Origin of the sequence: Ureibacillus sp. MALMAid1270 (genome assembly GCF_049202975.1) — a bacterium.
Lineage (GTDB): Bacteria > Bacillota > Bacilli > Bacillales_A > Planococcaceae > Ureibacillus.
The window spans coordinates 1-109,896 of the sequence record NZ_JBMIRP010000096.1; the positions used below are offsets into that span (position 1 = coordinate 1).

Annotated in this window: 102 protein-coding genes, 1 riboswitch and 1 other annotated feature; of the genes, 20 read left to right on the forward strand and 82 right to left on the reverse strand. The window is 36.1% G+C overall.

What is annotated here, in order from left to right; translation table 11 throughout:
* Window positions 1-178: 178 nt before the first annotated feature.
* The 30 genes from ACOQFO_RS14840 to ACOQFO_RS14985 all read right to left on the reverse strand — a co-directional run bounded on the left by ACOQFO_RS14840 (window position 179) and on the right by ACOQFO_RS14985 (window position 29,857).
* The gene (locus tag ACOQFO_RS14840; protein WP_421690448.1) at window positions 179-586 is read right to left on the reverse strand and encodes a F0F1 ATP synthase subunit epsilon; all 408 of its coding nucleotides are present in this window, start codon (window positions 584-586) and stop codon (window positions 179-181) included.
* Between the two features lie 24 nt (window positions 587-610).
* A complete protein-coding gene (gene atpD, locus ACOQFO_RS14845) occupies window positions 611-2,026 on the reverse strand; it encodes a F0F1 ATP synthase subunit beta (RefSeq protein ID WP_421690449.1) in 1,416 nt (471 codons plus the stop codon).
* A gap of 85 nt (window positions 2,027-2,111) precedes the next feature.
* A complete protein-coding gene (gene atpG / locus ACOQFO_RS14850) occupies window positions 2,112-2,975 on the reverse strand; it encodes an ATP synthase F1 subunit gamma (protein ID WP_421690450.1) in 864 nt (287 codons plus the stop codon).
* Between the two features lie 41 nt (window positions 2,976-3,016).
* Window positions 3,017-4,531, reverse strand: coding sequence for a F0F1 ATP synthase subunit alpha (gene atpA / locus ACOQFO_RS14855; RefSeq protein ID WP_421690451.1), 1,515 nt, complete (start codon window positions 4,529-4,531; stop codon window positions 3,017-3,019).
* A 26-nt stretch (window positions 4,532-4,557) separates the two neighbouring features.
* Window positions 4,558-5,094: a F0F1 ATP synthase subunit delta gene (locus ACOQFO_RS14860; RefSeq protein WP_421690452.1), complete on the reverse strand. Its 537-nt coding sequence runs from the start codon at window positions 5,092-5,094 to the stop codon at window positions 4,558-4,560.
* Window positions 5,091-5,621, reverse strand: coding sequence for a F0F1 ATP synthase subunit B (atpF, locus tag ACOQFO_RS14865; RefSeq protein ID WP_421690453.1), 531 nt, complete (start codon window positions 5,619-5,621; stop codon window positions 5,091-5,093). Before atpF ends, ACOQFO_RS14860 begins: the two co-directional genes overlap by 4 nt.
* Before the next feature lie 229 nt (window positions 5,622-5,850).
* Window positions 5,851-6,075 (reverse strand): F0F1 ATP synthase subunit C, encoded by a 225-nt coding sequence (gene atpE, locus ACOQFO_RS14870; protein WP_421690454.1) that lies wholly within the window; start codon window positions 6,073-6,075, stop codon window positions 5,851-5,853.
* 76 nt (window positions 6,076-6,151) lie between these two features.
* Window positions 6,152-6,865, reverse strand: coding sequence for a F0F1 ATP synthase subunit A (gene atpB, locus ACOQFO_RS14875; protein WP_421690455.1), 714 nt, complete (start codon window positions 6,863-6,865; stop codon window positions 6,152-6,154).
* A gap of 29 nt (window positions 6,866-6,894) precedes the next feature.
* Window positions 6,895-7,266 (reverse strand): ATP synthase subunit I, encoded by a 372-nt coding sequence (locus ACOQFO_RS14880; protein WP_421690456.1) that lies wholly within the window; start codon window positions 7,264-7,266, stop codon window positions 6,895-6,897.
* 472 nt (window positions 7,267-7,738) lie between these two features.
* Window positions 7,739-8,860: a non-hydrolyzing UDP-N-acetylglucosamine 2-epimerase gene (gene wecB, locus ACOQFO_RS14885; RefSeq protein WP_421690457.1), complete on the reverse strand. Its 1,122-nt coding sequence runs from the start codon at window positions 8,858-8,860 to the stop codon at window positions 7,739-7,741.
* A gap of 131 nt (window positions 8,861-8,991) precedes the next feature.
* The gene (upp, locus tag ACOQFO_RS14890; protein WP_421690458.1) at window positions 8,992-9,621 is read right to left on the reverse strand and encodes a uracil phosphoribosyltransferase; all 630 of its coding nucleotides are present in this window, start codon (window positions 9,619-9,621) and stop codon (window positions 8,992-8,994) included.
* Between the two features lie 173 nt (window positions 9,622-9,794).
* Window positions 9,795-11,972 carry an EAL domain-containing protein gene (locus tag ACOQFO_RS14895; RefSeq protein WP_421690459.1) on the reverse strand — a complete coding sequence of 726 codons (2,178 nt, stop codon included), beginning with the start codon at window positions 11,970-11,972 and terminating at the stop codon, window positions 9,795-9,797.
* Window positions 11,973-12,147: 175 nt separating this feature from the next.
* Complete coding sequence (gene glyA, locus ACOQFO_RS14900) at window positions 12,148-13,392, reverse strand: serine hydroxymethyltransferase (RefSeq protein ID WP_421690460.1); 1,245 nt, start codon at window positions 13,390-13,392, stop codon at window positions 12,148-12,150.
* 99 nt (window positions 13,393-13,491) lie between these two features.
* Window positions 13,492-14,037, reverse strand: coding sequence for a TIGR01440 family protein (locus ACOQFO_RS14905; RefSeq protein ID WP_421690461.1), 546 nt, complete (start codon window positions 14,035-14,037; stop codon window positions 13,492-13,494).
* An 84-nt stretch (window positions 14,038-14,121) separates the two neighbouring features.
* Window positions 14,122-14,559, reverse strand: a complete 438-nt coding sequence (gene rpiB, locus ACOQFO_RS14910) for a ribose 5-phosphate isomerase B (RefSeq protein ID WP_421690462.1) — start codon at window positions 14,557-14,559, stop codon at window positions 14,122-14,124.
* A 456-nt stretch (window positions 14,560-15,015) separates the two neighbouring features.
* A complete protein-coding gene (locus ACOQFO_RS14915; protein WP_421690463.1) occupies window positions 15,016-16,323 on the reverse strand; it encodes a methyl-accepting chemotaxis protein in 1,308 nt (435 codons plus the stop codon).
* A 4-nt stretch (window positions 16,324-16,327) separates the two neighbouring features.
* The gene (locus tag ACOQFO_RS14920) at window positions 16,328-16,768 is read right to left on the reverse strand and encodes a low molecular weight protein arginine phosphatase (protein ID WP_421690464.1); all 441 of its coding nucleotides are present in this window, start codon (window positions 16,766-16,768) and stop codon (window positions 16,328-16,330) included.
* A gap of 36 nt (window positions 16,769-16,804) precedes the next feature.
* Entirely contained in the window at window positions 16,805-17,308 is a 504-nt protein-coding gene (locus tag ACOQFO_RS14925) for a manganese efflux pump MntP family protein (RefSeq protein ID WP_421690465.1), read from the reverse strand.
* Window positions 17,309-17,522: 214 nt separating this feature from the next.
* Entirely contained in the window at window positions 17,523-18,560 is a 1,038-nt protein-coding gene (locus ACOQFO_RS14930; protein ID WP_421690466.1) for an L-threonylcarbamoyladenylate synthase, read from the reverse strand.
* A gap of 101 nt (window positions 18,561-18,661) precedes the next feature.
* Complete coding sequence (locus ACOQFO_RS14935) at window positions 18,662-19,267, reverse strand: stage II sporulation protein R (RefSeq protein WP_421690467.1); 606 nt, start codon at window positions 19,265-19,267, stop codon at window positions 18,662-18,664.
* Between the two features lie 45 nt (window positions 19,268-19,312).
* On the reverse strand, window positions 19,313-20,176 hold the full coding sequence (prmC, locus tag ACOQFO_RS14940; RefSeq protein WP_421690468.1) for a peptide chain release factor N(5)-glutamine methyltransferase: 864 nt from the start codon (window positions 20,174-20,176) through the stop codon (window positions 19,313-19,315).
* Window positions 20,163-21,239, reverse strand: a complete 1,077-nt coding sequence (gene prfA / locus ACOQFO_RS14945; protein ID WP_421690469.1) for a peptide chain release factor 1 — start codon at window positions 21,237-21,239, stop codon at window positions 20,163-20,165. Before prfA ends, prmC begins: the two co-directional genes overlap by 14 nt.
* A 201-nt stretch (window positions 21,240-21,440) precedes the next feature.
* Window positions 21,441-22,022, reverse strand: a complete 582-nt coding sequence (locus ACOQFO_RS14950) for a thymidine kinase (protein WP_421690470.1) — start codon at window positions 22,020-22,022, stop codon at window positions 21,441-21,443.
* Between the two features lie 616 nt (window positions 22,023-22,638).
* On the reverse strand, window positions 22,639-22,839 hold the full coding sequence (rpmE, locus tag ACOQFO_RS14955; protein ID WP_421690471.1) for a 50S ribosomal protein L31: 201 nt from the start codon (window positions 22,837-22,839) through the stop codon (window positions 22,639-22,641).
* Between the two features lie 177 nt (window positions 22,840-23,016).
* Window positions 23,017-24,300 carry a transcription termination factor Rho gene (gene rho / locus ACOQFO_RS14960; RefSeq protein WP_421690472.1) on the reverse strand — a complete coding sequence of 428 codons (1,284 nt, stop codon included), beginning with the start codon at window positions 24,298-24,300 and terminating at the stop codon, window positions 23,017-23,019.
* A 435-nt stretch (window positions 24,301-24,735) separates the two neighbouring features.
* Entirely contained in the window at window positions 24,736-25,695 is a 960-nt protein-coding gene (glpX, locus tag ACOQFO_RS14965) for a class II fructose-bisphosphatase (protein ID WP_421690473.1), read from the reverse strand.
* Between the two features lie 82 nt (window positions 25,696-25,777).
* Entirely contained in the window at window positions 25,778-27,058 is a 1,281-nt protein-coding gene (locus ACOQFO_RS14970) for a UDP-N-acetylglucosamine 1-carboxyvinyltransferase (RefSeq protein WP_421690474.1), read from the reverse strand.
* Window positions 27,059-27,379: 321 nt separating this feature from the next.
* Window positions 27,380-28,030, reverse strand: a complete 651-nt coding sequence (gene fsa, locus ACOQFO_RS14975) for a fructose-6-phosphate aldolase (RefSeq protein ID WP_421690475.1) — start codon at window positions 28,028-28,030, stop codon at window positions 27,380-27,382.
* A 377-nt stretch (window positions 28,031-28,407) separates the two neighbouring features.
* Complete coding sequence (locus ACOQFO_RS14980; RefSeq protein ID WP_421690476.1) at window positions 28,408-29,262, reverse strand: class II fructose-bisphosphate aldolase; 855 nt, start codon at window positions 29,260-29,262, stop codon at window positions 28,408-28,410.
* Between the two features lie 238 nt (window positions 29,263-29,500).
* A complete protein-coding gene (locus tag ACOQFO_RS14985) occupies window positions 29,501-29,857 on the reverse strand; it encodes a response regulator (RefSeq protein ID WP_421690477.1) in 357 nt (118 codons plus the stop codon).
* Window positions 29,858-30,147: 290 nt separating this feature from the next.
* Here ACOQFO_RS14985 and ACOQFO_RS14990 point away from each other — a divergent pair, with 290 nt between their 5' ends.
* Window positions 30,148-30,681: a DUF2529 family protein gene (locus ACOQFO_RS14990; protein WP_421690478.1), complete on the forward strand. Its 534-nt coding sequence runs from the start codon at window positions 30,148-30,150 to the stop codon at window positions 30,679-30,681.
* A 59-nt stretch (window positions 30,682-30,740) separates the two neighbouring features.
* Here ACOQFO_RS14990 and ACOQFO_RS14995 read toward each other — a convergent pair whose 3' ends face one another.
* The 24 genes from ACOQFO_RS14995 to speB all read right to left on the reverse strand — a co-directional run bounded on the left by ACOQFO_RS14995 (window position 30,741) and on the right by speB (window position 63,475).
* Window positions 30,741-32,342: a CTP synthase gene (locus ACOQFO_RS14995; protein WP_421690479.1), complete on the reverse strand. Its 1,602-nt coding sequence runs from the start codon at window positions 32,340-32,342 to the stop codon at window positions 30,741-30,743.
* 635 nt (window positions 32,343-32,977) lie between these two features.
* Window positions 32,978-33,604: a DNA-directed RNA polymerase subunit delta gene (gene rpoE, locus ACOQFO_RS15000; RefSeq protein WP_421690480.1), complete on the reverse strand. Its 627-nt coding sequence runs from the start codon at window positions 33,602-33,604 to the stop codon at window positions 32,978-32,980.
* Between the two features lie 368 nt (window positions 33,605-33,972).
* Window positions 33,973-37,245 (reverse strand): fused isobutyryl-CoA mutase/GTPase IcmF, encoded by a 3,273-nt coding sequence (icmF, locus tag ACOQFO_RS15005; protein WP_421690481.1) that lies wholly within the window; start codon window positions 37,243-37,245, stop codon window positions 33,973-33,975.
* A 139-nt stretch (window positions 37,246-37,384) separates the two neighbouring features.
* Window positions 37,385-38,026 (reverse strand): TetR/AcrR family transcriptional regulator, encoded by a 642-nt coding sequence (locus ACOQFO_RS15010; RefSeq protein WP_421690482.1) that lies wholly within the window; start codon window positions 38,024-38,026, stop codon window positions 37,385-37,387.
* A 3-nt stretch (window positions 38,027-38,029) separates the two neighbouring features.
* On the reverse strand, window positions 38,030-39,169 hold the full coding sequence (locus tag ACOQFO_RS15015; RefSeq protein WP_421690483.1) for an acyl-CoA dehydrogenase: 1,140 nt from the start codon (window positions 39,167-39,169) through the stop codon (window positions 38,030-38,032).
* Between the two features lie 62 nt (window positions 39,170-39,231).
* Window positions 39,232-40,362 (reverse strand): acyl-CoA dehydrogenase, encoded by a 1,131-nt coding sequence (locus tag ACOQFO_RS15020; RefSeq protein WP_421690484.1) that lies wholly within the window; start codon window positions 40,360-40,362, stop codon window positions 39,232-39,234.
* A gap of 16 nt (window positions 40,363-40,378) precedes the next feature.
* The gene (locus tag ACOQFO_RS15025) at window positions 40,379-41,230 is read right to left on the reverse strand and encodes a 3-hydroxybutyryl-CoA dehydrogenase (RefSeq protein ID WP_421690485.1); all 852 of its coding nucleotides are present in this window, start codon (window positions 41,228-41,230) and stop codon (window positions 40,379-40,381) included.
* A gap of 59 nt (window positions 41,231-41,289) precedes the next feature.
* Window positions 41,290-42,483 (reverse strand): acetyl-CoA C-acetyltransferase, encoded by a 1,194-nt coding sequence (locus ACOQFO_RS15030; protein WP_421690486.1) that lies wholly within the window; start codon window positions 42,481-42,483, stop codon window positions 41,290-41,292.
* An 858-nt stretch (window positions 42,484-43,341) separates the two neighbouring features.
* Window positions 43,342-44,697 carry an aspartate aminotransferase family protein gene (locus tag ACOQFO_RS15035; RefSeq protein WP_421690487.1) on the reverse strand — a complete coding sequence of 452 codons (1,356 nt, stop codon included), beginning with the start codon at window positions 44,695-44,697 and terminating at the stop codon, window positions 43,342-43,344.
* A gap of 209 nt (window positions 44,698-44,906) precedes the next feature.
* A complete protein-coding gene (locus ACOQFO_RS15040) occupies window positions 44,907-46,487 on the reverse strand; it encodes a PucR family transcriptional regulator (RefSeq protein WP_421690488.1) in 1,581 nt (526 codons plus the stop codon).
* 201 nt (window positions 46,488-46,688) lie between these two features.
* Window positions 46,689-48,215, reverse strand: a complete 1,527-nt coding sequence (locus ACOQFO_RS15045; protein WP_421690489.1) for a CoA-acylating methylmalonate-semialdehyde dehydrogenase — start codon at window positions 48,213-48,215, stop codon at window positions 46,689-46,691.
* A 266-nt stretch (window positions 48,216-48,481) separates the two neighbouring features.
* The gene (locus tag ACOQFO_RS15050) at window positions 48,482-50,617 is read right to left on the reverse strand and encodes a heterodisulfide reductase-related iron-sulfur binding cluster (protein ID WP_421690490.1); all 2,136 of its coding nucleotides are present in this window, start codon (window positions 50,615-50,617) and stop codon (window positions 48,482-48,484) included.
* 312 nt (window positions 50,618-50,929) lie between these two features.
* Complete coding sequence (locus ACOQFO_RS15055; protein WP_421690491.1) at window positions 50,930-51,490, reverse strand: cob(I)yrinic acid a,c-diamide adenosyltransferase; 561 nt, start codon at window positions 51,488-51,490, stop codon at window positions 50,930-50,932.
* A gap of 373 nt (window positions 51,491-51,863) precedes the next feature.
* Entirely contained in the window at window positions 51,864-52,619 is a 756-nt protein-coding gene (locus ACOQFO_RS15060) for an amino acid ABC transporter ATP-binding protein (RefSeq protein ID WP_421690492.1), read from the reverse strand.
* 11 nt (window positions 52,620-52,630) lie between these two features.
* Window positions 52,631-53,350, reverse strand: a complete 720-nt coding sequence (locus tag ACOQFO_RS15065) for an amino acid ABC transporter permease (protein WP_421690493.1) — start codon at window positions 53,348-53,350, stop codon at window positions 52,631-52,633.
* A gap of 14 nt (window positions 53,351-53,364) precedes the next feature.
* Window positions 53,365-54,075 (reverse strand): amino acid ABC transporter permease, encoded by a 711-nt coding sequence (locus ACOQFO_RS15070; RefSeq protein WP_421690494.1) that lies wholly within the window; start codon window positions 54,073-54,075, stop codon window positions 53,365-53,367.
* Between the two features lie 93 nt (window positions 54,076-54,168).
* Window positions 54,169-55,044, reverse strand: coding sequence for a transporter substrate-binding domain-containing protein (locus ACOQFO_RS15075; protein WP_421690495.1), 876 nt, complete (start codon window positions 55,042-55,044; stop codon window positions 54,169-54,171).
* Between the two features lie 2 nt (window positions 55,045-55,046).
* Window positions 55,047-56,264, reverse strand: a complete 1,218-nt coding sequence (locus ACOQFO_RS15080; RefSeq protein WP_421690496.1) for an acyl-CoA dehydrogenase family protein — start codon at window positions 56,262-56,264, stop codon at window positions 55,047-55,049.
* A gap of 222 nt (window positions 56,265-56,486) precedes the next feature.
* Window positions 56,487-58,154, reverse strand: a complete 1,668-nt coding sequence (locus ACOQFO_RS15085) for an acyl-CoA dehydrogenase family protein (protein ID WP_421690497.1) — start codon at window positions 58,152-58,154, stop codon at window positions 56,487-56,489.
* A complete protein-coding gene (locus ACOQFO_RS15090) occupies window positions 58,151-59,656 on the reverse strand; it encodes a class I adenylate-forming enzyme family protein (protein WP_421690498.1) in 1,506 nt (501 codons plus the stop codon). The genes ACOQFO_RS15085 and ACOQFO_RS15090 overlap by 4 nt, the downstream gene beginning before the upstream one ends.
* Window positions 59,649-60,038 carry a MerR family transcriptional regulator gene (locus tag ACOQFO_RS15095; protein ID WP_421690499.1) on the reverse strand — a complete coding sequence of 130 codons (390 nt, stop codon included), beginning with the start codon at window positions 60,036-60,038 and terminating at the stop codon, window positions 59,649-59,651. The genes ACOQFO_RS15090 and ACOQFO_RS15095 overlap by 8 nt, the downstream gene beginning before the upstream one ends.
* 167 nt (window positions 60,039-60,205) lie before the next feature.
* Entirely contained in the window at window positions 60,206-61,873 is a 1,668-nt protein-coding gene (argS, locus tag ACOQFO_RS15100; RefSeq protein WP_421690500.1) for an arginine--tRNA ligase, read from the reverse strand.
* Window positions 61,870-62,307 (reverse strand): DUF1934 domain-containing protein, encoded by a 438-nt coding sequence (locus ACOQFO_RS15105; RefSeq protein WP_421690501.1) that lies wholly within the window; start codon window positions 62,305-62,307, stop codon window positions 61,870-61,872. The genes argS and ACOQFO_RS15105 overlap by 4 nt, the downstream gene beginning before the upstream one ends.
* Before the next feature lie 295 nt (window positions 62,308-62,602).
* Window positions 62,603-63,475, reverse strand: coding sequence for an agmatinase (gene speB / locus ACOQFO_RS15110; RefSeq protein ID WP_421690502.1), 873 nt, complete (start codon window positions 63,473-63,475; stop codon window positions 62,603-62,605).
* 479 nt (window positions 63,476-63,954) lie between these two features.
* On the opposite strand from speB, the gene ACOQFO_RS15115 reads away from it, so the two are divergent.
* Window positions 63,955-66,006: a transglycosylase domain-containing protein gene (locus tag ACOQFO_RS15115; RefSeq protein ID WP_421690503.1), complete on the forward strand. Its 2,052-nt coding sequence runs from the start codon at window positions 63,955-63,957 to the stop codon at window positions 66,004-66,006.
* 339 nt (window positions 66,007-66,345) lie between these two features.
* Here ACOQFO_RS15115 and ACOQFO_RS15120 read toward each other — a convergent pair whose 3' ends face one another.
* Entirely contained in the window at window positions 66,346-66,864 is a 519-nt protein-coding gene (locus ACOQFO_RS15120; protein WP_421690504.1) for a YwhD family protein, read from the reverse strand.
* Between the two features lie 69 nt (window positions 66,865-66,933).
* Here ACOQFO_RS15120 and ACOQFO_RS15125 point away from each other — a divergent pair, with 69 nt between their 5' ends.
* Window positions 66,934-67,119 carry a 2-hydroxymuconate tautomerase gene (locus ACOQFO_RS15125; RefSeq protein WP_421690505.1) on the forward strand — a complete coding sequence of 62 codons (186 nt, stop codon included), beginning with the start codon at window positions 66,934-66,936 and terminating at the stop codon, window positions 67,117-67,119.
* Window positions 67,120-67,240: 121 nt separating this feature from the next.
* On the opposite strand, the gene ACOQFO_RS15130 is transcribed toward ACOQFO_RS15125, so the two are convergent.
* Window positions 67,241-68,491, reverse strand: a complete 1,251-nt coding sequence (locus ACOQFO_RS15130) for an HD domain-containing protein (RefSeq protein WP_421690506.1) — start codon at window positions 68,489-68,491, stop codon at window positions 67,241-67,243.
* A gap of 132 nt (window positions 68,492-68,623) precedes the next feature.
* A complete protein-coding gene (locus tag ACOQFO_RS15135) occupies window positions 68,624-68,848 on the reverse strand; it encodes a DUF1450 domain-containing protein (RefSeq protein WP_421690507.1) in 225 nt (74 codons plus the stop codon).
* 257 nt (window positions 68,849-69,105) lie between these two features.
* Between ACOQFO_RS15135 and ACOQFO_RS15140 the strand changes: the two genes are divergently transcribed.
* Entirely contained in the window at window positions 69,106-69,786 is a 681-nt protein-coding gene (locus ACOQFO_RS15140; protein ID WP_421690508.1) for an RsfA family transcriptional regulator, read from the forward strand.
* A 25-nt stretch (window positions 69,787-69,811) separates the two neighbouring features.
* Here ACOQFO_RS15140 and ACOQFO_RS15145 read toward each other — a convergent pair whose 3' ends face one another.
* Window positions 69,812-70,645: a lipoate--protein ligase family protein gene (locus ACOQFO_RS15145; RefSeq protein ID WP_421690509.1), complete on the reverse strand. Its 834-nt coding sequence runs from the start codon at window positions 70,643-70,645 to the stop codon at window positions 69,812-69,814.
* A 198-nt stretch (window positions 70,646-70,843) separates the two neighbouring features.
* Between ACOQFO_RS15145 and hemQ the strand changes: the two genes are divergently transcribed.
* Window positions 70,844-71,599 carry a hydrogen peroxide-dependent heme synthase gene (gene hemQ, locus ACOQFO_RS15150; protein ID WP_421690510.1) on the forward strand — a complete coding sequence of 252 codons (756 nt, stop codon included), beginning with the start codon at window positions 70,844-70,846 and terminating at the stop codon, window positions 71,597-71,599.
* Between the two features lie 34 nt (window positions 71,600-71,633).
* Here hemQ and ACOQFO_RS15155 read toward each other — a convergent pair whose 3' ends face one another.
* A complete protein-coding gene (locus tag ACOQFO_RS15155) occupies window positions 71,634-71,804 on the reverse strand; it encodes a hypothetical protein (RefSeq protein WP_421690511.1) in 171 nt (56 codons plus the stop codon).
* A 449-nt stretch (window positions 71,805-72,253) separates the two neighbouring features.
* On the opposite strand from ACOQFO_RS15155, the gene ACOQFO_RS15160 reads away from it, so the two are divergent.
* A complete protein-coding gene (locus ACOQFO_RS15160) occupies window positions 72,254-72,703 on the forward strand; it encodes a spore coat protein GerQ (protein ID WP_421690512.1) in 450 nt (149 codons plus the stop codon).
* A gap of 68 nt (window positions 72,704-72,771) precedes the next feature.
* On the opposite strand, the gene ACOQFO_RS15165 is transcribed toward ACOQFO_RS15160, so the two are convergent.
* From ACOQFO_RS15165 to ACOQFO_RS15190, 6 genes are all read right to left on the reverse strand, one after another.
* The gene (locus tag ACOQFO_RS15165; RefSeq protein ID WP_421690513.1) at window positions 72,772-74,457 is read right to left on the reverse strand and encodes a methyl-accepting chemotaxis protein; all 1,686 of its coding nucleotides are present in this window, start codon (window positions 74,455-74,457) and stop codon (window positions 72,772-72,774) included.
* Window positions 74,458-74,590: 133 nt separating this feature from the next.
* Entirely contained in the window at window positions 74,591-75,772 is a 1,182-nt protein-coding gene (locus ACOQFO_RS15170; protein ID WP_421690514.1) for a M20 family metallopeptidase, read from the reverse strand.
* A 327-nt stretch (window positions 75,773-76,099) separates the two neighbouring features.
* Window positions 76,100-76,480: a DUF423 domain-containing protein gene (locus ACOQFO_RS15175; RefSeq protein ID WP_421690515.1), complete on the reverse strand. Its 381-nt coding sequence runs from the start codon at window positions 76,478-76,480 to the stop codon at window positions 76,100-76,102.
* A gap of 62 nt (window positions 76,481-76,542) precedes the next feature.
* Window positions 76,543-76,818 carry a YwdI family protein gene (locus tag ACOQFO_RS15180; RefSeq protein ID WP_421690516.1) on the reverse strand — a complete coding sequence of 92 codons (276 nt, stop codon included), beginning with the start codon at window positions 76,816-76,818 and terminating at the stop codon, window positions 76,543-76,545.
* Window positions 76,815-76,991 carry a uracil-DNA glycosylase gene (locus tag ACOQFO_RS15185; RefSeq protein ID WP_421690517.1) on the reverse strand — a complete coding sequence of 59 codons (177 nt, stop codon included), beginning with the start codon at window positions 76,989-76,991 and terminating at the stop codon, window positions 76,815-76,817. Before ACOQFO_RS15185 ends, ACOQFO_RS15180 begins: the two co-directional genes overlap by 4 nt.
* Window positions 76,992-77,066: 75 nt before the next feature.
* Window positions 77,067-77,747, reverse strand: coding sequence for a uracil-DNA glycosylase (locus ACOQFO_RS15190; protein WP_421690518.1), 681 nt, complete (start codon window positions 77,745-77,747; stop codon window positions 77,067-77,069).
* A 229-nt stretch (window positions 77,748-77,976) separates the two neighbouring features.
* Between ACOQFO_RS15190 and ACOQFO_RS15195 the strand changes: the two genes are divergently transcribed.
* The 4 genes from ACOQFO_RS15195 (at window position 77,977) to ilvA (ending at window position 82,098) form a co-directional block, all read left to right on the forward strand.
* A complete protein-coding gene (locus ACOQFO_RS15195; protein WP_421690519.1) occupies window positions 77,977-78,327 on the forward strand; it encodes a YojF family protein in 351 nt (116 codons plus the stop codon).
* 14 nt (window positions 78,328-78,341) lie between these two features.
* On the forward strand, window positions 78,342-79,022 hold the full coding sequence (gene bshB2, locus ACOQFO_RS15200) for a bacillithiol biosynthesis deacetylase BshB2 (protein WP_421690521.1): 681 nt from the start codon (window positions 78,342-78,344) through the stop codon (window positions 79,020-79,022).
* 258 nt (window positions 79,023-79,280) lie between these two features.
* Window positions 79,281-80,633, forward strand: coding sequence for a YjiH family protein (locus tag ACOQFO_RS15205; protein ID WP_421690522.1), 1,353 nt, complete (start codon window positions 79,281-79,283; stop codon window positions 80,631-80,633).
* Window positions 80,634-80,835: 202 nt separating this feature from the next.
* On the forward strand, window positions 80,836-82,098 hold the full coding sequence (ilvA, locus tag ACOQFO_RS15210; RefSeq protein WP_421690523.1) for a threonine ammonia-lyase IlvA: 1,263 nt from the start codon (window positions 80,836-80,838) through the stop codon (window positions 82,096-82,098).
* A 414-nt stretch (window positions 82,099-82,512) separates the two neighbouring features.
* On the opposite strand, the gene ACOQFO_RS15215 is transcribed toward ilvA, so the two are convergent.
* The 4 genes from ACOQFO_RS15215 to ACOQFO_RS15230 form a co-directional block, all read right to left on the reverse strand.
* A complete protein-coding gene (locus ACOQFO_RS15215) occupies window positions 82,513-83,490 on the reverse strand; it encodes a nuclease-related domain-containing protein (RefSeq protein WP_421690524.1) in 978 nt (325 codons plus the stop codon).
* Window positions 83,491-83,725: 235 nt separating this feature from the next.
* Window positions 83,726-84,523, reverse strand: a complete 798-nt coding sequence (locus ACOQFO_RS15220; RefSeq protein WP_421690525.1) for an ABC transporter ATP-binding protein — start codon at window positions 84,521-84,523, stop codon at window positions 83,726-83,728.
* Entirely contained in the window at window positions 84,516-85,550 is a 1,035-nt protein-coding gene (locus ACOQFO_RS15225) for an ABC transporter permease (protein ID WP_421690526.1), read from the reverse strand. Before ACOQFO_RS15225 ends, ACOQFO_RS15220 begins: the two co-directional genes overlap by 8 nt.
* Window positions 85,551-85,665: 115 nt before the next feature.
* Window positions 85,666-86,682, reverse strand: a complete 1,017-nt coding sequence (locus ACOQFO_RS15230) for an ABC transporter substrate-binding protein (RefSeq protein ID WP_421690527.1) — start codon at window positions 86,680-86,682, stop codon at window positions 85,666-85,668.
* Window positions 86,683-87,100: 418 nt separating this feature from the next.
* A riboswitch (PreQ1 riboswitch) is annotated at window positions 87,101-87,145 on the forward strand.
* A gap of 6 nt (window positions 87,146-87,151) precedes the next feature.
* Between ACOQFO_RS15230 and ACOQFO_RS15235 the strand changes: the two genes are divergently transcribed.
* The 6 genes from ACOQFO_RS15235 (at window position 87,152) to trpA (ending at window position 92,567) form a co-directional block, all read left to right on the forward strand.
* On the forward strand, window positions 87,152-87,643 hold the full coding sequence (locus ACOQFO_RS15235) for a QueT transporter family protein (protein ID WP_421690528.1): 492 nt from the start codon (window positions 87,152-87,154) through the stop codon (window positions 87,641-87,643).
* 191 nt (window positions 87,644-87,834) lie between these two features.
* Window positions 87,835-88,071 (forward strand) — a binding site (T-box leader).
* A 77-nt stretch (window positions 88,072-88,148) separates the two neighbouring features.
* The gene (trpD, locus tag ACOQFO_RS15240; RefSeq protein ID WP_421690529.1) at window positions 88,149-89,183 is read left to right on the forward strand and encodes an anthranilate phosphoribosyltransferase; all 1,035 of its coding nucleotides are present in this window, start codon (window positions 88,149-88,151) and stop codon (window positions 89,181-89,183) included.
* Entirely contained in the window at window positions 89,183-89,977 is a 795-nt protein-coding gene (gene trpC, locus ACOQFO_RS15245) for an indole-3-glycerol phosphate synthase TrpC (RefSeq protein WP_421690530.1), read from the forward strand. Before trpD ends, trpC begins: the two co-directional genes overlap by 1 nt.
* Window positions 89,978-90,601, forward strand: a complete 624-nt coding sequence (locus ACOQFO_RS15250; RefSeq protein WP_421690531.1) for a phosphoribosylanthranilate isomerase — start codon at window positions 89,978-89,980, stop codon at window positions 90,599-90,601.
* A complete protein-coding gene (trpB, locus tag ACOQFO_RS15255; protein WP_421690532.1) occupies window positions 90,598-91,788 on the forward strand; it encodes a tryptophan synthase subunit beta in 1,191 nt (396 codons plus the stop codon). The genes ACOQFO_RS15250 and trpB overlap by 4 nt, the downstream gene beginning before the upstream one ends.
* Window positions 91,785-92,567, forward strand: a complete 783-nt coding sequence (gene trpA / locus ACOQFO_RS15260) for a tryptophan synthase subunit alpha (RefSeq protein ID WP_421690533.1) — start codon at window positions 91,785-91,787, stop codon at window positions 92,565-92,567. The genes trpB and trpA overlap by 4 nt, the downstream gene beginning before the upstream one ends.
* Before the next feature lie 28 nt (window positions 92,568-92,595).
* On the opposite strand, the gene ACOQFO_RS15265 is transcribed toward trpA, so the two are convergent.
* Both ACOQFO_RS15265 and ACOQFO_RS15270 read right to left on the reverse strand, forming a co-directional pair.
* Window positions 92,596-93,540 carry an L-threonine 3-dehydrogenase gene (locus tag ACOQFO_RS15265; RefSeq protein ID WP_421690534.1) on the reverse strand — a complete coding sequence of 315 codons (945 nt, stop codon included), beginning with the start codon at window positions 93,538-93,540 and terminating at the stop codon, window positions 92,596-92,598.
* Between the two features lie 186 nt (window positions 93,541-93,726).
* Complete coding sequence (locus tag ACOQFO_RS15270) at window positions 93,727-94,050, reverse strand: YolD-like family protein (protein WP_421690535.1); 324 nt, start codon at window positions 94,048-94,050, stop codon at window positions 93,727-93,729.
* A gap of 151 nt (window positions 94,051-94,201) precedes the next feature.
* Here ACOQFO_RS15270 and ACOQFO_RS15275 point away from each other — a divergent pair, with 151 nt between their 5' ends.
* Window positions 94,202-95,161, forward strand: coding sequence for a transglutaminase domain-containing protein (locus ACOQFO_RS15275; protein WP_421690536.1), 960 nt, complete (start codon window positions 94,202-94,204; stop codon window positions 95,159-95,161).
* 47 nt (window positions 95,162-95,208) lie between these two features.
* Here ACOQFO_RS15275 and ACOQFO_RS15280 read toward each other — a convergent pair whose 3' ends face one another.
* On the reverse strand, window positions 95,209-96,435 hold the full coding sequence (locus ACOQFO_RS15280; protein ID WP_421690550.1) for a DNA polymerase thumb domain-containing protein: 1,227 nt from the start codon (window positions 96,433-96,435) through the stop codon (window positions 95,209-95,211).
* A 329-nt stretch (window positions 96,436-96,764) separates the two neighbouring features.
* On the opposite strand from ACOQFO_RS15280, the gene ACOQFO_RS15285 reads away from it, so the two are divergent.
* The gene (locus ACOQFO_RS15285; RefSeq protein WP_421690537.1) at window positions 96,765-97,181 is read left to right on the forward strand and encodes a coiled-coil domain-containing protein; all 417 of its coding nucleotides are present in this window, start codon (window positions 96,765-96,767) and stop codon (window positions 97,179-97,181) included.
* A gap of 89 nt (window positions 97,182-97,270) precedes the next feature.
* Here ACOQFO_RS15285 and ACOQFO_RS15290 read toward each other — a convergent pair whose 3' ends face one another.
* From ACOQFO_RS15290 to ACOQFO_RS15310, 5 genes are all read right to left on the reverse strand, one after another.
* Window positions 97,271-98,122 (reverse strand): hydroxymethylglutaryl-CoA lyase, encoded by an 852-nt coding sequence (locus ACOQFO_RS15290; RefSeq protein ID WP_421690538.1) that lies wholly within the window; start codon window positions 98,120-98,122, stop codon window positions 97,271-97,273.
* A 233-nt stretch (window positions 98,123-98,355) separates the two neighbouring features.
* A complete protein-coding gene (locus ACOQFO_RS15295) occupies window positions 98,356-98,898 on the reverse strand; it encodes a cysteine hydrolase family protein (protein WP_421690539.1) in 543 nt (180 codons plus the stop codon).
* Between the two features lie 96 nt (window positions 98,899-98,994).
* On the reverse strand, window positions 98,995-100,128 hold the full coding sequence (locus ACOQFO_RS15300; RefSeq protein ID WP_421690540.1) for a L,D-transpeptidase: 1,134 nt from the start codon (window positions 100,126-100,128) through the stop codon (window positions 98,995-98,997).
* 208 nt (window positions 100,129-100,336) lie between these two features.
* Window positions 100,337-101,713: an RsmF rRNA methyltransferase first C-terminal domain-containing protein gene (locus tag ACOQFO_RS15305; protein ID WP_421690541.1), complete on the reverse strand. Its 1,377-nt coding sequence runs from the start codon at window positions 101,711-101,713 to the stop codon at window positions 100,337-100,339.
* A 286-nt stretch (window positions 101,714-101,999) separates the two neighbouring features.
* Window positions 102,000-102,791, reverse strand: a complete 792-nt coding sequence (locus tag ACOQFO_RS15310) for a carbon-nitrogen family hydrolase (protein ID WP_421690542.1) — start codon at window positions 102,789-102,791, stop codon at window positions 102,000-102,002.
* A gap of 196 nt (window positions 102,792-102,987) precedes the next feature.
* On the opposite strand from ACOQFO_RS15310, the gene ACOQFO_RS15315 reads away from it, so the two are divergent.
* The gene (locus ACOQFO_RS15315) at window positions 102,988-104,175 is read left to right on the forward strand and encodes a pyridoxal phosphate-dependent aminotransferase (RefSeq protein WP_421690543.1); all 1,188 of its coding nucleotides are present in this window, start codon (window positions 102,988-102,990) and stop codon (window positions 104,173-104,175) included.
* A gap of 123 nt (window positions 104,176-104,298) precedes the next feature.
* Entirely contained in the window at window positions 104,299-104,454 is a 156-nt protein-coding gene (locus tag ACOQFO_RS15320; RefSeq protein ID WP_421690544.1) for a hypothetical protein, read from the forward strand.
* A 69-nt stretch (window positions 104,455-104,523) separates the two neighbouring features.
* Here the strand turns inward: ACOQFO_RS15320 and ACOQFO_RS15325 are convergent, their stop codons facing one another.
* The 5 genes from ACOQFO_RS15325 to ybaK all read right to left on the reverse strand — a co-directional run bounded on the left by ACOQFO_RS15325 (window position 104,524) and on the right by ybaK (window position 109,683).
* The gene (locus ACOQFO_RS15325; RefSeq protein ID WP_421690545.1) at window positions 104,524-105,594 is read right to left on the reverse strand and encodes a nucleotide kinase; all 1,071 of its coding nucleotides are present in this window, start codon (window positions 105,592-105,594) and stop codon (window positions 104,524-104,526) included.
* A 443-nt stretch (window positions 105,595-106,037) separates the two neighbouring features.
* The gene (locus ACOQFO_RS15330) at window positions 106,038-107,228 is read right to left on the reverse strand and encodes a glycine C-acetyltransferase (protein WP_421690546.1); all 1,191 of its coding nucleotides are present in this window, start codon (window positions 107,226-107,228) and stop codon (window positions 106,038-106,040) included.
* A gap of 64 nt (window positions 107,229-107,292) precedes the next feature.
* Entirely contained in the window at window positions 107,293-108,399 is a 1,107-nt protein-coding gene (locus tag ACOQFO_RS15335) for a TlpA family protein disulfide reductase (RefSeq protein WP_421690547.1), read from the reverse strand.
* Window positions 108,400-108,475: 76 nt separating this feature from the next.
* Window positions 108,476-109,108 (reverse strand): YczE/YyaS/YitT family protein, encoded by a 633-nt coding sequence (locus tag ACOQFO_RS15340; protein WP_421690548.1) that lies wholly within the window; start codon window positions 109,106-109,108, stop codon window positions 108,476-108,478.
* Window positions 109,109-109,200: 92 nt separating this feature from the next.
* Window positions 109,201-109,683 (reverse strand): Cys-tRNA(Pro) deacylase, encoded by a 483-nt coding sequence (gene ybaK, locus ACOQFO_RS15345; protein ID WP_421690549.1) that lies wholly within the window; start codon window positions 109,681-109,683, stop codon window positions 109,201-109,203.
* Window positions 109,684-109,896 lie beyond the last annotated feature (213 nt).

Below are 109,896 nucleotides of genomic sequence, written 5' to 3' on the forward strand. Positions count from 1 at the left end.
CCGAAGGAAGGACTTTCACCTTCTAGATGATGAACCTTCTGGGATTCGGGAGTTGTTATTACCGCGGTAACATCCTCCAACCTTTAACAGTTCATCCTGTGCAGTAGTTGCACATGGTGCGACTGCCCGTCGCACAAAAAAAGCGGACAGTTAATTCTGTCCGCATTTGTTAGTTCTATTACACATTACCCTCATGAACGTTGATACGATTGATGGCACGTTTTAATGCTAATTCAGCACGTTGGAAATCGATTTCGTCTTTTTTACCTTTTAAGCGTTCTTCTGCACGAGCTTTTGCCTCTTGGGCACGAGCTAAATCGATTGAAGAAGCTACTTCAGCAGAAGGAGCCAAAATCGAGATTTTATCAGGACGTACTTCAATGAAACCACCACTAACAGCAACGTAATCACTTTTACCGTCAGCGTTTTTTAATTGCACACCACCGATTGCAAGTGGAGCAACTAAAGGAATGTGGCCAGGAAGGACCCCTATTTCCCCTGATACCGTTTTAGCAATGACCATTGCTACTTCAGAATCGTATACTGGGCCGTCGGGAGTGACAATATTGACTTGTACTGTCTTCATATTTTTTCCTCCTCGTCCCTAATATTATACCTCTACGCCCATAGCTTTAGCTTTTTCAACAACTTCTTCAATGCTACCAACTAAACGGAAAGCATCTTCTGGTAAGTGGTCATATTTACCTTCAAGAATTTCTTTGAAGCTACGTACAGTATCTTTTACTTGTACGAATGAACCTTTTTGACCAGTGAATTGTTCTGCAACGTGGAAGTTTTGAGATAAGAAGAATTGAATACGACGAGCACGTTCAACTGTTTTCTTATCTTCGTCAGATAACTCATCCATACCTAAGATAGCGATGATATCTTGTAATTCACGGTAGCGTTGTAATGTAGATTGTACACCACGAGCTACTGCATAGTGTTCTTCACCAACGATTTCAGGTGATAATGCACGTGAAGTTGATGCTAATGGATCCACCGCAGGGTAGATACCCATCTCAGATAATTTACGCTCTAAGTTAGTTGTTGCATCTAAGTGAGCGAAAGTTGTAGCTGGAGCTGGGTCAGTATAGTCATCGGCTGGTACATAGATCGCTTGGATAGATGTAACAGATCCTTTGTTTGTTGATGTGATACGTTCTTGTAAAATACCCATTTCAGTTGCAAGAGTTGGTTGGTAACCTACGGCAGAAGGCATACGACCTAATAACGCTGATACCTCAGAACCTGCTTGAGTGAAACGGAAGATGTTGTCGATGAATAAAAGTACGTCTTGACCTTGTTCATCACGGAAGTATTCAGCCATTGTAAGACCTGTTAAAGCAACACGCATACGTGCACCAGGTGGCTCGTTCATTTGACCGAATACCATTGATGTTTTACTAATAACACCTGAGTCGCTCATTTCGTGGAATAAGTCGTTACCTTCACGAGTACGTTCACCTACACCAGCGAATACGGAAATACCACCGTGACCTTGAGCGATGTTGTTAATTAATTCTTGGATTAATACTGTTTTACCTACACCGGCACCACCGAATAGACCTACTTTACCACCTTTAATATATGGAGCTAATAAGTCTACTACTTTAATACCTGTTTCAAGAATTTCAACTTTTGTTGATAATTCTTCATATTTTGGAGCTTCGCGGTGAATTGCATCACGACGAGCTGATGTTGGTATTTCTTCACCAAGGTCAATAACTTCACCTAGTACGTTGAATACACGTCCTAAAGTTACGTCACCAACTGGTACAGAAATTGGTTTTCCTGTATCTGTAACTTCTGCTCCACGTTTTAAACCGTCAGTAGATGACATGGCAATTGTGCGGACAGAATCGTCACCTAAATGAATAGCTACTTCTAACGTTAAAGTTACAGCTTCTTCGTTTGGACGTTCAATCTTAACTGTTAACGCGTTATAGATTGCTGGTAATTGGCCGTTGCTGAATTTTACGTCAACAACTGGACCCATTACTTGGCTAACGTGTCCTATGTTCATTTCTGTGTGCCCTCCTATCGAGTTTGGTATGTAGTAAAATCGAATCGATTTCACCTTAACCTTTAACGAAATTGGGAAGCACAGCCTATTCTAAGGCTGCAGCTCCACCAACTATTTCTGTAATTTCTTGTGTAATAGCCGCTTGACGTGCACGGTTATATAAAAGATCTAATGATTTGATTAATTCGTCTGCGTTGTCTGTTGCAGCTTTCATCGCTGTCATACGAGCAGCATGTTCACTTGCTTTACCATCTAAAATTGCACCGAAAACTAAGCTTTCTGCATACTGTGGTAATAATACTTCTAAAATTGCCTCCGCACTTGGATCGAATTCATAAGAAGCAGTTACACCTTCAGAAGCTGGTGCTAAATCAGTAATTGGTAATACCTTTTTCTCAGTAACTTCTTGTGAAATAACACTGATATAGTGGTTATAGTACATATACAATTCGTCATATGTACCATCAGCGAACATACCAACAGCTTTACGAGCGATTGCTTTTACGTCTGAGAATGCAGGTTGGTCTGGAAGGCCGATTACACTATCAACAACGTTGAAACCACGTTTAGTGAAGTAATCTTTACCAACACGACCAATCGCTAAAATGACATACTCATCTTTAGACTTATGACGTTCATTTAACGTATTTACTAATCCACGAATAACACTTGAGTTATATGCCCCTGCTAGTCCACGGTCAGAAGTAATAATGATATAGCCCGTTTTCTTAACAGGACGAGAAGTTAACATTGGATGTGTTGCATCCGTTGTACCTGAAGCTATTGCCGCTACAACATCTTGAACTTTCTCCATGTAAGGTACATAACTTTTTGCATTTTGCTCAGCACGTGTTTTCTTAGAAGCAGAAACCATTTGCATCGCTTTAGTCATCGCTTTAGTTTTCTTCGTAGAATTAATACGATTTTTGACCTCACGTAAGTTTGCCACCGGTATTTCACCACCTTTTAATTTTTAATCACAATGTACTATTAAGCTTGTTCTGATACTGCAAAAGTCTTTTTAAATTCGTTTAGAGCAGCTGCCATTTCTGCATCAGATGGAAGTTCTTTAGTCGTACGAATATGATCTAAAATATTTGTGTGGTTTACATCTAACCAGCTGTATAGTTCAGCTTCAAAACGTGTGATATCTTGAACTGGAATATCATCTAAGAAACCTTTAGTTAATGCATAAAGGATTGTTACTTGCTTTTCAACTTTAATTGGTTTGTTTAAGTCTTGTTTAAGAACTTCAACTGTACGTTTACCACGCTCAAGTTTTGCAAGAGTTGCTTTATCTAAGTCAGAACCAAATTGTGCGAATGCTTCAAGCTCACGGTATGCAGCTAAGTCAAGACGTAGTGTACCAGCTACTTTTTTCATCGCTTTAATTTGAGCAGATCCACCTACACGTGATACTGATAAACCGGCGTTAATCGCTGGACGTACACCTGAGTGGAATAAGTCTGATTGTAAGAAAATTTGTCCATCAGTGATTGAGATAACGTTTGTTGGGATGTATGCAGAGATATCCCCAGCTTGTGTCTCAACGAATGGAAGAGCTGTAATCGAACCATTTTTGTAAGTTTCGTTTAATTTCGCAGCACGCTCTAATAGACGGCTGTGTAAGTAGAATACGTCACCTGGGTAAGCTTCACGACCTGGAGGACGACGTAATAATAATGAAAGCTCACGGTAAGCTGCCGCTTGTTTAGATAAATCATCGTATACGATTAATACATGTTTACCTTGTAACATGAACTCTTCAGCCATAGATACACCAGCATAAGGAGCTAGGTATAATAATGGAGCTGGTTGAGAAGCAGATGCAGTTACAACGATTGAGTAGTCAAGAGCTCCGTGTTTACGAAGTGTTTCAACTACACCACGAACTGTAGATTCTTTTTGACCAATTGCAACGTAGATACAAATCATGTTTTGGTCAGCTTGGTTAAGGATTGTATCGATTGCGATCGAAGTTTTACCAACTTGACGGTCACCGATGATTAACTCACGTTGTCCGCGTCCGATTGGAACTAATGCGTCAATCGCTTTAATACCTGTTTGTAATGGTTCATGAACTGATTTACGAGCCATTACGCCGAAAGCTGGGCTTTCGATTGGACGAGATTTTGTAGTATTGATAGGACCTTGTCCATCCACTGGTTGACCTAGTGGGTTTACTACACGACCAATTAGTTCTTCACCAACTGGTACTTCCATGATACGACCTGTACGACGAACTTCATCGCCTTCTTTGATGCCTAGGTAGTTACCAAGAATAATGATACCAACGTTACCATCTTCTAAGTTTTGAGCCATACCCATAACACCGTTAGAGAACTCAAGTAGCTCTCCAGCCATGACGTTGTCGAGGCCATGAGCACGAGCGATACCGTCACCGACAGTGATTACCGTACCAACTTCGCTTACTTCTAATTCAGATTGGTAATTTTCAATCTGCTTTTTTATCAGCACGCTGATTTCTTCAGCCTTGATGCCCATGAATGTCACCTCTCACATTTCTTTTATTAACCAACTAACGTACGTTTTAATCCCTCTAGCTTGCTAGCTACAGTATTATCAAAAATGTAGTTGCCGATTTGAACGCGTACTCCACCTAATAGTGAAGGATCGATTTCGTTTGTTATGTTTAATTTCACTTTACCAACACGAGCTGCAAATGCAGTAGAGATTTCTTGAATCTCTGCATCAGTTAAAGCACGAGTTGAATATACTTTTGCGTCTGCTGCACCTTCAGCATCAGCAGCTAATACTTGAAACTCTTCTGCTACATTTGTTAGTTCATTAACTCTTTTCTTTTCGATTAGAAGTTCTAGAGTGTTTACTACAATTTTGTGAGCATTAGAGAAAATTTCTGCAACGATTTGTTTTTTACGTTCAATAGAGAACTTTGGATTAGCTAGTAATGAAAGTAACTCTGGGTTTGTATCAATTACTTTTACTAATTCCTTCAGGTCACTACTTACTTCTGCAAGAGCTTTTTTTTCTAAAGCTAATTGAAATAGAGCCTCAGCATAACGCTTTGCTACTTGGGATCTACTCATTTCGCTTCGCCCGCCTTCGCAATCGTTTCTTTAATTAGAGCGCTATTGTCTTCTTCAGAAATTTCTTTGCCAAGAACTTTAGAAGCAGCAAGAACTGATAGTGATACAACTTCTTCACGTACAGCAAGGATTGCTTTTTCTTTCTCAGTTTCGATTTCACGAACTGCAGACTCTTTTAAGCGATTTGCTTCTTCACGTGCAGCTGAAATAATTTCTTCACGTTGTGTATCGCCTTGTTTCTTCGCACTTTCAATAATTGATTGTGCTTCAGTACGAGCTTCTTTTAATAATGCTTTTTGTTCTTCTAAAACTTTAGCTGCTTCTTTACGTGCGTTTTCAGCTGCGTCGATTTCGCTTGCAACTAATTCTTCACGTTGTTTCATGATGCCCATTAAAGGACCCCATGCGAACTTTTTAAGAAGTACCATTAAAACGATGAAAATAACAAGTGTTGCTAATACGTCACCGCCATTAAATAGTTCATCATGCCCGGCCTCAGCTAGTAGTACAAAATTATTTAAACCCACGATTGTTTCACTCCCTTCAAGAGCTTGGATACTTTAGCGCCAATATGTATACTTAGTTAACTTGATAAAATAAGCTAGTTCCTAAGATAAGACGCCATTCTATTTTAAAAATTCACTTTGCTTTCAATTTCAAAATACTAAAAAACACATACGTCTTTTTTCAAGAAAAGGAATGGCGAAGTATCTAAATTGAATGATCTTCGCCATTCTTATAAGACAATTTCAACCATTATTGGTTCATTACGATGAATGCTACTACTACTGCGATGATCGGTAATGCTTCTACTAACGCAACCCCGATGAACATTGTAGTTTGAAGTGGACCACGAGCTTCTGGTTGACGAGCGATCCCTTCTACTGTACGTGATACGATTAAACCGTTACCAATACCTGCACCTAGTGCTGCTAAACCGATTGCGATTGCTGCTGCTAATAAACCTACTGAACCTACCATTGATAAAATCCTCCTTGGATTGTTTGTATTTTTTGTTTTAAAGCATATTAATGTATTACACTAAAAGCTTTTATAATTAATGGTCTGCACTCACTTTGTGAGAAAGATAAACCATTGTTAACATTGTAAAGATGAATGCTTGGATAAATCCGATAAAGATTGAGAACCCTTGCCATGCCATCATTGGAATAATTGCACCAAAGAAACCTACTAAACCTGAACCTGCAAGACCTGCAAGTAATCCAAGTAAGATTTCCCCAGCGTAAATGTTACCGTAAAGACGTAGACCTAATGTTAAAGTGTTTGCAAATTCTTCAATAATTTTAAGTGGCAACAAGAATGACATTGGTTGAACAAATGTTTTTAAATAATGTCCAGTTCCTCTCATTCGAATACCATAGTATGTCGCAAGTACTGTAACCATTGTCGCTAATGTCATTGTTACAACTGGATCAGCTGTTGGTGATTTCCACCATAGTTCACCTTTAATTGTAATACCAGAGAAAGGTAACCCTAAAAGGTTTGCAACTGCGATAAACATGATAAGCGTAATACCTAAGATGTGGAAACGTCCACCTGTTTTCCAATCCATGTTACTATTGATAATTCCTTTAACAAAGTCCATAATCCATTCGAAAAAGTTTTGCATACCAGTTGGTTTTAACTTTAAATTTCGAGTGGCAACAACTGCGATAATAAATACGATAGCTGCTGTAATAATTAACATAAGAACTGTAGATAAGTTAAATGTTAAGAAGCCAAGTTCAAACGTTGGAGCTCCATGACCCATTACTGCATTTCACCTCACTTTCCATTGCACTACTTATTTTTAACTAAATATACGATAGCCCCTATAATTAGGATTACGTATGGAATCATTAGCCCTATTACTGTGCTAATTAAGTGGAAATATTCGGGCAACGAAATTGCGATAGCTACTGCTGCAACACCTGATCCAAAGCGTAAAGCTGTACCAATTGAAGCTGTACGTTTTCCTTCGCTAAAGTTCCGATCAAACTTGTCCATCCGTCGAACTAATATCCAAAAGTTATACGTACCAAAGAATGCACCGATACCTATTCCTAGAAAGATTGATCCGTACGGAGTAAATCCCCACCCTAATGCACAGAGAGCAAACAAAAAAAATAAAGCTTTCTTCTGCATAGTGAAAATGTGATGCAAATCTAGCATTGGCGTATATCTCCTGAATAATTTTTCGAGTAAACATGGTATTGGTAACCACTTACAGACATCAAGTGAACGCGTTTACATAAAAATCATCAATTAGGCAACCGATCCTCTCGTTTATGTCGAAATTTCACGATTTCACAAATAATCCTATATTTTTGAGATTTTTGTAAACAAAAACATTAGTATTTATACGCTTGATGACGTTGCAAATTGACATTTAATGGTTTTAACTGCCAATCTAGTAGAAACTTAATATAACAAGTGTTTTCAGGCCATTTGACCTTGCAAAACCCTTATCACACTTACCCTTTGTAAGCATACAATAGCGAAAAAATGATGTCAATCGGTTCAGGTGAAAAACTTCACAACTTACAAAAGATTGTCAAATTGTTGACAAATTCATGACTGAATGTTGACTTTTAAATTTTGAAAGATGTTGAATTTTGTCGCAAAAATTTGGCATTGATTAGTATTATTTGCTTTTCTTAAAGAACTTAATCAATGCTTCAACAATTCTACGCGATGCAAATCCATCTCCATATGGATTAGAAGCATGTGCCATCTTTTCATATGCAGCTGAATCCTCGATTAGTTCTTTCGCCATAGAATAAATCGTTTCTTCATCTGTACCCGCAAGTTTTAAAGTCCCCGCAGCTATTCCTTCAGGGCGTTCCGTTGTGTCACGTAATACAAGTACTGGTTTACCTAAAGAAGGAGCCTCTTCTTGCACCCCACCAGAATCAGTTAATATCATATATGATCTTGCTGCAAAGTTGTGGAAATCTAAAACTTCTAATGGTTCGATTAAATGAATACGATCGTCATTTCCTAAAATTTCATCAGCTACTTCACGTACTGCTGGATTTAAATGAACTGGATACACCACTTGTAAGTCATCATGCTCCGAAAGTAACCGCTTGATAGCACGGAACATATTTCTCATAGGTTCACCTAAATTTTCACGACGGTGAGCAGTTAACAAAATCATTCGATCATTTCCAATTTTATCTAGCACTGGATGATTATATTGTTCACGAACCGTAGTTTTAAGGGCATCTATTGCAGTATTTCCAGTAACAAAAATTGTATCAGGGTTTTTGTTTTCTTTAAGTAGATTTTGTTTAGATTGTTCTGTAGGAGCAAAATGCAGATCCGCAAGAACACCTGTTAACTGTCGATTCATTTCTTCTGGATAAGGAGAATACTTATTGCCCGTTCTTAATCCCGCCTCAACATGGCCGATTGCAATTTGATTATAAAATGCTGCTAAACTTCCTACAAAAGTAGTTGATGTATCGCCATGAACAAGTACGATATCTGGCTTTGCTTCTTTCATAACTTCATCGAGCCCACGTAATGCATTTGTTGTAACGTCAATTAGTGTTTGGCGATCTTTCATGATGTTTAAATCATAGTTTGGAGTAATTTCGAAAGTTTCTAATACTTGGTCTAACATTTGACGATGTTGCGCAGTTACAGCAACGATAGATTCGATTGTTTCTGTATGTTTTTCTAGTTCTAATACAAGAGGTGCCATTTTAATGGCTTCAGGTCTTGTTCCGAAAATGGTCATTACTTTCCACTTTTTACTCATAACAGAATGCACCACCTTATTATTTTACAGAGAAAGCGCCCTTTATATCAATAAGGACGCGTTTCTTGTGTTCGTTCTAAACTATTAAATCATTTTGAATTAAGCAACTTTAACTAAATTTGTGGAATCACTTATTTCGTTCCAAATAAACGATCTCCTGCGTCACCTAATCCAGGAATAATATAGCCATGGTCATTTAATTTTTCATCTAGTGCAGCGATGTAAATATCTACATCTGGGTGTGCTTCTTGAATTACTTCAACACCTTCTGGAGCAGCAATTAAGCACATAAACTTAATATTTTTCGCACCGCGTTTTTTTAGTGCGTTAATTGCTTCAACAGCAGAGCCCCCAGTAGCAAGCATCGGGTCAACTACGATGAATTCACGTTCTTCTACATCCGCAGGAAGTTTCACATAATATTCAACGGGTTTTAATGTTTCAGGGTCACGATACAAGCCTACATGTCCAACTTTTGCAGCTGGTATAAGTTTTAAAACACCTTCAACCATTCCAAGACCTGCACGTAAGATAGGAACAATCGCTAATTTTTTTCCTGATAATACTTTTGTTTTAGCTCTTTGAATTGGCGTTTCGATTTCGATTTCCTCTAGTGGCATATCACGTGTGATTTCGAATGCCATAAGTGTGCCGACCTCATCAACTAATTCTCTAAATTCTTTTGTTCCAGTATTTTTATCACGAATATACGTTAACTTATGCTGGATTAAAGGGTGATCAAATACATAAACTTTACCCATTGGGATCTCTCCTATCTGTTGTTAATCTAACTAAGTATAACAAAAATGTATGCTACGCTAAAGTACAGAATCCGACACAATTATTACAACAATTTATCAATGTTAATATTACGAATTCCCTTAAGCAAAATAAAAAGGTGTGACCAAACCAAATATGCCACACCTATCGGTAATCATTCGATTTTCTGCTGAAATTCTTCTAAAGGTAGGGGCTTATGGAATAAATACCCTTGTCCCGTATGACAACCAAGTGTTTGAAGTAGACGAGCCTGTTCTTCTGTTTCTACTCCTTCTGCTACGGTAGTAATATTAAGTGCATGTGCAATATCAATTATTGCCTTAACAATGGCATAAGTTCCAGAATCCTGAAGTTTCATCGTGAAATTACGATCAATTTTCAATTCTGAAATAGGTAGTTCTTGCAAATAGTTCAGTGAAGAATATCCCATACCAAAGTCATCAACGCTTGTACTAAACCCTTTTGCATTTAACTCATTAATAATTTGTCTCGCCTTTGCCAAATCCACAAGACTCATATTTTCCGTAATTTCAATAATAATATTAGACGGATTTGCATTATACTTTCTCACTAATCCAACTAACTGCTCTACAAACTTAGGATGGTAGAAATGTTCTGGTGAAATATTTACCGCAACCGGTACAATATTTAAACCTTTACTCTCTCTACTCTGAAACCATTGCAGAACTTGTTCAATTACTTGTAAATCAATATCCCTTATTAACCCCTTTTTTTCTGCTACTGGCATAAAATCTTGCGGTGAAATAAACCCAAGCACAGGTGAATTCCATCTAGCTAATGCTTCAATGCTATTAATTGAACGGTTATGCATATTGACTTTCGGCTGAAAATAAACTTGAATTTCTTTATTTTTCACTGCTTCAGTTAAATGGCTACTAATAAGCAAATGCTGATTTATATTCGCATCCATTTCTTTTTTATATTGAATAGCTACATTTCCTGCTCTACTTTTCGCTATTCTAAATGCATTTTCAGCAAAACGAATCGCATCATTATACGAAACTTTTTCATTAAATGGAGACATCCCATTTTTCAACGTAATGTATACTGGATTGTTTTGAATAATAAATGGGGTCTCAACTAAAATATCCATGATTGCTTCAAAATCCGGAATTTTTTCACCAACAACATGACTAGTAAACGATATAATTTTAGAACTAGAAAAGCGTCCGATGACATCTTCTTCTCTTCTTCTCAACATATTCATTTTCCTGCACAATTGTTTTAGTAATTCATCCCCTGCGTCACGACCATATAACTCTACAATTTCCGAAAACTCAGTTGGTTCAATAATATGTATTAAGCCAAATATTTGTCGCTCTTCAAGTTCTCTTAATTTCTCCATAAAACCTAGACGATTTGGTATTCCAATTGGAACGTCATTATAAGCAAGGAAATAGATTTCCTTTAATTTTTGTTCGTATATGTAAGCTAACGAAATTAAATTATTGATTTTATGTAAAAATTCTTTATAAACGATTCCATCTTGTGAGATTACCCCGTCAAAATACATAAAGATCACACCAATCCCATGATTCGCATGATTTCTTATAGGGATGATTAAACACTTTGATAATTCATGTTTCGCAACAATTTCTTTATGAAGTTCATGGACTTTAACGTTATAAGTTGCTTTAAGTAAATAGGACTCTCGTGTTTCAATAAATTGTTTATAATATTCAATTTCAGCTTTTCTTTGTATAAGAATTGGATGGATTTGTCCATTGTTTTGTGATGATACCATTTGCAACATACTATTGTTTTCATCTTCTTTAATGAAGATAGTTGTAAATGTTTTAAATTGGAATACTTCATCTAATCCTTTACATATGATCTGCAATTTTTTGAACAGCGTGCTCTCATGTTCAATGGCAGTGTAAATTTTTTCTTCTATATAATGTATTATTTGTTCTAAATGATATTGTGAGTAATTATCAAAGATTAACAATGTTAGTAAACTATCTTTATTTTCATCTAAAAAGGGAATCGACAGGACATCTACTAATGATGGCATGCCTTTTTTGTTGTTTAATAATATATCTACCTTAGTTAGTTCACCATTATGGATATTTTCTTCAAACGTTTTCAAATTCTTATTATTTTCATACGAAAATAGTAAATCATCTGTTTGCTTATTTATTAATTCTTCTTTTTGAAACCCAGTCATCTGACAAAAGAGGTCATTTACATCTAGAATGGAAAGTTTATTACGAACCACTTCTAGAATGATATAACCCTTTTTGGACTGTTCCCCAAGAAGCTTCACTGATTGAAAGAGGGGAATTTTACTTTTGTCCAATTGCTGTATCATCTATTTCCCCTCCATTTACTTAATATTAGTAAAGAACATTTTACCTTTTTTGGGCACATTAAGTAAATATGTATTATGTATCAGTAATTTAGTAATACTTACTAAATGAAAATAGGGTATCGCAAAGAGATCGTCTTGATCATCTTTGCGTTACCCTATCAATTAATTGCTAGAATTATGCGTATAATGGATATTTATCAGTAAGAGCTTTTACTCGATCTGCACATTCTTTTTTCGTAGCTTCATCTTCTGGATTTTTAAGAAGTTTTGCAATGATTAAACCAACTTCTCTTAAATCTTCTTCTTTAAATCCGCGGCTAGTTACAGCTGCTGTACCAAGTCGGATACCAGATGTTACGAATGGTTTTTCTTCATCGTAAGGGATTGTATTTTTGTTACATGTAATCCCTACTTCATCAAGAACGTGTTCGGCTACTTTACCAGTTAAACCAACTGATTTAACGTTTACTAATAATAAGTGATTGTCAGTACCACCTGATACGATTTTTAAACCTTCTTCAGTTAAAGTTTCTGCTAAAGATTTAGCGTTCGCTTTAATTTGAATTGCATATTCTTTGAATTCAGGTTGTAATGCTTCACCAAATGCTACTGCTTTTGCAGCGATGACATGCATTAATGGTCCACCTTGAATACCAGGGAAAACTGCTTTATCGATTTTTTTAGCTAGTTCTTCATCATTTGTTAAAATTAATCCACCACGTGGACCACGTAATGTTTTATGTGTTGTTGATGTTGTGAAATGAGCGTAAGGTACTGGTGATGGATGTTCACCTGTTGCTACAAGACCAGCAATGTGAGCCATATCAACCATGAGGTAAGCACCAATTTCATCTGCAATTTCACGGAATTTTGCAAAGTCGATTACACGTGGGTATGCAGAAGCACCAGCAACGATTAGTTTTGGTTTATGTTCTAATGCTTTAGCACGTACATCTTCGTAATCTATTACATTAGTATCTTTGGTAACACCGTATTCTACGAAATTATATTGAACACCTGAGAAGTTTACAGGAGAACCGTGTGTTAAGTGACCACCATGAGAAAGATTCATACCTAGAACAGTATCACCTGGTTGTAATAATGTATAATATACTGCCATGTTAGCTTGTGCACCAGAGTGAGGTTGTACGTTAGCAAATTTAGCTCCGAATAATTGTTTTACACGATCACGAGCGATATCTTCAACTACGTCTACATGTTCACAACCACCATAGTAACGCTTACCAGGATAACCCTCAGCGTACTTGTTAGTTAGCACAGATCCTTGTGCTTCCATTACTGCTTCAGAAACAAAGTTTTCAGACGCAATTAACTCGATATTCGATTGTTGACGTTTCTTTTCCGCTAAAATCCCTTCAAGTACAGCTTTGTCTTGTACTGCTAATTTCTCATAAGCCATTTTTCAAAACTCCCTCTACTATTTTTTATATTGGTGCCAGGCACTCAAACAACTCCGACTCATCTGAATTGTTTGAGTACCTGGCAATAATTAATTTATCTATTCGTAAATAGCTCTTGGTCCACCGATTAACTTTGGACGAGTTTTTGCAACAGTTACAATTGCTTCACCAATCTGTTTAACAGTTGTTCTAATTGGGATAGCAACTTCTTTTAAATGCATTCCAATAAGAGTTTGACCAATATCAATACCAGCGTGAGCGCGAATATGCTCTACAACGACAGGTTGTTGTAACTGTGAAAAAGCATAGGCAGACATTGATCCACCAGCATGTTTAACCGGTTTTACAGTAACTGGTTCATAACCAAATCTTTCTGCCGCTTCATATTCAAGTGTTAATGCACGGTTAATATGTTCGCAACCTTGAAACGCTAAGTATAAGTCATTTCTTTGTGCAAATTTTTCGAATTCTTTATATAGAACTTCAGCTACTTCCATTGCTCCTGCAGTCCCAATTTTTGAACCAATGACTTCTGATGTTGAACAGCCAACAACAAAAAGTTGCTTTGGTTTGAATTCTGTTTGTTGCTCTAGCTCTGTAAGAAGCTGTGCTAATTGATTTTGAATATGGTCTAAAGTTGCCAATTTACACACTTACCCTTCTATAAATACCAGGTCCCATACGTCTCTTTGACTATGAGTTTTTGTATGGACCTGGGATTTTTAAACTTATCCTTCAAGCTCTGAAATTTTTTCTACTCGACGTGTATGACGTCCACCTTCAAAGTCTGTGTTTAACCATGTTTTTACAATTTCACGTGCTAAACCTGGGCCAATAACTCGTTCACCCAGTGCTATAATATTTGAATCGTTATGACATCTTGTAGCTTTTGCACTAAACACATCATGCACTAATGCACAACGAATGCCTTTAACTTTATTGGCAGCAATTGACATCCCAATACCAGTACCACAAATCAGTATTCCACGATCTGCTTTTCCAGTTGCAACAGCTTCTGCTACTGGCTTTGCATAGTCTGGATAGTCTACTGAATCTGTTGTTTTTGGACCGAAATCTTCATACTGAATTTGAAGCTCATCTAAAAGATCCATAATTTCTTTTCTTAAATTATTACCACCATGATCAGAAGAAATGGCTATTTTCACTTTTCTTACCTCTTTTCAATTTCTACTAAAGGCAGATTAACCTGAGAAAGTTCACTTTAAACATTTTAGGCTTACTTTTAGTAGTTGTAATACAGCGAGTAGATATTTCTACTCTTAAATATTAACAACAGTTTACCATGACTTTCAATTGAATAACATGGATTTTAATAATATTTAATAAATGTTTTTTTCTTAAAACACGAATGATTATTAAAAAATTAATACGAATATTCATATTTCAGGGTAAAAAAACCACAAATATGTTACTAGTAATAGTAAAACATACGGAAATCATATAATCAACGAAAATTTTGATATATATTATTAAAACAAATGATTACAGAATATTCAGTTTTAAATATATGTTGGGGAAAATAACTATGGTTAAAAATGAAAAAAGCACACAACCAATCTGGATTACCTTTTTCCAAATTGGATTGTGTGCTATCTATTTTATTAATTTGTTCTGTCAAATTGTTGGATCACTTTATACAGCTGTTCTGATTGTGATTTTAAATCACGAGAAAGTTTTTCGATTTGTTCGATTGCATAAGCTTGTTCTTCTGTTGAACTACGCACTTCTTCTGCACCAGCTGAAGTTTGCTCTGCAATCGCAGCTACTTCTTGAGATTGGTGAGCAGTTGTTTCAATATTCTTCATTTGCTTTTCAACTAATCCAGAAATATCAACGACAGCATCTGCCATACTATGTACATTCGTAGCCATACTTTCTACTAATCTTGTTGTCTCAGAAACTTTAGCTGACTCTTTCACTGCAAATGTCACTTGTTCATTCATCTGTTTAACAACAATGTGAACGTTTTCTTGCATAGTTTGAATTAAGGAAGTAATGCCTTTTACTGCTTTAGCACTCTCATCTGCTAAACTGCGAACCTCTTCAGCTACTACTGCGAAACCTTTACCATGTTCTCCAGCGCGAGCCGCTTCAATTGAAGCATTTAAAGCTAATAGGTTTGTTTGGGCAGCAATGTCACCTACTAAACCAATAATTCTTTCAATTTGTTCTGCATTTTTTTCTAATTGGTGAATGTTTTTTAATGCTTCTTCATTACCTGTTACGATTTGTCGGATACTATTAACTAGTCCTTGAATTGAATCTGTTGTCGTTTCTAATTCTTGAATAATCTGTTTTGACTGAGTGGCAGAATTCAATGCACGAGCATTTACTTCAGAAGCTAGTTCACGAACATCTTCTATTGCTTCTACTGTTCCTTGTACCGCTTCTGCAGATTGTTCAGCACCTTGGGAAATTTGACTTACCGTTCTTGCAATTCCTTCTGCTTGACTGGCAGCAGATGTAGTTTGTTCAGATAAATCAATAATTGCTGAGTTCGTCTTTTGGAAATTTGTATCAATACTCTCTACCATTTGACGAAGATTCACAATCATTAACTGGAACGCTTCAGCTACGGATTGGATTTCATCACGAGTTTTCGGCATCTCAACATCATGTCCAATTTTCCCTTCAGAAACACGTCTTGCAGTTGCTTCTAATCTCTGTAAAGGCTTTGTAATAATAACTGATAATATCGCAGCTAAAATACCAGACCAAATAATACCTAATAAATATGTACAGATTTCAAACCAAACCTTATTAGATAAAAAATCAAACTGAGCAAAAAAGTATGGATGTAAATAACGAATAAAAACAAAGCTTGTCGAGTAAGTAATTAACGCTAAAATTGTTACAAATAATATGAGTTTCTTCCGCAAGCTAAAAGCATTCTTACCTTTCTGATTCATAAGACTAGCCTCCAGTTATTTTGTTTTCTAGTTCATCTATTAGTTTTTTTAGTTCTTGATAAGTTTGTGCATATGTAAACATATCACCACCGAAAGGATCTGAAACATCTTTTGAACTATATGGTGTTACATATTCTTTCAGTGTATATGTTTTTCCTTCTGCGCTTGGAAATGAACGAACAATCATTTCTTTATGTGCAAGTGTCATGGTTAAAATTAAGTCAGCCCATTCAATATCATTCTTATTTACTTGGCTTGTTTTGTGGTCAAAATCAATCCCTTCATTAGAGAGAACTGCTCTAGAGTTTTCAGAAATCCCTCCCCCTTCTAATGCATAGATTCCTGCTGACTTTACTTCGACACCTTTTATATTCTTATGTTTTAAGATTGCTTCTGCCATTGGACTACGACAAGTATTTCCAGTACAAATAAAATAAATATTCATGCTGCCGCCTCACAATTCACTTACGTATTTTGTTTTCTAATTATTGAGTAAAGCATAGACGCTAAAAGTCATCAAAGAAATTCCGGCGATCCATTTTAATGACTGACCTTTAAAAGAACGCTGGCTTCTTCTCGCAAGAGTTAATGAAATATAAGATAAGACAAAAGTCCAAATACCTGCACTGATAATAAATAAATATTTCTGTAAATTAAGCATACCAAAAGATATGCTTACTGAAAAGGTATCTAAACTCGCTGAAATAGCCAATATCCATACTGGAATCGGTGTAATTTGTCTATTGTGTGTAGAAAGTATCAAGTGTAAACCTATAAAGAACAATAAAATGCTCGAAATAATATTCGACCATTGCATTAAAATTGCAACCATCATATTTCCAATTGTAAATCCAATAATCGGAAATATCATGTGTAATAGGGCTGTCCAAAGTGCCAAAAAAAATCGTTGCTTAACTGTTGAAAGCAGTAAATATAACGCAACTACATCAAGTGCTACTACGAGTCCTATTAGAATTTCCTGCAAGCTCGTCCTCTTTCCTTTGGTATAATTTCTACCATTTTATGCGAAAGAGACAAGTATTATCATTTTTATTCTATTTTATTGTTTCATATTTTGTAAAACACAAATTATTTTTCTTAATGAATAAATAGGTTCGAATAAGCTACTCTTTTTTCGACTACATAAAAAAATCCACCAAATTTATAAGGTGGACACTGTTTGAATAATTTAAAACAACTTATTTCAACTGATACCATTTCCCTCCAGCTGCTTTTTCAAGTCGGTTCATAATGGCTGCACCAACTCCATCGGTAGATGTAGTCGTTGCTAGAATAATCGATGCATTTGTTTTATCACATGCACGTAAGTCATCGTATAGTTTTACACCTATTTCATCTTTATCTCCATCTTGTCCAAATGAAAAGAAATAGTCTGCTTTTAACTCTTCAAACTCACTTGGAGCTAGTAAAGCGATAATTTCACCTTCTTGGCGTAATTGTTCGATTGCTTTCTCGACTGTCGGTAAATCTTGTTCGATTAAGTATACTGGCGCATTTGGTGCATAGTGAGTATATTTCATACCTGGTGCTTTTGGTGTTTCCTTCTTGTCTTGCTGGGATAACGTTGGTTGGTTCACCTCTCCAATAACTTCCTCTAACATTTCCTTCGTAACCCCACCTGGACGTAAAATAGCTGGGGGGGTTACCGTTACATCAAGTACAGTCGATTCCAATCCAATTCCTGTTGGACCACCATCAAGAATTAATGGAATAAGTCCCTGTAAATCTTCTTCTACATGTTCTGCTTTAGTTGGACTTGGCTTACCACTTTTGTTTGCACTTGGAGCAGCAACTGGTTGTTTTAGTAGTTGTAATAAATTTAAAGCAACTGGGTGGTCAGGCATACGTAGCCCCACTGTCGTAAGACCAGCAGTTACACTTTTAGCAAGAACATTTTTTTTGGCTTTCATTACAATTGTTAGCGGGCCTGGCCAAAATTTTTCCATACACTTTATAGCAATTTCTGGAATTTCTTCTATATATGTTGATACTTCTTCAATAGATCCAATATGTACGATAAGTGGATTATCTGAAGGGCGACCTTTTGCTGCAAAGATTTTATTTACAGCCTCGTTATTTGTTGCAATAGCTCCCAAACCATAAACCGTTTCAGTTGGAAATGCAACGACTTCACCCTTATTTAATAAATCCACAGCCTGTTGATAAGCTTCCGACTTATCCACATCATTATTCACAGAAATACAAGACGTTTTCATGCTCACACTTCCTTATTTCAACGAGTTAACTCTATACTTATTCACAACATGTGGACAATTTATTCTTTCATTGTGAATACTTTATCCAGTAAATCTTTCTTCTATAAACCAAATAGACTTAAAAACCATTCCCAAATTACGAATACTACTTCAGTTTCTTCTTTCTCTTCTTCAACATTTTCTTTTTCTGCACTGCTTGGACCTTCACAAATATTTGGGAAAATACTGCACCAAAAGTTATCCCCACGTCCATCACCAATTGTTACAACTAAAGAATTATATAAACTTTGTGGATAAAAATAATTCACATCCACTTTTGCAGGAATCAAATGCTTACCAACTGTTATTTTCACATCTTGATCAGCATAATTTTGCTCAATTGCAAAGTATAATTTTGCAATTGTTTCGTCATTACTTAAAGCTAAAAGTTCATTTTGTTTAATTTCAGAAAAAATTGGAGATAAGCTTTCAACCATTTCTTCTTTTAATTGTTGATCTGCTACTGTATTACTATTTGCTATTACTCTAATTTTCAATGAATCATCTACTAAACTATCGCGAGTTTCATAGAATTGTTCCATCACTTGTGGAGCCATAAGAATGATACAGTAAACTGCAACTGCACTAGCCACTAATCTTAATACACTAATGATTGGATGATATTTAATTGGATTTTCTAATCTTGTAATCTCGTAATCGTTTAACATAGTTTCATTCCTCCCTGACACCATGATTGTCAGAAAGGAATGTTTTTATACATCTATTTCACAAAAAATCATTCTATTTTTTTTGTTAATATCTTTTACTATTTCAATTTTTGCTTGTGGAAAACTATTTTTAAAGAAATTTGCCACTTTTTCACCTTGTGTATAACCTATTTCTAAACCAATTAAAGCTGGTTTATTTAATAGATTTGGAAGGTTTTCTGCTAGTTTCCTATAAAGAATTAACCCATTTTCTTCAGCAAAAAGAGCTGTATGTGGCTCGTGTTTTAATACAACCTCGGACATATCAACCGCTTCATCAAAAGCAATGTATGGAGGGTTGGATAAAACAACATCCCATTTTTCGTTTTGGATTGGATTCGTCAAATCCCCTAAACGAAAATCGATTTTAGCTTGGAGTTCATTTGCGTTTCTCTTGGCCGTATTAAGAGCGTCTTGTGAAATATCTGTTGCTGTTACTTTAGCTGTTGGAAGTTCAAGTTTCATCGTGATTGCAATTGCTCCGCTTCCAGTTCCAATATCCACTAGATTAATTTCTTTATTTTGGCCAAATATACGTTTTATTCGATCCAGTGTACCTAAGATTAATTCTTCTGTTTCTGGACGTGGAATTAATACTGACTCATCAACTTGGAATTTTCTACCATAAAATTCTTCGTAGCCAATTAAATATTGCACAGGTTTTCCTTTTGCATGTTCATTTACAAATTGTTCAAAACGATTTAAATCTGCTTCGGTGATAGGCTCATGCATTCGCATCATTAACCCTGAATAGTTTGTTTCTAAAACATGTTGCAGTAAAATTCTTGCAGCATTTTCATCACGACCATTTTCCATTAAAAAAGAAGAAGCCCAATTAAGGGCCTCAAAATTTGTATTAAGCTTCATCATTTAAATTTGCTAATTTCGCAGATTGGTCTTCTAAAATAAGTGCATCGAAGATTTCATCAAGCTTACCTTCCATAATTTGATCCAATTTTTGAATCGTTAAGCCAATGCGATGGTCTGTGACACGGTTTTGTGGATAGTTATATGTGCGAATACGTTCAGAACGGTCTCCTGTACCTACAGCAGATTTACGTGTTGCGTCGATTTCTTTTTGAGCCTCTTGCATATACATATCAGCAACTCGTGCACGTAATATTTTCATTGCTTTTTCACGGTTTTTAATTTGTGAACGTTCATCCTGCATAGATACAACAACACCCGTTGGTAAATGGGTCATACGAACGGCAGACATCGTTGTATTTACGGACTGACCACCCGCACCAGAAGATGCGAATGTATCTACACGGATATCTTTTTCATGTATTTCAACATCTACTTCTTCAACTTCAGGTAAACAAGCAACTGTTGCAGTTGAAGTATGGATACGACCTTGAGATTCCGTAGCTGGTACACGTTGTACGCGGTGTGCACCATTTTCATATTTAAATCTTGAGTAAGCACCTTGACCATTGATCATGAAGATTACTTCTTTATAACCACCTGCTGGGTTTGGAGAGGCTTCCATTATATCAATTTTCCAACCCTGTGTTTCAGCATAACGCGTATACATACGGAAAAGGTCTCCAGCGAATATATTCGCTTCGTCACCACCAGCAGCACCACGAATCTCCATAATTACGTTTTTATCGTCGTTCGGGTCTTTTGGAATTAGCAAGATTTTAAGGCGTTCTTCTAGTTGTGGAATTTGTGCGTTCAATTCGTTAAATTCTTCTTTTACTAGTTCATGCATTTCAGGATCTTTTTCTAGATCAAGCATTTCTTTTGCTTCTGCTAATTGTTGTTTTACTTGTTTATACTGACGATATACTTCAACCATTTCCTGAATATCAGATTGTTCCTTTGAATATTCACGAAGTTTTTTGCTATCGCTTACGATGTCTGGATCGCTTAGTAATTCATTTAAACGTTCATAACGATCTTCAACCGCTTGTAATCGATCAAACATGTACTTCACCTCTATTGTTCGCTCTAATTTTGTTTATTTTATAATCGGCATTGGCCGTCGTCTATTGAAAAACCACTACATTAGTATATAGAAAATTATGCTATATCGCTAGTGTTATGGAAAAATGAAATTGAAAGTCATCATTGTATTTAAGGAAATGAAAATTAGAAATAAGTGCTTTTAAATTGTAACAATACTTGATTAAAGCGGCGGATTCGCATGGCATCTTCTACAAACTGGATAATATGAATCATTACCACCAATGTGAATTTGCTCACCAGTGTAAACTGGTTTTTGATTCTCATCTACTCTAAGGTTCATCGTAGCTTTTTTATGGCAGAACCAGCAGATTGTTTTCATTTCTTCTATTTTATCAGCATAGATGAGCATGTAGCGGCTACCTTCGAAAAGTTCATTTTGGAAGTCATTTTTTAAGCCGAAGCCCATAACTGGAATATTTAATTCATCCACAATTTTAGTTAATTGTAATACTTGGTCTTTGCTTAGGAATTGCACTTCATCAATTAACACACAATAAAGTTTTTCGTTTTCTTCATGATGGTGCTTTACGTACTCAAATAAGTTTGTGTGGTTGAAAACAGGAATTACTTTTCTTCTTAAGCCAATTCTACTTGATACATAACCTACTTCATCCCGATCATCTATTCCAGAAGTAAAGAGTAATACTGGTTTTTTCTGTTCTTCATAATTATGTGCAACTTTAAGAATTTCAATAGATTTTCCACTATTCATTGCACCATGTTTGAAAAATAACTGCGCCATTAAACTTCTACCTCATTTCTATAATTAGCTCACCCATATCTATACTATCCTTGAATGAGTTATGTAAAGTGATGATTGTTAAGTATGTATTGCGTTTTACGTTGGGTACTGTTGGAATATCTTCGTTACTTCGGGGTTTGAGACATTTTAAGGTGAATTCTTTAACTAAATGTCTCATATCGCATGGTTTTGGGATATTTCAATGTGATTTCTCTACCCAAATGTCTCATAACTACTGGTTTTAGGACATTTCAGGAAGATTTTCCTACCTAAATGTCTCATATCACGCGGTTTTGAGACATTTCAGGATGTTTTCCCTTACCAAATGTCTCATAACTACTGGTTTTGGGACATTTCAGGTTGTTTTCCCTACCTAAATGTCTCATATCACACGCTTTTGAGACATTTCGAGCTCATCCCATTCAACAAATGTCTCATTACACCTGCATTTGAGACATTTCAAAGAATTTCTCACTCTAAATTGTCTCAATAAAGCCCGAATAACTCCTTGTGTGCTCATTTACTACTATTTATGTAACAAGACTCAATTCAATAAAAAGTCCTTTTCCGTCAAAAAATGCCTGCCATTAGGATGGCAGGCATTTTAAATTTCATCTTATTTAAGACCGTATTTTTTGTTGAAACGATCCACACGTCCGTCAGCAGACGCGAATTTTTGACGGCCAGTATAGAATGGGTGACATTCGTTGCAGAACTCTACTACGATTTTTTCTTTTACTGAACCTGTTTCAAAAGTGTTACCGCAAGAGCACGTTACTGTTGCAGTTTTGTAATTTGGATGAATTCCTTGTTTCATATTCGTTTCTCCTCTCGCCCTGAACCATCTGGAACAGAGTAATTATTCGAACTGCACCTTACATAGCCCGAATATGTCGACTACATATGTGCACGTTGCATACTGAAAAATTATAACAAGAATTAAAATTGAATGCAAGGGTTTATAATATTCCTATTTTTGGCTATCTAAGTATCTTTATAATAGCCCTTTACCCTTAGTTGCTTTCTTCATTTCTTCATTTAACTTATCGAAGAATTCTTCATTTGTTTTAGAACCACGAAGTTTCTTTAAGAAACGCTCTGTGAAATCAGGAGCATCTGTAAACGTTTTACGAATCGCCCATAATTTTTCTAATTGCTCACTTGGGATTAGCAACTCTTCTTTACGTGTACCTGAGCGGCGAATATCAAGAGCTGGGAATATACGGCGTTCTGCAAGATTTCGATCTAAGTGGAGTTCAAGGTTGCCTGTCCCTTTAAATTCCTCATAAATTACCTCATCCATACGAGAACCAGTGTCAACTAGTGCAGTTGCAAGAATAGTTAAACTACCACCATCTTCAATATTACGTGCTGATCCAAAGAAACGTTTTGGTCTATGGAATGCTGCTGGGTCTATACCACCTGAAAGTGTTCTTCCACTTGGAGGAATGACTAAGTTATATGCACGAGCAAGACGTGTAATAGAATCCATTAAGATGATTACATCACGTTTATGCTCTACTAAACGACGTGCTCTCTCTAATACAAGCTCTGCCACTTTTACGTGGTTTTCTGGTAATTCGTCGAATGTAGAACTTACTACATCAGCATTCACTGAACGCTCAATATCAGTAACCTCTTCAGGACGCTCGTCTATTAACAAAACAATTAACTCAGCTTCTGGATAATTTGTTGTAATCGCATTCGCTATTTCTTTTAGAAGCGAAGTTTTACCGGCTTTTGGCGGAGCTACGATTAATCCACGTTGTCCAAATCCAACAGGGGCAACTAAGTCCATTATGCGTGTAGATAATTTATTTGGTTCCGTTTCAAGTTTAATATGACGATCTGGGTAAAGTGGTGTTAACGCTGGGAAGTGAACTCGTTCTTTTGCAATTTCAGGATCTTCGCCATTTACTGCATCTACTTGTAATAACCCAAAATATCGTTCATTTTCCTTTGGTGGTCGTACTTTACCAGATACTTTGTCTCCATTTCGAAGATCGAAACGTCGAATTTGAGAAGCAGAGATATAAATATCTTCTTTTGAAGGTGAATAGTTAATAGGTCTTAGGAATCCGAAACCTTCACTTGAAACAATTTCAAGAACACCTTCCATAAAGAAAAAGCCTTCTTGTTCAGAACGAGATTTTAAAATAGCAAAAATTAATTCTTTTTTTGTTAATTTACTATAATATGAAATTTTATAATCACGTGCAAGAGAGTATAACTCTTTTAATGTCATATTCTCTAACTGAGCTATAGTAAGTGCTGACATAGCATGACTCCAGTCTTTTTAGTTTTAATTTTCTACACTTTGGAATTAGTCTAACTGTAGGGTTAAAAATGAAAGTTTTGTAGGAAGGATGTCTGATAATGTGAAACTCAATTAGTGGGTTTTCCCATTAATTATTCGTTAAACCGTTTGTTATCGCAACTTAAACACCTTTAATTAAAGGTGGGAGTTTCCAACAATTACATCGGGTTAACTATATCATATTATCAGACATCATAGTTTAGAAGTTAATCAAATACGCCTTGGCGTATTTGTGCCCAGACTTTTTCGAGCTTTGCTCGATAATTACCTTTAAAAATCTGTGGCATCCGCCGGAGGCTTTAACTTCATTCAGTTGCAAATTAAACACACAGAACGGATTGACTGGGTGTATTCATATCACCAATTATAGAACTGGAATTCTATTACTGAATGAAGTTAAACATATCTAGGTTTTTTATCGATATTGTGGCGTCCTTCAATAAAACGTACAGTACCAGTTTTAGCACGCATTACTAAAGAATTTGTTAAACAATATGCACCTTTATATTGAACACCTTTTAGTAACTCACTATCTGTTACAGCTGTTGCTGCAAAAATAGCGTCATCACCTTTAACTAAGTCTTCTAAGTAAAGCACTTTTGAAACATCGATCCCCATTTTCTCACATCGTTCACGTTGTTCATCATTTTCCGGTACTAATCTAGCTTGGAAATCTCCGCCTAAACACTTCAGGGCAACTGCAGATATAACACCTTCTGGAGCACCGCCCATACCAAACATAATATCAATTCCAGTTTCATCGAACGCTGTATTAATTGCAGCACTCACGTCACCATCTTGAATAAATTTAATTCTAGCACCAGCTGCTCGAATCTCATCTACAATATGTTGGTGACGAGGGCGATCAAGCAGAATTGCAACCACGTCTGTAATATCTTTATTTTTCGCTTTTGCTACAGCATGTAAATTTTCTGTAACAGATGCGTTAATGTCAACTTTCCCAGCAGCTTCAGGACCAACTGCTAACTTATCCATATACATATCAGGCGCGTTCAATAAATTACCGCGATCAGCAATAGCTAATACAGTCATTGCACCATTTGTTCCTTTTGCAACAATATTTGTCCCCTCAAGTGGATCTACTGCAATATCTACATCTGGGCCACCATTACGAAGACCTAATTCTTCTCCAATATACAGCATAGGTGCTTCGTCCATTTCACCTTCACCTATAACAACAGTACCGTGCATAGGGATTGTATCAAATAAAGCTCTCATTGCTGTTGTTGCTGCGTCGTCTGCTTCATCTTTTAATCCGCGTCCCATCCATTTAGCAGAAGCAATTGCTGCTGCTTCCGTAACGCGGACAACTTCCATTGTTAAACTGCGTTCCATTCTATATATCCTCCTAATTCGGTTACCCGAATTCATGTCACGTTATATTGTAACATAAAAACATTATCGCGTTCGTACAAATTTATTCCTGTAATTCTAAAGAGCTAACAGCAATCGTTTCTCGACGTATATTAGCACCAAGTGAATTCAGTTTTTCTATTAATGAACTATATCCACGTTCAATATGGTGAATTTCGTGAATAATCGTTTCCCCTTCAGCAATTAAGCCTGCTAATACTAGTGCTGCACCCGCTCTTAGATCAGTTGCAGTAACTGATGAGCCATGTAATTGTGAAGGACCTTGGATAATAGCTGTGTTTCCTTCTACTTTTGCAGTAGCATTCATTCGACGTAATTCATCTATATGTTTAAAACGTGCTGAATAAATTGTGTCTGTCACTTTTGATGTTCCGATGGCTTGAGTCATTAAAACAGAAAGTGGTTGTTGTACGTCTGTGGGAATACCGGGATAGACAAGTGTTTTAACATCTACGGCTTGTAAAGTGTCAGTTTTTGGAATGAATACACTTTCTTCACCTTCAATTACTTTTACACCCATTTCACGGAGTTTTGCGATCACTGCTTCTAAGTGTAGAGGGATAATATTATCAATTGTGATTCCATCACCAATTGCTGCTGCCATAATCATAAAAGTTGCCGCTTCTATGCGATCTGGAATAATGGTATGTTTTGTCCCGTGAAGTTCATCTACACCATCTATTCGGATTACACTCGTACCAGCACCTTTAATGTTTGCACCCATATTCGTTAATAGTGTAGCTACATCAATAATTTCTGGTTCTTTTGCAGCATTTTCAATGACTGTGCGCCCTTTTGCTCGAACTGCCGCAAGCATAATGTTAATTGTTGCCCCAACACTTGCAACGTCCAAATAAATTTTCGCACCTCTTAACTCATCTGCACGTAAATAGATTGCTCCATGTTCATTCGTTACTTTTGCACCTAAAGCTTCAAACCCTTTAATATGTTGATCAATCGGGCGTGGACCTAGGAAACAGCCTCCAGGTAACCCTACAACAGCCTTTTTAAATCGACCAAGCATTGCCCCCATTAAGTAATAAGAAGCCCTAAGTTTCTTTACATTACCATTAGGTAAAGGGATTGCAAGCATGTTTGACGGATCAATAACCATTTGTCCGTTTTCAAAAGTAACTTCTCCACCGATTTCTTCCAACAACGCTTTTAATGTCCAAGCATCAGCAATTTCAGGTATACCACCGATGGTAACTGAGGAGTTAGCCAGAATTGATGCTGGAATTAATGCCACTGCACTATTTTTTGCTCCGCTGACTTTGATTGTACCTTTTAGACGATTCTCGCCAATAATTTTATATACTTCCATAACGCGTTCTCCCTCGTAATTGGAAAGTTTCCCTTAGTATAGTCAACTTCAACAATTTTTGTATTTGTACCTATTCATTTATTTGGGCAGTTCATAAATATAGGTACGAACGAGAAATCTATACATAAGAAAATCACTAATCGAACTTAGAAAGATACTTTTTGACCTATAATATGTCTGCGGTCTTTCCTATAGGGACTTCCATAAACTTTAAAACTTTATATGTTAGTCCGCAATTAAGTCGAAAGAAACTTTTCTCATGCTTATTTCCATTTTTTTAATAAATACCCTAAAATTATTTATTTAAACAACATAACTTTATTATTGACCTTCTCGCTTTTTCCAATCCGCTAAAAAGGCTTCTATCCCTTTGTCAGTTAGTGGATGGTGGAATAATTGTTTCAATACTTTAAATGGTGTTGTTGCAATGTCTGCACCTGCTAATGCAGCATCCTGTATGTGTTGTGGATGACGTATGGAAGCAGCGATAATTTGTGTATCAATATTATGAATTGCAAAGATATCTGCAATTGTAGAAATTAGATCAGCTCCATTATGGCCAATGTCATCTAAACGACCGATAAATGGCGATACATATGTTGCTCCAGCACGTGCAGCCATTAAAGCTTGGTTGGCACTGAAAATCAATGTGACATTCGTTTTAATACCTTTTTCTGAAAAGTATTTACATGCTTTTAATCCATCTGGTGACATTGGTAATTTTACCGTAATATTAGGTGCGATTTCTGCTAGTTCTAAACCTTCTTTAATCATTCCATCAGCATCTAGTGAAATCACTTCCCCACTAACTGAACCATCTACAAGTTCTGCAATTTCACGAAGACGATCATGGAATGAGATATTCTCCTCTTTTGCAACTAATGATGGGTTTGTTGTAACTCCAGAAATGATTCCCCAAGAATGTGCTTCTTTGATTTCTTCAAAATTAGCTGTATCAATAAAAAATTTCATGTTACATTCCTCCTAGAATTGACTGAAAAAACGTTAAAGCGAAAAATTTCGAAAGAAGTAAAAACAAAGAGAAGGCTGATTGAATGTGTACAATCAGACACTTCTCCTCTATTATCATTCATCGATTTTAAATGAATTAAGAAAAGCAGTGTATAGTCATCACATATTATTATTTTATAAGGATAATACACCTACTTCTTTCTAAATCTTCTGGTCCGTAAATCGTTCTACTTTGATTTTAAGTTTATCCACTTTTATGGTAAATTTAACATCTTGTTGAAGAAGATTTTTATTTATTACTCTTATTTATCTTTAAATAACATATGCAAAATGAGCATATTGTGTCAAAAGCCTACTATGAGCCTAGAATTTCTAAATTAGGCTTTTTGAGAACTACCAAATTCGCGCATTTTTCCAATTACAGTTGCTTTAATTGCATCGCGTGCCGGAGCTAAGTATTTACGTGGATCATATACTTTTGGGTCATTATTTAAAATTTCGCGAATCACTTTTGTTGCAGCAATTTGATTTTCTGTATTTACGTTAATTTTAGCTGTTCCTAATGAAATAGAACGTTGGATGTCTTTAGTTGGGATCCCTGTTCCACCGTGTAAAACTAGAGGAATATCAGTTAAATTTGAGATTTCTTCCATTTCAGCAAAACCTAAGTTTGGTTCACCTTTGTATGGACCGTGAACAGAACCAAGTGCTGGAGCTAAGCAATCGATAGCAGTTTGCTCAACAAGTGATTTACATTCTGCAGGGTCTGCATAAATAATTCCACCGATTACTCCGTCTTCGTCTCCTCCAACAGAACCTAATTCAGCTTCTACTGAAACACCTTTTGAATGTGCATATTCAACTACTTGTGAAGTAATTTTAACGTTTTCTTCAAATGGATGATGTGAAGCATCGATCATTACAGAAGTAAATCCTGCATCAACTGCTTCTTTACATTTTTCAAAACTTGAACCATGGTCAAGGTGTATTGCAACTGGTACAGTAATTTTGTAGCTTTCCATTAAACCTTTAACCATGTGAACTACTGAAATAAACCCGCCCATATATTTCCCTGCACCTTCAGATACACCAAGGATAACTGGAGACTTTTCTTCTTCTGCCGCTTGTAAAATCGCTTGAGTAAATTCAAGGTTATTAATATTAAATTGACCTACTGCATAGCCTTCTTTTTTTGCTTTGATTAACATTTCTTTCATGGATACTAATGGCATTTTGAAAATCCTCCTGGAGATAGTATTTTTTTCATCAAATATTGTTTGCATCATGTCACCACTTAAATAGTGGGATATTTCTGCTGATTGAAGTTAAATATTCCATTTTATATTATCAAAAAGCACACCAACTCACAAGTCGGGTGAGATGGTGTGCTATTATGATCTAAATTGCGACAATTGTTATATAAATTTTCAATGTTTACTGTTATAAAGGGACTTCCATAAAGTTGATCAACTACAAAAGAACTGATTTCACACCATTAATAATTTCATGAATATTAAATGGTTTTGTAAAAAAATAAGTTGCACCATAATCCATTGCATTTTTTTTCAAACTATCCTCAGAAAATCCGGACATCATCATAATAGGAATGGTAGAATTAATGCCTTTTATTTTCTTAATGATCTCTAATCCGCTCATATCTGGGATTTTCATATCTAGTAATACACCATCAATTTTTTCTTTTTTTGCTATATGGATTGCCTCGGCCCCATTAGCTGCAAGATGAACGAGATATCCTTCTTTATTAAAAACTTCTTTTAATAACAATCTTATACCTTGATGGTCATCTACAATTAATAGTTCCTTCACACAATCACCCTATTCCAAACACAGATTCATTTCTTATTAAATACTCATTTCCCTAATATCAACCTGTTGAAACATATTTTAGATTATTTTTACAATATTTAACTTCATTTTAATTTTAGTTTAATTGAAGAAATTGAAAAAAACTAAATTGAAGTATTGAAAAATTATAGCTTTGGGTGAAGTTTATATTTAGTTTACCCACACTTATTCAAATACTCTCCATTTGTACAAAATCATAAAAATGTTATTTTTATAAAGAACATATATAATACATCTAGAGGTGAACGGAATTGAAAATACTTACAACCCAATTAACAGGATTATTTCAAAGAATCGCTCAAAGTGAAGAAGATGCAATAGAAGAAACAGCTCGCCTACTAGCTCAAGCTTCAGTTGGTGAAGGAAAAATCTATTTCGCATGTTTTGATGAGTTACAATCAGTTGAATTAAATGCCCTCCACGGCTCAGAACCTTTTACAAATTTAGCAAAATGGACGCCTGAAACAGTCATCACCGATGTAGATCGTGTTTGTATTTTCACAAAGAATAGCCAAAACGAACAAGCACTCACACTTGCCAAAAAATTATCTGAAGACTTTATTCCATTTGCTGCTGTTGCAAGTGAAAAGGCAGATGAAGAGAATCCATTAAGCGATTTGGCTTATACATACATCTCAATGAAAGTTAAAGGTGGTATTTTACCCCATCCTACAAAACTTGGAGATCGTGTAGTAATCCCACATTTAATGGCAGCACTGTTTATCTATGAAGCCATTAAATTAAGCTATGATGAAATGATTGATGATGGTGACGAACTACTCTAGCATTAAAATCTAAATAAAAACCTCCAAATGCACATTTTATACATTTGGAGGTTTTTTAATTAATATTTATTGTTAAATGCTGCGCCTACAAACTCACGGAATAATGGTTGTGGACGTTGTGGACGAGAAACGAATTCTGGATGGAATTGACATGCCATAAAGAATTTTTTCTCAGGTAACTCAATAATTTCTACTAAGCGATTATCTGGGCTTGTACCAGAGAATACAAGACCTTCTGCTTCCATTGCTTCACGGAATTCGTTGTTAAACTCATAACGGTGACGATGACGTTCGTAAACTAATTCATCATTGTAGACCTCCATTGCACGAGAACCGTCTTTTAATTTACATGGGTATAAACCTAAACGTAAAGTTCCACCTAAATCAATTTCATCGCTTTGATCTGGTAAGAAGTCGATGATTGGGTAAGGTGTTTCTTTGTTTAATTCAGTAGAATGTGCACCTTCTAAACCAAGAACATTACGAGCAAATTCAATTGTTGCTAATTGCATACCTAAACAAATCCCAAGGAATGGAATATCGTTTTCACGTGCATATTGAATCGCTGCGATTTTACCTTCAATTCCTCGATCACCAAATCCACCAGGTACTAAAATACCATCTGCGTCTTTTAATAATTCTTTTACATTTTCCACATTTACATGTTCTGCATTAATCCAATCAACTTCAATTTCTGAGTCATATACATAACCAGCATGTTTTAATGCTTCTACAACTGAAATATAAGCATCTTGAAGTTCAACATATTTACCTACAAGTGCAATTCGTGTTTTGTTCGTAAGATTTTTTACTCTTTTCACAAGTTCTTTCCAATCAGACATATCTGCTTCAGGTGCTTCAATACCGAAATGCTCTAATACAATATCGTCAAAGTCTTGTGCGTGTAAATTTAATGGAATTTCATATAAATGTTCTGCATCGCGAGATTCAATAATATCACGGGCAGTTACGTCACAGAATAAAGCTAGTTTTTCTCTCATCTCTTGTGAAACTGGTTGTTCTGTACGCACTACGATAATATTTGGTTGAATACCAAGTGAGCGTAATTCTTTAACTGAATGTTGTGTTGGTTTTGTTTTTAGTTCACCAGCAGCTGCAATATATGGAATTAATGTACAGTGTATGTACATAACATTTTTATGACCTAAATCAGATCGCATTTGTCGAATTGCTTCTAAGAAAGGAAGTGATTCGATATCGCCAACAGTACCACCAACTTCTGTAATAACGATATCTGCATTTGTTTCACGACCTGCACGTTGGATACGATCTTTAATCTCGTTTGTTACATGAGGAATAACTTGTACAGTTTTACCGTTATAATCGCCACGACGTTCTTTCGCAAGAACAGATTGGTATACACGCCCAGAAGTAACTGTAGAGTGTTTACCTAAATTAATATCAATAAAACGTTCGTAGTGACCTAAGTCTAAGTCTGCTTCAGCACCGTCATCTGTTACGAATACTTCACCATGTTGATAAGGACTCATTGTACCTGGGTCGATATTTAAATATGGGTCAAATTTTTGAATCGTCACTTGTAATCCACGGTTTTTAAGTAATCTTCCAAGTGATGAAGCTACAATACCCTTCCCTAGTGAAGAAACTACTCCACCTGTTACAAAAATATACTTTGTCATTTGTTATTTCCTCCTCTTATACGTATACGATTAAAATAAGAAAAGCCTTGAGATCCTCGTTTTACTTTCACCTAAAAGCATCTTTCACGAGTTTTTCATAGCTATACGATCGCAATCTCTATTTACTTTTCTTTTTACTTTTTCTTTGATGTGAATGGAAGGTTTTCTTGGCAGCTTACACATCTATTTTTATGTAGTACTTAACTAAAAAAATAAATACTGACACTCCAAAGTCGTGTCAGATGTATAAAAAACAAAAAGCCCCTCCTGCATATTGTTTGCAGGGGGAGCGATTAATAATCACGGCCATTCTCCTTTTTCAAGGAGCCCAATAAAAAGATTATACGCAACACTAAAAGAAGTCAAGCTATTTTTAGAAAAACTAAACTCAGATTTAAGTTAGATGAATAAAGCGAAAAACGGCATTTTCCTTTGTAACCAACATCTGGAGCATTAGATCTATTTTGTTCTTTTTCAGTTTATCCATAATACTTCAGTCGATAACGCGAAGAAAAACACAACTCGAGCCATTGCGAGTTGTGTTTTTCACATAAGCTATATTTAATATAGACTATTTTACATCAACAAATTAGTGTCAATTAATTGTCAAAAGGCAATTTAAATAAAACATATTGCTAGTCGATGTCTTCTTCTAGAGCCTCATCTTCATCAATGATGAATGCGTCTTCTTCGTCGATTAAATCTTCATCGATTTCTGTATCAACATCCACATCTACATCCAAGTCAACGTCTACGTCTACATCAACATCTACGTCAACATCTGCAACAACATCGATCTCATCGATATCTTCTTCGAAATCAAGATCATCATCTACATCAAGATCTTCCTCATCTTCGTCAACAAATTCTTCTAAATCTTCTTCAAATACTAAATCGTCTTCATCAATTTCGATATCTTCTTCGTCCTCATCAAGAAGAGCAGATTTAGCTTTTCTTTTACGAGATTTAACAGTTGGAGCTGTTTCTTCTTCAATCGTTTCGATTTTATACCATTCACGAAGACCCCAAGTGTTGTCATTATTTAATAAGAAACGACCTTCAACATTCATGTCTGTATAGAACTGAACTAAACGTTTTTGGATTTCTTCATCAGATAAACCATTTAAATTTTGAATTTCTTTTAAAAGATCTAAAAATGCGAGCGGAGCTTTTCTTTCTTCTAGTAGTGCGTAAGCTAGATCAATTAACGATTCTTCACTTAATTGATCTTTAGTTAATTCACGAAGGTTCAACTCGTGCACGTCCTTTCCTTAATACATTACTCACTTTTGGATGCAAGTTTGCAATAATACCCATTATATACAAACTACTATTATCTATGCTAGTTTGAATTACTGTTTTTTATTTTATAAATATTGATAAAACCCAGTGTAAAAAAATAGGCAGATAATATTAAAAATGGAACAGCACCTTTACCACTATCATATATAAAGAAAGTTGTTACTAAACAAGAAATAATAATGAAATAGTGGATGAATCTTTTCATAGATGCAACCTTCCTTCTAGTAAGTTAACAGAACTCTATCTATATCTATTTGAATCCATTCTTAAAACATATCACTGTTCACAATTTTTTGCTTGAATATTTTCGAATAAATATTTCTCTTTTTTACATATTTCTTCTGTATTGTCCGCCAACTTCGTATAATGCATTCGTAATTTGTCCTAGGCTAGCAACTTTTACAGTTTCCATTAGTTCTGCAAAGATGTTACCACCGGAAAGTGCAACTTGTTTTAGCTTTTCAATCGCATCCGCACAATTCTCTTCATTGCGTTTTTGGAATTCTTTTAAATTGTGTATTTGTAGTTCTTTTTCTTCTTTAGTAGCACGAGCAACTTGTAAAGAATTAATGTCGCCAACTGTATTGGCATTAGGATTGATATAAGTATTTACTCCTATAATTGGTAGCTCTCCTGAATGCTTTAAGTGTTCATAGTACATGGATTCCTCTTGGATTTTCCCACGTTGGTATTGTGTTTCCATCGCACCTAGTACACCACCACGGTCATTTATTCTTTCAAATTCTTCTAGAACAGCCGCTTCGACCAAATCTGTTAACTCTTCCACAATAAATGCACCTTGCATTGGATTTTCGTTTTTCGATAAGCCGTGTTCTTTTGTAATGATCATTTGGATTGCCATTGCTCGACGAACTGATTCTTCTGTTGGGGTTGTAATCGCTTCGTCATAGGCATTTGTGTGCAACGAATTACAGTTATCTTGTAACGCCATTAATGCTTGTAACGTTGTACGAATATCATTGAAATCCATCTCTTGAGCATGAAGTGATCTTCCTGAGGTTTGGACATGGTATTTTAATTTTTGAGAACGTTCATTTGCCCCATATTTATCTCTCATTACAATAGCCCAAATTCTTCTCGCTACTCGGCCAATGACTGTATACTCAGGATCTAATCCATTGGAGAAGAAGAATGATAAGTTTGGTGCAAAGTCATCTATATGCATGCCACGACTTAAATAGTATTCAACATACGTGAAACCATTCGCTAAAGTGAAAGCAAGTTGGGAAATAGGATTTGCCCCAGCTTCTGCTATATGGTAACCCGAAATCGACACAGAATAATAATTACGCACCTTATGATCAATAAAGTATTGCTGAATATCTCCCATCATACGAAGTGCAAACTCTGTGGAGAAAATACAAGTATTTTGACCTTGGTCTTCTTTCAAAATATCCGCTTGTACTGTACCGCGCACAACTTGTAACGTTTTTTCCTTTACTTCAGTAAACTCTTCAACAGTTAATATACGTCCAAGTTCTTCCTCTTTTTGCTTCACTTGTTGGTCAATTGCTGTATTTAAAAACATAGCTAAAATAATTGGTGCTGGTCCATTGATGGTCATCGATACAGATGTACTTGGAGCACATAAATCGAAACCAGCGTACAATTTTTTCATGTCATCTAAAGTACAAACGCTAACACCTGACTCTCCGACTTTTCCGTAAATATCTGGACGATAATCTGGATCCTCACCATAAAGTGTAACAGAATCAAATGCAGTGGATAGCCTTTTCGCATCATCATCTTTCGATAAATAATGGAATCGTTTGTTTGTTCGCTCTGGCGTTCCTTCACCTGCAAACTGACGTTTCGGATCTTCTCCCTCACGTTTGAACGGGAATACACCTGCTGTATAAGGAAACTCACCTGGTACGTTTTCTGCATAAACCCATCTTAAAATTTCACCGTAGTCTTTAAATTTAGGTAGTGAAATTTTCGGGATTTTAGTTCCTGATAAGGAAGTTGTTTTTAAAATTGTGCGAATCTCTTTATCACGAACTTTTGTAATCAACTCGTCTCCAGAGTATGTTTCTTTAAGTTTTTCCCAATTTTCAAGAATACGAATGGATTCTTTCGTTAATTGACTTTTCACACCATTTGCCAATGAAGTTAATGAAGCAAGCAATGCATCAGCATCCGAATTTTGTGCACGAACTGTTTCGATAGTTCCTTCTAGTTGATATAGTTTCCGCGCTAACTCTACTTGCTGTTCTGCTTGTTTATGATAGTTACGAACCGTATCAACGATTTCTCTTAAGTAATATCTGCGATTTGAAGGAATGATCACATCTTGTTTTTTTGTTTTAACAAATTGATCATAGGATGTTTTCCAATTATAGTTAAACTTTTCATTGATTTTAGCTACAAGTGCAGCAAACAATGAATTTGTTCCCTTATCATTGAATTGACTCGCTATAGTACCGTATACTGGCATGCGATCAAGACTTTCATTCCATAAGCCATGAGATCTTTGATATTGTTTTTGTACTTGTTTTAATGCATCTTCTGAGCCTTTACGTTCAAATTTATTGATTACAATAAGGTCTGCATAATCAATCATATCGATTTTTTCAAGTTGCGTAGGAGCTCCAAATTCACTTGTCATTACATACATGGAGAGGTCTGTATATTTCGTAATTTCAGCGTCTCCTTGCCCAATACCACTCGTTTCAACAATAATTAGGTCAAAACCAGCACCCTTAACGATTGATAAAACATCTCCGATTGATGAAGTTAGCTCAGTTCTGGATCCGCGAGTCGCTAAGCTTCGCATATAAACTCGTTTATCGAAAATGGCATTCATTCGAATACGGTCACCAAGTAATGCTCCACCTGTTTTTTGCTTAGTTGGATCCACCGATAAAATGGCAACTGTTTTATTTGGGAATTCTCTTAAGAAACGACGAATTAATTCATCAGTTAAGGAAGACTTTCCTGCCCCACCTGTTCCAGTAATACCAAGGACCGCTGTTTGCTTCTCCTTCTTTTTCGCCTCTTGAATTAATTCTTGAATTTCTTTAGATTCACCATTTTCAGCAGCTGTTATTAAATTTGCTAATATTTCTGGTTTATTCGTTGATAATTGGTTTAACAGATTTAAATAGTCACCCTTTAAAGTTGAGAAATCTGCTCCTTCAAGTTGTTTATTAATCATTCCTTGAAGCCCAAGTTTCATGCCGTCTTCAGGTGAGAAAATTCCTGCTATCCCGTAATCATGGAGTTCTTTAATTTCATGTGGTAGGATAACTCCACCACCACCACCATAAATTTTAATATGTGGTGCACCTTTTTCATGAAGCAAATCATACATATATTTAAAGTATTCCATATGTCCGCCTTGATAAGAGGAAACTGCAATTGCTTGTGCATCTTCTTGAATTGCTGCATTGACAACTTCTTCTACCGAACGGTTATGACCAAGATGAATAACTTCTGCTCCACTTGCTTGTAAAATTCTTCGCATAATATTAACTGAAACATCATGCCCATCAAATAAACTTGATGCCGTTACAAATCGCACATGATGTTTTGGACGATATACCCCATTTTCTACTTGTGCATTGTCAAGTTTCACCATATGACTTTGCCCCTTTCTGAAAATCCATTAATATGAGTGAAAATAAACACCGCTAACGGCAATCGTTAATACGCATGCTACTTAGCGGTGTCCATTTGTTCTTCTAAAGTGCTATTAGGTATGTTGAAAAGTTTTCACTTTAACTATTTTCATGAAAGTGAAAAATACCTGAAAGAAATAGTTTTGTTTGATCATTAATATAATCTTCAATCGTATATCGCTTTCGAAAAGCCCATTTACGAAATGCCCATGCTTGCCCTTGAACTACAATATGGTTAGCTGCTAAGAAAATCTCTTTTTCTGTTAATAGCTGATTTTTAGGTAAAGAGGTGTTTTTAATAATCTTTTCGAACAGATGAACCATTTCTAGTTCTTTATCAAATACGTAATGCATTGCTTCTTTCGATAGGGATTTCGTTTCCTGATACATGATTGTAAATTCATCGACCATACGATCTATTAAGTGAAAATACTGCTTAATGGCTTCTTTTAATTCTTCAACTGTACCTGTTTCCGATGTAATCTCTGCGAGTTGTTGTTTTACTTGGTCGTAGATGTAATCACAAAGTAAGTAAAGGACGTCTTCTTTCGTGCGAATGTATTCATACAACGTACCAATACTAAATCCAGCCGCTTTCGCAATTTCTCTTGTTGTTGCCCGATGAAATCCTTTTTCTTTGAAAAGATTGACTGCTCCACTTACGATTTGTCGTCTTCTTATTTCTATAAGGCTTTCATCTTTAACAGATGTTTGGACAACAATTTTCTCTTTTTCAGCCATCAATTATTTGGTAATTAAACGAGAGATTACAAGTCGTTGAATTTCTTGAGTTCCCTCGTAAATTTGTGTAATTTTCGCATCACGCATAAAACGCTCGACTGGATATTCTTTCGTATAGCCATAGCCACCAAAAATTTGAACTGCGTCTGTTGTAACTGCCATAGCCGTGTCGCCTGCCATTAGTTTTGCCATTGCGGAAGCTTTACCATATGGTAGATTATTTGATTCTAACCATGCAGCTTGATAAGTTAATAGTCTTGAAGCTTCAACAGCTGTAGCCATATCAGCTAATTTAAATGAAACCCCTTGATTTGCAACAATTGGCTTTCCGAATTGTACACGTTCTTTTGAGTAATCAATTGCAGCATCTAATGCACCTTGTGCGATCCCAACCGCTTGTGCAGCAATTCCATTTCGGCCACCATCAAGTGTTTTCATCGCGATAATAAATCCATCACCCTCGTTACCTAGTAAATTTTCTTTTGGTACACGACAGTTTTCAAATACGATTTCCGTTGTAGGTGACGATCGAATCCCCATTTTCTTTTCTTTTTTCCCTACTTTAAATCCTGGGAAATTCGATTCAACGATAAAGGCACTTGTTCCTTTATGTTTAGAGGTTGGATCAGTTACTGCGAATACGATGTAAATCTCTGCTTCTCCACCGTTAGTGATGAAAATTTTCGAACCGTTCAGAACGAATTCATCGCCTTCAAGTTTTGCTGTTGTTTTCATCCCACCAGCGTCACTACCAGAACCAGACTCTGTTAAACAATACGCACCTATCTTCTTACCTTCTGCCATTGGGCGTAAATATTTTTGCTTTTGTTCTTCTGTACCAAATTTATATACTGGCCATCCAGCAAGTGAAGTGTGAGCCGATAAAGTTACCCCAGTAGAAGCACAAACACGTGAAAGTTCTTCAACTGCAATACAGTAAGCTAAATAATCGAATCCTGCACCACCGTATTCTTCTGGCCATGGAATTCCTGTTAAGCCAAGTTCGGCCATTTTATCCCATATAGCTCGATCAAAGGTTTCATTCTCATCTCGTTCTGCTGCAGATGGAGCTACTTCATTTACTGCAAAATCTCGAATCATTTCTCTTAATTGTTCATGTTCTTCTGATAGTTGAAAGTTCATCATTATCCCCCCGTTTTATTGGTGCCTAGTAAAGAAATTGTTCATGAACGGCACCGACCGTATTATAGATTTTTACTTATAACGATTTTTTGGATTTCACTTGTGCCTTCATATATTTCAGTTATTTTCGCGTCGCGGAAATATCGCTCTACCGGATAATCTTTTGTGTAACCGTAGCCACCAAAAACTTGAATAGCTTCTGTTGTTACATTCATAGCAGTTTTTGAAGCAAATAGTTTTGCCATTGATGCCTCTTTACTACAAGAGATTCCCTTAGTTTTCAAATCTGTCGCACGATAAACTAGTAATCTTGCAGCATCAACTTGAGTGGCCATATCAGCTAACTTAAATCCTACACCTTGCTGTTCAGCAATCGGCTTTCCAAATTGTATGCGAGATTTTGCGTAGTCTATAGCTGCTTCTAGAGCTGCCTCTGCAATTCCAAGAGCTTGAGCTGCAATCCCAATTCGACCAACTTCTAAATTAGCCATTGCAATTTTAAACCCATGGTTCTCTTCGCCTAGCAATTGAGAAGCTGGTATTTTCATATTTTCAAAGGTAATTTGCACAGTTTTTGAGCCGTGAAGACCCATTTTCTCCTCATTTTTACCGACAATAAAACCTGGAGCATCCTTCTCAACAATAAATGCTGAGATGCCGCGTGCTCCTTTTTCTGGATTGGTTGAAGCAAATACGATATAAACATCTGCCTCACCACCATTTGTAATGAACACTTTCGAACCATTTAAAATATAGTGATCCCCTGTCTTTACCGCTCGGGTCTTTAAGGAAGCTGCATCTGAACCTGCTTCAGGCTCCGTTAAACAAAAAGCACCTAAATACTCGCCACTAGCTAGTTTAGGAACATATTTGTTTTTTTGCTCATCAGTTCCAAATAAGAGAATTGGATTTGTACCTACAGATGTATGGACTGATAAAATAACGGCAACAACTGCACTTACTTTAGAAATCTCATTTATTGCTAAAATGTAAGAAGTGAAGTCCATACCAGAACCGCCTAATTCTTCTGGTGTTGTCATGCCCATTAGACCTAAGTCCGCCATCTTCTTTAAAATTTGCCTAGGAAATTCACCTTGCTCCATCTTTTCAATGAATGGTGATATTTCAGTTTGAGCAAATTGACGTACCATGTCTCGTACCATGATTTGCTCATCTGTAAACTGCAAGTTCATTGGATGTCACTCCCTTTTAGTCATACACATAGAAGCCTCGACCTGATTTTTTCCCTAACCATCCTGCTGCCACATACTTTCGAAGTAGAGGACAAGGGCGGTATTTACTATCTCCAAAACCTTCATGTAAAATTTCCATAATATATAAACATGTATCTAATCCGATAAAATCAGCTAAAGTAAGCGGTCCCATAGGATGATTCATGCCAAGCTTCATGACATCATCAATCGCTTCCTTCGTCGCTACCCCTTCATACAAAGTGTAGATCGCTTCATTGATCATCGGCATTAATATGCGATTAGACACAAATCCTGGAAAATCATTTACTTCAACCGCTGTTTTTCCTAAAGAAACCGTCATTTCTTCAACTGCTTTATAGACTTCATCAGATGTTGCAAGACCTCGAATGATTTCAACAAGTTTCATTACAGGTACAGGATTCATAAAATGCATACCAATAACTTGTTCCGGCCTTTCTGTCACCGCCGCAATTTCTGTAATTGGTAGTGATGAAGTATTAGAAGCTAAGATTGCATGTTTCGGTGCAATCCCATCAATTTCTTTAAATACAGATTGTTTAATATCCATATTTTCTGTTGCTGCTTCTATTACGATGTCAACATCGAAAGCATCTTTTGTATCAAGAGAAAGTGTAATTCTGTTTAAAGTTGCTACTTTCTCTTCTTCAGTTTTTCTACCTTTCTCTACATCTCTTGATAGATTTTTTGTAATGGCACCTATTCCACGGTCTAAAAATTCTTGCTTAATGTCGTTTAAAATTACTTCGTATCCTGATTGGGCACAAACTTGCGCGATACCCGATCCCATTTGCCCTGCACCAATCACCATTACTTTTTGAATTGCCATTTTGATTTCCTCCTATTTTGATGTTTATTGAGTGAAGCAATTGGATTCAAAAAGGTATGTTACTGTTTTGGTACCTCGATCATGATTGCATCTCCTTGGCCACCACCAGAACATATTGCAGCAATTCCAATTCCACCACCACGGCGTTTTAATTCATAAGCAAGTGTTAAAATAATTCTTGCACCTGATGCCCCAATTGGGTGTCCTAATGCTACCGCTCCACCATTTACGTTTACTTTTTCAGGATTTAATCCTGCAATTTTGTTGCTTACTAGCGCTACAGTTGCAAACGCTTCATTTATCTCAAATAAATCAATTTCCTCGGCTGATTTACCAGTTTTCTTTAATAATTCATTAATGACAAGACCAGGTGTTTGTGGGAAATCTTTTGGATCCACTCCTACTTCAGCATGACCTAGAATATAAGCAAGTGGTGAACGTCCTTCTTTTTCTGCACGTTCTTCACTCATTAGTACTACCGCGCACGCTCCATCATTTACTCCAGGCGCATTCCCTGCAGTAACGGTACCGTCATTGCCGAAAGCAGGTTTTAATTTTGATAACGCTTCCAAAGATGTGTCTTTACGAGGCGCTTCATCGTGTTGAATGACTGTGACATCACCTTTACGTCCTTTAAGTTCAACTGGTACAATCTCTTCTGCAAATTTTCCAGTTTCAATTGCTTCTAATGCTAGTTGGTGACTTCTTAGCGACCACTCATCCTGCGCTTCTCTAGTAATCTCAAATTCACTTGATGTACTATTTCCGTAAGTACCCATATGAACATGATTAGGGTCAAATGCGCAAGATAAACCGTCATATACCATTCCATCAATTAACTTCGCATCACCCATACGTAATCCCCAACGTCCGTTTGGTAGAAGGTAAGGTGCATTTGACATCGACTCCATACCACCTGCTACAATCACTTCTTCGTCACCTAAACGAATTAATTGATCTGCAAGAGTTACACTTCTCATACCAGAAGCACATACTTTATTGACTGTTTCTGTTTTTACGTTATATGGAATCCCTGCCTTTGTAGCAGCTTGACGTGAAGGAATTTGACCTTGCCCAGCTTGTAAGACTGTACCCATAATTACTTCATTCACTTCTTCTGGTTTAATGTTTGCTCTTTCTAATGCCCCTTTAATTGCAATACCACCAAGGTCACTTGCGGATAAAGAAGATAATCCTCCACCAAATTTTCCAAATGCCGTTCTTGCTCCATCTAGAATAACTGTTCTTCTCATTTTTACACCCCTATTATTGTTTGATTCTAGTAAACTAAAATACTGTTTCCCCAATTTAAATAGTTGTCATGCAGCGTAGATGTGACTGCTTGTCGCAGACATTCCCCATCTTAAAGACTTTACATCATGAATTTTGCTCCTGCGCTGCGGTAGCTGCTCGTCGCAAACAAAATGACTCAATTTCAGTTGAGTCCCTTAATCAATTCTGAGCTTCGCTCAAATTGATTGGTTTGCTCCTGCGCTGCGGTAGCTGCTCGTCGCAAACAAAACCTGTGCTCCTACGGTGGTCACATCGAGATGTCACCATCCTCGTCGCAAATTCGAAGTCTCAAAATGAAATTTTAAGGCTTCGAATTGACTGAACGCTCGCTCGGAATATTCTTATGAAAAATGGGAGTCATCTAGAACTCCCCTCCATTACTTTTATTTTACAGCACATTCACCTTTCATTCAATTCAGATTTTTCTCTTTATTAATTTATTTCTCGTTTATTCAATTTTTAACTAAATTATACGCAAATTTCGACATAATCACTTACCCGTACACTATGTGATTATTATTAAGATAATATGTTTTTTTTACTGGACACTATTTCACTATTCTTACGTTTATTGTCTAGTAAACGGTTTTTACTAGACAGCTTTCCTCTTCTCCGCCAAATTTTGTCTAGTAAATCGCTTTTTCTGGACACTTTTCCCCATCTCCTTCATTTTTTGTCTAGTAAACGGCTTTTACTAGACACTTTTACGTCCCTTCCTGATTTTTTGTCTAGTAAACCACGTTTTCCAATCAAACATACATAAACAAAAAAGCTGATCAGGCCCCCCCGTCCAATCAGCTAATTCGAATTACATTAGATTACTTTAATTTATCTAACGCATTCACTAATGTATTCAGTACAATTTCGATGTCCTCATCTGGGATACTTAGTGGGGGTGATAGTTGAAGTACATTGTTAAAACCAGCTACTGTTGTACCGTTTTTCCCGATAATTACGCCATTTTCTTTGCATGTTGCAACTACTTGGTTTACTAATGCAACATCTAACGGTTCTTTTGTTATTTTGTCCTTTACTAATTCAATACCGATAATCAATCCCTTACCGCGTACATCGCCAACATATGGATTGTCACTTAAAGACTTTTCAAGTTTCTCTAATATTTCCGCCCCTTTTTCAGCAGAACGGTCATATAACTTTTCATTTTCCATAATTTCAAGATTTTTTAATGCAAGTGCACATGCAGCTGGGTTACCACCAAATGTATTCACATGACGGAAGAAATCATAGCTTCCACTTTTCGTAAACTCTTCATAAATCTCACGTTTTACAGCAGTTGCTGAAAGTGGTAAGTAGGCACTTGTTAGCCCTTTTGCCATCGTAATAATGTCTGGTTTTACATCATAGTTCATGAAGCCAAAAGGTTTACCAGTACGCCCAAAGCCACATATTACTTCATCGACAATTAATAACGCACCATGCTTTTTACAAACTTCTTCTACACCTTTTAAATAGCCTTGAGGCGGGATTAATACACCACCACCAGTGATGATTGGTTCTAAAATCATAGCTGCAATGGTTTCACTAAATTCCCAAGTCATGATGTTATCTACATCTTTCACACTTGGAATTTCTAAACAATTTGTGTATTCATCTTCATCTCTACGATAGGAATCTGGAGGTGTAACATGAAGGAAACCAGGTGCTAATGGTTCATATCTATATTTTCGTTCCGCCTGTCCCGTTGCAGCTAGTGAACCCATTGTATTTCCATGATAAGCACGATAGCGGGAGACAATTTTATATCTCGTATTTTCACCTCTTTGCTGATGGTATTGTCTAGCAATCTTAAATGCAGTTTCATTCGCCTCTGATCCACTATTTGAGAAGAAGATGACATAATCGCCGCCAAGCATTTCATTTATTCTTTCTGCTAGTTCAATTGCTGGTACGTGACCTTGTGAAAGAGGAGTATATGCATTATTTAATAATTGATCGTATGCTGCTTTAGCTAGCTCCGGACGGCCATATCCCACATTGACGCAAAATAAGCCAGCCATTGCATCAATGTACTCTTTGCCATCAACATCGGTAATTCTAGAACCACTTGATTTTTCAATAACAAGTGTTGCATTAGGATTGTATGGTTTCATGGAATGCCAAACATATTTTTCATCTTTACTTAAAATCTCATTACTGATATTCGTGCCTAACATTTTACTCACACCCCTATAATTTGATAATGCGTTAGTTTCGAAGATTCATTTCCAGTTTCCCTTAATCTAACGCTCCATTAATTTCATTATGAATTGGAGTGCATTTCTTTGCATTTTACATAACGTAAAATAAATTAGATGATTTTATACACAACGTAAAAGGAGTAACACCAAAATCCCACTTTAGTGCTACTCCTATCTTTCAATAGTTAAACTTTTGCAATAAACTTCCGAGCTAATAACATAAATTCAAAAGCTAATCGCTTTTCCCCATTCATAAAATCTTCCCCAATTAAACTTTCAATCTTACGAATTCGATGATACAGTGTCTGGCGTACAATAAATAATCGTTTAGCCGTTTCTTGCTTAGATCCATTTGTTTGGAGGTATACTTCCAATGTCTCTAATAATTGACCATTATATTTGGCGTCAAATTCTATGATTGGTTGTAAGTATTCATTCACCATTTCTTGTAAATTTGTATTCTTTTGTAATTGATAAATGAGTCGGAACAAATGTAAGTCATCATAAAAATTGGAAGAAGTCCGGATTTTTCTTGAAATATATATAGTATCTAATGCAGATTGATAGCTTTCTGAAATCGAATGAAGTTCGGCTACTAATTTGCCCACAGCAAACTTAAATTCAAAAGCGTCCTGCTTCATTAGCAGTTCTGATTGGTCAATTTTCTTCACCGCTTCTTCAAGTCTTTCTTTCATTGAATCTCGTTCCCGCATATTCAAAAGGATAAATATTAAGTATTTATTTCTTTCTGCAACAATCGAATGAAATCCATATTGATTGAGAATCGACTTAAAGAATAATTTTATATAGGTTTTATCAACTTGTTGACCTCGTTTGTTTTCGGATATAAACGTAACAAATGTAGTACATCCTCTTGGAATGTAATCCGGCCATTGTGACATGATGTAATGGTCTATATCTTCCTTAGAATGCTTCCCATCTAGCCAATCCTCAACCCATTTCGCATCCTCAATGCCTTTTCGTTCTTCAACATATAAATTACGGATCAATAACTCCCCAAGTGCAGTGGCAGTTCTATCTAATATGAGTGATTCAAATTCAGTAATTCCCTTTTCTTTACTATAAAGAATAATTTCAGCATAATGGTGTTCAAATAAATGGATTGGCTGACTTAGTATATTGGGATTTTGACTATTGGAATTCTCTTCTAATACTTTTAATAACTCCTGTCTATTTTGCTTCGAAAGATTTGGTATAAAAATAGGCTCTTTACCTTTCACTTTAAAAATTGTTTGCACCTTTAAGTACTTATACATCACTTTTAATAGGTGTTCTGGTGTTTGAGCATACAAGGTTTCTTTACTTAATGCTTGGGCATATTTTTCTAATTTTGAAATGAGTAAATATTGTTGGTTAATAATTAATGAGTGGAGATCTTGAGTAATTTCAACAAAGGCAACAATTTCATGGAATACAATGATTGGAAATTCATGGTAATTAGCCAGTTCTATTACTTCGTCCGGAACCTTCTGTATATATTCACCATACTCAATACATAAGCCAGCACAATTGGCTTTAATCAACCCTTCAACAAAAGTAAGGAACTTTTCTGTATCATTTTGAATACTAACTCCAGTTGTTAAAATGAGTTCATTTCCCTTAAGTAACTTTTCAACATTACTAATCTCTAATACATGTACCCATTTAATAATATTGTTTAATCCATTATTACCTGCAATCACTTCTGCCGAGGCAAAATGATTGTTTTTTAATACTTCATGTACTTGTAATGAATAGTTATTCACAAGCAACCCCCTCATCCTAACTATCTACCACAATTAACTCCAATTTGCTAAATATTCAAAATTTACATAGTTTTATTATAAGATAGTGATATTGGTTAATCTAGCATTTTACAGAATGTAAACTGATAGATAATGTCGAGTCTTGGAATAGATAAAAGGGGCATCTCATTTGAGGTGCCCCTTTCATACTCTATTTAGTTATTACTTTGCATCTTCATTACTTGGGAATGCAAATGTTGTAGATGTTTCTTCATCTTCTTCGATCCAACGCTCTGAAATTGTTTTCACTTTTGTGAAGAAGCGTGCTTGGTCTGGACCGAACATAACGCCATCACCGAATTTTGAACGTTTTAATCCGCCAAAATTATGATAACCAACAGGAATCGGAATCGGTACATTTACCCCTACCATTCCAACCTCAATCTCTTCTTGGAATTTGCGTGCTGCTGCCCCGTTGTTCGTAAAAATAGTCACTCCATTACCTAACTCATGATCGTTAATTAGATCGATTGCTTCTTGTAATGATTCAACACGTACAACAATGCGAGCAGGTCCGAATACTTCTTGTTCAAAGATTTCCATTCCAGGCGTTACATGATCAAATAGTGTTGGTCCCAAATAGAAACCTTTCGATACTTGACTAATGCTAGGATTACGTCCATCTACAACTAATTGAGCACCCTCATCAACCGCTTTATTAATCGCTTGGATAATCGCATCTTTTGATTGTTGTGTAATCACTGGCCCGAAATCAACAGTATCGTCTGTATAAGGACCAACTTTTAATTTTTCAACCTTTTCTTTTAAAATAGCAACAAAGCGATCTGCTGTTTCTTTACCAACTGTGATTGCTCCTGAAATCGCCATACAACGTTGAGAAGCTGCACCATAAGCTGCACCTAAGAAAGCATTTGCAGTTTTCTCTAAGTCTGCATCTGGCATAACAATCATAAAGTTTTTACCGCCACCTAATGCAACGACACGTTTGTTAAAACTTGTTCCCTTTTGATAAATATGTTCAGCTACAGGTGTAGAACCGACAAATGAAATCGCTTGAACTGTTTTATTTTCTAAAAGTTCATCTACCGCTTCTTTATCACCATTAATTACTGTCCAAACTCCAGCTGGTAATCCTGCTTCTTTCCAAAGATTCGAAATGTATAGAGCAGAAATAGGTACTTTTTCAGATGGTTTTAAAATAACGGAATTCCCCACTGCCACTGCCATACTAGTTTGTGCTAGTGGTACCATGACAGGGAAGTTGAAAGGTGAAATTGCAGCCACCACACCTAATGGGTATTTCGCGGAGAATGCGTTAATACCACCCCCAACATTAACGGAGTATTCTCCTTTAGTCATATGCGCAACGTTGATAGCCAAATCGACCGACTCTAGCCCACGTGTAATTTCGCCTCTTGCGTCTTCCTTTGTTTTTCCACTCTCTTCACAAATTACTTCTAGTAATTCATCAATGTTTTCTGTAACTAATTGACGGAAACGTTGAACAACCTCTGCTCTTTTACCTGCAGATTGCTTTTTCCAAACAGGAAATGCAGCCTTTGCTTTTTCGATAGCATCTCTAACTTCTTCTCTTGTAGCTAATGGTACATGAGCAATTACTTCACCAGTACATGGATTATAAACATTTGAATATTTACCACTTGTACCTGGTACTAACGAACCATTAATAAAATGCTGAAGTTCTCTCACTTTTTGATCAACTGCCATTAACATACACCCCTTTTTTCTATCCCCTTCAAGTCTTGTAATCTACTATGAAAGGACATGAGCTTTACAATAAATTTATAATGATTTGTATCGAATTGAAATGGACAAATGGTAAAGTAAGTACTGCATTCTTTTCACATTTTGTTACATGTATTGTTTTGTTGCTTACAATCTGCTCAATATTTTCTAAATAATAAAAGAAAAATACCCGGTACATGTATTGAATAACAATGTGCCAGGTATTTTGTTTAAAGCTCTCGTTTTATTTATATGATTGCTTCTTCTACATGGTTCGAACGGTCACCAAGGACTGAACGTTCAAGTAGTTCTACTACATCGTATGTTCCAATTTGGTCTTCAACCTCTTTTGCTTTCGTACCATCAGATAACATAGTTAAGCAGTATGGACAGCCAGATGAAATGACTGATGCGCTTGTTGCAATAGCTTGTTCTGTTCGAGCTACGTTAATGCGGTTTCCTACATGTTCTTCCATCCACATTAATCCTCCACCTGCTCCACAGCACATAGCCGTTTCACGGTTACGCTCCATCTCAACTAACTTTACACCAGGAATAGCTTTCAAGATTTCACGTGGTGCATCGTAGACATCATTGTATCGACCTAAATAACAAGAGTCATGGAAAACAATTGTTTCATCTACACGATGATTTAATGTTAATTTGCCTTCATTAATCAAATCAAACAACAACTCAGTATGGTGATACACTTCGCCTTCCCAACCAAAATCTTTATATTCATTTTTAAAGATATTGTAGGCGTGAGGGTCGATTGTAACGATTTTCTTTACATCGTTTTTCTCGAACTCTTCTATGTTAGCTGTTGCTAACTCTTGGAATAAGAATTCGTTTCCTAATCTACGAGGTGTGTCTCCTGAGTTTTTCTCTTTATTTCCTAAAATCGCAATTTTCACGCCTGCTTCATTCATTAATCGAGCAAAGGATAATGCGATCTTTTGTGAACGGCTGTCAAATGAACCCATTGAACCAACCCAGAATAAATAATCAAAGCCTTCACCAGATTTAGTTGCTTCTTTTACTGTTGGGATGTGAACAGTTGGATCTTGGTCTCGCCAGTTTTCTTTTTCTTTACGGTTAATACCCCAAGGATTGCCTTGACGTTCAATATTGTTCATTGCGCGTTGTGCATCAGGGTTTACTTTTCCTTCTGTCATTGTTAGGTAACGACGAAGGTCTATAATTTTATCCACATGCTCGTTCATTACTGGACATTGATCTTCACAGTTACGGCATGTTGTACAAGCCCAAATTTCTTCTTCAGTAATCACATCACCGATTAATGAAGGATTGTAAATATCTTCAATTACAGCACCTTCTGCCCCAGCAGCTAAAGCTAATTGATTGCCTTTTGAATTGTTGAAGAAATAAGCTGGTACCCAAGGTTTTTTCTTTGTAACTACAGCACCAGTATTTGTTAAATGATCTCGTAATTTGACGATTAAATCCATTGGTGAAAGCATTTTGCCTGTACCTGTTGCTGGACACATATTCGTACAACGACCACATTCAACACATGCATATAAATCAATTAATTGTTTTTGAGTGAAGTCTTGAATTTTTCCTACACCAAATGATGGCATTTCCTCTTCATTTTCTACTTCTTCCATTGCTGCAAAATCAATTGGACGAGGTGTGCCAGCACGATCTAAACGGTGGAAATAAACATTCACTGGTCCAGCTATTAAGTGGAAGTGCTTCGATTGTGGAACATACACTAAGAAAGTTAATAGAATTAGTAAGTGTACCCACCACATTACATAAAAGATTACCGCTGCAGCTGTTGGTGGTAAAAAACCAAATACTAATGCGATACTTGAAGCGATTGGCTCACTACCTGTAAAGCCATGGTCAAGCCAGATGAGACTCATCCCATTACCGATTAATGTAGAAAGCATTAATCCACCAATAAAAATTAAAACTAGTCCATTTTTCCATCCCCGCTTTAAACGAACAAGTTTTTCAATATATCGGCGATAGAAAGCCCAACATACTGCAAATAAAATGACTAAAGCTACGATTTCTTCAAATATAGTGAAGATCGTATAGAGTGGCCCTAATGGTAAATGGGACCCCGGAGCTAGTCCTTTCCAAATAAAATCAATTGCCCCAAATTGAACTAGAATAAAACCATAGAAAAATAGAACGTGAATAAGACCGCTTTTTGGATCTTTTAATAATTTTGATTGTCCAAAAACATTGATCCATATTTTTTCAAGTCGCTCTTTCACACTGTCTTTAAATTCTTCTTTTTTGCCGAGTTTGACATATTCGTATCTTGTTTTTAACAGATAGATAAACAAACTAACTCCATAGAGTACTACTGCAATGAAGAATATCCAGTTTGCGATTAACAACGGACTCATTTTTGTCTCCCCCTCATGTATCCCCTAAATACTTTTTACTTATTATTCCTATAAAACTTCAATTATGTTACGAGATTCTCCTTTTACAACAAAAATTCTTCGTTTATGCATTTATTTTAGAATATGAATGAGCATTCAGTCAATGCATTATTGTTAATTTTCTAAATATTATAAAGAGGATTTCTTAAACTTGGATTCGAAATTAACGGTGGAGCGACTACATAGCTTATTCAAATATAATATTTTGTCATTGAAAAAATACTAGTTACACTAAAAATGCCTAGAACTTCAATATTGTTCTAGGCAACTTTATTATTTAAAGACATCTCCGCCACGGATATATTCAACATCTTTTACGTTTAAACGACGGTTTACAGCTCTTGCTGCTGCAAAGAAGTAATCTGATAATCGATTTAAATAAATCTGTACAACTGTTGGTACATCATCTGCCGCATTCAACAATGAAACAACTCGACGTTCTGCACGTCGGCAAACCGTTCTCGCAATGTGAAGTGTTGCAGAAGCTGGCGTTCCTCCAGGTAAAATGAAACGTTTTAATGGTGGTACTTCTTCTGTTAACACATCAATTCGTTTTTCTAGTACTTCAACTGATGATTCTTGTAGCTTATACTTCCGTTCCTTCATTACATTTGCTAAATCGCCACCGCAATCAAATAATTCATGTTGGATTGATTCAAGATCTTCTATAATATCTTTAAAGATTTGTGGATCTAACTCAGTAACTGCTTTTCCTATGAATGAATTGAGCTCATCAACTGTACCATATGCTTCAACTCGAAGATCATCTTTACTTACGCGTCCACCTAATAGACTCGTTTTTCCTTTATCCCCTGTTTTCGTATAAAGTTTCATTGCGCCACTCCCTTGTATTGTGTGTCAATCACTCAACTATTTTGACTAGTTGATGAAGTATTTACACCTTTCCTTGACCAAATTATACCACTTTGAAATCGATACTTGCGATTTTAATTTTGTCCACTAGCGCCCGGATTGATTATGGTCATTTCTCAATGAAATTACTTGCGTTTTGTCCATTAACATCGAGATTACGGACATGGTAAAGAAATTTACGTGCGGGTTTTATTCGTTTATGGGCGGGTTTCGCACGTTTATGGGCGGGTTTGGCAAATTTATGTGCGACTTTCCCGCAATTACGTGCGACTTCCCCCTCTTCACTTACAAATTAAAAAACCAGCCCCACATTCAGAGCTGGCCACTAATCTTCTTAAATTTCATAATCATATTCCCCAGGTAGTACGCGTCGTAGGAATTTACGTGTGCGTTCTTCTTTTGGTGTGACGAAAATATCGTGTGGTGTTCCTTCCTCAACAATATTTCCACCATCCATAAAGATGACCTTTTTCGCCACATCTTTTGCGAATCCCATTTCATGAGTTACGACAATCATTGTTGTTCCTTCACGAGCAATTTCCTTCATAACCTCAAGCACTTCACCAACTAATTCAGGATCTAGTGCAGATGTAGGTTCGTCGAACAAAATGACATCTGGATTTAATGCAACGGCTCTCGCAATTCCAACACGTTGCTGTTGACCACCTGAAAGTTGACTTGGGTATGAGTCGTATTTGTTAGATAGACCTACCTTATCCAGTGCTTCACGGGAAATTTTATAGGCCTCTTCTTTCGGAATTTTTCTTCCGATTATTAAACCTTCTGCCACATTTTCAAGCGCAGTTTTATTATTAAATAAATTATAGTTTTGGAAAACAAACGCCGACTTTTTACGGACTGCGAGTACTTCCTTTTTATTAGCTTTATGCAAATCAACTGTCATATCGTCAAAAGTAGCTGTCCCTTGATCTGCTCGCTCTAAAAAGTTGATACATCTTAACAATGTTGTTTTACCTGATCCACTAGGGCCCAGAATTACGACTACATCGCCTTTATCTACCGTAAGATTAACGCCTTTTAAAATTTCATTGTTTCCAAATGATTTATGAACATTTCGTATTTCTAACATCGTTTTACCTCCTACGCAGTAGCTACAGCCTTATAGCGGCTAAGTCGCTTTTCAAAGACTTTAAATAAATATTCAACTGTAATACACAAAATCAAGTAAACAATAAATATATCAATATACGCTTCTAAATAATTGTATCCGACATTTGCAGCCACTTTTGCTTTCAACGTAATTTCTTGCAATGAAATGGCATAACCCAATGATGTAGCCTTTATTAAGTTAATCGTTGCTGTACATAGGTTTGGCATTGCTGATACGAGCATTTGTGGAATTATTATTCGACGATATGCTTGTGAAGTTGTTAACCCTACTGAATACGCTGCCTCTAATTGCCCCACATTGACTGTCTTTAGCGCTGATCTAAATACTTCCACTAAAATAGCTGCAGTATTGAATGAGAAAATAACAAACGCATACCATAATGGGTTTACTTCATAAATCGGAAAATCAATCTCATATCGTTCAAATATTCCAGCTAAAATTAATGGAAGAATACTATATAAAACAAAGATTTGTATGATTAAAGGTGTCCCACGAACAAAAGAAACATAAACTTTCGTAAATCCGTTTAATACCGGAATTTCATTAATACGAGATAATGCTAAGAAAAATCCAATCGGTAAAGCAATAGCAAGTGCAACAACAGTTACAAGAAGCGCTATTGGTACACCACTTAAAGCAATGAAAAATGTATCAATAAGAAATTCCGTATTTATGAAACTTGAATTCATCCTTTAGCGCCTCCTTAACTTGTTTTTAATGAACGTTGCCCTTTGCTAAATACTTTCTCTAGTTTTCCAAAGAATTTTGCAATTGCAATGGAAAATACCCAATAAAAGACAGCTAGTGCGATATAGATTTCTAATGCATGTGTGTTGTAGTTGTTTGCAATAATTAAATTTGCTTTTCCAACAATATCGATAAATCCAATTGTATAAGCTAGTGCCCCTTCTTGAAGAACAGCTATTAACCCATTTCCAAAGTTCGGTAATGCGAAGACTATTGCTTGTGGGAAGATAATTCGGCGATAAGCTTGGAATGGCGTTAGCCCTACACTTACTGCAGCCTCATATTGTCCTTTATCAACAGCTAAATACGCTGATCGAATTACTTCTGCCATCATGGCTGCAAATTGTAAGCTAAATGTAATTACTACAAATACTCCGGTATGTACATCCTGTAAGTAAATGCCTAAAAAGTGATCCGCAAAGGCTGGAATTCCATAATAAACGAGGAACAACAATACGATGGATGGCGTACAGCGCATTACCGTAATATAGCTATTCGCTAAAAAACGTAAGAATTTATTTTTTGATAATTTAAAAACAGCAAGAATTAATCCTAACAATGAACCAAATATGACGGCTAATGCTGCAACAAATAATGTAATCCATAAAAACGGTAATAGTTGTGGAAGTGCCGTCCAGAGATAATTAATATCAAAATATTTTTCCATCCTACTTCACCACTCTTCTAATAAATCTAGCAAGCTAGTTATTATAAAAGGGCTACTAGCAACTGACAGCTGGCAGCCCTACAAAAGTCAAATTTAGCGTTTAACTTGATCTAATACTTCAAATAAATCTCTACCGTAAAATTCTTTACTTAATTCTCTTAATTTACCTTCTTCTTTCAACTGTGCTACTGCTTTATCATAAGCATCAGCAAATTCTTGCTCTGCTTTGTTAAACAATGGCCATGTTTTAATAACTGCAAATTCGTTATATACTACTTCGTCTTTCAGATTGTAATATGGACCACCTTCAGTTAAAACTTGACCTTTAAATGAACCTTCAATAATTACCCCACCATCTACACGGCCTTCATTTATCCATTGAACAACGTCAACTGTAAACTCTTCACCCGCTTGTAGTTTTACTGGATTGTCAGGGTTTGCTTCGTTATATTCAGCAATTACTGTATATTGAGCGTTATTGGCAGCAATCGGTGCAAGTGTCATTCCAGCTGCAGCAAAATCACTTAAGTCTTTAATGTTTTCATTTTCTTTTTTCAGTACAAGCCCTGCACTACTTAACCCTAAAAACTCTTGTGGGAATAAAAATTTATGTGTACGTTCTTCAGTCCAGAATGCATTTTTCACACCTGCATGGTATTTCCCTTGTTCTACACCGATTAATAAATCATCACTTGTTGTACCAACATATTCAAACTCATATTCTGGTAAAAGTTCATCTACTAGTTTCATAACTTCAACGTCATATCCAGTTGGGTTGCCATTTTCATCAATGTAAGTCATTGGTTTACCTGCTTGGTCGTATGCAACTTTCACGATTCGTACTTCTTTACCATCCTCTGTCGTTTTTGTTCCTGAGGATTGCTCACTTCCTCCATTTCCACATGCAGCTAAAATAGACAGTGAAGCTAAACTTACAGCAGCGAATTTAAGTAATTTATTGAATTTCATGATTATTGATCCCCTTTATTTTGGTTTTTATTTTCATCTTGTTTTAAAGCGAATTCCGCTAATTTTTTTATTGTCAGATCATCCATTGGCGGGTTATGTAAACCTGCACGTACATCGCGATAGTAGCGTTGCAGAGGATTTTGTCTTTGTAAACTTTTTGCTCCAACGACACGCATTGCCTTATCCACCACATTGATCGCAGCATTTGTAACTACATGTTTTGCTGTGTTAACAGCGTTCACAATAATAGTTCCATCCTCTTCTGATAATTCATATCCTGCATTTTCTTTTTGTTTTAACTCAACATAGGCTTGAGCTGCTCCGTATAAGGTAAACCTTGCATTTGCAAGTTCTAACTCAATCTCTCCTAATAAGCTTTGAACATTTGGTAAGCTTGCAATTGTACCTTGAATACTATTTGGTGAATGTGTATTTGCGAATCTTAAAGCGTAATCTCTTGCAGCCTGTGCTATTCCTAAATAAGTTGCTGGGATTAATAACAGCCATCCATTCAATTTGAAACCAGTATTATAAGTTGGTAGTTCTACTAAATCCGATTCATCAACAACTACATTTTCAAGTACAAGATCATGACTACCCGTTCCGCGCATGGCGATGACATCCCACGTTTCATCAATCGAAAGACCTTCTGTATCTTTATGGATTAAGAAAAATCCAACTTTCTCTTTTTCTTCAATCCAAGCTGATGTTAAGAAATAATCTAATTCAGGTGAGGCTGATGTATAGCTTTTACGCCCATTAATAATCCATTTATTCCCTTCACGAACTGCTTGTGTTCCTGGTCTACCTCCTCTAATTGGACTACCTGTGGCTGCTTCGCTAACAGAACGATTAATAATCGCCCCTTTGTCTACCTCACTAGCAAAAGCAGTGAGTTTTGTAGGTTCCCAGTATTTATTTTCAAATAGTTCGCCTACCGTTAGTAGTGTCCACGCAATAGAGAGTGCGGTACTACCATCAAAACTACCTAATGTTTCTTGAAGAGCGATTGTTTCATAAACATTCAGTCCTTCTCCTCCATACTCTTTAGGTAAAGTAACCTTCGTAAAGCCAATATCTCGAAGAGCCTGTATATGTTCATGAGGAAAACTTGATTCCTCATCGATCTTCGCTGCGTTGTTTTTAAAGGTTTCTTCTAAACTTTGTAGTTTATCTATCCACTCTCTTTGTTGGTTTGTTTTTATGAAAAGGTCCTTCATAAGAATAAAACCCCCCGTTTCATCGTTGTTATTAAAATAAATTTAATTCCTAAATCCAATTCCTACTTCATCTCTTTGAAAAGTTGGATTAATATTAGAATTGATTTTACTTTTAGAACATTCATAAGTCAATAGGCAATTCATAGTTTTTTAGTTGGATTTAAAAAAGTACCAGTTTACCTAAACAATTTAAGATTGTTTAAGTAACTGGTACCTATTAATTCACACGATATCATTAAAATATTCAACTGTTTTCATTGGATCTCCGATTTTTCGAAGTTTCCAATTATCTTCTAAATAGATCTCTGCTAATTTTTTATATTTATCTCCATACTTATCTGCCCATTCAACTGCAACTATGCTTTCATACATAATCGCCATTTTTTTCGCAATGCTTTTACCTTCAAATGTTTGCATAGCTTCATCCAATGAAATAAATACATTAATGTCGTTTGTTAATTCATGTAACTTTTTCACTACTATCTCTTTAAGTGAACTATTATTTAATAGTGATATTCTACGATTCATTTCATCTACAAATATTTCATGAGCTCTAAACTTATTAAATAACCGAATAACCTCTAGCGCTAAAATATTTGCTGTCCCTTCCCAAACCGTTAATACTTGTGCATCTCTTAGTAATCGTGGAGTGACGAAATCTTCGATATATCCATTTCCGCCATGTAGTTCAATAGCTTCACTTGCAAACTTCACTGCTTGTTCTGCAGTTTCTTTTTTCATGATTGCAATGTTTAATCGATTCAGAATGATATCCCTCTCAGAAGTTTGCCCACTAGTTACAACATCGTACAATTGTATTAGATCGAAAGTTGTAGCCACTTCAACGTGTACCTTTGCAGCAAATTTTGATAGTGAATCTTGAATCATCGGGTAATTAGTTAGCACCTGCCCGAATGCATTTCGATTCGAAACATAATGCTTTGCCTCTAAGTAAGCACGTCGCATTATACCAACTGACGCGATAGCGTTACAAATACGCGATAAATTCAATGCTTCTAACATGTAGTAAATCCCTTTATTCGGATCACCTACAACATAAGCAACTGCCCCATTGAATTCGACCTCACCCGATGGAACTGCACGTACACCTAATTTGTCTTTCAAACGACGAATTCGAAGTCCATTAACAGAACCATCTTCATTCCGCCAAGGTACTGCAAATAGTGTTAGTCCTTTTGACCCTTCTTTAGCACCAGGCATTCGAGCTAACACCATTGCCACTCCACACATTCCAGCATTTGATGCGAAATACTTTTCACCGTATAACCTGTAATTTTCACCATCAAAACGTGCTTCTACAACGTTTGCTCCTACATCAGACCCACCTTGTCGCTCCGTTAAGAAAGTTGCGCCTTCATAAAGCTCCATATCCCCCGTAGAACACACGTGTGGTAAAAATTTTGCCTTTAATTTTTCATCTGCATAATGTTCAAGTAAATATGCGGTTGCCATTGTTAATGTCACAGGACAATAAAATCCTGGTTCAGCTTGAGACAAAAGATACCCTTGTGCAAAACTATATACATAATTTCCTTTTCTCCCTAACTGTGGAATCTCTTTATGGACATAGCCTACAATTCCAGTATTATAGGATTGCTCAATCGTTTTTTTATAGCCTTCATTCACCCAAACTTCTGATACTTCATCGCCAAATTTATTATAGCGTTTAAGGCGTGGTTCCCCTTCACGATCGGTATGTTTTGCTCGCTCATCAATTTCCCCTGCAACTAATTTTCCAAAGTCGTCTAATTCACGTTTGGCAAAATCTAATAACTCTTGATCTAACATATCCTCTAAAATTTTGTGTAGAGTATCATCATTTGTGAAAAAGTTTGTCTCCCGTTCTGTCTTTGATTGTAAAACTTTCATTTACTCACCACCTGTTTTTTTAACTGCTGCTTCAATATCTTTCCTGATGCATTACGAGGTAGTGCTTCAACTTGTTCATATAGGCGAGGTATTTTATATTTTGCTAGATGTTGAGATAAATATTCTTTAAGTTTTTGTTCATCGACTGGCGTTTTAGAAGCAAAAATGGCTTTTACAGTTTCGCCCCATTCTTCGTGTGGTACCCCGATGACTGCTACTTCAAAAATGCCTTCAAATTGAAGGATACGATCTTCAATTTCTTTCGGATAAATATTCACACCACCTGAAATAATCACATCTTTCTTACGATCAACAATCCAAATATAACCGTCTTCATCAAAACGAGCTAAGTCACCTGTTCTTACCCATTTGTCTAAGAAAGCAGCTTTTGTTGCCTCTTCATCTCGGTAGTAACCAACCATATTTCCTTCACCGTAAAGAACAACCTCTCCAATCTCCCCTACTGCTACATCTTGCCCCTCTTCATTGACAATTCGAAGTTCCGTTCCAAACGGTGCACGTTTCCCAACACTACCAGCTTTATTCTTATGTTCGTAGCCAAATAGAATTGACCCACTTGGACCAGCTTCTGTTAATCCATAAACACATGTTAAATTGTCAGTTTTATATGCTTTTTGCAAATGACGAACTTCATTTTCAGAAAGTGGAGCCCCTCCGTATACCCACCATTTCATAGATGAAAGATCTGAAGATTGGAGTCTTGGATGAGAAGCAGTTACTAAATAAGCTACTGGTGCACCAAAGAAGTGAGTTGTTTTTTCTATTTCAATAGTGTCGATGAATAAATCAGGTGTGAACGTTGGAGTTAATACACTCGTAGCCCCAACTAAAACCGCTGACATAAAGAATAAATGAAGTGGTGCTGAATGCGTCAAAGGCATCATTAATAACATACGGCTTTCTGGTTTTACTTCCATTTCAATCGCAATCATCTCTGCAACTGCTAAAATATTACGATAACTGAATAAAACCCCTTTTGGCGTTCCAGTAGTACCTGATGTATAAAGGATTGTGGATAGATCATCTTCATGAAGTTTACATTCCACTTCGTTATTGTTACCGCTTACAATTAACTCATTGTAGCTTAGCCAATTATCTTTGGCTGCCCCTGTTTTAATCTTTATAGCAATATTTGATATGTTTTCAACTGATGCAAAAATGGCTTCATGTGCAATGATTGCTGAAGCTTCAGAATGTTTTACAACATATTCCACTTCAGTTAATGTAAACTTGGCATTTACCGGAACTACAATTGCTCCAATACGCAAAATGGCAAAATAACTAACGACAAATTCTAGTACATTTGGCATAAAGATTAATACTCTATCACCTTTTTCAACGCCTAGATTCATAAGGGTATTACTTAAACGATTGACTTGATTATCTAACTCTTTATAAGTAACTCTTCTTCCATGACAAATGACTGCCTCATTTGTAGGGTACTTACGAGCATTTCTTGCTAACAAATTAGAACTATTCATCAACATCTCTCCCTTTTAAATTCGTTAATTTTTCTTTAAATACTGCATGCAACTCCATTAACTCTTCTTTCATTTGCAGAAGCTCTGCTATTTTCGCATCAATTTCCTTCATTTTTTGCTCGCCGTATTCAACTGTTTTTTCAAGTTGTTGCACCCCTGTACGGTCGAAATCAAATAGCAACACCATCTCCTTTATTTCTTCAAGTGAAAATCCATATCTTTTTCCACGAAAAATGAGTTTCAATTTTGCAATTTCTTTCTTGGAAAAGGTTCTCTGGTTTGATTGCGTTCGATTAGGAGAAAGCAGACCAATCTCTTCATAGTATCGAAGAGTTCTAGTCGATACATTAAATTGCTTTGCTATTTCTTGAATCGTCTTCAACCTCATCACCTCTTCAATTTTGTATAGTATACCATTTACGTTAACGTCAATATCAACAGAATTTATGATATTTATAGATTAATTGATACGTAATGTAGAAAATAAAAAAACAGCCACCCAAACAATGAAAAATTGTTCGAGTGACTAGTAATTAATTTAAATAGTAATTACATTTTCTCTGGTGCGCTTACGCCGATTAAACGTAATGCATTTGCTAATGTTACACGTACTGCTTCAATAAGGGCTAAGCGTGCTTCTGTTAGCTCTTTATTTTCAGGATTTAACACCTTTTCAGCATTGTAGAAGCTATGGAAGCTTGCTGCAAGTTCTTGGATGTAGTTTGCAACTCTATGAGGAGTGCGGTGTTTCGCAGCTTCAGCCACTACTTGTGGGAATGAACCAACTTTCTTCAAAACTTCCTCTTCTTTTTCTGCAGTTAATAAATTCAAGTTTTCTAATGAAGCTGCAAATCCTTGCTCTTGAGCAGAACGTAAAATTGAAGAAATACGAGCATGAGCATATTGAGCATAGTAAACTGGGTTTTCGTTAGATTGTGATACAGCTAAATCTAAATCGAAGTCCATATGTGAGTCACATGCAGTTTTCACGAAGTAATAACGTACCGCATCTAATCCTACTTCTTCTACTAGGTCACGCATTGTAACAGCGTTACCTGTACGTTTACTCATTTTATATTTCTCACCGTTTTTATATAGTTGAACCATTTGGATTACTTCAACTTCTAATTTATCGCGATCATAACCAAGTGCTTGAATCGCTGCTTTCATACGTGGGATATAACCGTGGTGGTCAGCACCCCAGATGTTGATTAATTTATCAAAGCCACGTTGAATTTTATCTTCATGGTAAGCAATATCTGGTGTTAAATAAGTAAATGAACCATCTGATTTTTTCAATACACGGTCTTTATCATCACCGAATGTTGTAGAACGGAACCAAGTAGCTCCATCTCGTTCAAATACGTGACCATTTGCTTTTAATTTATCTAAAGCAACATCGATTTTCCCGTTTTGATATAATGAAGTTTCTGAATACCAAACATCAAAGTGTACACGGAAGTTAGCTAAGTCATTTTTTAATTTTTCAAGTTCTAATTTCAAGCCATTTTCACGGAAGAAATTGAAACGCTCTTCGTCGGATTTTTCTAAGATTGAATCACCGTATTGTTCGACAATTTTACTAGCAATATCAATTATATCTTGACCGTGGTAGCCATCTTCAGGCATTTGGGCATCAAGACCTAAAGCTTGTTTGTAACGAGCTTCTAATGAATAAGCAAGGTTATTGATTTGATTACCAGCGTCGTTAATATAATATTCACGAGAAACAGCATATCCCGCAAAGTCTAATACGTTACATAAAGAGTCACCAAATGCAGCCCCACGAGCATGTCCTAAGTGAAGGTCACCTGTTGGGTTTGCAGATACAAACTCTACTTGAACTTTTTCTCCCCCACCAGCTGTAGAACGACCATAGTTTTCACCTTGTTCTTTTACCGCTTTAACAACTTGTGCTAAGAAATCTTTGCGCACAGTGATGTTAATGAAACCTGGTCCAGCAATTTCAAGTTTCTCAATATCTGTACCTTCAGTTTCTAAATTCTCCAAAATGCTTTCTGCAATTGCACGAGGTGGCTTTTTCGCTAATTTTGTTAATTGCATAGCAAGGTTTGTTGCATAGTCACCATTTGCTTTATCTTTTGGTGTTTCTAAGTGAATATTTAACTCTGCTACATCTTCAACTAACCCTGCTTTTTCTACAGCTTGTGCTAATGCGTTTTTAATTGATTGTTGTAATTGTTCAACTGCGTTCATGCTTTTCCCTCCGAATATTGTATTTCCAAATTATATTTCCCGACGACTTGTCCGCTAATTATTAGATCATAATTGACATTAAATGTGCCTTGTATGGTTTGATCATTATGTTCATGAATTAATCGATTGGTTTTTGTATTGATTGGTAAATTACCAAATTGAGTTTCATAATGACCATTTTCCTGCACTTGCACATTAAATGGTAATCTCATATTGACCCCACCACTTCGCAAAATCAACGCTTTATCATTATTCATTCTTACTGTTGTGCGAATACTATTTCCATCAAGAACTTCTTCATATCGTAAATACATTTTATCTGATTTTTGGATAAAGGAACCTTGTAACCACAACTCATACGATTCACTTTCTCCATCAGTTGGCGTAATGGTTGATTGTAGTTTCACTTTGACGTTTTTTTCAACATCATTCATTTGTGGTCACTTCCCTTCCTTTTATAACCTTATTATTATAGGACGATTGATTGTTATTAATCAAGAAGTAACTTGGGTTTGGGTTACTTTGTGTTTGAATTGATTAAGTTTGTGGTTTTATTGCGTTAATTTGGGTCGCAGAATCGCTCTACTTTGTGTCGGAATCGCCCCCGTTTGAAGATTCCCCCTACTTTGTGACACAACCGCACTCTTCCCCAAATCCACACATACTTTTACAAACTATATATAAAAAAAGCACAGAGAATGGTTCATTCCCCGTGCCGTACATTTACAATTATTTCACCCAACCTAAAATCATTTCACGAATAATTTTTGCTGCTGTGTTAGCAGTCATTTCAGAGTGATCGTAAACTGGTGCAACTTCTACTAAGTCAAAACCTACAACATTAACATCACTACCTGCAATTGCGTGGATAGAAGCTAACAATTCTTTTGAAGTAATCCCACCAGCATCTACAGTACCAGTTCCAGGAGCATGTGCAGGATCAAGCACGTCAATATCAATTGTTACATAAACATTGCGACCAGCAAGAGTTGGTAATACCTCTTTTAAAGGTTCTAACACTTCAAATGGTGAAATGTGCATACCATTTTCTTTTGCCCATTCAAATTCTTCCTTCAATCCTGAACGAATTCCAAACGAGTACACATTTTTTGGCCCGATGTGTTCAGCAATTTTACGGATTGGTGTTGCATGTGAATATGGTTCTCCTTCGTAATCCGTACGTAAGTCTGTGTGAGCATCAAAATGAATGATCGCTAAATCGTTGTATTTTTCATAAACAGCTTCCATAACTGGAAGAGAAACTAAGTGTTCTCCACCCATTCCAATAGGTACTTTGCCATCTGCTAGTACTTTTCTTACGAATTCTTTAATTTCATTAAGTGATTTTTCTGGATTACCAAATGGTAGTGGAATATCACCAGCATCAAAGAATTTCACATCATCTAATTCACGATTTAAATATAAGCTGTATTCCTCTAAACCAATTGATACTTCACGGATTCTAGCTGGACCAAAACGTGATCCTGGACGATAGCTTACTGTCCAGTCCATAGGCATTCCGTACAATACTGCTTTTGATTGCTCGTAATTTGGATGGCTTTTAATAAATACATTACCTGAATATGTTTCGTCAAATCTCATGTATATCACCTACTAATATAATTTTAAACAACTAATTTAGGAAGACTAGTTCCAAATGAGTTTTCAAATAGAACATCCCTATTTAAGTAACTTACTTATACTACTATTCCCTATTACGAATGAAATGAACTAGTAAATTTCGTAATAAGTAGTTACCTAAAAATTATGAAAAAATACCAATTTGAAACTTTCGTTCGATCATTTTCGTATACCTTTGTACAATGATTAGTAGAAAAATGTCACAAAATGACATAATACTATTTCTTTCAAACGATTGGTCACTTTTACAAAAAATGATCATTCACTATCCGGAGAAAAGTATAGTGCTTTTTGGGCAAATTGGAAAGTATAAGTTTTTCGATAGACCTGAAAATATCATTCTAATCATTGGAGAAACACATTTTTCAACAAATGAAAGATTAAACGATAGATTTCAAGTCTATACTATCGTTATCTGGAGAAATTGGGGTGATTAATGGTTGAAAAGACGAAGCTATTTTCGTAAAAAAAGACGACAGAAGTGGTTGAAAGTTACTGTTTTAACATTTGTCGGACTTATTTGTGCCATGGCGGTAGGGCTTTTGTCATTACGTATTTACGCCCAAATTGCAGGAGCACCACCTCTAATTATACCGAAAGCATCAGTCTTTTTAGATAGTAATGGCAATAAAATCGGTGATTACTATACTGGAGAACGCCGTTACTGGATTGAGCTTGAAGAAATGTCTCCTTATTTAATCGACGCAACTATAGCAGTAGAAGATAAAGATTTTTATTCACACCATGGTTTTGATATTTCTCGTATTGCTAGTGCCGTTTTAACTGACTTAAAAACGCAAAGTATGGCTGAGGGTGCTAGTACAATTACTCAACAACTTGCACGAAACCTTTACTTAACATTAGACAAAACGTGGTCCAGAAAGATTAATGAGGCACTATACGCTTATAGATTAGAGATTTTTTATTCGAAAGATGCAATATTAGAAGGCTATTTAAATACAGTAAATTACGGACATGGTATGTACGGAGTTGAAGCTGCAAGTCAGTATTACTTTAGTAAATCCGCAAGTGAATTGACTTTAGCAGAAGCTGCAATGTTAGCAGGAATTCCAAAGGGTCCGAGCATTTATTCACCTATTATTAATTATGAAAAAGCATCAAACCGACAAAAGTTAATTTTAAGTCTTATGGAAGACCAACAGAAAATTACTGAAACAGAAAAAAATCGTGCATTATCTGAGCAACTTGTATTTAAAAATGATGAATGGGTAGCTTCTTTCTCAATTGCGCCTTACTTCTTAGAAACTGTTCGGCAAGAAGCAACAGAAATTCTTGAATCTAAAGGTTTGAACATCCGTGAAGGTGGCTGGACGATCAAAACAACATTAAACCAAGCGCATCAACAAGCGGCTGAAGCGGCAGTTGAAAAACATATGCCAGATAGTGAACTTCAAGTTGGATTCGTTAGTATGGATGTTGATACCGGATTTGTTACTGCATTAGTCGGTGGTCGTGATTATAGTACAAGTCCATTTAATCGTGTTACACAAGCAGCAAGACAACCTGGGTCTACTATTAAACCAATCTTATATACTGCTGCTTTGGAAAATGGCTTTTCCCCATTAACGTATTTAGATGTTGGTGAAACCATTTTTACTTATGATGGTGGTCGTTCAACGTATCAACCGAAAAACGTAAATGGACAATTTGCGGATAGTGCAATGTCCTTAGCACAAGCACTTGCAATATCGGATAACATTTATGCCGTTAAGACCTTACAACAGATTGGTCATAATGAGTTCCGAGATATGTTAAAACGTTTTAATCTATCTTATTCTGAAGGGGACAATCCTTCTGCAGCCCTTGGCACAATTGAATCTTCTTTATATGATTTAACAAATGCTTATAATATTATTGCTGCCAATGGACAAAAACGCCAGGCAACAACAATTATTTCGATTCATAATGCAGAAGGTGAATTGGTTTATGAATATACTCCACCAACTGCAGAACAAATCGTATCAGAGCAAGATGCCTTTATAATGACTCAGTTAATGACAGGAATATTTGACCCTGTATTTAATGACTATTCTCCAGCAACAGGTGTATCATTAAGACCTCGAATGACTCACACATATGCTGCTAAGTCTGGTTCTACGGTTAGTGATAATTGGCTAATTGGATTTACACCAAGCCTTACAGCCGGTGTATGGAATGGATATGATATGGGAAAAACATTGTCTGATCAATCCGAAAAAGCTGCAACAAAACTAATTTGGATTGATTTTATGGAATCAGTTCTTAAAGGAACCGAAAACGAGTCCTTTGAAGTCCCTAGTGGCGTCGAAGGTGTAGTGGTCGACATCGATTCAGGGAAGCTCGCAACAGATGCTTGTCCAAAACAACGTCTTGTCTATGTAAAACCACAAGATGTACCAACAGAAAAATGTTCAGTCTTTGACAATAAGGACTGGGGTCAATTCTTTAACCTATTTGATTTAGAAGGTATGAGAAATATTTTTGGTTTTTAATTGATCAATAAAACAAAAAAGCTCTCTCTTATTTGGAAATAAACTTTCCATAACAAGAGAGAGCTTTTTTAATGGCGATTGAAAGCATGAGGATTATGGGGCATTTAGCTTGGGTTTGTTAAAATGCCGCATAGTTCTCATAGCCTTCTACTGCCAAGTGTCCTAGTTCTATTATTCGAACTATAGTCAGTGTACTTTTTTTCTAACATAGTTTCAATAAAGGATTAATTTGTAAAGATAACTGTCACATATTGTTCAAATATCAAAATAAATTAGTACTACAACTATTGACAAAGATATTCCTATTTTATATCTGAGTTATTGTGAAATAACGATATATTAATTAACCTGTAAATCCGTTTTTAGCTGTTCAACGCTACGCTCCCACATTTCCTTATTGTGAGTTTGTAAAAAGTCAGCTAAAACTTGTTTCGAATCATTATCCATATGGTCAACTAATATTTTACGTTTCATGGATTTGTCCATTTTGTTGACATGGTCTGCTAAAATTTTGTAGCCTCTTCTCTTCTCACGGTTAACAACCATTTCACATGCTGTCACCCCAGCATAATATGGGCCATCTTCTGTGAAGTCGATTGTAACCCACACGAGCCAATAAGGTTTCCCACCTTCTGAGTCAGCTCTGTCTGTTGTGAACTTGATGCCCTTTTCTACTGCACTTTTTGCATGCATTGCCCCAATATCAATAAAAGCAGTTTTTTCTTCTATATCGATAAAAAGAGGTGTGACGTTTTCTAAAGACAATGATCCAATACCAAACCCTTTGTGACCATCAGTTGGATCGTCTTTTATGATCGTGAATCCTATTTTTTGCTTTGGTTTTTCTTCGCTAGTCATTGTAAATCCCTCCATCTAAGCCTATTATAATGAATATACACTAATTATATCCACTAAGGAGGATGCAACATGCCAATCGTAACAATTAAAATGCTTGAAGGTCGTACAGATGAGCAAAAGAAAGCTTTAGTAGAGAAAGTAACTGAAGCAGTTGTTGAAACTGTGAATGCGCCAGCAGAAGCTGTTACTATCGTAATTGAAGAAATGGCTAAAAATCATTATGCAAAAGCTGGAGTTCGCGCTAGCGATCAATAGAAATTAACATGAGGATCCTCTTAATCGAGCGATTCTCTTTTTTATTGAACAAAATAAATCCTAATTCCAATAAAAAACCTACTTCCTTATTGGCTTTACCAAAAGTTAAGTAGGTTTCTCATTAAATAAACAATATTTCCTTTGGGTAATACACTTTATAATCTACTTTAAGATTATTTGCCATTGCAGATACGATATATGACTGCTCTGAAAGTTCACGTATCTCGCCACTTGGCATTTCTAGGTAGATTGGTTTTTTTGTTGCTTTTAGCCCAGGTCTATAAAAATCGTAAGGTAGATCTGACGTTGAATCAGGTTTTACGTAATAGTCCGGATCAAACCCTTGAGCTTTTACTTGCTCAATTAGCCATGCATATCGCTCAGGTTCTTCCTCTGGGTTTAAATCCACATGGGCAAATAAATCCCTATTAATAAACCTTCTACTTAAGTCACTTAAAATCGAATCCTCCTCACTCATCCAAAACTGGAAATATGCAAGTAAGATATTTTCATCAAGTGCTAGATAGTCTTCTAAATTCTCTTCATTCTTAAATAATGAATGAAAGTGTGTCGGTTCCACTTTGAATTGGTAGCCCTCTTCATATAATTTCTTTGCCCGTTTTAATATATGATTTAGAATGGCTTCTGCACTTCTAGAAACAGGATGAAAATAAATTTGAAGATACATTTGATATCTTGACATTATATAGTCTTCGATTGCATGCATACCAGTTGCTTTGAAAACAATTTGGTCTTGTCTAGGGCGTATGACTCTTAAAATTCTTTCCATATCAAAATGGCCATAGCTTACTCCTGTAAAATAAGCATCCCGTTGGAGATAATCCATTCGATCTGTATCAATTTGACTTGAAATGAGGCTAACAACAATATTATTTGTATAGTTCTTTTCGATTACTAGTGCTACTCGTTCAGGGAAATCCGCTGATACTTTTCGTAATACCGCATTGACTTCCGTGTTTCCTAGTAATATCTGCCTCGTGTAATATTCATGATCTGTTTGAAAAACCTTTTCAAATGCGTGGGAAAACGGTCCATGGCCTAAATCGTGAAGTAAAGCTGCACAAAGTACAACTAATCGTTCACTTTCATCCCACTCAGGGCGTCCTCTGAAAACGTCATCTACAATACGTCGTACAATTTCATAGACACCTAGTGAATGGTTAAAGCGACTATGTTCCGCGCCATGAAATACTAAATAAGCAGTGCCAAGTTGCTTAATACGACGTAATCGTTGAAATTCTTTCGTTCCGATTAAATCCCAAATGACCTGGTCACGTACATGAACATAGCGGTGCACAGGATCTTTAAATACCTTTTCCTCTACTAACTTAGCATTTACGTAATTACTCACTTTCCACACCTCACTTACCATTCTTATTTTCTATTATAGGTGAGTTTTAGATTATTTACATCAAACTCTATTGACTTCTTTGTAAATATAATAAAAAGCTATCTCCGAACAAACTGGGGATAGCTAGATATATCATCCTTTTAACTTCGCTTTTACTTTTTCCATTAACTCTTCTTCAGTTAATGCATTGACAGGTCTTCCATTTACAAATGTAAATGTTTTTTTGCGACCTGGACCACAATATGAATGACAGCCTATTTCAAAAGTTGCTTCTGGATCTAATTCTTTTAACTTTGGAATTAACGTTTTTAGATTAACGGCCTGACATTCATCGCAAACTTTAAATTCGTTTGCCATTTTGTCTACAACCCTTTCTATTTGTGTATTTTCATTGGTTCATTTATTACGAGTCTTTTTAACTAAATGTTATTTTATCCTATTAAATACTTTGCATTCAAGCAAAAAACATGCTTATCCGTCAAAGGTCTGAATGGAAGAATTAAAAAACTATAAATTTTTTACTATAGAAATCATAAATATGAATATTTTTCTAAAATATTGGCCAAGATACATTATGAACAAATAAAACTATCAACATCGCAGGAGGTTAAATAATGGTCAAAATTAGACAAGATGCTTGGCTAAAAGAAAACGATGAACTATTAGCAGAAGCAGTTTTACGCCACGTTAAAGAAGGCAGTACACAACTTAATGCTTTCGAAGAAGCTGGAGATGCATTAAATCGTACGGCAGCTGCATGCGGTTTCCGTTGGAATGCTGTTGTCAGACGTTTATATGAAAAAGAACTAGCTGAAGCTAAAAAAGAACGAAAAGAAAGAATGCGAGTATTAGGTATGAATGGTAGACGCCGTAGCCAAGGTGTATACTTACTACCACCAACAACAACTACTACTCAATCATCTGAAGAAGTGAAATCTATTCCTCTTTCAGCTCTTAATCTAGATATTGTGATTGCTTATTTACTACGTTTACAGCATAACGGTGGTTCTGACAATGAGGCTATGAAATGGCGTCAAATCGCAAATGCATCAACAGAGAAAATTAAAGAACTAGAGAAAAAGATTCAATCTCTAGAATCTGAAAATCGTGCGATTCGTGAAGATTACGAGCAATTCGTACAAATTATGAATCGTGCTCGTAGACTTGTAACATTAGAAGAAGATGAACAACGTATTGCACCTGTTTTCAAAATGGAAAAAAACGGGAACCTCGTTGCTAATTATTCAACTAGTGGTATTGATCACGGTAAAGAAAACGCGGATGTGCCTCACTAAGCACATCCTTTTCTTCTTATATAAACTATTTGTTTGATTCAAGCATTTTCTTATTACGTTCAAGAACTCTATTTAAATAGAATGCATAATACTCCATCTCATCTTGTTGCAGATTTTCTAGTTTCATATCTCCAATAGTTTGGATGTATTTTTTTAAGTTCATAACAGTTTCATAAACTGTAATCTCTTTATTTGCTAGTTCACTAATACTTGCCATTACAGAGGGTTGAATCTCTGGATATACGAATTTGGTTTTCTCGTCCTTTAAACCAACTTGATAAAAGTCTCGTATCAGCTCTGCACGCTCACTTCCACTACCTTCAATACATAGATAGATTTGAACAGCAATTCCTTGCCTAATCCGTCGTTGGGAGATTCCGGCAAACTTTCGACCTGCAATACTTAAATCATATGTACCTGGACAATAGGAGCCAACTATTTCGTAAACTTTTATCTCTGGTGCTAATTCAGGAAATATATTTTTAACAAAATCAACCATAGCATCGTACCCGCTGTTAATACTAATCGCATGGTCTTTTTCAGACAACACTAAAGAGATATTAAGTACACCCGCATCTAATACAACCGCAAGTCCACCTGAGTTTCGAACAATTGAGTCATACCCTCGTTTCTTTAAAAGCTCCATCCCTTCTTGCACATACGGTAATCGGTGATCTTGAATTCCTAATACTACCGTATGATCATGAACCCACGTTCGGATCGTTGGTTCACACATTCCTTGTCCAACTAAATGACATAGAGTATCATCCATCGCAAAGGACTCTAAAGGTGTACGATTCATTAAACTTATAGACTGATCGATAAAGCGCCAACTTTTTTGATTTAGTAATTGATTCATTTTTATTACTCCTAAATATCCATTTTAACATTTACTCATATTTTTTAGCATACACGTTTTACTTTGTGAATAAAAGTGGGCACACTAGTGTCGAATTCTTGAATTTCATCATTTCGTCGTATTCAAATCAAGGAAAATTTTTGTTTTTATGCTAAGATGATAATTGATAATGTTAATCAATTAAGGAGTGTTCAACCAATGAATGAAGCAGCTATTACTTTAGACGGCTGGTACTGTTTACACGATTTCCGCGCGATTGACTGGACATCATGGAAATTAGTTTCCGAAGAAGAGCGTACAAAAGCTACAGAAGAATTTATTCAATACCTTGAAAAATTAAACGAAGCCCATGAGGCAAAAACAGGATCACATGCTTTTTATTCGATTCTTGGTCAAAAAGCAGACTTCATGTTAATGATTCTTCGCGAAACACCAGAAGAATTACAAGAACTTGAAGCTGAATTCAATAAACTTGCTATTGCTGATTTTACTGTTCCAACATACTCTTATGTATCGGTTGTTGAACTTTCAAACTACTTAGCAAAAGATTCTGATGAGGATCCATATCAAAACCCACATGTTCGTGCACGTCTATATCCTGAATTACCACGCACTAAATATTCTTGCTTCTATCCAATGGATAAACGCCGTGAAGGTAACGATAACTGGTACATGTTATCTATGGACGAGCGTCGTAATTTAATGCGTTCTCACGGATTAATTGGTCGCTCATATGCAGGTAAAGTAAAACAAATCATTACAGGTTCTGTTGGTTTAGATGACCATGAATGGGGCGTAACTTTATTCTCTGATGATATGCTTCAATTCAAAAAAATCGTTTATGAAATGCGCTTTGATGAAGTTTCGGCACGTTACGGAGAATTCGGTGAATTCTTAGTTGGAAATCTTCTAGATAACGATCGACTAATTAAATTCTTATCTGTTAATAAATAAAAACAGACCAGGTAACCTTATAAGGTGCCTGGTCTTATTTTTGTTCATCATTTGCTCTTAATATTAATATAATTGTATTAATGAACAACCCAATGAACAAGATTAGAATAAATAAATACCAATGTAAAGGTTGATGATAAATCGTACCAACAATAAATGCGATCACTGCACTAATGACAATTGCAATCCATGGCCCTAATTGCATATTACCAACCCCTCACCGTAAAATGAATCACACTCATTTCCCATACCCTAATATCTAGATTATTGTTCCTATAATTTCGACGTCTCTTGTCACTATTATATTGGCTAGGAATTCAAATATACGAATTCATAAGCTCTACAAGTAGATTTTTTCGCTAACGTAATACAATTTTCTACATTTTTATCATTTTTTATTCTGAATCATATACTTATGCATACACTATTTTGAGGGGATGAATGATTTTATTCCTTAAAAAGAACAAATCACTAACATACTAATTTCATTTCAAATTCGAATAAATATAAAACAAGTAAGGTTGCAAAATCAGTGAAAACATATACCGTAACCCAGCTTTTAAATGTATCTTCGTGCCAATATGCAGACTTTAGTCGAGGTACCGTCATTTTGTCATTTGTTATTTAAATTTAAAATTGAAAGGATGTTTTTGGTTGGCTTATTATTATTGGAATGCAAATAGTCAGCAACAGCAACAACCATACTCTACTTTCCCACAATTCCAATTCCCGACTACTCAAATGCAACAAACGACTCCTCCAACATTTAGCGGTGCGGTAACAACACCTGCTGGAGGGGCTTTCACACCTAGTGGTCCACGTGAAGAATCTTATATCGAAAATATTCTAAGATTAAATCGTGGGAAAGAAGCAGTATTTTCCTTCACAACCCCATCTGCTACAAGATCAGGTGAAAGTGGAAATACAATACTCGTTCGTGGTGTAGTTGTTGAGGCTGGTCGAGATCATGCAGTTATTCGTGAATTTGATACAGATCATTACTTCTTATTCCCGATGATTTACTTCGATTATGCAAGATTTGAGGAACCAATTACGTATTTACGTGGTGGCTCTGTAGTGAATACTACACCAAGACAATCCTAATGAATGATGGCTAAGAACAAGAAAACCCACTTCTTACCTTTATAGGTTAATGAAGTGGGTTGCTTTGTTTAAAGTTTAAATTTCTGAATTTGTGTTTGTAAGGATAATGCTTTTTCGCTTAAATCTTGAGCAATCGTGTTCACTTGTAACATCGTTGCAGCTTGCTCTTCGATTGCAGCTGCTATTAGCTCAACATCATTTGAGGATTCCATTGAACTACTCGAAATTTCATTTACAGAAGCAGATACTTCTTCTGCACTTGCAGAAATTTGCTCTGAAGTTGCAGAGATTTCTGCTATTTGAACTTTCATTTTATCGACTGCTTGTACAATGTCTGAGAACGCTTCCCCAGCCACACCAATTATATTGACTCCATCATTTACAGAAGTGATTGAGTTAGATACAGCAAGTGTTACATTGTCTGTATCTTTTTTTATTTCTATCGTTAGATCTACAATTTGGCTTGCGGATTCTTTGGATTGTTCTGCAAGTTTGCGAACTTCATCGGCAACAACAGCAAATCCTTTACCATGTTCACCAGCTCTTGCTGCTTCGATTGCAGCGTTTAATGCTAGTAGATTTGTTTGTTCCGTAATCGTAGTAATCACTCGAGAAATATTTTCAATCTCCTTAGTTTGTTTACTAAGTTTTTGGACGAGGTCATTTACCATGTTAGTCGAATCATGAATAGCACTCATTTGTTGTTTTGCACTATGAATGATTTTTCCACCATTGCTTGCCGTTTCACTTGCATCCATAGAACTGATTAGTAAAGTTTGTGTCGATTCCGCGATTCTTCCAACTCCTAAAGCAGTTTCATCCATAGCAACTGCACTATCATTTGCTGATTGAGCACTTGTCTGAGCATTTTTGGCAGTTACGCTAATACGTGTAGTCATATCTTCTGTTGTAGCTGAAATCTCTTCTGTACTTGCTGATAATTCCTCTGCTGCAGCATTTAAATGTTCTGCATTATCTTGAATACTACTTATAAGATTTTTCAAGTTACTTTTCATTGTATTAAATGATTTTGCTAATTGACCAATTTCATCTTTTGAATGATGTACCATATCATCTAAAGTTAAGTCCCCAGAGGCAATTGTTTCTAAGTTTTTCACAGATTGTTTCAGTGGCAGTGAAATTGTTTTACGTACATATAAAACTAATAGGATACTTGTTATTAAACTTACAACTAAAATAATAATTGATGTTAATTTTGAAGTGTATATTTCTCCATCTATATCTTGATTAACTTCTGTTAGCTGCTCATTTTGATATTCATATACTTTTTGAGTTGTTTCAGAAAGCCCTTCAAAAGCAGTATTTAAATCCGTCGACATAATTCTTTTCGCTTGTTCGACTTGTCCTTGACGGTAAGTTTTTAATGTTAGATCTAGGTTGGTGTCAAATTGCTCTTTATATTGCTGCATTTCACTTAAATAACCCTTCATTGTATCACTGGATACTAATGAATTAAATTCTTCTAAGTAATTTGTTAATTCATCTTGAAGAGCTGATAACTCTTCTTGTGATTTTGTAGAGCCAGTCAACATGATATGACGTAAATTTAGCCCTTGCATCGATATCGAGTAACGAATATCATCTGCTAATTGAATTTGTACAACTCTATAATCTAAAGCTTCTTGCATTTTGGAGTCAATTTGGTTTAAATTATAAAAATTAACTCCCATAGAAATACATATTAAAACAATAAATGTATAAAATGATGTATTTAGTTTTCCCCCTATACTCATACTCTCACTCTTTCTATAGGATATTTGTAGCTTTTCTATTATACATTTAATTAAATAAATTGCTTATTTTCAGATAATACTTTGAGAATTAATAGGATGACATTATCTCTCTATCCAGTTTCTGTTCCTCAAATTATTTACTGTTTGTTGTTAAATATTCTAGTGTAGCAAGCCCAAGTGTTTTCGCTGCAGTGAGCATTGCTCTTTCATCAAAGTTAAATCGAGCGTGATGGTGTGGATATGCCGTTTCCCATGAAGGATCTTTTGCACCAGTTATGAAAAACGTTCCTGGAACTTTCTCAAGATAGTAGGCAAAATCTTCACCGATCATAAATGGGTCACATTCGATTACGTCTTGTACCTCATGAATTTGGGAAGCAATACTCGCTAAAAACTCTGTTTCTTCAGAATGGTTTACAACAGGTGGATACCCTCTTGTAAACTTATACTCGTAAGTGGCATGTGCCCCATCACAAACAGATTTTAGTAATAGTTCAATTTCATTCTCAATAAGTGTACGGATATCTTCTTCAAACGTTCTGACAGTTCCAGCTAACTTCACTTCCCCTGCAATGACATTAAAAGGATTGCTAGCTTCAAAATGACCAACAGAAACAACTGCAGATTTCAAAGGATTTACTCTTCTTGAGACAATAGATTGCAATTGCGTAACAAATTGTGAAGCAATAAGAATCGCATCCACAGAGTGATGAGGTTCTGCACCATGTCCACCCATTCCATGAATCGTAATTTCGAATCGATCCGCAGCAGCCATAATAGGTCCTTTTCGTACCCAAATTTCTCCTAATGGTGTAGGTGCCCAAAGATGTGTACCAAAAATAACATCCACTCCATCCAAGCAGCCATCTTCAATCATCGGTTTCGCTCCACCTGGTGCAAGTTCCTCCGCAAATTGATGGATGAATACAATATCCCCCGCTATTTCTTCTTTTATAGAATTCAATACTTTTGCAAGAACTAATAATGTTGCGGTATGACCATCATGGCCACAAGCATGCATAACGCCATCCACTTTTGATTTATAAGGAATATCATTTAATTCTTGGATTGCAAGAGCGTCAAAATCAGCTCGTAATGCAACTGTTTTACCTGGTTTTCCACCACGTAATGTCGCTACTACTCCTCTTCCTCCAACTCCTTCTCTAACTTCAAGACCTAGTTCTCGATGGTAATTTGCAATATAAGCTGGTGTATGAACTTCTTGAAATGAAAGTTCAGGATTGGCATGTAGATAACGTCTAATTGAAACCATTTCCTCAAATTCTTTATCTAATCCTGTTAATAAATGTTCCAAAGGTAATTCCCCCTTTTATAAAATATCTTGCAACCATAAAGATCAGTCGAAGAATGGTATAACTGCTTGTATTCATATCTTCCTTTAAGACTAGTTCAAAAGGTAATTGAACTTAAAGGATATATATGTATCTATTGACGGGTCTGTTAAAATATCCATCAATTACTATCTTACTCTATTTTTTGCCTATAGAAATGAAAATTGATAAATTATTCAAAAATTTGTTAAAAGATGTTTGGCATAATCATTAATCGAAGTTTCAAAAGAAAAAAGAAGAAGCTGTCCGGAAGATCTCATGACTTCTGAACAACCTCTTCTATATTCTTACTATTTTGCATGTTTTAAAGCTGAAATAATTACTAAAACCCATCCAGAAATAAATAGCACGCCACCTATTGGAGTAATAGCTCCAAGTACTTTTATTCCTGATAATGCAAGAACATATAAACTCCCCGCAAAGAATAAAATTCCTAGGTTCATTAGAATTGCGGCCCATCTTAATGTTGCGATATTACCTATTAACTTAGTACTCATTAATACTCCAATAATTAATATTGCAGTCGCATGAAACATTTGATATTGAACAGCAGTGTCCCAAATACCTGTACTATAATCATCAAGTACTTCTTTTAATGCATGTGCACCAAAGGCTCCAAGTGCCACGGCAAGAAGTCCATGAATACCACCTGAAATAATTGAACCCTTCATCTTAATTCCCTCTATTTCTTTTATTAGTTTCCATTTTGTGTTCGATAAATTGAACGTTATTATTAAAAATCGAAAATGGAGTTTCCGTTTGCCCCGTCTTCTATTAATCGTTCTGATGACATAGACATCTTCGTATTTAATTGTACACTTTGAGCGTTGTGTGTTTCTTGATATGAATGTTTTGTCATATTAATGTTAGATTGTTTTTCAGCTAACGCTACTTCACAAAGGGTACGAATCGCAATAATTTGCTCTCGAATTTGTTGTTCATCGACAGTATTTTTTGCTATATTTGTATGTTTTTCAATCTCCAGTAATAGCGTTTGAAAGGATATCATCGTTTTTCCTCCTGCTTTTTTGGTACATACTGCATACAATCCATCCCTGAGGATTGTTTTACGACTAATGAAGGAATCTTTTTCGTTTTAAATCCATAGGCGGCACAGCCGCGTGGATTCGCTGGATCCCAAGTAACTTTAAAATATTGACATTGAAAACAGTTAATCTTCAAAATGATTCACTTACTTTCTATCATACTCTATTTGAACTGAGAGTTGGAGAAATCAAACTTGTTTTGGGATTGAATTTATGAATCGAGACACCAATTGATTGGCTCGATTCCCCAATGTTTTAGTTGATTATTTATTTTTGAAAATGGTTTACTACCAAAAAATCCTCTATGAGCACTTAATGGGCTCGGATGAGGCGATTGTAGAATCATATGATGTGGACCTACTTTTTTAATAATCGATTGCTTTGATTGAGCTGGTCTTCCCCATAACACAAAGATAATGGGATCCTGTCTTTGAGCCAAATTTTCTATAACGGCATCTGTGAACTGTTCCCAACCAATTCCTTTATGTGAATTTGCTTCACCTTTACGAACAGTTAAGACCGTGTTTAGTAGGAATACACCTTGCTCTGCCCACTTTAATAAATAACCGTCTTTTGGAATCGGACATCCTAAATCGTTATGTAATTCTTGAAAAATATTACGAAGACTTGGAGGATGTGGAACACCTTTTCTCACCGAAAAACTCATACCGTGAGCTTGTCCCGGTCCATGATATGGGTCTTGCCCTAATATCACTACTTTTACATCTTTATATGATACTGTATAAAAAGCATTCATAACATCGTCAATTTGTGGATAAACTGTGGCTATCCTGTATTCTTCTGCAACCCATTTTCTTAGTTGTTGGTAATATGGTTTCTCAAATTCTTCAGCAAGTATTTCTTGCCAATCATTATTGAATACTTTTTTCATAAGTAACACCTCATATTCACGGTACTTGATTCAGTGTTGAATTTCAAGGTGTTATGGTGATGGCGTTTTGATTACTAGTCTCAATTATTCATAAATTCTATCCATTAATGAATATATTTTTATAGATGCGTATCGAAAACTTTTCGAACGCGCTTTTTGCATTTTAATTTCATTAATTTGCAATTTTTACTATACTATTAACTACATAGATGTGGAAAGGAGAATTAAGATGAAGGAAGTTAACGTGAACGAGCTCCAAGAATTGCTTAATTCTTTTGCGAATAAGGACGTCTATATTCATTTAGAGACAACGAATGGTGCTTATGCCTCGCATTTTGATGAAAAAGTATTTAACTCAGGGGCGTTTATTCGCAATGTGAAGATTCGCTACGAATTAGGAAAAGTAGTGGATGATGCCCCTCACCGCGTCGGTTTAAAGATGGAACATGGTTGGGTTTATGCTCAAGGGATTACACATTTCGAACTGGATGAACAAGGCCGTTTATTGATGGCTGGATTAGACTATTCTGGGAAACTTGCTGTTGCACTAGAAATTAGTGAAACACCATTTTCTTATTAAGGAGTGATGATTGAATGACATTACAACCTGAACGTCATGTATTAGTCGTTTTCCCTCATCCGGATGACGAAGCTTTCTCTTCAGCTGGAACGATTCGACTTTATCGAAATATGGGAGTACCCGTTACATATGCATGTTTAACATTGGGTGAAATGGGACGTAACCTTGGAAACCCACCTTTTGCTACCCGAGAATCACTTCCTGAAATACGCCGTAAAGAACTAATCGCTGCATGTGAAGCGATGGGAATCGAAGATCTTCGTATGATGGGATTACGAGACAAGACAGTTGAATTTGAAGATGATGAGAAGATGGTTAAACTCGTTACTGATTTAATTGATGAGTTGAACCCATCATTAATCATTACTTTCTATCCTGGATTTGCAGTACATCCAGATCATGAAGCAACTGCTCGTGCTGTTGTAGAAGCTGTACGTCGAATGGAGAAATCTACAAGACCTCGTATTTATGCAGCCGCATTTGCGAACAATACAATGGTAAAACTAGGGGTACCACCTATTGTGCATGATGTAAGTAGTGTAAGAAATGATAAAGAAGCAGCATTACGTGCCCACAATTCACAAACTGCTTGGATGATGCAAGAAACTAGCCATCGTGCTGAAGAAGGCAACGAAAAGCTTGATAGTTGGTTTAATGTAGAATCTTACTATTTATATTCTTTTGATGATGAATAACAGATTTAATGGGTAGAAATAGTCAATATTTCTACCCTTTTTCTTTTCATTGCAGTATTTTTATGAACTTTTCCACTCAACCTATCCTACAAAAAGAAATTCACCCACTTACAAATTTCTAACATCATTTTCCTACCATTTTAAGTTTGAAATTTCAGAATTAAATTACTTTTTATTCATATATAGACAAATGAATATTCAGCCTATATAGTGTATAAATATTCAATGCAACTTATTACATCAGAAGAGGGAAAGAACATGACTACAAAATTCACACCATATACATGGTTTTTATTTATAGTTTTATCTGTAGTAGGTATTTTTCTATTCATTACACCTATTGATTTAGGTGAAGGACTTAAAGTACCTATTGCGATATTAGCAAACACTTTATCTGCAAACGTCGTTTCATTTATTCATTGGTTTGCATTTATTGTATTTATCATTGCAGCTATTGGATCAATTATTATGCACTTCATTCCAGCAAAAAACGAACGTACTTTAATGGATTCATTATTCCGCGTTCACTGGTTCTGGACAACTATGCGTATACTAGCTGTTATTTTTGCAGCGATGTATTTATTCCAAATTGGTCCAGAAGCATTTACAAGTGATTATACTTCAGGATTACTTTTAACTCCGGACGGCGGATTAGTTACGATGATGTTCTCACTATTCTTATTTGCCGGCTTACTTTTACCATTACTAACTGACTTTGGATTACTTGAATTCTTTGGGTCAATGATGGTAAAAATTATGCGTCCACTATTTTTAATTCCCGGACGTGCAGCAATTGACTGTCTAGCATCATTTGTTGGAGATGGTACAATCGGGGTTTTATTAACAAATAGACAATACGAAGAGCGCAATTATACAGCACGTGAAGCTGCTACAATCGCTACGACTTTCTCGGTTGTTTCAATTACTTTCTGTTTCGTTGTTCTTGAAACAATTGATATGAGTAATTACTTTGTACAATTTTACCTTACTGTTATTTTTGTAAGTATTGTTTTGGCTGTTATTATGCCACGTGTTTTCCCATTAAGCCGTATTGCCGATACAAATATCGATGGGACTGAACCTGACAAAAAAAGTGAAGATGTTCCAGAAGGATTTAACGTATTTTCTTTCGGTTTAAAAAATGCTTTAGAAAAAGCTGAAAGCAATAAAAACCTAGGACAGGTTATTGGTTCTGGTTTTAAAAACGTTCTTGAAATGTGGTTTGCTATTACGCCAATCATTATGGCGTTTGGTACAATTGCTTTAGTACTTGCAGAATACACAAGTGTCTTCAAAATTTTAGGTCTTCCGTTTGAACCAATCTTAGCACTACTTCAAATTCCTGAAGCGGGTGCAGCAGCTCAAACAATGATCGTTGGGTTTGCTGATATGTTATTACCTTCAGTTTTAGGCGCAGGCATTGAATCTGAAATGACACGTTTCTTCATTGCTACTGTATCTGTTACACAATTAATCTACATGTCTGAAGTTGGTGGATTAATCTTAGGAACTAAACTTCCATTAAATATTTGGAGATTATTTATGATCTTCTTAATCCGTACAATTATTTCGATTCCAATCGTTGCAGCGATTGCACATATACTATTCTAATAAATGAAAGAGCTAGCTTTTTAATAAGCTGGCTCTTATTATTTTGCGAAATATTCCTTTTGAGTGGAGGATTTTAATAATTTGCCACATGATAGCGTTAACAATTTCTTTTTTATTTTGAATTACGATAATTTTGAAAAAACTATGCGGTTTTGTGTTAAAATTACTTAATGTTCTAATATTTATCGGAGGTATTAAAACCATGGAAGTTGCGGGTACAAAAAGTTTTGCAGTTGAGAATGTTTTAAAAGCATATCATCTCTTGAAAGATGTAGTAGTACATACTCCTCTTCAAAAAAATGATTACTTATCAGAAAAATACGGTGCCAACATATACATTAAGCGTGAAGATCTACAATCTGTTCGTTCATTCAAAATACGTGGCGCTTATTATAAAATTAAAAAAATAGAAACTGAAGCTCGTGAAAGTGGTGTGGTTTGTGCTAGTGCAGGTAATCATGCTCAAGGTGTTGCCTATGCATGTGCTCATTTAGGGATTAAGGGTACGATTTTCATGCCGCTTACTACACCGAAACAAAAGGTAAACCAAGTTCGCATGTTTGGCCGTGACCAAGTTGAAATTATATTATCGGGCGATACATTTGATGATTCTGCTGCCGCTGCGCAAGAATACTGTGCTGAGCATGAAATGATCTTTATTCACCCATTTGACGATTTAGATATCGTTGCTGGTCAGGGCACTGTTGCAGTTGAAGTATTAAACGATATTGAAGAACCACTAGACTTTATTTTTGGAGGCATCGGTGGTGGTGGTCTAATGTCTGGGGTTGCAGCTTATGTGAAAAGTATTTCACCAAACAGCCAAGTAATTGGTGTAGAACCAGTTGGTGCTGCAAGTATGAAAGCCGCTCTTGAAAACAATGGCCCTATTCAACTTCCGAAGATCGATAAATTCTGTGATGGCACTGCTGTTCAAATGGTAGGCTCTCAAACATATGAAATTTGCAAACAATACTTAGATGATATCGTTGTCGTTCCTGAAGGCAAAGCAAGTACTACCCTTCTTGATTTGTACAACAAACACGCGATTGTTGCAGAACCATCTGGAGCACTTCCTGTTGCGGCACTAGATCTTTACGCCGATAAAATTAAAGGTAAAACTGCTGTTGTCATTATTACTGGTGGAAACAACGATATCGCGCGCATGGCAGAAATAAAAGAGAAATCCCTATTATATGAAGGTTTATTACACTATTTCATCGTGAACTTCCCACAACGTGCAGGCGCACTACGTCAATTCTTAACTGTCGTTCTAGGACCAAATGATGATATTACAACATTTGAATATACAAAGAAAAACAATAAAGAAAGCGGCCCTGCTCTAGTAGGGATCGAAGTAAGCAAACCCGACGATTACCAAGGCTTAATCGACCGTATGCGAATCAACGGATTTGAATTTACAGAAGTGAATAAAGATAGTCAGCTGTTTGGGTTGCTGGTTTAGGGGTTAGGGGTGGCCCCGCACTTTCCATTTGGGGAGGTGCGGGGTTTTGTTTGGGTTTTTACTGGCGTAAGTCTTCTTTTTATGTGCGACTTTTCATTCGTTATGTGCGGGTTGAACCCATTTATGTGCGGGTTCCCGCAAGTTATGTGCGACTTCCTTTTATGTGCGACTTTCGGCCATTTATGTGCGACTTTTCATTCGTTATGTGCGGGTTGAACCCATTTATGTGCGGGTTCCCGCAAGTTATGTGCGACTTCTTTTTTATGTGCGACTTTCGGCCATTTATGTGCGACTTTTCATTCGTTATGTGCGGGTTGAACCCGTTTATGTGCGGGTTCCCGCAAGTTATGTGCCACTTCCTCGTTAGGAGCAGCTTTCATCCCATTTACATGCGGATTACAGCAGCATAATTCACTAAGATAAATTGAAATAATACGTTTTAGCGTATCCAATATCAGGAATTTTGTATTTTCTACTTTTTAAGTCTCCTACAAATTCAAAGTTAAAACTTTTTATTAACCTAGCAACTGAGTATCTTGAGTCAATTCCAAGAAACGTTCGCAATTCTCTATTTGTAATCCATTCATTTATTAAATATCTATAATCAATTAAAGCTTTCAAAATATCATCTTTACTTTTCTTATTACATATAGGACAAACAAACGCTCCATATATATATTTCATTATCTTTCCACAGTTATTACATATAACTCCTTTCTTAATATTTTCAGTTTTTATTTTTGGTCTCCATATTTTCCTCTTGTACATCTCCATTAATTTCTTTTGAATAACTTTAAAATTATGATCCGATAAATATGAGTTCGGATATTTCCGAAATAGTTCATTTAGTTTCGATTGCATACCACTCCTATGAAAAATTGAAACAGTTTTCGGTACTTCACCAATTATTGTGGAATCTTTTACAATAATAATTGCTGTTTCCACTGGTATATTTATTCCCCAATTCCTTATAGTACGACGAATGAACCTAGCATGCCTCTCAATTTGTTCAACTGGATTTGAATAACTATCAGATGAACCATCAAATTTTGTTCGAATAAATTGGCTTTTAGCATCCTCGATATTCAATATTCCTGAGATATTTTTTATTTCAAGCAACCAGATAAAATATTTACTTAAGAAAAGAGTATCAATTTGATGCGATTTTCCAAATCCATTTACCGCTTCATAATTGTGAAATAAAGCATACTCTATAGGAATCTCTAACTCTTCCCATTCTTGATCAACCAATAATTCGCCTTCAAGTCCAACTTTCAAATTTGTATATAAATCCATATAATACTCAAATTCTGAATCTATTAGATTTACTCTTCTTAATAAAGCATCAAGTACTACTAAATTATAAGGTACACTTCTTTCTAACACGATCATTCTCATCCCTCCCATTGAAATATTAATCAATAGAATTAAAAATATCGAATTCAGAAAATCTAAATTTGCTACACTTATTTCATTCAAAAACTAAATTTGAACATATAGGTTTCTACTCATATCATCCAAAATATCTATAACTTCAACATCAATTGGCCATGCGCAAAATATAAATTTCGTATATTTTAGAAAAAAAAGAATCTACTCTAAATTAGAGTAGATTCCTGTACCTCACCTAATTCCCCAACAACGCCTTATCAGAAGCCATTTTTTCGCCGCGGATGCGTTCGAATTCGGCCATTAGGTCTGGGATGGTTAGGTTTGGTTTTTTGTCTTCATTGATTTCTAGAATGATTTGACCTTTATCCATCATGATGAGGCGGTTTCCAAGGTCAATTGCTTGTTGCATGTTGTGGGTTACCATTAATGTTGTTAAGTTGTTTTCTTCAACAAGCTGTTTTGTTATGTTCGTAATTAGTTCTGCACGAGACGGGTCAAGTGCTGCTGTGTGTTCATCTAATAATAGAATTGAAGGTTGTGTAAATGTCGCCATTAATAAAGATAACGCTTGGCGTTCTCCACCTGACAACAATCCAACTTTTGCATTTAGACGATTTTCTAGATTCATATGAAGTTTTTCTAGTGATGTTCGGAATAAATCTTTACGTTCACGATTAACACCAAATCGTAAACTTCTTTTTTTATTACGAGAGTATGCAATCGCTAGGTTTTCTTCAATTGTCATTGTTGGTGCCGTTCCAGCCATTGGATCTTGGAACACACGGCCAATTAATTGTGAACGTTTAAATTCAGGTAATTTTGTAACTTCTTTACCATCAATTGTAATGGCACCGAAGTCTGGTGATAAAGCACCCGAAATCATATTAAGCATTGTGGATTTCCCTGCACCGTTACTACCAATAACAGTAACGAAATCACCAGGTGCCAAATGTAAATTGATATTGTTTAAAGCTACTTTTTCATCTGAAGTACCTTCATTAAAGATTTTGTTAATCCCTTCAAGTTTAAGCAAGGTCATTCCCTCCCTGCGCCGCAAGTTCACGTTGTTGTGCTAAACGCTCAATACGGCGTTTTTCTTTACGTTTTTTCTCACGTTGTTTACTAATTAATTGAGGAATAACTAGAGCTAAAATAACGATAATTGCAGTGATTAACTTCATGTCAGACGAGTCTAACCAAGGTACACGTAATGCTAATGCGTAGATAATACGATAAATGATTGCACCAAAAACAACTGCTAATGTAGCACGGAAGATTGTTTTTGTACCGAAGATTGCTTCACCAATAATAACTGAAGCAAGACCGATTACGATCATTCCGATCCCCATATTTACATCGGAGAATTTCGAATATTGAGCGATTAATGCTCCAGAAAATGCAACTAATGCGTTGGAAAGACCAAGCCCTAGAATGATTAATGTATCCGTATTAGCTGAAAAACTTCGAATCATTCGTTTGTTGTCACCTGTTGCACGGATTGATAACCCAACTTCTGTTTTCAAGAACCAATCAGCGATCACCTTGATGATCAACGTAATGATAAGAACAATTAATATGTTTCCCCAAGTTTTAGGTGCTCCATCTGCACCTAGAGACAACACAAAACCAGATAATGCTTCATCAATTCCTAATGAACTCCAAAAACCTTGGAACTGTGTAAAAATTGTATCATTACTTGGTAATTGGATATTTGGTTTTACAATTGCATTTTCTGCAGATAACCCCATAATTCGAAGATTGATAGAATACAATGCGATCATCATTAAAATTCCCGATAATAACGGGTTGATTTTCCCTTTTGTGTGTAAAAGACCAGTCATACATCCAGCAATAAATCCAGCAACGATCGCTGTTAAAGTAGCTAGAATCGGGTGATATCCTAATACAATCATCATCGCTGCTGTTGCTGCTCCCGTTACAAAGCTTCCGTCAACCGTTAAATCTGGAAAATCTAACACTCGGAATGTTAAATACACTCCGAGTGCCATTATTGCATAGATGATTCCTTGCTCGACTGAACCAAAGATTGCTAAAAACATTTAGAATCATCTCCTTATTTAAAACAAATAATAGGCTAATCTAAGTTGTGTTGTTTTAAATCTTGCTTTGTCACTTCACATCAATAAAGTCACAAAGCTAAAAAAAATCGATTTATTATTCAACTAATTCAGCGTTCCATGAATCTTTAATTTCAACACCGATTGTGTCAGCAGTTGATTTATTAACTACTAATTTTAAGTTTCCTGGGTATGCAGCTGGAATTTCAGATGGTTTTGCTTCACCTTTTAAAATTTTCACTGCCATTTCACCAGCTTCGTAACCGATATCGTAATATGAGAATCCGAATGCAGCTAAACCGCCACCAGCAACAGAATCTAATTCACCTACGATTAATGGGAGTTTATTTGAATTTGCAACATCTACTACTGAAGCAAGTGCAGATACTACTGTATTGTCAGTAATGATATAAAATGCATCTACTTGGCCTAATAATGATTCAGTTGCTTGTTTTACTTCCGCAGAAGTTGTAACAGCTGCTTCTACTAATTGGCCACCTTGTTCTTCTAATAATGCTTTCACTTGTTCAACTTGAACTACTGAGTTTTGTTCACCAGTGTTATAAACTGTACCAACTTTTTTAATACCTAATTCATTTACGATGAAGTCTACTGTTTTAGCAATTGTTTCAGGGTGTAAATCTACAGTACCTGTAACATTTCCTCCAGGAGCTTCCATAGAACTAACTAATTCAGCAATAACAGGATCTGTTACTGATGTAAATACGATTGGAATATCAGCTGTAGCATTTTTTGCAGCTTGTGCTGATGGTGTTGAGTTAGCGAAAATTAAATCAACGTTTTGACTTACTAAGTCTTGTGCGATTGTAACATTCATACTTTGGTCGTTTTGCGCATTGTTATCTACAAACTCTACTTTTAAACCAGAATCTGTAATCGCATCTTTAAATCCTTGAGTAGCAGCATCTAATGATGGGTGCTCAACAATTTGTGTAGTACCGATTTTATAAGTTTTTGTTTCTTCAGTTGTTTCTCCTGTATTAGAACCGTTTGAATTATCTGTTGGTTCGTTAGTCGATCCATTACTTCCACCACTACCACAAGCAGCCAAAAGTAATAGGAGTCCGAATAATAAAAATGACAATTTTTTCATTTCGTGTTCCCCCGTATTTTTTTCTTCCTCACGTTCTTAGATAATAATATTAATTTCGGAAAATTCTAAACTAGTGAGTGTTATGGCTATATTACAACCACAAAGTTTGCTAGTCAATAAGGATAAAACCCCCATGATGTTAATAACAATCCAATTACATTATCTAGTATATTAATTTATCGCTTTAAAGCGCTGAATTATCATGTTTTTATTCGTTAATAATTATTTTAAAATAATTTAAATAATTCATACTTTTTTTACAGCATAATAATGCAAGATATTTACTTTTAATCTAATCACTTTGACCTATTTCTCCTTTTATGTTAATATACTGAATTGTGCGTTTATCTTATTGCAGCAAGAATCATACCAACTCAACACGACTTGAGTTCGTTTAAAAACACATCGTTTGGTCACGTGCACCGTGGTTCGAAACCATCCCACGAAAAAAAACTAAGGAGAAATGAATATGAAAGTAAAATTTATTGCAACGACTGGTATTATTGCAGCTCTTTATGTTGCGGTTACCCTACTTGTTGCCCCGTTTGGATTTACGGAAATTCAGTTCCGTGTTTCCGAAATGTTTAACCACCTAGTTGCATTTAGTCCTAGCTTTATGCCTGGTGTTGTCATTGGTGTATTTATTGCAAATTTATTCTCACCACTTGGCATGTACGATTTAGTGTTTGGTGTGGCACATTCTATTATCACACTTACAATCTTCATTATTATTTGTAAGTTTGTTAAAAATGTTTGGGCTCGCTTAATAATCAACTCATTGTTATTTACATTTACAATGTTTATCATTACATTTGAGTTACACTTAGCATTTGAGATTCCGTGGTCATTGTTCTTCTGGACATGGTTTACTTGTGCAGTTGGTGAATTTGTCGTATTAGCTGTGGGTGCACCGATTATGTACCTTTTAAATAAACGTTTGAATTTTAAAGATTTAATTTAATCGTTTCAACCGATAGGATCAGTCCTATCGTTTTTTTATATCTCCTCGATTTTTCAGAAAACATTGACAAAAAATAATATTAATACTACAATACTAGTTAACTTATTGTTCGGATACGGAGAAAGGCCACGGTAGCGTGACCACCGTTAGAGCAGAGCTTAGATTAGTTGAGTTTAGATGAGAATAGCCGAGTAAAATTGATGAATAAGAATAGTAACGAAAATCGTATGGTTTAGAGAGCTAGTGGTTGGTGGGAACTAGTGCATACCTTTCGTGAATGGGTCTTATGAGAGCAGCTGGCGATAGTCGCTGACGTTTTTCCTACGTTATAAGGAAGTGTTTATTTAACCTACTAAATAAACACGCCAAGGTGGAAGTAACTAAATTACTTCAACAGAGGTGGCAACGCGGTATAAATCGTCCTCTACAAAAGGGTTTTCCTTTTGTAGAGGGCTTTTTTATTTTTCATCTAATTCTCCCTAAAAACTTAAGGAGGATAAAAAATATGGGAATTCAAAAATTCACAAATTATGTTCGTAAAGGTGTAAACCTATCATATGAAGAAATGGTTCAAGCTGTAGAATTTGTATTTAATGAAGAAACACCAAAAGATGACATTGCCGATTTTCTTGTTGCATTAAGTAAAAAGGGCGAAACTTCACAAGAAATTGCTGCCCTTGCAACCGTTATGAAATCTAATGCAATCCAAGTTCCTGTTCCAGAAGGCACGTATATTGATAACTGTGGTACAGGTGGAGATGGCTTAAAAACGTTTAACATCAGTACAACTTCTGCATTTGTACTCGCTGCAGCTGGTGTGACTGTTACAAAACATGGAAATCGTAAAATTTCAAGTGAGTCAGGAAGTTCCGATATTCTTCAGGCATTAGGAATTGATACTGATTTTACGATTAACGATTCTGTTGATCTATTGAAAAAGGAAGGCATTGTATTTCTATACGCACCGAATGTTCATCCAAAATTAAAACGGATCGGTGAAGTGAGACGTGCAATTGGCAAACCTACCATATTTAATATGACAGGTCCTTTAACAAACCCTGTTAACTTACAAACACAAATTGTTGGTATTAACCGTCCTGAATTCGTTTTGGAATATGCAGAAGTTTTAAAGATTCTAGGTCGTAAACGTGCCATCGTAGTTTCCGGAACACAAGGCATGGATGAAGCTTCCCTTTCGAACGATAACACCTTTGCCTTACTAAACAATGGTGAAGTTACTTCATTTCAACTTCGAATGGAAGACCTCGGCTTAGCACCTGTTTCAGTAACTGCCCTACGTGGTGGAACACCTGAAGAAAATGCTGTGATCTTAAAGGATTTACTAAAAGGTAAACAAAGTGCTTACTTTGACGCGGTTTTATTAAATTCAGCACTTGGCCTTTTTGCATATGGTACTGTTGATTCCGTTAAAGACGGCATTGAAGTGGCTCGAGAAACTATTCTTTCTGGTCGTGCATTAACAAAGCTAGAATCTGTTATTGAATTTAGCGAAGCAATCTTAAAGGAGCGAGCAGTATAATGACAATCTTGCAAAAAATAATTGATTACAAAAAAACTCTAATTCCATCTTTACTGGCAAATAAACCTCAGTTTGATGTTGAAAAAAAAGTTCGCCCTTCTTTATATGATGAACTGCGTAAGTCGGATACACTGCAAGTTATTTCTGAAATGAAGCGTGCCTCTCCTTCTAAAGGGTTAATTAATGAAGGAGCTGATCCAACCATCCAAGCAAAAAAATATGAATCTGCTGGTGCTGTTTGTATTTCGGTTCTAACTGAAGATAAATTCTTCAAAGGGTCTTACCAAGATCTAGCGGATATTGCAAATACCGTAAATATCCCTCTCTTGAATAAAGACTTCATTATTCACGAAGTCCAAATTGATTATGCAAAAGCAGCTGGGGCTTCTGTTATTTTATTAATTGTTGCTGCCCTTTCAGATGAAAAATTAAAAGCTTTCTATGACTATGCAACCGATTTAGGGCTCGATGTGCTAGTTGAAGTTCATAACGAGGAAGAACTTGACCGCGCTTTAGCAATTAACCCGAAAATTTTAGGTGTTAATAATCGTGATTTAAAATCGTTTAATCTTGATTTAGCTCAAACAGAAATATTGGCTGAAAGAATTAATGCAATCCCTGATATTGCTTTTATTAGTGAAAGTGGTATTTGGACTAGTGAAGATGCAGAACGTGTAGCACGTGTTGGAGCTCGTGGGGTTTTAGTTGGTGAATCATTAATGAGAAGTGGAAATGTAGAAGACGCACTTGAATCATTGCAAATTCCCCTTCCAAAAGTGAAGGTTGTGAAGTAAATGGTTAAAGTAAAAATTTGTGGACTAAAAGAAGTGGAACATGTTCAGGCGGCAGTAGAAGCTGGTGCAAGTTTCATAGGATTTATGTTTGCTCCAAGTAAACGTCAAATTTCAATTGAACACGCAGCTGAACTTGCAAAATTCGTTCCATCTCATGTTAAAAAAGTAGGCGTTTTTGTAAATCCAACTGTAGAACAAGTACGTGAAGCGGTTGAAAAAGTTGGTCTTGATTACGTTCAATATCACGGGAATGAAAGTATAGATTTCATTGAAAAGTTAGGCTACCCTTCCATCAAAGCATTTTCAATCCGTAGCTATGAAGATGTAGAAAAAGCTAGTAAATACAATGTAGATTACTATTTATTCGACGCACCAGGAACTGATTTTGCTGGTGGTAGTGGTCAAGTATTTGATTGGTCTCTACTGAATCAACTTTCCATTTCGAAAGATCGTGTAATTTTAGCAGGTGGTTTAAATAGTAATAACATTCAGCAAGCCATTGAACAAGTGTCTCCAATGGGCGTTGACGTATCAAGTGGTGTAGAAAGTAACGGTTCAAAAGATTCTAATCTTATTAAACAATTTATAGAAGCGGCTAACGGAAAAAGGAGTGTATCTATATGACAACTGCAACAAAAGGTCGATTTGGCCGATTCGGAGGACAATTTGTTCCTGAAACTTTAATGACTGCATTACAGGAGCTTGAAGAAGCTTATGACAAGTACAAAGAAGATGCTGATTTTCAAAATGAACTTAGCTATTATTTAAAAAATTATGTTGGTCGAGAAACACCGCTTTATTTTGCAGAACGATTAACTTCCACTTTTGGCGGTGCAAAAATTTATTTGAAACGTGAAGATTTAAACCATACAGGAGCACACAAAATTAACAACGCTTTAGGTCAGGCACTTCTTGCAAAACGTATGGGTAAGAAAAAAATCGTTGCTGAAACTGGTGCTGGTCAACATGGTGTTGCCACTGCTACTGCATGTGCCCTGCTTGGATTAGAATGTTTTGTTTATATGGGCGCTGAAGATGTAAAACGCCAAGCCTTAAACGTTTTCCGTATGGAGCTACTTGGTACAAAAGTAGTTGGGGTTGAAAAAGGGTCAGCAACATTAAAAGATGCAGTAAATGAGGCACTTCGCCATTGGGTTACAAATATTGAAGATACCCACTATATTCTTGGCTCTGCTATGGGTCCACACCCCTTCCCTACTATTGTTCGCGATTTCCAGCGTGTCATTGGGGATGAAACAAGAAGGCAAATATTAGAAATAGAAAATCGCCTTCCAAATGCCGTTGTTGCATGTATCGGAGGCGGTAGTAACTCAATCGGAATGTTCTATCCTTTTGTTGAAGATCAAGGTGTTGCATTATATGGTGTAGAAGCTGCAGGACATGGAATCGAAACAGGTAAACATGCTGCTGCTATCAACGGTGGCCAAACGGGTGTATTACACGGTGCATTTATGTATTTACTACAAGATGAAAACGGCTTTGTTCAAGAGGCACATTCCATTTCTGCAGGATTAGATTATCCTGGCGTTGGTCCAGAACATTGTCATTTACACGATATTGGCCGTGCAACTTATGTCAACATTACTGATGATGAGGCATTAGAAGGTGTAAAATTACTTTGCCGTACAGAAGGTATTTTACCTGCCCTTGAAAGTGCTCATGCCATTGCCTATGCTTCTAAACTAGCAAAAACAATGTCACCTGACGAAATTCTAGTAATTTGTCTTTCTGGACGTGGAGATAAAGACGTGCATACTATTTCTTCTGCTCTTGGAGGTAACTTAGCATGAGTCAATTAAAAGAATCGATTTTAAAAACCATTTCCAATGGTGATAAAGCATTCATCCCTTACATCATGGCTGGTGATGGTGGATTAGATAAACTTCAACCGACGATTTTAAAATTACAAGAACTTGGTGTTACGGCAATTGAAGTCGGAATTCCTTTTACAGATCCCGTTGCAGACGGTCCAACGATTGAGAGTGCAGGTGAACGTGCACTAGCAAATGGTACAACATTACGAAAAGTCGTTGAAACACTACATGCCTTTGCAGATCAAATTACAATTCCACTCGTGGCCATGACTTACTTAAATCCAATTTTAGCTTATGGTGTAGAAGAATTTGCACGTGATGCAAAAGCTGCTGGGATTCGTGGTGTAATCATTCCCGATATGCCTTTAGAGGAAAGTGAAATTGTCCACCCTGCGTTTAAATCGGAAGGAATTGCACTTGTCCAACTTGTATCATTAGCAAGTTCAACAGAACGAATTGAGCGATTAACGAAAGCGAGCGAAGGCTTTATTTATGCCGTAACAGTTAATGGGATTACTGGTGCACGCCAGAGCTTTGCGAATGAATTAGGTGAACATTTTAAAAAGCTTCAATCTTATACAGACACACCTGTTTTAGCTGGTTTCGGGATTTCTACACCTGAGCATGTAAAAAGCTTCGGTATTATTTGTGACGGCGTTATTGTCGGAAGTAAAATTGTTGATAGCTTAGCAAATGATGACTGGGCAACGATTGAGGACCTATTAAAAGCTTCAAAAGTTGCTGCCGTAAAGTAAAAAAATTGGCTAGAGAGACGAACCCTCTCTAGCCTTTTATTAATTTTTGATTTAATTTCTCTAGCATATCTACTGTCATTTTCACTAAATCATACTCCGCTTTAAAGCCCCACTCTTCTATAGCTGCTGATGAATCAATAGAATTTGGCCAGCTATCCGCAATTTTTTGTCGTACTGGATCTACATCGTAGGACATTTCAAATGTTGGAATATGCTTTTTGATTTCCCTTGCAATCTGTGCAGGTTCAAAGCTCATAGCAGATATGTTAAATGCATTTCGATGCTTTAGTTTTGAACCGTCTGCTTCCATTAAATCAACAACTGCTTGAAGTGCATCAGGCATATACATCATATCCATATACGTTCCCTCTGCTATATAAGAGGTATATTGACCATTTTCTATAGCTTTATAGTAAATATCCACCGCGTAATCTGTAGTTCCTCCACCTGGTGGCGTCACATATGAGATTAAGCCTGGAAATCGAACACTGCGTGTATCTAATCCATAACGAACATTGTAATAATCACATAACAATTCCCCGGCGACTTTATTTACTCCATACATTGTCGTCGGTCTTTGCAATGTATCTTGTGGTGTGTTGTCTTTTGGTGTTGTAGGCCCAAAAGCACCTATGGAACTTGGAGTGAAAAATTGTAGATTTAACTCACGTGATACTTCAAGCGCATTCATGAGTCCTCCCATATTTAAGTTCCATGCAAATAAAGGATTTTTTTCTGCAGTAGCAGATAATAGTGCAGCTAGATGAATGAATGTATCGGCGTTAAATTGTTTGGCAAGCTCATACATTTTTTTACCATCAGATACATCCAGTATTTCAAACGGGCCACTCATATCATTTGGCTCTCGTATATCTGTCGATAATACATTATCTTCCCCATAAAGATTTCGTAACTTATCAACTAATTCTGAACCTATTTGTCCTAGCGCCCCCGTAACAAATATTCTCTTCAAATGGCTTCCTCCTAGATTGAGACTGAATGAAAAAGCATCCTATGTGGGCAAATTTCACGTTCAAAAACTCAATCTATCTTATGCGACAAATTCGTAGATGTACTACATTTGTTTTATAGGTGAAGCTATTTTTTATTTCTATAAAGAATTATTTGTGTCGTCTAGGACTGTTTGTTGTTCGACTTATTAGTCTGTTACGAAGGAAATCCCGAAGATGGATTGGAAAGGAAGAGTCCGCCCATCTTCTAAATGGAGCGTTGCGTTTGTAGGATTTAATTTGGCGATGACACCTGTTGCTTTGTAAATTTGCTTTTCCTCCCAAACCTTCAATTCGACTTCTTTCTTTTGGTTATAGGCTAATTGCATTTGCTCACTTAACTCTTGGAGTGCCCATTCATCAAGCTCTGGCTTTTTTACGTACTTATCTTGTTCTTGCCAATCGCGCAATAGCTTCACATGTTCAGGAAGCATCATCGCCGTCCATTTAATATTTCCACGATCACGAATCATTTGATTGCCTCCCCTATATTACATTTCGTCACCAATTTAAAATTAGCGGTACCCTTAACCTATTGACTAAGTTAAAATGGAGATATATATTTTTGGAATATTTTAGGTTATTTTTTGTCTATAAATTTGAACCTAGAGGTGAATCGTACGAATGCGAATTATAGTCGTTACCATAGTAGCTTGCTTTTTTCTTTTTGGTTGCACGCCTAAAACCACTCCACCGAAATCAACTGAAGCTGAAGCACATTCAGAAATCGTTACAGTCAGTGTGGCAACAACAGACTATAGTTGGTTTAATAAAGTTGCTGACTATACCGAGATCCCTATCTATCCTTTTACTGAGGTTAAGGAAACGAACATTTTAGAGCTATACGATAATAAAAAATATATTAAAGATGTATATGGTAGTCTGTTTGAATCTGCCGATGAAGACTCTTTACGAGAAACGATTCGGTCTTCTTTGCAAAATTTTGACCACCGTTTTGCTATTCTTTACACAGGTGAATTAACAAGTTTGCAAGAAATCCTTGCAGAAGCATATTACAGTGACCCAATGATTCTTGGTACGGTACTTTACTTACAATATGGATCGCAGGATGTGCCAGAAGGAATCTTTGTACATTTTGATGTTAGCTTTACAACAAATAAAGTAGAACTTGCTACTATTAATCCAAAATTTGAAGAGTTCTATGCCAAACTCGATTTAGAAGGAAAATCCGTAGAAGAGAAGATCTCCATTATTCACCGAGCAGTCATAGAAAATATGGAATACGTTGAAAGTGACTATTTATATGCCCATTCCCCTTATGGCTTCTTCGTTCTTGGAGAAGGCGTTTGCCAAGCTTATGCCACAGCAATGCAAATGCTGTTAGAAAAAGCAGGTATTGAAAGTCATTATGTGGTTGGCTATTTAGTCGGTGAAGAAGACGATCTCGCCCATGCTTGGAATTTGGTCAAGACAGAAAATGGCTGGCGACATATTGATGCTACAAATAATGATATGGGTGCCCAGTACGAACAACAGGTCAACTTTACATTCTACAAGTTGAAAGATGAGGTAGCGCGCCAATATTACGTGTGGGATGAAAGCTTTTATCCAAAAGCAGAATAACGTGACGTTTTATGTGAATCCGGTACGCAATCAACCGTATCGGATTTTTATTTTTTATGCCCACCTAATAACTGTGCTCGTTTCACCGCTGTTCCCGCTGCTGTGTAAGATACCGCGCGCAACACAGATGTCGTTCCATACTTTGAACGTAATCTGTCCATCGTTGCTCCGAGCTTTCGTTTTCTCCATCTAGATTGATCAAATAAACTAAGCTGCATGGAGCGCTCAGATTCTAATTTCGTCAGGCTAATGTCAATATGCCTAACTGGCCGCTCTGCATAAAACTCATCTAATAGTTGTTCACACACTTTATAAATTTTCATCGTATCATTGGTTGGCTCATCAATTGTTCGCGCACGATGAAACCCACCACCAAAAGCATCTTTACTATAAGTAATTCCAAGAGTAATCGTTCTACCGACTTGATATGCTTCCCTTGCCCTTCTTGCCACATCTTCACACATTTCCAAAATTACCGTCAAAATCTCATCGCGATTGCGATAATCCCGCATAAGCATTTGCCCTTTTCCAAAACTAATTTGGCCTTGGACAAGCGGTGGTGCACCTAGTGGTGATAAATCAATTCCCCAAGCATGGTGATAAAGCTGATTGCCCATAATACCAAATCGTTTTTCAAGCATTTGCAAGTCTGCATGAGCTAAATCACCCACTTTAAAAATGCCCATATTATTCAACGTGCGTTCTGTTCTTCTACCAATTCCCCACATTTCAGATAACGGAGCAACTGGCCATAATTTTTTTGGAACATCTTCATATGTCCATTTCGTAAATCCTGTTTTTTTCGCCTCTAAATCGAGCGCTAATTTGGCCATCAGCATATTTGGCCCCATTCCAACAGCACTTGGAATTTGAAATTGATTAAAAATGCAATCTTGAATATATTTAGCTGTTTTTTCAGGCGGTCCCCAGAGCTTTTCTGTGCCCGTAAGATCCACAAAACTTTCATCGACACTATATACATGAATTGCTTCTTTCGGTACAAACTGATTTATTAAATTCGTAATTTCCATCGAAGTTCGAACGAAAAATTCCATTTTCGGTTCAAACAATTTAATATCAGGGTGCTTTGGAATTTCATAAAGCCGTGATCCTGTTTTAATGCCAAAACGCTTTTTCATCGGTGGCGATGCAGCAAGGACCACACTTCCCTTTTGCTGAAAGTTCCCTACAACTGCAATGGGTACTTTCATCGGATCTAAATTTTCAAGCATCGCCATACAACTTGCATAAAAACATCGCATATCAATACACATAATAGAGCGATTTGGTAAATTGCCATATATCGAAAACAGTTCTGTTTGATTAAGCTCGAACTCATACTCATTTAAGCTACTTGCGTGCATCCTAAATCACCTCCAAAGCGATATCATTTTCGTACATAAAGTATATGCGAACGTCTGTTCTTATATTCATTCTAAAATGAGACCATTGAGACGGCAAGTGGGAATTTTTGGGTTTCAAGTTAGGTTGACGGAAATGAAATTCTTTATTATGATAGGAACATAAGTTCTTAATTTGTTTTATTATTCCTTTGAGAAACACAAAATTATTAATGATAATTTAGTATAGGAGTGGTGAAAACATGGAACAACATGAGTTAAACGCAGTGTTAAGTGCGTTGGAACTGCATTCTAAAAAGATTGATGAAAGATTCGATTCTTTAGAAAAGCGATTTGATAGTCGCATGGATGGCTTGGAAAATCGTATGGCCGGGTTGGAAAATCGCATGGATGGCTTGGAAAATCGTATGGCCGGGTTGGAAAATCGTATGGATGGCTTGGAAAATCGTATGGCCGGGTTGGAAAATCGCATGGACAAACTCGAAACACGGGTAGAAAATCTAGAAAACAAGATGGACGAGCGTTTCGAACGTCTTGAGAAAAAATTCGATGGTTTAAGAGTTGAATTTAGAGAAACACAAGAAACAGTTGACTATCTTGCAAGTAAGAACATTCAACATGAAAAAAAGTTGCGTTCTATAGTTGTTAAAGAAGATTAAATATGTACGGTTGAAATAAAATCAGCCATAAATCATAAAAAGCATTCCTCCATTGGAATGCTTTTCTTATAGTAATCGATCAACTTCGTCTACACTAAACCTTTCGCAAACTCAGCAATTCCAGCAAGACGTTCTTGTGCAATACCGGTATTGATGTTCATCGCGTGTAACATTTCCACTACTTTTTCTGTAGCCACATTCCCAGTTGAGCCCGGTGAGAAAGGACAACCACCTAGCCCACCAATAGAAGTATCAAACTTTGTAACACCCGCTTGAATAGCCGCTAAAATATTTGCAAGTGCAAACCCACTTGTATCATGGAAATGGCCGACAAAGGTTGTATCAGGAAAATCTTCTTTTAACCGTGTTAGTCGATCGTAGACTATTCGCGGATTTGCTCTGCCGTTCGTATCCCCTATCGAAAGTTCATCCGCGCCATTTTCAACAAACGAAGAAACAACTTTTTTCACTTGCTCATAAGAGACTGCCCCCTCGTATGGACAACTAAATGCCATCGACACATAGCCACGCATAAATACACCATTCGCTTTCGCAATTGGAAACATTTCCTTACATTCTGCTAATGACTCATCAATTGTTCGGCGAATATTCTTTTCATTAAAGGTATTAGATGCACCAACGAAAACAGCGATTTGTTTAACATTTGCTTCAAGAGCACGCTCTAGTGCTTTTTTATTTGGTGTTAAAGCAATATAGAAAATCCCTAATTCATTGCAAAAATCAACTATCTCTGAAGCATCCGCCATTTGAGGAACAATCTTTGGATGAACAAAAGAGGCAGTTTCAATCCTTTGAAAACCACTTTCCGCTAATCTCTGAATAAGTACCTTCTTATCTTCTGTAGCAACAAACTTCTTTTCGTTTTGAAGGCCGTCCCGTGGACCAACCTCTATAATCTCTACGCTTGATGGGAAATGCATCACCACACTCCTTCTTTTTAAATGATCTTGTTTAGTATGGATATGCCACTATTATATGTACGATAAGAAGTACATAGAAAAGGACCTCCAAAAGCAAAGATTGGAAGGTCCATAAAGTTCTAAAAGCTGCATTGCCTATTAATAGCTAGAAAATGTCTATTATCAGCGGGGATTTGTCTATTATCTGAGCTCTTCTGTCTATTATCCAAACCCAGCAAACTATAATCTAAGGATTATTCAATAACCTCCGTAAAGAAACACGTCTTCATTTGATTAATAAATGTCTCCCCTAAATCAGTAAACGTAGCGGATCCGCGTTTATGGATGACCGTTTTAAATCCTTCCGCATCAGCACCTGCAATGGTTAAGTAATTACAAATGTCTGTACATACACCGGCAACGTGTACTTTTTCTACACCGTGTTCACGCAGCTTTTCAGCTAAACCCGTTTTAAAGAAGGCATTGTAATTCTCTTTTGGTTGCACCAACACATTTGGATTTTCTTCATTCTCTTTATACCATGTCATTAAATCCCCATATAGTTCTTGCCCTTTTGTACCAACGACATTATGTGCAGGCCACAGCTCGAAATGCGGGTCGTTTTCTTGGTGAGCATCCATCGCCACAACGACAATTTGATAGCGGTTAATAAAATTCTTTGCTAAATCTACAATGTATGGAACAATTTCTTGTGCAGGCTTTCCAGCAGTTAAACTACCATCTTCGGCAACAAAGTCATTACTCATATCTACAATAATTAAAGCTTCTTTCGCCACGAAATCTCCCCCTTAAATCCTTATATATACATTTTAAAACAAAAAATGAGTAAGGGATAAATAAAACCCTCACTCATTTCAGTCGCGATACGTCATCTACAATCTCCAGTTATACACAATATCCGGTGTAGTTTCCTTTATAAAGTCATGTTGTTCTGGAAGTCCGGGAAATGAAGGTAGTCCATTTGCGAAGATCGGTTTGCCTGGTACACTTTCACTTTCCACAAAAAATGGAGTCCATAATGGAATGTATGGGAAAAGTGTTTCAATGTCTTCATTTTTCATTCGTAGACATCCCATAGACACGTTTTCTCCAATTAAATCCGGTTGGTTTGTGCCGTGTATGGCAAATTGATCTGTCAGCTGTAAGCCCCTTGTCCCAAGAGCACCTTCACCACCATTTGGTGATACAACTCGACTTGTAACAATGGATTCACTAGGTGGTGCTGCTTCCTTTCCAGCTGCTACCGGATATAAAGCAAGTAACTCTTGTCCACCTTTTAAAAGTCCTAGTTCATTCGTTTTTTCATAAAAAACTAGAGATAACTGTCCATCTGCTGCAGCTGCACTCCCATTTATTCCATCTACAGATAATATAAAGCCACTACTTGTCCTTTCATATTCCACCGTATTAGGGATAAATGATAAGTAATTATTAGGAGCTCCCTCTATAAGCTCCGAAAGAGACATAGGATAAACACCGTTAACATCTTGATAGTTTTCAATTGCGCTATGTAGTGCAATAAATACTAATTCTTCTGTTTTTGTTGGCGATGCGTTGATCATTGTTGCATGTGTTATATTTTTTTCATATACGTTTGTTTCATTTATTTTCGTCATCCCAAACCAATCAGTTAGAAAATAAAAAAAAATAATACTTGTAAGGAGTAGTAAAAGGATAAGAAGAATGGCTATAAGTACTGCAATGGGGGTATTACTTGTATTCCTCTTTTGATAGACATGGGCGTGAGCAAGGGGTGCAACTGTTACTGATTTCGCCGTGTTTTCTATTATCTTATTTGCTTGATAATGTCCGTATCTAGCAGCTTTTGAGAAGAATTGATAAGCCTTTAATGTTTCACCATTTGATTCAAGCTCTTTTGCATACTCGAATAATTTTTCAGAATCAGTTGGATTGTATTTTACATACTTTTTTAGAAAATCCGGATCGCTTTTTGAAATAAATATGTTCTTTCTAATTTCAATTAAATCTTGTTTGAATTCCTTCACATATTCACCCTTTGTAATCTAGTAATATCATAAGTCAAAAGTGAAAAACGATCATTTGAAGTACAAATAGAGGCTGAAAAGTAGAATTTATTTCACTTAAATAGTTACATCACAATATATGATGGTTTTATAGTAAATAGAAGAAAGAAAAGATTATCGAAATTAAAAGACCTCCAAAGCGTAGTTGCTTTGAAGGCAATTAAAATAGTTAATAGAAGTTTCCGACCCATCTTAACCCTTTTGGATAGTGGTTTTTCATAGCGTTTCCTGCAAGTTTTCCCCAACCGATAGAGTAACCATCTACCTCGATTAAGTACCAGCCTTTCTCACCATTTGCTTGTAATACTTCCCCTTTTAAATAAGAAATAATCTCTTTAGAATCTACAGAAAGATTCCAACTATTTTTCACTTCCTCTCGATTTAACGATAGTGCTAGAGCATGGGAAGGTTCAAATCGGTTCTTTTTAAATGTTCCTAAGTGTAAGCCTGGACGTACTACTTTTAGCTTGTCCAAAGAGAGTGTTTCTTCTGGTAAAAGATATAACTGGTCATTAAAGGTAATATATTTGCCTGTTGGAAGGAAATTTAATGTCTCCTTAGCAAATTCTTTATAATGCTTTAACATATTAGAGTCTACTTTTGGCTGAGCTAATTTTAAACGAGGATCAGAGTCACCATCTACCTTTTTTAATACCGCGATATAATGCCCTTCACCCTTCATAAGATGCGGCCATAATCGAATAGTTTTCTCAATATTTTCAGCCGGATTCTCTACCCAATCTTTTCTACCTCTACTGAAATCCTTATAGGATTGTACTTCCACAATTTCGAAGTTTGGATGTTGCTCTAAGAAGCGACTGATTGTGCCTTCATTTTCTTCAGGTGAAAAAGTACAAGTAGAGTAAACAAGTCGTCCACCTGGTTTTAGCATGGTCGCTGCTGATTTTAATATATCTATTTGGCGACTTGCACAGATTTCCACATTTTCTAAACTCCAATGTTCCCTTGCTTCCTCATCTTTCCGGAACATCCCTTCACCTGAACAAGGTGCATCCACTAAAATACGGTCAAAGAAGCTCGGAAATCGTTCAGCAAGGCGTTCGGGTGTTTCATTTGTTACTACTGTATTTTTAATCCCCATTCGTTCAACATTTTGAGAAAGAATTTTAGCTCTAGCTGGATGTATTTCATTCGATAATAAAAATCCTTCCCCTTTCATTTTGCTAGCGAGGTGTGTAGTTTTTCCGCCTGGCGCCGCGCAAAGATCCAATACTCGTTCGCCTGGCTTTGGGTCAACGAATTCCCCTACAGCCATAGCACTAGGTTCTTGAATATAATACAACCCTGCTTCGTGATAAGGGTGCTTTCCTGGTCGATCATTATGCGGATAGAAAAACCCTGTTTCTACCCACGGAATTCGCTCCAACGTAAAAGGATTCTTATGTAAAAACTCAGCTATATCAATTTTCAAAGTATTCACACGTAATGCATGGCTTTTTTCATCGTTATAACTTTGGATAAATGCGTCGAATTCGTCCTGCAATAGATTTTTCATTTTCAATAAAAAAGGTTCTGGTAGTTTCAAATTTAACACCTCAAAGATAAAAAATTTCTAAACGTGTAGATTCAGTATGTACCTGACGATTGCTACAATATCAATTTATTCTTTTTTAGAATAATGGGTTTTTTAAATGAAAAAAAGACTTTTTAGCAACAAACTTAAAAGTCTTTCAATTCGAATTTTTCATGTGAATAAAGTGCTTTGACGAAATGAAGATACGTCATAATCAAAAATATGTGTCATTACCATCCTGGTTTGGAACAATGCACATAATTTCTGATATGTCGTATCCAACTTTTATCTAATTAAATTACTCTTCTACTACACCACTATAGAGACCTGGTCTACGGTCATCGTAAACTGGGATTCTTGTACGAATTTCGTCCACCTTAGAAAAATCTACATCTATAATTGCTAGTTCTTCGTCTTCCGCACCTGTCCATAAAACTTCACCCCACGGTTCAATAATCATAGATTGTCCATTGAAGTTTTCAGGTTTGTTTGAAATACGATTAACTGCTACAATGAAGCACTGATTTTCGATTGCTCTTGCTTGTAATAATGTTTTCCAATGATCGATTCGTGGCGTTGGCCATTGTGCTGAAACGAACAGCACTTTTGCACCAGCTAAAGCGTGGGCACGAACCCATTCAGGGAATCGTATTTCGTAACAGATGACAGCCCCTGCTTCAACGTCATCTAATGCAAAGCGATTCATTTGATCCCCAGCTTCTAAAAATTTCTCTTCATTCATTAATCTAAATAAATGAGCTTTACTATATTCAGTTAGAAGTTCGCCTTCCTTATTCACAGTATACATTGTGTTAAAGAATTTCCCTTCACACTCGATTGCAACTGAACCGCCAACGATATGTACACCTAATTCTTTAGCAAGACTTGTTAAAAATTCTTTTGTACGGACCCCTTCTTTATCTGCTAGTTCAGGTAATTTTTCTAATGCAAAGCCTGTGTTCCACATTTCAGGAAGCACGACAATTTCTGCTCCTTTACTTGCTGCTTCACGAATGAATTGCTCCGCGCGTTCATAGTTTTCATCTACTTTTCCAAATCGAACGTTTAGTTGGATACAACCGATTTTCATTTTCCCATCTCCTATTTCTACTATTAAAAAGATTTAAGATTTGCTATATTAATTGTAATTATATTCTGAATAGTATGCAAAGGAGTCGGTCTGAAAAGTTCCTTTTGAGACTTCTCTTTTGGACTAGCAGTTTCATTTACATATAATACAGACTATTTTCATAAGAATTGTACACTTACAGAAAAGAGGAATAAATATGGAATTATCAAAAAAACTTCAAAACCTTCCTACTCAGTTTTTTGCATCACTAGTTCAAAAAGTTAATGCCGCTATTGCCGAGGGGCGTGACGTTATTAATTTAGGACAAGGAAATCCGGATCAACCAACCCCGGAACCTATTGTAAGAGCTCTTCAAACAGCAGCTGCTGATACACAAACTCATAAATATTCACCTTTTAGAGGATTACCTGAGTTTAAAGAAGCCATTGCAGACTTTTACAAACGTGAATATGATGTCGATCTTAACCCACATACAGAAGTTGCGATTTTAGGTGGAGCAAAAATTGGTTTGGTTGAATTTCCAATGGCAATTTTGAACCCTGGTGACTATGTACTTTTACCGGACCCAGGCTACCCTGATTATCTATCTGGAGTCATTTTAGGAGATGTACAATACGATACAATGCCATTACTTGAAGAGAACTCCTTCTTACCTGACTACAAATCACTTTCTGATGATGTAATTGAGCGTGCAAAACTGATGTACTTGAACTATCCAAACAATCCAACCGGGGCAATAGCAGATTTAGCATTTTTCAATGATACCGTACAATTCGCAAAGGAAAATAATATTTCAGTTGTACATGATTTCGCTTATGGTGCATTTGGTTTCGATGGTGAAAAACCAGTTAGCTTCCTTCAAGCTGAGGGAGCAAAAGATGTTGGGGTTGAATTTTATACTTTATCTAAAACCTATAACATGGCAGGTTGGAGAATTGGTTTCGCTGTAGGAAATGAAACGATGATTGAAGCTATTAATCTGATTCAAGACCACTTATTCGTAAGCCTCTTCCCTGCTTTACAACATGCTGCTATTGAAGCTTTAAATGGAGACCAAACATGTGTCGAAGAGCAACGAGCACTATATGAAAGTAGACGTAATGTTCTCATCAAAGAAGCGAACCGAATTGGATGGGACGTAAAAGCTCCAAAAGGTTCATTCTTCGCTTGGCTAAAAGTCCCTGATGGATTCACAAGTGAGCAGTTTGCTGATTTATTATTAGATAAAGCCAATGTCGCTGTTGCAGCAGGAAATGGATTTGGAAAGTATGGTGAAGGTTATATCCGAATTGGGCTTTTAGTAAGTGAAGATCGTTTTAAAGAAGCGATGAGTCGAATTGAAAAGCTAGGTATATTTAATACAAATGAAGTGCCAATGAAATAATACGGCAAATTAATAAATTCATATCTTCCTCCACTTTACCTTCTAGGAGTTCAATAAATTTTTTGAAAACGTATGGAAAGCTTCTCCGTTGAACATCTTGGAAAATGAAAGGATGTGTAAATAATGGAGGAGTTAATATTTGCAGAATTAGATGTAGACCAACTCGAAAAAATTAATAAATTACAAGAAGAGTTGGGTGTGGTCTTAATTGCTTATGATAAGCGAATGAGCACTTTACCTGATGAGGAATTGGCGAATCATGATGACCAATTATCCTAATAAGTAAACAAAAACAAGCTTGAGAATCGGAACTCTGCCCCAACTCTCAAGCTTGTTTTCATTTATATATTAATCTTGAAATAATTGCTCTATGCGATTATTCCACTGTTCATCAATAATACTACTATCTATTAAATCTCTTAATGCTCTTTCTGCTTCGGCATAAAGATTACAATAGGCAACCGCATCGTACATAGCAGAGCGATACTTTGCGACGATAGCTTTAATGTTCTCTTCTTCTATTTCTGTTGGATGGCAATGTTGAGCAATATCGAAGATTTGATCGCCATCACGTGCTGGGTCTGGGAAATATACATGAGGCTCAGTGCTATCAAAAATACAGAAATTCAACTCTGGGATGATTACCATATCGATGGAGTTGGAATCGAGTCCACACCAAACTTTTTGTACATCGTATCCTCTATTTAACGCTTCTCCAGCAAGTTTTTTCATCATCGATGATTTTCCTGTTCCAGGATAGCCTTTAATAAAGTAACGTTTCTCCACGTTTTGAGTAATACTTTGAAGAGTGTCCCTTGCTCCAGCTGGTGTTAAAGTACCAAGAAGGCGATGTGTCTCGTTTCCTCGTTTTTTTAATTGATTTTTTCCAAATAGGTTTTGAATAAGCTGTTCGAATTGTTTATTTAATCCGTTCCAATCCATATGTCTTCTCGTTTCAATTTCCCAGTCATCATGAATCTTGATTGCTCTTGCTAGAGCATGGAAACATTTATCATGCCATTTTTCTTTATCTTTATTTAACTGAATAATTCGTTCGCCATGCTGTTTTAACTTTACTTCATCTATACAATCATAAAAAGAAATCACTTTGTCACGGGTACCATAAAGGGTTGGTTCAAATGAAGGGCTTGTAGATTGAAGGAATAAGATATTATGAGGTTCTTTAACAAATAGTGCTTCAAAGTTATTTTCAAACAACGGATCATGGAAGTACTCAATGGAAACGCCTATATCATGATAATGCTTTCCAAGGCTTTGTAGTAATTCAGAAAGTTTAAATCCATTTGCTCCTTTTAGAAAATAAACCGTTTTTGCTTCTTTCATAAGGTCTTTATATACATTTTTCATACCTTGCCCAGTTAACGCTTTCCCAAAGAAATGTAAGATCGTGCTGTTCAAGTCGTCATCCTTCCAAGAGTTTCTTATCTTATTTCTATGTAAAGAAACGAAAAAAAGTGCCTAGGACAAATTAATTGCCTTAAACACTTTTCATTTTGTATTGATTTTTAGTTTATTGAGTTGACTTTTTCTAGATGGCGAACTAATTGACCGTAATGCCCTTCTACGTGTTGAACAATCAATTATTGGATTTACAAAAGAACATCCCAACTGATTCTTCCACAGAACTTGTGCAGAAGGTCATCAGAATTAGTAAAGAAATGTCCTCTATATATGGCTATAGTGATAAAGATTAAAAAAGAGTTAGCTTTTCCCTAACTCTTTTTTATTTCTACGAAAAATCAAAATTAATAAGAAACCTACAATACCTGCACCAGCCGTCAAGACCCAAAAGTTTTTTCACCTCTGGGTCTACATATTGTGTTTACTTATCAATTTTAAGTTCAATTAATAACCCCTAATTCCTTACCCACTTTTTCAAAAATCGATATAGCCTGATCTAACATTTCTTTTGTATGGGCTGCGGTAGGCATATTTCGAACACGACCTGTTCCTTTTGGTACTGTTGGGAATACAATTGCCTTTGCATAGACACCTTCTTCAATTAGTCTTCTTGAAAATTGTTGTGTAAGCTTTTCATCACCAATGATACATGGAGTAATAGGAGTTTCTGAATTACCTATATTGAAACCTAGATTTTTTAACCCCGACTTCAAGTAGTTCCCATTATCCCAAAGCTTATCAACAAGTTCCGTAGAATCTGAGATTAACTCTATTGCCGCACTCGTTGCTGCTACGTCAGCCGGTGTTACAGCAGTTGAAAATAAAAATGGACGTGATCGCACTTTTAGCCAATCAATTAAGTTCTTCTTCCCTGCAACATAACCACCAACAACACCTACTGCCTTTGAAAGGGTACCAATTTGAAAATCGACTTCATTTTCTAAACCAAAGTGTTTTACTGTTCCTTTACCCTTCCCTGTCACACCAGAGCCATGAGCGTCATCAACATAAGTGATCAAATCAAATTGCTTTGCAATGTCAATGATTTCAGGTAGTTTTGCAATGTCACCATCCATAGAAAATACACCATCTGTGATAACCATTATCTTTCGGTAATTTCCAGATTCAACAGCTTCTTTCGCTTTTCTCTGCAAATCCACCATATCCGAATGGTTAAAGGCAATAATTTTCGCTTTCGATAAGCGACATCCATCAATAATTGAAGCATGATTTAATTGGTCGGATAAAATTGCATCATGCTGGTCCATTACAGCTGAAATGGCAGCCATATTACAGTTAAAACCTGATTGATACGAAATGGCTGCTTCAGTACCTTTAAATTCAGCAAGTTTTTTTTCAAGTTCTACATGCAAATCAAGCGTCCCATTGATCGTTCGAACCGCTCCAGCTCCAACACCATACTTGTTAATTGCTTCATTTGCTACTCTCTTAAGCTCTTCATTTGTTGCTAATCCTAAATAATTATTAGAAGATAAGTTAATTAACTCTTTCCCATTGATTTGAATGACTGGACCGTTTGCACCTTCCACAGTATCAATCTCGTTATAAAGACCTTGTTCACGTAGACTCCTTAAATTCTCGTCCAAAAATGTTTCTAAAATCTTAGCCAATATAAACCCATCCCCTTTATAGTCGTGTTCCTTGAACATGAGACATTTACAATTCTTATTCGCTTTAATCTAGGTATGATTCAAGTGTATTTTGATCCATCGGGCCGATAATTTTTTGAAAGATTTGTCCATTTTCATCTAACACATAAGTAGTCGGTATAGACATAATTTCATATTGTTCTCCATACACTCCGTCTACATCTAGCGGTATTTTGAAAGTTAAGCCGTAGTCACGAGCAAACTTCTCTACCCCTTCCATACCATTATCCCGACTAGTTAAATTTACTGCTATGACCTCAATTTCATCCCCATGTTCTTCGTAGAAATTTTGCATATGTGGCATTTCGGCTTTACACGGTGGACACCATGTAGCCCAAAAGTTTAAAATTACTTTTTTGCCTCGATAATCTGATAATCTAACTGTTTCTCCTGATAGAGTTTGCAATTCGAAATCAGGTGCTTCTTCTAACAAAACAGTTTTATTTGTCTTCTCAAAATTTAATGCAACAGAAGAAGCTAATATGACAATGAGTGTCCAAGATATTGTAGTTTTTAGAAGTGCCTTTTCTTTCTTGACGATGAAGCTTACGGCGATGACACTAATCACCAAAAAAGTCCAACCTTCTATGGAGAAAACCTTTTGATTGTAGGATAGGAAAACTAAATTTAATACGATCAAAATAAACATCCAATTTGGACTTTCATTAGAACTTTTCTTTATTGCGATTAATATATAAACTACCAAAATAATAATTCCGACAGTCCAATTTTCAGACAATACAAATACACTAGCTTGAAATAAAAGATAAAATTCAGCAAATGAATATAACCAGTCTTTCCAAATTAGTGTTTCATTTCGCCTTTTTGTTTTATAGATTAATATTCCTCCAGCTACTACAACACCGAGAATATGTCCCCATATCCCTCCACTAAAATAAAGCACCGACATAGGATTTTTTATGAAAATCGGCCACTCAAAAAAGATATAACTAAATTTCCACACAAGGATGTAATAAAACAAAGCATCTTGAAACATTGATGCAGACTTTTTATAAATAAACCTCTCTATTAACATGATTAAGAGAAGTGCAATAACAAAAGCAATCCATTCTGTTTTTACAGTAATATTACCTATTTGGATATACGACAGAGAATTCCCTCCCTTGTTCAACCATTTGTTCCTAAATTATACTTTGAATAAAAAAACTCGTAAAAGAATACGAATCTTTTACGAGAATGTTAGTTAATTAGAAAAATGGCTTCATCTCTTCTACTTCACCAATGGCTTTCAATAGCATTTTTCGGCAATATGGTAATGAAAACTGTACGACATATCCTGAACATATAGCGATAATCACTGTCCCTACTCCAAGTGGTCCACCTAATATCCATCCAATGAGTGCAACTGCTAGCTCAATACTCATCCTAGCCACTTTAATAGAACCACCAAATTTTTCAACAATGAGCATCATAAGTGAGTCTCGTGGACCAGCTCCAAGATTAGGTGCAATGTACATCCCACAACCGAAACCGAGGACGAGTATTCCAAGTAAAAAGTAGATAATTTGAATTATTAAAGATGGTGCTACAGGCAATAACCAATAAAAGAAGTCTATAAAAACACCACACATAACCATGTTAATCCAAGTTCCCATTTTAGGAAAGCTTTTTGCCATTATTGAAGTAAATGTAATCACTAATAGACCAGTAATAATGTTCCACGTTCCAATTGTTAATCCAAAGTTTTCAAATAGTGCAATATGAAGAACATCCCATGCACTTGTTCCTACCGCGCCTTTAATGACCATTGATATACCTAATGACAATAGGATGATTCCAACTAAGAAAAACGCCCATCGCCATGAATATACTTTCCTCATTACAAAAAATCCTTCTTTCTTTATATACCCATGATTATGAGTGTCTCTTTATCAAATGATAGAAAACATTAGTATGAATATTTACTAAATTATTATTTGATTATATTAGCAAATTTCCCTTTCGTAACTTTTAATAAGTCATTCGGATCGAGTTGAATTTGCATACCTCTCTTGCCTGCACTAACAATGAGAAAATCAAGTTCCCTTGCACTATCGTGAACAAATGTCGGAAACAATTTTTTCATTCCTATGGGAGAGCATCCTCCGCGAATGTACCCAGTTGTATTTAATAAGTCATTCACATAAATCATTTCAACTCTCTTTTCTCCAGCTACTTTTGCGCATTTTTTCAAATCTAACTCGTTCAATACAGGAATTACAAAAACAAAAAATTTTCCCGCTCCTGCTGTTGTTACCAGAGTCTTATAAACGAGAGAAACATCTTTTCCGATCTTTGCCGCAACTGATATCCCATCAATATGTTCATCTACTTCATATTCAAATAATTGATAGTTAATTTTTTGTTGTTCTAAAATGCGGACAGCATTTGTTTTCGAGATTTTTTGTTTTACCAAGAAGATCAAACCTTCTTTCGCTTTTGTATTTGTACATTATCTTAATGTGAAATATACCATGTGGTACTATAAAAATAGAGTCTCGGAATAAATAACAATTTTTCTGGGTGAAATGAACCAAAATTACTGGAAATTGGATTGGAATGGCCTGCACACTCATTATTTTCATTGTATTTTCAAAAATGTCCATGACAAAGAAACCTATTGCCATTA

Excerpts from the sequence above, each read along its gene's own strand:
- ACOQFO_RS15250 (WP_421690531.1), top strand. The coding sequence starts at position 89,978 with ATGGTTAAAGTAAAAATTTGTGGACTAAAAGAAGTGGAACATGTTCAG.
- ACOQFO_RS15230 (WP_421690527.1), bottom strand. The coding sequence starts at position 86,682 with ATGAAAAAATTGTCATTTTTATTATTCGGACTCCTATTACTTTTGGCT.
- hemQ (WP_421690510.1), top strand. The coding sequence starts at position 70,844 with ATGAATGAAGCAGCTATTACTTTAGACGGCTGGTACTGTTTACACGAT.
- ACOQFO_RS15155 (WP_421690511.1), bottom strand. The coding sequence starts at position 71,804 with ATGCAATTAGGGCCATGGATTGCAATTGTCATTAGTGCAGTGATCGCA.
- ACOQFO_RS15135 (WP_421690507.1), bottom strand. The coding sequence starts at position 68,848 with ATGGCAAACGAATTTAAAGTTTGCGATGAATGTCAGGCCGTTAATCTA.
- rpmE (WP_421690471.1), bottom strand. The coding sequence starts at position 22,839 with ATGAAACAAGGAATTCATCCAAATTACAAAACTGCAACAGTAACGTGC.
- ACOQFO_RS15070 (WP_421690494.1), bottom strand. The coding sequence starts at position 54,075 with ATGGAAAAATATTTTGATATTAATTATCTCTGGACGGCACTTCCACAA.
- ACOQFO_RS14930 (WP_421690466.1), bottom strand. The coding sequence starts at position 18,560 with ATGAAAACGTCTTGTATTTCTGTGAATAATGATGTGGATAAGTCGGAA.
- ACOQFO_RS14915 (WP_421690463.1), bottom strand. The coding sequence starts at position 16,323 with ATGAATCAGAAAGGTAAGAATGCTTTTAGCTTGCGGAAGAAACTCATA.
- glpX (WP_421690473.1), bottom strand. The coding sequence starts at position 25,695 with ATGGAACGCAGTTTAACAATGGAAGTTGTCCGCGTTACGGAAGCAGCA.
- prmC (WP_421690468.1), bottom strand. The coding sequence starts at position 20,176 with ATGATGAAGCTTAATACAAATTTTGAGGCCCTTAATTGGGCTTCTTCT.
- ACOQFO_RS15060 (WP_421690492.1), bottom strand. The coding sequence starts at position 52,619 with ATGTTAGAAATACGAAATGTTCATAAATCATTTGGAAACAATGAAATT.
- ACOQFO_RS14970 (WP_421690474.1), bottom strand. The coding sequence starts at position 27,058 with ATGGAAGTATATAAAATTATTGGCGAGAATCGTCTAAAAGGTACAATC.
- wecB (WP_421690457.1), bottom strand. The coding sequence starts at position 8,860 with ATGAGTAAAAAGTGGAAAGTAATGACCATTTTCGGAACAAGACCTGAA.
- ACOQFO_RS15235 (WP_421690528.1), top strand. The coding sequence starts at position 87,152 with ATGAAAGTAAAATTTATTGCAACGACTGGTATTATTGCAGCTCTTTAT.
- atpA (WP_421690451.1), bottom strand. The coding sequence starts at position 4,531 with ATGGGCATCAAGGCTGAAGAAATCAGCGTGCTGATAAAAAAGCAGATT.
- ACOQFO_RS15045 (WP_421690489.1), bottom strand. The coding sequence starts at position 48,215 with ATGGCAGTTGATCAAAAAGTGAGAGAACTTCAGCATTTTATTAATGGT.
- bshB2 (WP_421690521.1), top strand. The coding sequence starts at position 78,342 with ATGACATTACAACCTGAACGTCATGTATTAGTCGTTTTCCCTCATCCG.
- ACOQFO_RS15085 (WP_421690497.1), bottom strand. The coding sequence starts at position 58,154 with ATGAAAGTTTTACAATCAAAGACAGAACGGGAGACAAACTTTTTCACA.
- ACOQFO_RS15270 (WP_421690535.1), bottom strand. The coding sequence starts at position 94,050 with ATGATTCGTGATCGTGGAAATATTAAATGGACGGCGATGATGCTTCCT.
- ACOQFO_RS15340 (WP_421690548.1), bottom strand. The coding sequence starts at position 109,108 with ATGAGGAAAGTATATTCATGGCGATGGGCGTTTTTCTTAGTTGGAATC.
- ACOQFO_RS15015 (WP_421690483.1), bottom strand. The coding sequence starts at position 39,169 with ATGAACTTTCAACTATCAGAAGAACATGAACAATTAAGAGAAATGATT.
- trpA (WP_421690533.1), top strand. The coding sequence starts at position 91,785 with ATGAGTCAATTAAAAGAATCGATTTTAAAAACCATTTCCAATGGTGAT.
- ACOQFO_RS15140 (WP_421690508.1), top strand. The coding sequence starts at position 69,106 with ATGGTCAAAATTAGACAAGATGCTTGGCTAAAAGAAAACGATGAACTA.
- ACOQFO_RS15075 (WP_421690495.1), bottom strand. The coding sequence starts at position 55,044 with ATGAAATTCAATAAATTACTTAAATTCGCTGCTGTAAGTTTAGCTTCA.
- icmF (WP_421690481.1), bottom strand. The coding sequence starts at position 37,245 with ATGGTGAAACTTGACAATGCACAAGTAGAAAATGGGGTATATCGTCCA.
- prfA (WP_421690469.1), bottom strand. The coding sequence starts at position 21,239 with ATGTTTGATCGATTACAAGCGGTTGAAGATCGTTATGAACGTTTAAAT.
- ACOQFO_RS15285 (WP_421690537.1), top strand. The coding sequence starts at position 96,765 with ATGGAACAACATGAGTTAAACGCAGTGTTAAGTGCGTTGGAACTGCAT.
- ACOQFO_RS15120 (WP_421690504.1), bottom strand. The coding sequence starts at position 66,864 with ATGACTAGCGAAGAAAAACCAAAGCAAAAAATAGGATTCACGATCATA.
- trpC (WP_421690530.1), top strand. The coding sequence starts at position 89,183 with ATGACAATCTTGCAAAAAATAATTGATTACAAAAAAACTCTAATTCCA.
- ACOQFO_RS14995 (WP_421690479.1), bottom strand. The coding sequence starts at position 32,342 with ATGACAAAGTATATTTTTGTAACAGGTGGAGTAGTTTCTTCACTAGGG.
- fsa (WP_421690475.1), bottom strand. The coding sequence starts at position 28,030 with ATGAAATTTTTTATTGATACAGCTAATTTTGAAGAAATCAAAGAAGCA.
- ACOQFO_RS14980 (WP_421690476.1), bottom strand. The coding sequence starts at position 29,262 with ATGCCATTAGTATCCATGAAAGAAATGTTAATCAAAGCAAAAAAAGAA.
- ACOQFO_RS15030 (WP_421690486.1), bottom strand. The coding sequence starts at position 42,483 with ATGAGAAGAACAGTTATTCTAGATGGAGCAAGAACGGCATTTGGAAAA.
- ACOQFO_RS15105 (WP_421690501.1), bottom strand. The coding sequence starts at position 62,307 with ATGAATGATGTTGAAAAAAACGTCAAAGTGAAACTACAATCAACCATT.
- ACOQFO_RS15165 (WP_421690513.1), bottom strand. The coding sequence starts at position 74,457 with ATGAGTATAGGGGGAAAACTAAATACATCATTTTATACATTTATTGTT.
- ACOQFO_RS15050 (WP_421690490.1), bottom strand. The coding sequence starts at position 50,617 with ATGAGTCCGTTGTTAATCGCAAACTGGATATTCTTCATTGCAGTAGTA.
- atpE (WP_421690454.1), bottom strand. The coding sequence starts at position 6,075 with ATGGTAGGTTCAGTAGGTTTATTAGCAGCAGCAATCGCAATCGGTTTA.
- ACOQFO_RS15195 (WP_421690519.1), top strand. The coding sequence starts at position 77,977 with ATGAAGGAAGTTAACGTGAACGAGCTCCAAGAATTGCTTAATTCTTTT.
- trpB (WP_421690532.1), top strand. The coding sequence starts at position 90,598 with ATGACAACTGCAACAAAAGGTCGATTTGGCCGATTCGGAGGACAATTT.
- ACOQFO_RS15125 (WP_421690505.1), top strand. The coding sequence starts at position 66,934 with ATGCCAATCGTAACAATTAAAATGCTTGAAGGTCGTACAGATGAGCAA.
- ACOQFO_RS14920 (WP_421690464.1), bottom strand. The coding sequence starts at position 16,768 with ATGAATATTTATTTTATTTGTACTGGAAATACTTGTCGTAGTCCAATG.
- speB (WP_421690502.1), bottom strand. The coding sequence starts at position 63,475 with ATGAGATTTGACGAAACATATTCAGGTAATGTATTTATTAAAAGCCAT.
- ACOQFO_RS15190 (WP_421690518.1), bottom strand. The coding sequence starts at position 77,747 with ATGAAAAAAGTATTCAATAATGATTGGCAAGAAATACTTGCTGAAGAA.
- ilvA (WP_421690523.1), top strand. The coding sequence starts at position 80,836 with ATGGAAGTTGCGGGTACAAAAAGTTTTGCAGTTGAGAATGTTTTAAAA.
- ACOQFO_RS15055 (WP_421690491.1), bottom strand. The coding sequence starts at position 51,490 with ATGAAACTTTATACGAAAACAGGGGATAAAGGAAAAACGAGTCTATTA.
- ACOQFO_RS15080 (WP_421690496.1), bottom strand. The coding sequence starts at position 56,264 with ATGAAGGACCTTTTCATAAAAACAAACCAACAAAGAGAGTGGATAGAT.
- ACOQFO_RS15020 (WP_421690484.1), bottom strand. The coding sequence starts at position 40,362 with ATGAACTTGCAGTTTACAGATGAGCAAATCATGGTACGAGACATGGTA.
- ACOQFO_RS15225 (WP_421690526.1), bottom strand. The coding sequence starts at position 85,550 with ATGTTTTTAGCAATCTTTGGTTCAGTCGAGCAAGGAATCATCTATGCA.
- glyA (WP_421690460.1), bottom strand. The coding sequence starts at position 13,392 with ATGGCTTATGAGAAATTAGCAGTACAAGACAAAGCTGTACTTGAAGGG.
- atpD (WP_421690449.1), bottom strand. The coding sequence starts at position 2,026 with ATGAACATAGGACACGTTAGCCAAGTAATGGGTCCAGTTGTTGACGTA.
- ACOQFO_RS15180 (WP_421690516.1), bottom strand. The coding sequence starts at position 76,818 with ATGATATCCTTTCAAACGCTATTACTGGAGATTGAAAAACATACAAAT.
- ACOQFO_RS15065 (WP_421690493.1), bottom strand. The coding sequence starts at position 53,350 with ATGAATTCAAGTTTCATAAATACGGAATTTCTTATTGATACATTTTTC.
- ACOQFO_RS15090 (WP_421690498.1), bottom strand. The coding sequence starts at position 59,656 with ATGAATAGTTCTAATTTGTTAGCAAGAAATGCTCGTAAGTACCCTACA.
- ACOQFO_RS14935 (WP_421690467.1), bottom strand. The coding sequence starts at position 19,267 with ATGTTAAACGATTACGAGATTACAAGATTAGAAAATCCAATTAAATAT.
- ACOQFO_RS15310 (WP_421690542.1), bottom strand. The coding sequence starts at position 102,791 with ATGAAAATCGGTTGTATCCAACTAAACGTTCGATTTGGAAAAGTAGAT.
- ACOQFO_RS15010 (WP_421690482.1), bottom strand. The coding sequence starts at position 38,026 with ATGGCTGAAAAAGAGAAAATTGTTGTCCAAACATCTGTTAAAGATGAA.
- rho (WP_421690472.1), bottom strand. The coding sequence starts at position 24,300 with ATGTCAGCACTTACTATAGCTCAGTTAGAGAATATGACATTAAAAGAG.
- ACOQFO_RS15315 (WP_421690543.1), top strand. The coding sequence starts at position 102,988 with ATGGAATTATCAAAAAAACTTCAAAACCTTCCTACTCAGTTTTTTGCA.
- ACOQFO_RS14950 (WP_421690470.1), bottom strand. The coding sequence starts at position 22,022 with ATGGCGCAGTTATTTTTCAAACATGGTGCAATGAATAGTGGAAAATCT.
- ACOQFO_RS15035 (WP_421690487.1), bottom strand. The coding sequence starts at position 44,697 with ATGTTAGGCACGAATATCAGTAATGAGATTTTAAGTAAAGATGAAAAA.
- argS (WP_421690500.1), bottom strand. The coding sequence starts at position 61,873 with ATGAACGCAGTTGAACAATTACAACAATCAATTAAAAACGCATTAGCA.
- ACOQFO_RS15280 (WP_421690550.1), bottom strand. The coding sequence starts at position 96,435 with ATGTGTATTGATATGCGATGTTTTTATGCAAGTTGTATGGCGATGCTT.
- ACOQFO_RS15025 (WP_421690485.1), bottom strand. The coding sequence starts at position 41,230 with ATGGCAATTCAAAAAGTAATGGTGATTGGTGCAGGGCAAATGGGATCG.
- ACOQFO_RS15275 (WP_421690536.1), top strand. The coding sequence starts at position 94,202 with ATGCGAATTATAGTCGTTACCATAGTAGCTTGCTTTTTTCTTTTTGGT.
- ACOQFO_RS15290 (WP_421690538.1), bottom strand. The coding sequence starts at position 98,122 with ATGCATTTCCCATCAAGCGTAGAGATTATAGAGGTTGGTCCACGGGAC.
- ACOQFO_RS15205 (WP_421690522.1), top strand. The coding sequence starts at position 79,281 with ATGACTACAAAATTCACACCATATACATGGTTTTTATTTATAGTTTTA.
- ACOQFO_RS14880 (WP_421690456.1), bottom strand. The coding sequence starts at position 7,266 with ATGCTAGATTTGCATCACATTTTCACTATGCAGAAGAAAGCTTTATTT.
- ACOQFO_RS15145 (WP_421690509.1), bottom strand. The coding sequence starts at position 70,645 with ATGAATCAATTACTAAATCAAAAAAGTTGGCGCTTTATCGATCAGTCT.
- ACOQFO_RS15215 (WP_421690524.1), bottom strand. The coding sequence starts at position 83,490 with ATGATCGTGTTAGAAAGAAGTGTACCTTATAATTTAGTAGTACTTGAT.
- ACOQFO_RS14860 (WP_421690452.1), bottom strand. The coding sequence starts at position 5,094 with ATGAGTAGATCCCAAGTAGCAAAGCGTTATGCTGAGGCTCTATTTCAA.
- ACOQFO_RS14840 (WP_421690448.1), bottom strand. The coding sequence starts at position 586 with ATGAAGACAGTACAAGTCAATATTGTCACTCCCGACGGCCCAGTATAC.
- ACOQFO_RS15175 (WP_421690515.1), bottom strand. The coding sequence starts at position 76,480 with ATGAAGGGTTCAATTATTTCAGGTGGTATTCATGGACTTCTTGCCGTG.
- trpD (WP_421690529.1), top strand. The coding sequence starts at position 88,149 with ATGGGAATTCAAAAATTCACAAATTATGTTCGTAAAGGTGTAAACCTA.
- atpB (WP_421690455.1), bottom strand. The coding sequence starts at position 6,865 with ATGGGTCATGGAGCTCCAACGTTTGAACTTGGCTTCTTAACATTTAAC.
- ACOQFO_RS14895 (WP_421690459.1), bottom strand. The coding sequence starts at position 11,972 with ATGATACAGCAATTGGACAAAAGTAAAATTCCCCTCTTTCAATCAGTG.
- ACOQFO_RS15320 (WP_421690544.1), top strand. The coding sequence starts at position 104,299 with ATGGAGGAGTTAATATTTGCAGAATTAGATGTAGACCAACTCGAAAAA.
- upp (WP_421690458.1), bottom strand. The coding sequence starts at position 9,621 with ATGGGTAAAGTTTATGTATTTGATCACCCTTTAATCCAGCATAAGTTA.